Genomic DNA, 114,337 nt, shown 5'->3' with positions numbered 1-114,337 from the left:
CTTGCGAGCCGCCCCTTCTATCTGGGGTGGGGGTGAAGCCTCTGGTTTAAACCAACCAAAAGGCGGAGGGGCATTACTGTATGGGTTTGGGGGTTTTAGTGCCTAACCGGGGTATAGGGGTGGTAGGCGGGGGGGTCCCATGTACGCCCCGGGCCTGGCCGGGCGACCGCACAGGGGGGCTTGGGGGGCGCGGCAACAGCCGCCGGGCATGGCCCGGCGCTACCACGGGAGACCTGCCCGCCGTGGCGGGCAGGCACGTCCCTTATTTCTTGACCGGGTTGCCTTCGGCATCGATCACGGTCACCTCGCCCAGGTTCAGCGCGCGCACGGCCGCTTCGGTCTGCTTGAGGTCACCCACCACCACCCAGGTCAGCGCCTGCGGCTTGATCTCGGCGGCGGCCTGCTGCACCTGCGCCGGGGTCATCGCTTCGATCTCGGCCTTGCGACGCAGCACGTAATCGTCCGGGCGCTTGAATTGCACGATCGAGCCGATGGTCGATGCCACCGCGCTGGCGGTCTCGTAAGCACCCGGCAGGCTCAGGGTCTGGATGTTGCGGATGCGGTTCACCTCGTCGGCGGTGGCCGGCTTGCTGCCATCGGCAAACGCGGCGATTTCCTTGCGCATTTCCGCCATCGCCGGCCCGGTCTTGTCGATCTGCACCGGCGCGCTGGCCATCCACGGACGCTGGCCCACCGAGTTGACCGCGCTGCTGCGTGCACCGTACGACCAGTGCTTGTCTTCACGCAGGTTGATGTTCAGGCGCGAGGTGAAGTCGCCGCCGATCACGCCGTTGGCGATGTCGAAGCGGGTCGAGCTGGCAGCGCTGGAGGGCGCCACCACCTGGCCGGCGAACAGGTTGGCCTGCACCGCGCCCGGCTGATCGATCAGGAACACGCGCGGACCCTTCGGCAGCGCGACGTCGGTGGCCGCCTTCACCTGCGGAGCGTCGCCACTGGCCTTCCAGTCGCCCAGCTGCTTGTCCAGCAGCGGCACGATCTCGGCCAGGGTGGTGTCACCGACCACGATCAGGGTGCCGTTCTGCGGGCGCAGCCAGTCATGGTGGAAGTCGACCAGGTCTTCGCGGGTCAGGCCGTTGATCGCCGCTTCGTCACCGCTGCCGGTGAACGGAATGGCATACGGGTGGCCCTTGCCGTACAGCAGCGGCGGCAGCACGCGCATCGCCACCGCACCCGGGTTGACCTTCTCCTGCTGGATGCCGGCGATCCAGCTCGCCTTGACCCGGTCGATCTCGCCCTGTTCGAAGCGCGGCTCGCGCAGCAGGTCGCGGTACAGCGCCAGCGACGGCGCCAGGTTTTCCTTCAGCGCCGACAGGTCCACGCTCATCGAATCCAGGCCGGCCGAGGCGTCCAGGCTCGCGCCCAGCGCGTCGGCGGCATCGGCAAAGGCCAACGAACCGAGCTTGCCCGCACCCTCGGTCATCAGGCTCATGGTGAAGTTGGCGGTGCCCGGCTTGCGGCCCTGGTCGGCACTGAAGCCGCCCGGGAACTGGTAGCTGAACTGCACCACCGGAATCTCATGGCGCTCGGCCAGGATCACCTGCGTGCCGTTCTTCAGCGTGGCGCGCTGCAGCGCCGGGAACTTCAACTGCGGGAACTCGCGGGTCTGCGGTACGCCGGCCTTGCGGTCGACCTGCTCCGGCAGGGTGCTGTACTTCGGGTCCACTGCAGGCACATTGAACGGCTTCGGCGCCTGGCTCGGGTCTTCCTTCAGTGCCACACGTTCACCCGGTGCGATCACCAGGGTGTGGCTGCCCTTGTCCAGCCACTGCGCGCCGAGCCGGCTCAGATCAGCGGCACTGGCCTTCTCGATGTTGGCCAGCGAGGTGCGGAAGCAGCCCGGGTCGCCGGTGAACACCGCGCACTCGGCCAGTGCGTCGGCCTTGCCGCCGAAACCACCGATGCGCTCAATGCCGCGGATGAAACCGGCGCGGGCACCGGTCTTGGCGCGCTCCAGCTCGGCCGCGGTCGGGCCCTGCTTGATCAGCCGGTCCAGTTCCTCGTCGATGATCTTCTCGACCTTGGCCGGGTCCTGGCCCTGCTTGACCGTCGCCATGATCACGAAGTTCGAACCCAGCTGCGAGGTCGACAGGCCCGACGCGATGCTGTCCACCAGCTTGTCCTGGTGCTGCAGGCGCTGGCTCAGGCGCGAGGACTTGGCACCGCCCAGCACCTGCGCGAACAGCTGCAGCTGATCGACCTCGGTGGTGCCGACCTGCGGCACGTTCCAGGCGCGGTAGATGCGCGCCTGCGGCACCTTGTCGGTCATCGTCTCGCGGGTATCGGCAGTGCGCTTGGCCACGTTCACCGCCGGCTGCGCCATGGTCGGGCCGGCCGGAATGCTGCCGAAGTACTTGCCGACCTTTTCCTTGGCGGTGGCCAGGTCGATGTCACCGGCCAGCACCAGCACCGCATTGTTCGGGCCGTACCAGGTGCGGAACCAGGTTTTCACGTCATCCAGCGACGCGGCGTTCAGATCGTTCATCGAACCGATCACGCCGTGGTGGTACGGGTGGCCCACCGGGTACATCGCCTTGTTGAGCTGGTCCCAGGCCTGCCCGTAGGGCTGGTTTTCGCCCTGGCGCTTCTCGTTCTGCACCACGCCGCGCTGCTCGTCCAGCGCCGCCTGGTCGATCGCGCCGACCAGGTGGCCCATGCGGTCCGATTCCATCCACAGCGCCATGTCCAGCGCGGTGGTCGGCACGTTCTCGAAGTAATTGGTGCGGTCGGTATTGGTGGTGCCGTTCTGGTTGGTGGCACCCACCTGCTTGAACGGCTCGAAGAATTCGCCGCTGTGGTTTTCGCTGCCCTGGAACATCAGGTGTTCGAACAGGTGCGCGAAGCCGGTGCGGCCGGCCGGTTCGTCCTTGCTGCCGACGTGATACCAGACGTTGACCGCGACGATCGGCGCCTTGCGATCGGTATGCACGATCACGCGCAGGCCGTTGGGCAGGGTGAACTGCTCATACGGGATATCGACCCTGGCCGGTGCGGCCGGCTTTGCCGCCAACGCATGGGAAGGCACAAGCGTGCCCAGGGCGGTGCTGAGGGCGACGGCCAGCAGCGCAGCGCGCGGGCGAAGGGCGAGAGACATATCCGGATCCTTGGTCACATAGGTGAACCCCGATCCTAGCGTGCGCACGCAATGGCAGGAATCGGTCGCCAGTCACTGGGGGTGTTTGCCCCGATTCGCCATCCGGGCAGCCGTCCCAGGCCGGCGTGGGAAGTCACATGCGCCCGCAGCAGGCGTCCGGACAGTGTCCGCGGTGCATCGAATGGACAGGTGTCCGCCCACCGGACACCTTTCTATCCAAAAAAAACCCTTGTAAATCAACAACTAAAAGTTGGCACGAGGATTGCTTGGTAGTTCCTGCGCCAGGAAGGGCTTCAGACAAAAGCTGACTGAAGACTGAACAAATGCGGGAAATCTAAAATTTTCCTTGCAAGCCCAGAATTGGTGTACTACTTTACTACCACACCACCGATCACCAACACTAAACAGGCCCCGTCATGAACGCCAAGACCATTGCCATCGCCATCGCCCTGATCGCCGGCACCGCGGTTGTTTCGTCGGTGCAGGCCTCCGAATCCATCAAGACCCTGTCTACCGTGCAGGTCCGCCCGGCCGCCGACCAGCTGGCCCAGCAGGCCTGGGAACAGGCCAGCGGCATCCCGACCCTGGCCACCGTGGAAGTGCGCCCGAGCGCCGACCAGCTGGCCGAGCGCAGCGGCTACGTCGCCGCCCCGGTCGCCGCCGCGATGCCGATCACCACCCTGGCCTCGGTGGAAGTGCGCCCGAGCCTGGAACAGCGCGTCGCCCTGGCCGCCGAACTGGAAGCCCAGCGCTACGCCGCCACCCTGGCCGCCGCCGCCACCAGCGTCGCCAACCAGGTGATCGTCAACCTGCCGGCCCTGCAGGTGCGTCCGAGCGCTGCCGACCTGCAGGCCCTGGCAACCGAAACCGCCCAGGTCCTGCTGCGCCCGTAAGCGGTGCCGCCCTGCCTCGCGCAGGGCGTGCGCCGTAAAGGCGGCGGCCGTCGCAGGTACACTGCGCCGATGAATGCCGCGCCCCAGTTCCACGTGATCCTGTTCCAACCGGAAATCCCGCCCAACACGGGCAACGTGATCCGGCTCTGTGCCAACACCGGCGCGCAGCTGCACCTGGTCGAGCCACTCGGCTTCGCACTGGAAGACAAGCAGCTCAAGCGCGCCGGCCTGGACTACCACGAGTATTCGCGCCTGCAGGTGCACCCCGACCTGGACACAGCGCTGGCGCGAATCGCACCGAAGCGGTTGTTCGCCCTGAGTACGCGTGCCAGCGTCCGCTATGACAGCGTGGCGTTCGAAGACGGTGATGCGTTCCTGTTCGGCCCGGAAAGCCGCGGCCTGCCGCAGGACGTGCTCGACGCCCTGCCTGATGGCCGCCGCCTGCGCCTGCCGATGCGGCCGGACAACCGCAGCCTCAATCTATCCAATACCGTTGCCGTGGTGATGTACGAGGCCTGGCGCCAGCACGGGTTTGCCGGCGGGGCGTGAAAGAAAGCAGCCGAGCATGGGCTCGGCTCTACACGTACGCTCCTTTAGAGCCGAGCCCGCGCTCGGCTCCCCCGTATCGCGTCCGGAAACCGGATAGCGTCAAAACGCGTTGATGCCGGTCAACTCACGCCCGATCACCAGCTGGTGCACGGTCTCGGTGCCTTCATAGGTGATCACCGATTCCAGGTTCAGCGCATGCCGGATCGCCACGTGTTCGGTGGTGATGCCGGCCCCGCCCAGCAGGTCGCGGCACTCGCGGGCGATATCAATGGCCATGCGGCAGTTGTTCCACTTGGCCAGGCTGACCTGCTGCGGCTGCAGCTGGCCAGCTTCCTTCAGGCGGCCCAGCTGCAGTGCCAGCAGCTGCGCGGTGGTGATGCGGCGGGCCATCTCGGCCAGCTTGATCTGCGCGCTCTGCGTGGCCGCCAATGGGCGGCCGAACAGCACGCGCTCCTTGGCGTAGCCCAGCGCCTCATCCAGGCAGGCGATGGCGGCACCGATCGGGCCCCAGCTGATGCCGTAACGGGCCTGGGTCAGGCAGCCCAGCGGGCCCTTCAGGCCTTTTACGTTCGGCAGGCGGTGGCTGTCGGGCACGCGCACGTCGTCGAAGAACAGCGCGCCGGTCAGCGACGCGCGCAGGCTCATCTTGTGCTTGATTTCCTGCGTGGTGAAACCGGCCATGCCTTTTTCCAGCACGAAGCCCTGGATGCCGTCCTCGGTCTGTGCCCAGACGATGGCCAGGTCGGCCACCGGGCCGCTGGTGATCCACATCTTGCTGCCGCTGATGCGCCAGTCGCTGCCGTCGCGCACCGCGCGGGTCTTCATGCTGGCCGGGTCGGAACCGCCGTGCGCCTCGGTCAGGCCGAAACAGCCGATCAGTTCGCCGCGGGCCATCGCCGGCAGCCATTGCAGGCGCTGTTCTTCGCTGCCGTAGGCGTAGATCGGGTACATGCACAGCGAGCTCTGCACCGACACGAAGCTGCGCAGGCCCGAGTCACCGCGCTCCAGTTCCTGGCAGATCAGGCCGTAGCTGACCGCACCGAGGCCACCGCCGCCGTACTCGGCCGGCAGGGTCGCACCGAGCAGGCCCAACGAGGCGATCTCCGGCACCAGTTCGTCGGGGAAACGTGCCTGGTCAAAGGCATCGCCGATGATCGGCAGCACCCGCTCGTTGGTGAAGCGGGCGACGCTCTCCTGTACGGCGCGCTCTTCCTCGTTGAGCAGGGAACGGACATCGAACAGATCGTACGGATGCAAAGCCATGGCACTCACACGCAGTCAGGACCCGGCCATTGTCGGTCATCCGGGCAGAGCGTGCCGACCAAGGTCGGCATCCACCAGAGCTGCGGCCCTACGCTGCATTGCAGCAATCCGGGTGTGAACATCGGCGATCTAGCTGGATCCGGCGCGTCCCGGTACCCTGACACATTCAAACAACCGTTTCGCCCGTGGCCGCACGCGCGATTCCCAGGCACCGCCGGTGGCCCCGATGCCGGCCCTACCCACGAGTCATGCAATCGATGAGCGCTGAAGCCAACGCCCTGCCCCCGCGTGAAGTAATGGAATTCGACGTGGTGATCGTCGGTGCCGGCCCCGCCGGCCTGGCCACCGCGATCCGCCTGCGCCAGCGCGCGATCGAAGCCGGCCGCGAGCTGTCGGTGTGCGTGCTGGAAAAGGGATCCGAACCAGGCGCTCACGTGCTGTCCGGTGCGGTGATGGACCCGCGCGCGCTGACCGAACTGTTCCCGGACTGGGCCGAGCGCGGCGCACCGCTGAAGCAGAAGGTCACCCGCGACGAATTCCTGTTCCTCAGCGAAACCGGTTCGCGCGGCACGCCCAACGCGCTGCTGCCGGAGTGCTTCCACAACGAAGGCAACTACATCATCAGCCTGGGCGAAGTGACGCGCTGGCTGGCGCAGCAGGCCGAGGCGCTGGAAGTGGCCATCTTCCCGGGCTTCGCCGCCGCCGAAGTGCTCTATGGCGACAACGGTGAAGTGATCGGCGTGGCCACCGGCGACATGGGCATCGAGAAGGACGGCAGCATCGGCCCGGCGTTCGAGCGCGGCATGGCCCTGCAGGCGAAGTACACGATCTTCGCCGAAGGCGCGCGCGGCCACCTGGGCCGCCAGCTGATCGCACGCTACAAACTGGACGAAGGCAAGGACCCGCAGGCCTACGGCATCGGCATCAAGGAACTGTGGCAGATCGACCCGGCCAAGCATGAGCCGGGCCTGGTGGTGCATGCCGCCGGCTGGCCGCTGGACAGCGACACCTACGGCGGCGCGTTCCTGTACCACGCCGACGGCGGCAAGGTCGCCATCGGCTACGTGGTCGGCCTGGACTACAAAAACCCGTGGCTGAGCCCGTTCGAGGAATTCCAGCGCTTCAAGACCCACCCGGACATCCGCAAGCACCTGGAAGGCGGCACCCGCATCGGCTACGGCGCACGCGCGATCACCGCCGGTGGCCTGCTGTCGTTGCCGAAGACGGTGTTCCCGGGTGGCGCACTGGTCGGCTGCGAGGCCGGCTACCTCAACGCCAGCCGCATCAAGGGCAGCCACGCGGCGATCAAGACCGGCATGCTGTGCGCCGACGCCGCGTTCGACGCGCTGGCTGCTGACCGCCAGCACGATGAACTGAGCGCCTATCCGAAGGCGTTCGAAGCCAGCTGGCTGTTCACCGAACTGCAGCAGGCCAAGAACTTCAAGCAGTGGTTCAAGAAGGGCCAGACCGTGGCCACGCTGATGACCGGCGTGGAGCAGTGGCTGCTGCCCAAGCTGGGCGTGCGCAACCCGCCGTGGACCCTGCACCGTACCCAGCCGGACCACGCCTGCCTGGAACCTGCGTCCAAGCACACCCGCATCGCCTACCCCAAGCCCGATGGCGTGCTGACCTTCGATCGCCTCAGTTCGGTGTTCCTGAGCAGCACCAACCACGACGAGAACCAGCCCAGCCATCTGACGCTGAAGGATCCGAGCATTCCGGTGAAGGTGAACCTGGCCGAGTACGCCGGCCCGGAAGCGCGCTACTGCCCGGCCGGCGTGTACGAGTTCGTTGGCGAAGCCGACAACGCGCGGCTGCAGATCAACGCGCAGAACTGCGTGCACTGCAAGACCTGCGACATCAAGGACCCCACCCAGAACATCGTGTGGGTGACCCCGCAGGGCGGCGGCGGCCCGAACTACTCGGGCATGTGATCGCCACGGGCTGCGACCGAGCGTCGCAGTCCATCGCTTGCCGCGCACCGCTATCCTGCCCGCCCATGCGTGCATCACTCCCGCTCATCGCTGTTGCCGTGGCCCTGGTCGCCACGGCCTGCCAGCGCCCGCCTGCAGCGCCCCCCACGCCGGAACAGGCGCACCAGCAGGCCATGCAACGCGCGTTCGAGTTGTGTGCCGGCTGCCACACCGTGCAGCCTGGCGGCATCCACCGCTTCGGCCCGAACCTGCACGGCGTGATCGGCCGTCGCGCCGGCAGCCTGCCCGACTACGGCTATTCCGACGGCATGCGCCGCGCCGACATCACCTGGTCCGCACAGACCCTGGATGCGTTCCTGCAGTCACCCACCCATGTTGTACCGGGCACACGCATGTACAACGCCTTCCCCAGCGCCGAACGCCGTGCGCTTGTGATCGCCTACCTGCAGCAGCAGTCGGCTCAGTGAGCCAGCCGCTGCAACTGCTGTTGCAGCCGCGCCACGAATGCCGCCACTGCGGCGAACAACGGCACCGGATCGGTCTCGGCCGCGTCCTGCAGGCGCTCGACCAGTGCATTGGCCTGCCCGGCCAGTGCCGTCGCCCCCACCGCACCCAATCCACCCGCCTGACGATGCAGGTGCAGCGCGGCAGCCTCACGGTCGCCGGCCTCCAGCGCGCGCTGCACAGCGGCCAGGTCACCTTCACTGGCCTGCAGCAGGCTGTCGCGCAACTGCTCGGCCACGGCCTGTGAACCGAAGCGCTGTCGCAGCGTGGCCAGGTCAGGCAGCATCACGCCGTCGGTGGCGGACTCCAGCACCGCCTCCTCGAACCGTTGACCCTGCGCCTGCGGCAACCAGCGCAACAGGGCCGCGCGCAGCGTCGCCAATGACAATGGCTTGGCCAGCACCTCATCCATGCCGGCTTCACGGCAACGACGCGCATCGTCGTCCAGCACGCTGGCGGTCAGCGCCAGCACGGCCAGCCGGGGTTGCCCGGTGCGTCCCTCGCGCTCGCGCAGAAGCCGGGTGAAGGCGAAACCATCCAGTACCGGCATACGGCAATCGGTAATGACCAGATCAAAGTGCTCCGATGCCAGGCGATCCAGCCCCTGCTGGCCATCACCGACCAGCACGTGCGGCACGCCCAGCTGCTGCAGCCGCCAGGCCATCATCGCCTGGTTGGTCGGATGATCCTCGATCACCAGCACGCGCGCCTGGCGCAGAGCCGACGGCAGCAGGGCAGCCTGTTCCTGTTCGGCAGCCAGCGCTTCAGCATCGGCAATGCCCGCTTCCACCAGCGATAGCCGTACCTCGGCGCAGGTACCTTCGCCGAGGGTACTGTGCAGCTCCAGCTCGCCCTCCATCATCTGCACCAGGCGATGGCAGATGCTCAGACCGAGGCCGGTACCACCATGGTCGCGCTGGATGTAGGCACCGGCCTGGGTGAACGGCGCGAACAGGTGCTGCACCTGTTCGGGCGCGATGCCCATGCCGGTGTCGGTGACGCTCAGGCGGAGCGGTTGGCGGCCATCTTCGGAGGTCGGGCCCATCACCTCCACCTGCAGCCGCACTTCGCCGCTCGGGGTGAACTTGATGGCATTGCTGAGAAGATTGAACACGATCTGGCGCAGACGAACGCCATCCACTTCATGGGCCGCTGCCAATTGCGGATCGATCTGTACCTGCAACGCCAGGCCGCGCGCGCTGGCCTGTGCGGAGAGCAGGCGGCACACGCTTTCCAGCAACGGCCTCAGCGGTTGTGGTACCGGCTCCAGCCGCAATGCGTTGGCCTCCAGCCGCGAGTAGTCGAGGATGTCGTCAAGGATCTGCCGGAGCATCTGTGCCGAGTCCTCGATCACGCCAAGGATGCGCTTCTGCTCTGCATCCAGCGGTGAGTGCGCCAGCACTTCCAGCATGCCCAGCACGCCACTCATCGGCGTGCGGATCTCATGGCTCATGGTCGCAAGGAAACGGGATTTCGCCTCGGCCGCCTGCTCGGCCTCGGCCTTGGCTGCGGTCAGGGCATCGGCCTGCGCACGGGCCTCGCTGGCATCCACCCAGTAGCCACTCCAGGTCACCACTCCGGCCTCGGCGGCATAGGGTTGCGCCTGGGTACGCACCCAGCGCGGGCCTGCGCCGTCGCCACGCAGGCGGAATTCCAGCACGAGCGGTGCGAACTGGTGCGCGGCCTGTTCGACGGCCTGCAGGATGCGCGCGCGATCGTCCTCTTCAACACGTTCCAGCAGCATCCTGGCGTCCTGCTCGGCCTGCTGCCGGGTGATCCCGAACAGGGCCTGCAGGTCGCCGGCAATGAACGGGAAGCTGAGCGTGCCATCAACCTCGCGACGGGCCTGGTAGACCACGGCAGGCAGGTTGTCGGTCACTTCGGCCAGACGCTGCTCCAGGTGGCGCCGCCCGGCCACTTCACGGCGCAGGCGCCAGTAGCCGATGCCATGGACCAGCAGCGCGGTCAGCAGCACCAGCAGCAGTGGTACGCCCCAGCGCAGCGCACCGCTCCAGTTGATGCCGTTGCGGTACTCGACCGCCAACCAGTCACCGCGCAGCGCCTCGCGCTCGCGTGGAGTCATCTGCATCAACAGCCGGTCGAAGGTTGTGGCCAGGGCGGCATGGCGGCGCTCCACCGCCAGCACCAGCTGGTCGTTGAAGCCCGCCGGCGCAGCCACCTGCAGGCGGCCCGGGAAGCGGTCGCGCAGCAGATGATCAACCACGGCCAGATTGCCGACGTAGGCGTCGGCCTCGCCATCGATAAGTCGCTGCAGCGCCTGCTCCGCACTGCGCGCGGCGATGATCCTGGCCTGTGGCGCCTGCTGCAGCACGTAGCCACGCACGCGCTCGGGATCGGAAAGCAGCACGCGCTTGCCCTGCAGGTCCGACAGGCCCAGCAACGCCGCCCCGTCGTGGCGGCTGACGATCACGTTGGGCACGCTGATGAAGGGCTGGCTGAACACCCACTCCGGGCCCAGGTAGCGCGAATCGGCCGGAATGCCCATCACGGCCTGCACCTCGCCACGGCGCGCCTTCTCGCGTACCTCGAACCAGTCATGGCTGTTCTGCGGCTGCAGATTGGCACCGGCCTGCGTCAGCCGCTGCAGGTATTCGCTGGCCAGGCCACTGGGCCTGCCCTTCTCATCGGCGAACGACAGCGGCGCAGCGTTCGGTGCAAAACCGACCTTCAACGGCGTCTCCAGCACCCGCTGCTCGGCCTGGCTCAGGGCCAGCTGTGCCGAGGCCGACCACTGCGGCGGCGGCAGCCAGCGCCGCGCCAACGCGTCGCGCTGGGCCTGGCTGGTCGCGGCCAGGGCGACGTCCAGCGCTTCGGCCAACGGCTGCTTGCCGTTGGGAACCCCGAAATGCAGCCGCTCGGGAGGCAGATCACTGGGCCTCAGCAGCACCACGCCCTGCAGACGCTCACGCGCGATCAGCTCGTTGGCGACATAGGCGTTGCCGATATAGACGTCAGCTTTGTCGTCTCTGACCATCAGCAATGCCGCAAGCGAGCTGTTTGCGACAAGCTGCCGCGCGCGCGGGAAACGCGCGCGCACCTGCGGACCGGTCAGGAAATCCTGTTCGATCACCACCCGCAGGCCATCCAGATCGGGGGTATCGGAAGCGCGCAGATCGCCCGGTCGCCCCACCAGGGCCAGCGGCGACTCGCCATAGGCCGCGGTGTAGACCATGCAGCGGGTACGGTCGGCGCTCAGAGCGACGTTCATGACCACATCGATCTCGCCACGGCACGCCGCATCCAGCACGGATGTCCAATCGGGGTAACGACGGGCTTCGACCTTCACACCCAGATGATGGGCAAGAAGCGACAGATAATCCGGCCCCAGGCCAACCTGCTGGCCATCACGGAGGGACTCGAACGGTGGCCAGCCGCTGTCATACTGGCCCACGACGATGCTTGGATGGGCGGCGAGGTACTCGCGCTGCATGGAGCTGAGCGGCAACAGCCCAGGCACCGCCTGTGCCAGCGCCACGGGCAGCACCAGCACGGCCAGCAGCAGGACCAGCCCGCGAACAGCCCAGCTACGCATCGGCGTCGATCTCCTAGAATCCTGACAGGGCCGCGATGGTCGCGGTCCGGCTTGCCCGGTGGCCATACTAGAGCATGAGCTTGCGCATCATCATCGCAGACGACCACCCGGTGGTCCGTATCGGTACCCGCGCCGTCATCGAGTCGAGCGGGGTCGGCCGCGTGGTCGGCGAGGCCGACAGCGCGCAGGCGCTGATGGCCCTGCTCGGAAGCCAACCCTGCGACCTGCTGGTGACCGACTACTCCATGCCGGGCAGCCCACAGGCAGACGGCTTCGCCATGATCGGCATGATCCGCCGCCGCTACCCCGACCTGCCGGTGCTGATGCTCAGCGTCTCCAACAACCTGGCGATCCTGCGCATGGTGCTCGACAGCGGTGTGCTCGGTCTGGTCGACAAGAGCTCGTCGATGGACGAACTGCCGCAGGCCATCCAGGCGGTCTACCGGGGCCAGCCCTACATCAGCCGCAGCCTGCGTGAGCGGGTCGAGGCTGCGGGCAGCTGGCGCATGCGCGAGGGTGATGGCAAGCCCCTGTCACCGCGCGAAGTGGAAGTGCTGCGGCTGCTCGGCACCGGCATGACGGTGAAGGAAATCTCGCTGCAGCTGCACAAGAGCGTCAGCACCATCAGCCGGCAGAAGGGCGACGCCATGCTCAAGCTGGGCCTGAGGGGCGACGCCGAACTGTTCGACTACCTGCGCGACGGCAAGATCTGAGAACCAGATCACACTGTAGGGGCCTCTGTCACCGCCCTCTTTGACCGGCCGCCATTCTGTGCCAAGATGATCCGGCATGGGTTTTCAATGCGAGGTCGAAGGAATCGACCGGCTCATGTCCTCGCTCCCGTCCCTGGTGGATGGGGTGCGGTTTCCTGCCGGCCGTCTGGCCCGGCAACGCTGACCATGGAGAGGCGCATGCATCACCCCCCCGAGCTACGTTGGACCCTGCCGTTGCGGCCCCTGCGCGCATTCGCGGCGTGCCTGCTCGTCTCTCTTTCCGCTGCCGCCTGCAGCGCCGCCGATCCGGCCCCCTCGTCCTCCCAGCCTGGTGCCCCCGTGCAGGCTGCCGATGCGCCCCGACAGGATGTTGCCCCGATGCAGAACACCTCTCCCGACACCGCCGTCACCCCGCCCGACGCGCCGACCGTGATGTACTTCACCTACCAGGTGGACGGTGATGGCGCGACCTCCTACGAGGTACAGAACGGCAGCGTGGCGACCTTCTGGTTCGGCCACACTTTCACCCTCGACGGCACCACGTATTACACGGGTTTCTCCTGGGATACCCGCGAGCACTACGGCAAGCCGGGCGAGCAGTCACCGGCCGGCCCGGATGACCGCGCCAACCTCGCCGAGGCCACCTTCGTGCTGGCCGGCAGCGATGCGAACAAGCCCTGGAAGTTCCGTGGCCAGGAATGGACCATCGGCGCACTGGGCGCCTACGACAAGGCCGACGACGTCGATACACGGCGCAAGCCGCTTGAACACCGCACCGCCGACGGCCGCCTGCTGCTGGCGGTGCCAACCAGCAGCTTCGACCGTGGCATCAGCAGCACCGGCTACGCGCTGCTGCTGTTCAACCCCAAGCGCAGCGAAGACGACGTGGACAGCAAGGTCTGGCGCTATGTCGGCTCGGTGCGCACCGGCGAGGACAACAGTGCCGCCTGCGACGAGGGCAACGTGATGCCCTGCACCGACAGCGATGGCGAGCTGGCGTTCGCTGCCGACGGCAATGGCCTGCCGCGACTGACCGTGACCTTCAAGGGCACCACCATCGACGCCCCGGGCAAGACCCGTGCGCTGGCTGCCGGCGACGCCGTGCACTACACCTTCGACAGCGCGACCCAGCAGTACGTCGCGCCCTGATTGCCACCCGCACACGCGGGTTACCTGTTGACCGACATGTTCTTGACTCATGGATGAGTCCGGTTGGCGATTCGCGGCACGCGCCGCTCCATCAACCCCGAGGAAGACGTCATGGCACAGCATGACTACAGCAGAAAGGAAGTCCTGGACATCGTCGAGCAGGTCGCCCGGCACAAGGGCATTCCCGTCGATGATTTCATGCGCTTTGCGCACATCGAGACCGGCGGCACGTTCAACGAGCGCGCCCACAACACCTCGTCCGGCGCCAAGGGCCTGTTCCAGTTCGTGCCCGGCTCCGCGCGCCAGTATCACCTGACCGGCCACGAGTTCGACCCGACCCGCAACACCGAAGCGGCCGCACAGATGTACCAGGACAACCTGGACTCGATGGCACGCCGCAACGAACGCACTGGCCACCCGTACCTGTCCGGTGGCAGTACGCCGACCGGGCTGGACCTGTACCTGGCCCACCAGCAGGGCAGCGCCGGCTATGGCTCGGTGCAGACCGCAATCGCCACCGGAACCTTCGGCGTGGTGCGCAACGGCCATGGTGAAGAGATCAACATGCGCCGCAACGTGCTCAACCAGATCGGCTCCGATGCCAAAGCGCTCACCGGCCACACCCTGGCCGAGATGCGCGGCATGAACGATGGCGACCTGGCGCGCACCTTCTCCAGCTACTACATCCACAAGTACGCGGCGATCAGCATTCCGGAAAAGAACATCGCGCCGCAGACGGTGGCGTCGGGCCAGGGCCAGGCCCAGACCCCGGCAGCGGCCAGCGCCGCCGTGGCGGCCGGTGCTGCCACGCTGGCGGCGACCGCAACCGCTGCTGCCGCGCCGAAGCCGGGCATCGAACTGCAGGCGGCCTACGAGGCCGGCGTGAAGTACGACCACGTCAAGTACGCCATCAACATCCCGGGCCACGCGCTGTACGTACCGGGCAAGACCGGCAAGAACGTGGAGCAGGGCTACATCGACTGTTCCGGCTGGGTCGGCACGCTGCAGAACCGCACCATGGACGAGATCAACCAGAAGGCCGGGCATGCGGTGTTCAGCAAGGCCGATCGCATCGACCTGGGCAACCTGGGCTCCGGCGGCATCGTGCGCAAGGCATTCGACCAGTCCGGCGTGCTGCTTGACCGCGACGCGATCCTGAAGCCCGATGCGCTGAAGGAAGGCATGATCATCGGCCTGGATACGGCCAGGACCCGTCACGAGCATTGGAACGGCATCGACCACATCGTGATGGTGGTGCGCGACCCCAACACCGACAAGCTGCTGATCAGCCAGTCCACCGGCAGCAAGGGCGTGCACACCATGCCGGTGGAGGACTACCTCAAGCAGGTGAAGGAGCACCCGAACTGGAAGCTGTACGCCTCCGATCCGCTGTCCAAGGCGCGCGACCTGCTGGAAAACCGCACCCAGTCGCATGAGCAGACCCAGGGCAAGCCTGCCGCCGAGCACAAGGCCGCTGCCACGCCGCACGCCGAACTGTACAAGCAGGGCGCGCACAGCGAGGGCGTGCGCAAGGTGCAGGAGCAGCTGGGCCACCTCGGCTACGTCGGTGCCGACGGCAAGCCGCTGGTCGAGGATGGCCGCTTCGGCCGCAACACCGACGCGGCGGTGCGCCAGCTGCAGAAGGACAACGGCCTGGTGGCCGACGGCATTGTCGGGGTGAAGACGCTGGAGGCCATCAAGGAAGCCCGCGAACGGCCGTTGCTGAACGACGAGCGGCACCCGCGCAATCCATTGTTCATCCAGGCCAGCAAGGGTCTGGAACTGATGCCGGCAGGCACCTTCAAGGATCGCCATGCGCTGGAAAGCGCCGCTGCGGCCCTGACCAAGGAGGCGCATGCCGCCGGCCTGCAGCGCATCGACACGGTGGTGCCGAGCCCGAACGGTGAGCGCCTGTTTGCCGTGCAGGGCACGATCGGTGACCCCGCCGCCAGCCGCGTGGCGGTGGATACCCGTGCCGCCAGCGAGCAGAGCCTGGCGCTCAGCAGCGGTGCCGTGCAGGGCGCGCCGAACGTGCTGCACCAGCAGCAGGATGCCCAGCAGGAGCAGGCCCGGCAGGCACAGAAGGCGATGGGCGTCTAAGCCCGCAGCGCCTTGGGAGAGAAGGGAGGGCCACGTCCGCGTGGCCCTTTCCCTTTCTGCCAGCTGAGCGGCCGCAGCCGCTTTCAGCCTTGCTTCATGCCGCCTGCCGCTAGATGAATGCGCAAGCCGACCGGTGGACCAGGCAATGTTCCGGCAATGTTGGAACGCCAGCGTGGACACCACGGCAGCCGGGGCGCCCCGCGCCCTCCCTGCCCAGCGTGGCATGCACCTCACAGGAGAACGAACATGCTCAGTACTTCCACACTCAGCTTCCGTGGTCTGGCGATGGCGCTGGCACTGGTTGCCGGTGTCGCCGTGGTCAGCGATGCCAGCGCGATGTCGAGGAAGGACAAGCGCACCCTGGTCGGCGCCGTGGTCGGTGGCGTGGCCGGCAACCTGCTCTCCAACGGCGATCCTGCGGCCACCGTCGGTGGTGCCGTGGCCGGCGGCGCGATCGGCAACCTGACCACCTCCGACCGCCGCGACCGTCGCTATTACGACAATCGCTATTACGACAACCGCTACGACCGCCGCTACGATCGTGGCTATTACCGCAGCGGCTATTACGACCGTGGTGACGACCATCGCTGGCAGCGCGAGCGCTACTACGACAACCGCTACTACCACGACCGCGGCCGCCATCGCGGCTGGTAAGCGGCGCGGCGGCATCATCGCAGGTGATGCACGGACGGGCGGGTCGATGACCCGCCCGTTTGCGTTGGCCGTGGTCATGGCGTTGAATGCGCAGCCTTGGATGTGATTTTTCCCACTCGGGCTGCGGCATGACGTCTTCCTCCCACCGCGTGCAGGGCCTCAACAACGACGAGGTCGCTGCCGACTGGCCACCCATCAGCGCCGCGGACATCGCGTGGCTGGGTGCGCGCTACCCGCAGCTGGGCGAGCACAGCCAGGCCCGCTGGCACAGCCCGCGACCACTGTCGGCCGCCGCCATCGTCGACGGCGTGGACGGCGCGGTGTTCGTCAAGCGCCATCACCACAGCGTGCGCAGCGCGGCCTGCCTGGAAGAAGAACATCGCTTCATCGCCCGTCTCGCCGCAGGGGGCGTACCGGTGGTGCAGGTGCTGGCGGCGACCGATGGCCGCACGGCCGTTGAACACGGCGAATGGACCTTTGAACTGCATGCCGTCGGCGTGGGCGAAGACGTCTACCGCGACGCCGTGTCGTGGTCGCTGCTGACCGATGTCGCGCAGGCACGCGAGGCGGGCCGCATGCTGGCCACGCTGCACCGCGCCGCCGCCCGCTACCACGCGCCCCAACGCAGTACCCACCTGCTGGTCGCGCGCGACGATCTGATCCGCGCCGACGATCCGATCGCGGCAATCAAGTCAGGGCTGCACGAACGCCCCGGCCTGGCACGTTACCTCGCACGCATCCCATGGGAGGCGCAGCTGCAGCGCGACGTGCTGCCGTGGCACGCCGGCCTGGCCGCGCGCCTGCGCGACGAGCCGCGGCTGTGGGCGCACAACGACTGGCATGTGTCCAACCTGCTGTGGCGCGACGGGCAGGTCAGCACCGTGCTGGATTTCGGCCTGGCCTCGCCCACCAGCGCGCTGTTCGACCTCGCCACCGCGATCGAGCGCAACGCGGTGGCGTGGCTGGAACTCGAGCGCGGCATGGAGGCGGTGCGCATCGATATCGCGCTGGCCCTGCTCGACGGCTACCGCCAGGTACTGCCGCTGTCTGCGGCACGCGTGCACCTGCTGGCCGACCTGCTGCCGATGGTCCATTTCGACTTCGCACTGTCCGAAGTGGAGTACTTCGAAGGCATCACCGGCTCCACCGCGAACGCGGACGTGGCGTGGCAGCCCTTCATGCTGGGGCACCCGGCATGGTTCCACAGCGCGCCGGGACAGGCACTGCTGCAGGCCCTGCACGCGGCAGCCTGAAGGGCGCCGGCTCGCAAATCCGTACCATTTGTAGTGAAATGGCCACCTGAAGCGGGGGTGCCTGGATCTGCCAGGCTGAGAGAGTCCCTTGGAACCTGATCCGGTTTGCACCGGCGTAGGGAGCTTTGAGCCGCAGCCACACCCCCGTCATGGGCCGGTGCACCTGCGCGCCGTCGCTTCGTCTCCCTTGTTGTCCGAAGACGAACCGAATGAACAGCTGCCTGCGCCCCACCCTGCTTTCCCTCGCCCTCTGCGCCGCGCTGCCATTGCACGCCAGCGAGGCCGATGCGTCCCCCGATGCGGCTGCCACCGGCGCCGAACGCTCGCCGACCGAACTGGCAGCGGTGCGCGTGCAGGCCGGCAGACCGAAGACCGATACTTCGCGCGTGAATGCCTTCGGTGGCGGCAGCTGGAAGGACACGCCGGCGTCGGTGAACGTGCTTGAGCGCGACTACCTCGATCGCCGCCAGGTGCGTTCGCTGTCCGAGCTGGCCAGCAACGATGCCTCGCTGGGTGATGCGTATGCGCCGGTGGGTTACTACCAGAACGTCGCCATCCGTGGCTTCGCACTGGACCCCGCCACCGGCTACCGCTTCAACGGACTGTCCATCGCCGGCGAACAGCGCCTGGCGCTGGAGAACGTGCAGTCGGTGGAGATCCTCAAGGGTGAAGCCGGCCTGGCCGCAGGCGTGATGGCGCCCGGCGGCATCATCAACTACATCGGCAAGCGCCCGGCCGAAGTGCGCACCGCCACGCTCGGTACCGATTCGGAAGGCTCGCGCTACGTCGCCGTCGATGTCGGCCACTGGATCACCCCGCGTTTCGGTCTTCGCCTGAATGCCGCCTGGGACTCCAGCAATTCCTATGTCGAGCACGCCGATGGCCGTCGCAACTTCTACTCGCTGGCGGCCGACTGGCTGATCGGCGAGCGCGGCAAGCTGGAAGTGGATGCCAACTACCAGACCAGCTCGCAGCGTTCGGTGTCCGGCTACCAGCTGCTGGGCGCACGCGACCTGCCGCGCGGCGTCGACCGCGAGCACCTGCTCGGCTACCAGCCGTGGCAGCGCCCGGTGGATATCGCCAGCACCAACATCACCGCCCTGCACACCTACGATTTCAACGACGCCTGGCAGTCGCGCGTCTCGGTCGGCCACAGCCGCTCGGTGATCGACGACAACGTCGCCTTCGCCTACGGCTGCTACTACGCCGTGCAATGCGCCGATGGCAGCGTGCCAGGCAACTACTTCGCACCCAACGGCGACTACGACATCTACGACTACCGCAGCCCGGACGACACCCGACGCAACCAGCAGGCCCGTGCCGAGCTGCGCGGTCGCTTCGAGACCGGCAGCGTCGGCCACCAGCTGACCGTCGGCGCCGACTACTTCCGCCGCACCGTGGACAAGCGCCCCAGCGTCAACGAGTACGTCGGCACCAGCAACATCCACGAAACGCCGGTGCCAGTGTTCGAGCCGTCGCCGAAGATGCCAGGCCCGTCCGCACGCCGCCTGGACAGCCGCCAGACCGCGTTCTTCGCGCTGGACCGGATGAGCTTCGGTGATGACTGGCAGTGGCTGGCCGGTGGCCGCTTCGTGCGCCTGGACGAGCGCGCCTACGACAAGCGCGGCACCCCGCAGCGCCACAGCCGCCTGTCGCGCTTCCTGCCACAGACCGCCGTGGTATGGAAGGCCACCGACCAGCTCAACGCCTACGCCAGCTACGTGCGTGGCATTTCGTTGGGCCAGGAAGCGCCGTTCTGGACCAGCAATGCCGACACCTTCCTGCCGTCGGTGCAGTCGCGGCAGCTGGAAGTGGGCGTGAAGTACGTGCCGGTCGAGGCGCTGACCCTGGGCGCGGCGGTGTTCCGAATTTCGCAGCCGTACCAGTACGCCAAGCCCGACAACAGCGACGTGGGCTACACCTTCGTCGAGGAAGGCACCCAGACCCACACCGGCCTGGAGCTGACCGCCAACGGCCAGCTGACGGACGCATTGCAGATCGTGGCCAGTGCAAGCCTGCTGCAGGCGCGTGCTCGCGATACCGGCACGCCCACCTATGAAGGCCATCAGCTGGTGAACGTACCGAAGGTTCGGGCCAGTGTGCACCTGGCCTATGCGCTGCCCTTCGTGCAGGGTCTGGACGTGACCGGTGGCTGGCGCTATGCCGGTGCCAAGGTGGCCCGCGCCGACGGCGGCGTGCGTGCACCGGACTACTCGGTGTTCGATGCCGGCCTGCGTTTCCAGCATCGCCTGCACGACCGTGCAGTAACCTGGAACCTGTCGGTGGACAACGTGTTCAACCGCTTCTACTGGCGTGATACCGGCAGCAGCGGCGGTGACTACTACCTGTTCCCCGGCGCGCCTCGACAGGCCCGCCTGTCGGTGACGTTCGCGCTGTGAGCGGCGTGATGCTCGAGTGGACCGCCGCCCTTTGCAGCATCCTCGGTGTCTGGCTGATGGCCCGGCGCCGGCTGGCGGCGTGGCCGGTGGGCCTGCTGTCGGTGACGCTGTACGGGCTGGTGTTCGCCGAGGCCAAGCTGTACTCGGACACCCTGCTGCAGGTCGCCTTCGGTGGCTTCCTGGTCTACGGCTGGCTCAACTGGCGGCAGCATGCCGTCGATGAGGGCAGCATCCGCATCGTGCCGCTGGCGCGCGGCAAGCTGCTGCGCGACCTGGCCATCGGCCTGTGTGGTGGCGTGGCGCTGGGAGCCGGCATGCACACCTTCACCGACGCCGCGCTGCCGTGGCTGGACGCGATGCTGACCACACTGAGCCTGGTTGGCCAGTGGTGGCAGGCGCGACGCCACGTGGCCTGCTGGTGGGTGTGGATCGGGGTGGACGTGGTCTACGTGGGCGCGTACCTGTTCAAGTCGCTGCACGTGACTGCCGCGCTGTACGTGTTCTTCCTGGGCCTGGCCGTGTTCGGCCTGCGTGCATGGAGCGCGGCCGCACGCGAACCGCAGGTGGCGCCGGTTCGTTGATGCGGATGGCCGGGCTGGGCACCGGTAGTCGCCAACCTTGGTTGGCGCGTGCGTGCCGACCAAGGTCGGCATCTACCCAGCACATTCACGCATGGCGTGGATCTACTGGGTAAGCAGCAGGCCCAGCCGCAGCGGCTGGCGCATGTCCGCCGGCGGGGCTGCCTGCAACGGCGCGGCCTGCAGCGTCGCGCGCAGGTCTGCGTCGACCTGGGCATCACCCAGGCTGTCGAACTCCAGCTTCGAGATGCGGCCGTCCGCCGCAATCCACAGGCTCACCGGCAGCGGCGTGGGTGTATCCGGGTGTGCACGCAACCACTCCACCACGCGCTGCGCCTGCGGGTCCTGCTCCTGCTGCAGGCGCTGCTGCAGCTGGCCCCCCACGGTGGCGGCATAGGCCATCCAGTGCGCAGGGGCCTCCTGCGCGGAAACGCTGGCACTCCCCAGTGCCAACGCGCCGAACAACGCAGCCAGCGGCCGCCACCAGCGCCGCGCGCCGGTCCCGTTCCCAGTCCTGACCATCGCCAGCCTCCTGCACTCCCATCCAGCGCGCCATGGTCGGCGCCATAGATGACAGGCAGATGGCGGGCCGTGATGGCCCGGCGCGATCAGTCGCCAAGGTCGGCCAGCACCTTGCGAGAAGGCGCAAAGAAGGTCACGCCGGTAGTGGCGGTGGAGAAGTCGAGGATGCGGTCGTGCAGCGGCGCGGGATTGCCGATGAACATGCGCTCGAGCATCTTCTCGATCACCCACAGGCGGCGCGTGTAACCGATGAAGTAGGTGCCGTACTCGCCACGGCCCGGGTTGGCGAACGGCATGTTGTCGCGCAGGATCTCGTGCTCGCCGTCGGCGTCTTCAATGGTGCACAAGGTCTTGTGCGACTTCTGCGCATCCGCCGGTGCGTCATCCAACTCGATGTTGTCGTGCTTGGTGCGGCCGATGATCGCTTCCTGCGCCTCGGTCTTCTGAGCGCGCCACGCATCGAGGTTGTGCAGGTACTTCTGCACCACCACGTAACTGCCGCCGGCATGCTCCGGGTCTTCGTCACCCACGATCGTGGCTTCCGGCAACGACAGCCCTTCCGGATTGGCGGTGCCGTCGACGAAATCGAGCAGGTCGCGGCCATCGAAATAGCGGAAACCGGCTACGTCATCGACCGCTTCCACCGCATCGCCGAAGGCCATCAGCAGGTTGCGCTCGAACGCCACGATCAGATCCATGGTGCGTGCGCGGATGTGATACAGCAGGTCACCCGGCGTGGAAACAGCGGTATGGGTCGCGCCCTTGATCTCGCGGAAGGGCTTGAGCTCGCGCGGTGGCGTGGTGCCCACCAGCGGCTTCCACACGCGGTGACCAATGGCCACGTTGCAGGTAAAGGTGCGCTCGATCTCGCGGATGGCGGTGTTCTTGATCAGGTCATCGGTGCTGGCCAGCACCTCGCGCGCCTTGGCGATCGACGCTTCGTCACCCTTCACCTTCAGCACCAGGAACGCCGCCGAATGGGTCAGCGGCGCAGTGATCTGCTGCGGCTCGTTGTCGAGCGTGTGGTTGAGGGCGGTGATCGGTGCGGGCTGGGAGTTCACGGCGGTTCCTGCTGGCTTGAGGCGGGCGCATCGCGTGGCGATGTGCGGGCGATCATAGCGGAACCACCTGACCGGGGACGGAGCGGTTCTCGTTCCGTCCACCAGCGAAGGTACGAAGACCTCAATCCACATCACTCCAGACCGCCAACTCGTAGCCATCCAGATCGCGGAACTGGAAGCGGCGGCCACCAGGAAACGCGAACACCGCCTGCACCACCTCGCCCCCAGCGGCAGTCACACGCTGCTGTGCATCGGCCAGGTCCGCGCAGTAGAGGATCACCAGCGGCCCGCCGTGGGCACGCACCGGCGCGTCGGCCACGAAGCCGCCTTTCAGGCGGCCATCGTCGAACTCGGTGTAGGCCGGCCCGTAGTCGGTGAAGTGCCAACCGAACACCTCGCCGTAGAAGCGTTTGCTGCGGGCGATGTCGGCGACGTTGAATTCGATGTTGTCGATGCGGCGTTCGGCATCGTGAGGTGCGACGTGGCTCATGGCGTGGCTCCGTGGTGGGAGCCCCAGCTTCAATCAACGTGGCATCGCGGTCTTGAACGAAACGGCCATCATTGGCCCCATTCCAGGCGCAGCTCGCGTGCTGTCATGCTGGCAAGCTCACGTGCCTCGCGGCTGAGATGGGCCTGGTCGGCATAGCCGGCCTCGGCGGCCAGCATCGCCAGCGAGTGCTGCGGCAGCGCACGGCTGTGGCGAAGAAAACGTTGCAGGCGCAGGATCCGCTCCAGCGTCTTGGCGCCGTAGCCGAACTGCGACTGGCTGAAGCGCCGCAGGCTGCGCGGACTCAGGCTCAGGCGTGCCGCCAGCGCATCCAGCGTGGCGTCACCAATGGCGAGCGCCTGGAACAGGACATGTGCCCGCTGCGCCGGGGTATCGAGCGCGGACGCACCCATATGCTGTTGCAGGCAGTGCGCCATCCGCTGCAGGCGCTGTGCAGGCGTGGTGTCACCAATGGAGGCCGCCGCCTTGCTCGCCCACGCGCCCTTCAGATCGGCCAGTGGCACGGCCTGGCCGATGATCTCGGCCAAGGGCAGGCCCAGCGCGGCCAATGCCTGGCCGGGACGGAAGCGTGCCCCCAGCACCTGCGCACCGGGTGCCAGCGCCGGGTGCGCGGCCACGCGATCCGGGCCGACCACGAACAACGCACCGTCGCGCCAGAGGATATCCACGCAACCATCGGGCAGTACGGTGATGTGCCCATCGGCATCGGCAGGAAGCTGGCTCTGCCACAGCTGACCAAAGTGGCCGCGCAGCGGCGCAGGCGCCGGATGCTCCTGGTAGGCCGTGCCAGTACCTGCGAGGGGGGAAGGGTCGCCCATGCCGCATTGTGGCGCCACAGGGCCCATAAAAGTGAAGCCCGGCGCGAGGCCGGGCTTCGGTTGGCGTGTGGGAGAGAGAGAGTCACACGCCAGAACAACACGCACTAACGACAGGCGTTTGTTACCAGGTGAAGCGCGGGCCCACGAACCACTCGCGGTCGCCGGCCTTGGCCAGCTTCACTTCGCCACTCAAGCCCCAGTTCTGGTTGAACTTGGCGGTGGCGCCCACGCGGCCGTAGAACTCGCCGTCCGGGTTGTAGCCGTGCTTCTTGCTGAAATCTTCGTAGCCGGCCATCACGTAGCCTTCCACGTACGGGTTGAACGCGGTGCGCACGCCCACTTCGGTGGAGTAGCCGTTGAAGTCCAGGCCACGCTTTTCGTCGTACTTCTGGTACGCAACACGGGCCACCAGGTCGGTGTTCGGTGCGATGCCGTAGTTGTAGCCGACACCCAGGCGCCACTGGTCGACGTCATTCTTGAACTTGTCGGTCTCCTGCGCGCTGTAGTCGCCGAAGATGTGGAAGTTCGGGTGCACCGCCACGGAACCCTTCACCTTCCAGCCATCGGCGTCGCCGCCCTTGGCATCGGTGTTCACGTAGCCGCCTTCAACGTAGTTGTACGACAGGCCATCGGTCGCCGATGCAGCGAACGGCAGAGCAGCCAGAAGACCCAGGGCGAGCAGCGAATTCTTGTTCATCGGGACACACCTTTAATTATTTTGGTTTCGTCGACCGCCTCCCGGGAGGGGGAGAGAGAGGAGGTGGTCGACAGGTGTGAATTATCCGTTAGGGGGTCTAATCGACCCTGAATATTGAACTGACTGGTGTATAAATAAGGCTCCCGTTCAGGGAACTCCAACTGCGGTGCGTACTAGACGGGCAACCATAGGTTTGCGCTTTTGCTGAACCTATGGTTGCGCAAGAGCTGGAAACCTATGGTTGCAGTGGTTCAGGGGCAGAGCTGACGTCCGCGGCTCCTTGGCTCTAGCCAACGGCCAAGGAGGCAAGCACCGCCCTGACGTCGGTCCAAACTTGTCGGTCCTTAACAAGTAAGGAGACCCTTTAGGTGCCCTACGAAGGTTCGCGGCCTTGGAAGTCGAACGAAGCATGCCGTTGGCGTTAGCGACTCAGGACCAGTAGTGCTCGACATCGCCAGATGTTTCGTCCGCCACGGGCCGTACGCTGTCGCCCTCGCCCCTGTTGAATCTCACGGCTGCTTCATGCCAGAAGCTGGCATCGCTAGCCGTGGCGTCCAGAGATTTCGAGGCAGTGTCGAGCATCTATCTCTCCGGTGGACTGCTAGAGACAGCGTTTCTCTAAGACAGATGCCTCCCGGAAGCCGCCGGGCAAGGCGTCCGCTTCCGGTCGCATCACGCCTTGCTTCTAGGCTCGGGCGAAGCCTGACCACCCCCTTCAACAGGAGTAGGTCATGGCAATTATTCACACACACCAGCCCCACGAGCCCTGGAACAAGGGAAAGCTGATCGGTCAGAAGGCGCCGCTCAAGCTGAAAGATATCTGGGCCATCCGGATCAGACTTCAGCTTGGCCACAAGGTTCGAGATCTAGCCCTATTCAATCTGGCAATTGACTCCAAGCTCCGCGCCTGCGACTTGGTGAAACTCCGGGTGTCCGATGTATCTCACGGCAGGCAGATGGCTTCGCGAGCTATGGTGATGCAACAGAAGACCGGTCGCCCTGTCCAGTTCGAAATTACCCAATCGACTCGCGAGGCTGTACAGGCCTGGATCACTCATGCTGACCTGAAGGCCTCGGACTTCCTGTTCGCGACCCACGGGTCGGACTCGCCCCAGCTTTCGACGAGACAGTACGCCAGGATTGTCCACCGCTGGGTTGAGGAAGCTGGTCTCGAGTCGGGTTCCTATGGCACGCACACGATGCGCAGGACAAAAGCTTCGTTGATCTACCGCAGGACGCGAAACCTCAGGGCTGTCCAGCTATTGCTTGGGCACACGAAGCTCGAGAGCACCGTGCGTTACCTAGGCATCGAGGTCGATGATGCCTTAGAGATTGCCGAGCAGACTGATGTCTGAGTCCATAAGGGTCGCTCCTTGCCCATCGAAGGTCGAGGAGCGGCCATAAGCAGACATCCACCCCATCCCTGATAAACATCCCTAGGCCGCAGCAGACCTCGAGCCTGCTGCGGTCAATTGGTTTTGGGGCAGACTACGCCGATGGCCTAAATTCCCCTAGGTCAGTGAGTCTAGCCCGTCCCTTCTAGACGCCTTAGGCCACTTCAAGTTGATGTATCGTCCGCACAGAAGATCCCATGCATCGCGCCCAGCAGTGCTGCAACGCGCGGGTCTGCCATGCGGTAGACGATCGACCGCGATTCCCGTCGGGTCGCTACAAGCTTTCGTTGGCGGAGTTCGGCCAGTTGCTGGGAGAGCGCCGGCTGTCGGATGCCGGTGGCGTCCTCCAGTCCGCTCACCGTCATTTCACCTTGCGCGAGCTGGCACAGCAGCAACAGGCGGGAGGGAGTGGCCATGAAGCGCAGCAACTCGGCCACTTCGGGCACGCGCTCCTTCATCGTGGCTAGGTCTGACGGGCTGAATGGGGGGCTGGTCACGGGTAAGGGCAACTTGGCCGGGTGATGTGATGCAAACACCATGGGGAAGGCGCCCAGTCTAGCATGCTTCTATAGTTGCACACCTTATGTAACTATGTAATGATTAAGCAGCCAATCCCCCCGGAGCCAGTCGTGAACCAATCCGTAGCGGTAGACGCCCCCTTGGAGCAGGCTGTCCGCGTCGTCAACGATGCCCGTGCCGGCCTGCTCCCCTCGCCTCATGTAAAGACCTTCTTCGATCCTGCCACTTTCACTGCCAGTCACGTCGTACGCGATCCATCTTCTTCAGCGTGCGCCATCATCGACAGCGTCCTTGACTTCGACATGGCCGCAGCCCGCACCTCCACTGCCTCCGCATCGGCGTTGGTGGACTACGTGCGGGCCGAGCGCCTACAGGTGCAATGGTTGCTGGAAACCCACGCGCATGCCGACCACCTGTCCGCGGCTCCATGGCTGCAGGAGCAGGTGGGAGGCGCGCTGGCTATTGGCGAACACATCACCGCAGTCCAGGAAACCTTCGGCAAGGTCTTCAACGCCGGCACTGCATTCAAGCGGGATGGCAGCCAGTTCGATCGCCTGTTCGCCGACGGTGCCTCCTTCCGCATCGGTAATCTGCACGCGATGTCGCTGCACGTGCCAGGCCATACCCCGGCTTGTCTGGCGTACGTGATCGGCGACGCCGTATTTCCTGGAGACACGCTGTTCATGCCGGACTACGGCACCGCCCGATGCGACTTTCCAGGTGGCTCGGCGCGCCAGTTGTATCGCTCGATCCAGCGCCTGCTGTCCCTGCCCGACGCCGCCCGCGTATTCCTGTGCCATGACTACAAAGCCACCGGCCGGGACCATTTCGCATGGGAAACAACCATCGGTGCCGAAAGGACAACAAACATGCATGTGCACGAGGGCGTGAGTGAAGCCATGTTCGTGGAACTGCGGGAGGCTCGTGATGCCACGCTTCCGATGCCACGGCTGATCCTGCCGTCAGTGCAGGTCAACATGTGCGCCGGCCATCTGCCCGAACCCGAAGAAAACGGCGTGCGCTACCTCAAGCTGCCGGTGGACCTGCTATGACGCTCTCTCATCTGGCCTGGTATTGGCCGCTCGCTGGCGGTGCGATGATCGGAACAGCGGCCGGAGCCTATCTACTCCTTCTCGGGCGCGTTGCTGGCATCTCGGGTCTGCTTGCCAGGACACTGGGCATGCCGGGTGACGGCGGACGCAGCAGTGCTGCCCTGTTCCTGGCGGGACTTGCCCTGGCGTCAGGCTTGGCAATGGTGGCCAGGCCCATACCCCTGCCGGCGCTCTCCGCAAACGGAGCAGTGGTATTGGTGATTGCCGGACTGCTGGTGGGTTACGGAACTCGCCTTGGCGCTGGCTGTACCAGTGGGCACGGTGTCTGCGGACTAGGCCGGGCATCGCCGCGTTCGGTGGTGGCGACCTGCGTGTTCATGCTCGTGGGCATGGCCACGGCAACCCTGGTACAGATTGCGACCGGAGGCCCGGCATGATCCGTCTTGCCGCGTTCCTGTGCGGCGCACTCTTCGGATTGGGCCTGGTCGTATCCGATATGGCCAACCCAGCCCGCGTGCTTGCTTTCCTGGATGTGAGCGACGCCTGGGACCCCTCCCTGGCGCTGGTCATGCTGGGCGCACTGATTCCTTCCGGCGCAGCCTACCTGTGGATACGCGCCCGAGGAACACCACTGCTTGCCGCATCGCTGCACATTCCCACCCTTCGCATCATCGATCGGCGCCTGGTCATCGGTGCGGCGATATTCGGCCTGGGTTGGGGACTGGCCGGAGTGTGTCCCGGCCCGGCCATCGCGTTGCTGGGAACCGGCCAGCCCTTCGCGATCATCTTTGCCACGGCAATGATCGCTGGCGTGCTCCTGCATGGCCTCATTCATCGCCCCACCGCAACTACGGGACAACCATGAACCTCAAGCCACTCTCTGCCAGCCTCAAGGTGTCCGGTCAGCTCCTGCCAAAGGACATTGAAGCCCTGAAGGAGCAGGCCTTTGCGAGCGTGATCTGCAACCGGCCCGACGACGAACAGCCGGAGCAGCCCAGTCACCATGCGCTGCAGGCTGCCTGCGACCAGGCGGGCATGCAGTTTGCCTATCTTCCGGTAGTGCCTGGTGTTATTACCGATGATCAGGTGCATACCTTTGCCAAGTTGATCGACGCGCTGCCACGCCCTGTTGTCGCGTACTGCAGAACCGGCACCCGTGCTGCGATGCTGTGGGCGCTGTCGGAAGTCGTTCACAATGGAGCGGCATTTGCTGACGTCCTGTCTGTTGCTTCGGACGCAGGCTACGACCTTTCCTCCATCGCAACACGGCTGCAGCAAGGTCCGGCGTCCGCCGACTGACATATGGAAACGCTATCTATGCTGCAGTGGGTGCTGGGCGGCCTGTCTGGCGTCCTGGTCGGCTTCGTCCTTGGCGTGGTTGGTGGGGGCGGATCCATCCTTGCGGTACCACTGATGCTCTACGTGGTCGGGGTGGAAGATCCGCATGTGGCTATCGGCACCAGCGCCCTGGCAGTGGCGGTCAATGCGGTGTCGAATCTGGTGATGCATGCCCGTAAAGGGAATGTTCGCTGGCCCTGTGCCTCGGTCTTCGCCTTGGCGGGGATCGCGGGCGCCTACCTGGGTTCCAGCTTGGGCAAGGCGTTCGACGGCAAGAGACTGCTGGCTCTGTTTGCTGTGGTCATGGTCATTGTCGGCATCGCCATGCTTCGCAGGCGCAACACGCTTGGCTTCGCGGACGCTCGGCTCGGCAGGCGCAATGCACCCGCACTGATTGGGCTGGGCGCCACTGCCGGTGGGCTTTCTGGCTTCTTTGGCATTGGCGGAGGTTTCCTCATCGTGCCCGCACTTGTGGCCGCGACGGGAATGCCGATCATTGCCGCAGTCGGAAGCTCGCTCCTCGCCGTCGCCGCATTCGGCATGACCACCGCACTGAACTACGCGCATGCAGGCCTGATCAACTGGAAGCTCGCGGCAGTGTTCGTCGTTGCCGGGATGGCTGGCGGTACTGCAGGAGCAGCAATTTCGACGAAGCTTGCCAACTATCGTGGAGCTCTGAACACGGTATTTGCAGTACTGATCTTCATTACTGCCGCATACATGCTGTGGAAGGTGAGCTGACCGGATGTGCTCCAGACCACAGCCGAGCACTGATAGCCAGCGCAGCGCTTCAAAGGCTTTGATAGGAAGACACTACGAACGGTGGTCCACATCTTCCAGAGTCAAATAAGATGCGACGGCTCGAAGCGCCTCGCGATCAGCTTCGAAATCCATGGCCAATAGGCCGCGCTCCAACGCGATGCGGGCATGCGCCTGTGATGCGACTCTTGTCGCTTCATTCGAGGACCCTGCCAACGCTGCGAAGGCCTTCTGCAGCCGGATACTGACCTCCAGGGACGCGGCGGCATCCCTGGCAATCGGAGTGAACGCGTCCTCAAACATGTCGCGTACGTCGAGACACTGCACGTGCACGCGCGGATACAGCACCTCGCCTGTCGCAGCGTCCCCTGCGTGGCTGGACCATGCACAGAGCAGCCTGACACATGTCCCGATGACGTCGATGCAGGTCCCAGGGTCGTTCACCGCAGGTGACATGGCTCGCTGGGCAATTTCCGCAAGCACGACCAGCCCGAACCGTGGGTCATTTTCGATGGAGCGCGCGTCGCTAAAGGAAATGGCTGAGATCACTTCACTCTGTACTTCAGGAAGTAGATTTCCCTCGATGGCTATCAACGGACGGGTTGGGGTTGCGAACGTACCCGGCTGGCAGAGCAGATGAACGCGTAGATCATGTTCCTGCGCAATGGCGTTGATCCGCCCGACATCCACGTGTTCAACGTAGGCCACCTGATCGCCGACCAGCTGCACCGCCCCCTCTCCTACCCGAACCGCACTGGCTCCGCCGAGCGAAGGCTCCTCGGCGCGGCGCTTCATTGCCACTTGGGTCGCCCGCTCCACCAGATCGATGGTTTCGCCGACGCGGCCAAAGCGTGAGAACTGCTCGATAGCCCGGAGCAACGTCACTGTGATGACGATGATGACCGCGATGGTTGCCCCGAACAGTACAAGCCGGCCGCTATCTCCGTAGATGCCGGTGCTGAGCGCGATGAGGCCCACGATCGAGAACAGGAAGGCACCAATGAAGGTGGCCAGCGCACCTTGGGCCCGGGTGTCTTCGATCAGCAGGCGGGCCGCGCGCGGGGTGGCGCTGTTGGACGCGGACCCGTATGCCGAGACCATGGTGGACAGCGAGAAGGTGGTTACCGTCAGCATCGACGCGGCAAGAATGCCAAGAATATTGCCGACGGAATCTGCGCCGATCCGTGCGGCAAGGCCGACGGGAATGAGGAACTTCAGGAACGCGCCCGCCAACGCCGTGATGATGCCTAGGGCGCCATACAGGGTCGAGCGGAACCACATCCGCTTTGTAACTTTGCTGGCTGCAAGCCTCAATCTGGTGAGCATGGGCTACTTCCTGGGAAGTTCGACCATCAATAGCACGGCCGGGCGCCGAGGCCACGTCAACGCAGGGTCATGCCCGACCCAAGGCAGATGCCGCTACTCCGGGCGGCATCTGTGTGCAGATTCTACGAGCGCACCTTGTCCAGGAACTGACGGTGGCGCTCGTATTGATCGAGCACATCGTGGATGAGTTGAACCTTGGTCCATCCCATGACGTCGTAGTCCTGCCCGCCCTCCCGCAGATAGACCTCCGCACGGTAATGACGGGTACCCTCGCTGACCGGCCGACGGGGATCCTGCAGGGCGAACGTCGGCGGCTCATAGGGCTGGGGCCGTACCGAGTAGAAGAAGTCCATCTCCTCGCCATGGCCAACCTGCAGCCACGCACGACCATCCTCCCCCTTGGAGACTTGGACCGGCAGATCCTGCTTGCGCAGCTCAGCCGCAACCTCTTCCAATGCTGGGATGACACGCTGCTCGATGAAGCCGGTCACCTCGATCTTCAACGGATTGTGCGCCAGCAGGCGCAGGCGCGCCCGCCAATCCTCGCTGGTACCCGGCAAGATACGTGCCTCGCGCAGGATCGAGCGCTTGGTTGCATCCAGATGCATGGCCTTCAGCAGTCCCCAGCACATCAGGATCATGACGATCGTAAATGGCAACGCACTGGCAATGGTGGCCGCCTGCAATGATTCCAAGCCGCCGGCCACCAGCAGGGCAATCGCAAGGCCGCCGACCAGCAGCGCCCAGAAGATCCGCTGCCAGACCGGCGATTCCTCCTCACCCTTCGAGGTAAGCATGTCGATTACCAGGGCACCGGAGTCCGCTGAGGTTACGAAGAACAGCGCAACCAGGATGACCGCCAGCGAAGAGGTCAGCATGGTCAGCGGCAGGTGCTCCAGGAACTCGAAGAGCGCCATCGAGCTGTCGGTTGAGACCGCCTGCACCAACTGCTGGATGCCCTCCGCCCGCACCATGTGCAACGCGGTGTTGCCGTAGATGGTCATCCAGAGGAATGTGAAGCCAAGCGGCACAAGCAACACCCCCACCACGAACTCACGGACGGTGCGTCCACGTGAGATGCGCGCGATGAACATGCCAACGAAGGGCGACCAGGCAATCCACCAGCCCCAGTAGAACAGCGTCCAGCCACCCAGCCAACCCGTGGGTTCGTAGGCATAAAGGTTGAAGGTCATCGAGAACAGCTGGGAAACGTACATGCCGGTGTTCTGCACCAGTGCCTGCATCAGGTGCACGGTGGGTCCACAGACCAGCACGAAGGCCAGCAACGCTGCCGCCAGGATCATGTTGAGCTCGGACAGCCTGCGTACGCCGCTGTCCAGGCCAGCCACGACCGAGCCGGTCGCCACCAGTGTGATGACGGTGATCAAGCCAACCTGGACGAGCGTACTGACCTCCAGGCCGAACAGGTAGTTCAGGCCGGCGTTGATCTGCATGACGCCCAGCCCCAGCGAGGTGGCCAGGCCGAAGATGGTACCCAGCGCGGCGAACGTGTCTACAGCATGCCCCAACGGGCCGTGGATACGATCGCCGATGAGCGGATACAGTGCGGATCGGACACGCAGCGGGAGATTGTGCCGGTAGGCAAAGTACGCCAGCGACAGCGCCACCACTGCGTAGATCGCCCATGCGTGGATGCCCCAGTGGAAGAAGGTGATGCGCATGGCCTGGCGGGCAGCTGCGGCCGACTCGGGCGAGCCGACCGGCGGCGTGGCGTAGTGCATGATGGGCTCAGCAACGCCGAAGAACATCAGACCGATGCCCATGCCGGCAGCGAACAACATGGCGAACCAGGAGCCGTAGCTGTAGTCCGGCGTACTGTGGTCAGGGCCGAGTTTGATGCGGCCGTAACTGCTGATGGCGACGCCGACGACGAAGACCAGGAAGCCGGCCACCGCAAGGATGGTGAACCAGCCTGCATCATTGGCAGCCCATGACTTGGCCGCGGTGAACCACCGCGTGGCTCTATCGGGCACGATGGCAGCAAGCGCCAGCAGCGCGATGACGATGGCTGCCGTGGGAATGAACACCTGCGGAAGAATCCGCTGGCGAACGGGGGGATGTTGCGGAGCCGTGCTCTGCATGGATACCTCCGTGTTGTTGGGTGAAGAAGCCTCCGGCTTGCGCGAGGCCGATCAGAAGTAGAAGCCGATGTTGAAGTTCAGCCGTGAATGCCAGCGGGAAGGTCCTCCCTCGTCGATGCCGATACCATCACCACCGGCAAACCACATGTTGCGGCCAGCGATCCAGTCGACATAGGTGAGCATGATGCCTTTCTGCAGGCTGCAACCGGTCACGTTCTGCCACGAATCACGAAGGCCCGCGCGGTGCCCGACCGGGCGGGTCATGCTGAGGTTGTTATAGCAGGTGATGTCATCCAGCCAGCCCTTCTGGCCGAACGAATAGGCGATGTTGGCGCTTGGCACATCCGCCTGCGCTGCAACCTGGAAGGGGAATTGGAACGCCGACATTGCGATGCGATCTCCGGGCACGTCATACCGGTACCGCGCCCACTGCAACTGCGCGGTCCAACCATCGCGCTGCCACTGTGCATGGAGGGCCGCGCCCTGATGACCGTAGTGACGCCGTGTCTGAGTGTTCTGCACCTTGCCAGCAAACGCTGATGCGCCCAGCAACAGCTCGCCGCCGCCCCAGGCGCGCGCACTCTCCACGCGTGCATGCAGTCGTTGCCGCTCGCGATACGGCAACGCCTCGGTCTGCGCGACATCAAAGGAGTAGCGATCATAGCGAGCCCCGGACCCGTATTCGTCTCCGGAGAACCAGCCGAGATGCCAGGTCGTGCTGCCGGTGCGGTGAATCACTACAAGGCCCGGATCGTAATCATCCTCAATGCCCAAGTAGTAGCCGGAGCCGAACCAGAAGCTCTGCGATACGGTAGGGAGCAGCCCGAACGGGATCTGCTGGATACCTGCCTTCAGCTGGGTAGCATCGGAGAACTGCCAGCCCGCGTACGCGTGATGCACGGCGTCGAAGCCATCATACCAGCGGTACTGGGCAGAAAAGGAGAACGGTCCGGTTCCAGCGTCAAGGTCTGCACGCAGCAGTTCAAGCTGCAGGCGGCTGGACGGCCCGTAGTCGAGCCAGCCATAGTTGAACCTGACGGCGCCTCCTGGATCAAAGTAAGGATCTCTATGGAGGTTATCCTCAGAAGCATCTGCAGCCAGCGAAGTTCCCGCCAACGCGGCAGCGACAATGAAGGGAATTGATCTCACGGTTATGCGCCTTGCCTCCCTGATCTGCTACGGAAAGCGCTTGAGTCTAACGTCGATTCATCCAATGCCTCAAACTGGCGATCTCAAAGAACTCTTGGCGACGCCATAGCAATCACTCACGGCGCGTCTTTAGTCCTCAGGTCCATATGCCACGTGAAAATCATGTGCAGTGAGAGAGTAGCTAACACGATCCACTTTTTAGTAGTCGACCCTGAGATTGAGCGACTCATAGTGGACATGGAGTGACACGCAATGTCATTTGAGCATAGGCTAGGGCCTCGACACCGGGGAAGAATTCATGACTATTGATATCAGCGGCCTTACGGCCAAGGAACTTCGCTCACTGATTGCTCAGGCGGAGAAGCAGCAGTCCAAAGTGCTGTCACGCCCTAAGGCCACAGCGATGCGCGCCAAGATCAATAAGTACGTCAAGGATCATGGCTACACGATAGAGGAACTGTACGGCGCTTCAGTGATCGTGCCCTCCGAAACCGCCAAGAAGCGAGGTGATCGGAGGTCTGCCAAATCGACAGTGCCCAAGATCGCTCCCAAGTACCGTAATCCTGCAGTGCGCGGCCAGACGTGGTCCGGTCGAGGGCGGCAACCGCGATGGATAGCCGAGCTGGTAGCAAGCGGAAAATCACTGAATGACTTCCTGATCAAGTAGTGATAGCGGGGCAGCCGTACACCGTTACCGCAGCAGGTCCTGAGAATCATTAGTCATCAGATCGAACAGGATGCTGGTGCGCGGAATACCCTGCCAGGTAGGCGATCAAAGATTTCAGCTAGTCGCAGTTGATGTGACAGCGGGCGAACAGCAGGCGCTCCACCTTATTGTGAGCATGACTCTTTGCACTGTCGTGCCCGGGTGCCTGGGCCTAAGGTTGCCGGCCGGCATCGGTTCCGTCGGCACTCGCCAATCCATTTTCCAGACGACCTGGCCCAGGGAAATCTATGCTGCCTGCACTCTTGCGCACCGCCTTGCTGACCGTTGCCCTGTCGGCATGGCTTCCAGCCCAGGCGCTTGCGGCCGGTTCTCTTAAGGCAGCCAACAGCAAGGCCAGGGCCTTCATCCAGCAGGCCATGCAGGAGCACCGGATTCCGGGCCTCCAGTTGGCAGTGGTGCAATATGGGAAAGTAGTGCTGCTGGAGAACTACGGGTTCGCCAATGTCGAGAACCGGGTGCCTGTTACCGGCAAGACGCTGTTTCCGATCAACTCGGCCACCAAGTCGTTCACCGGCGTAGCCATGATGCAACTGGTCCAGGACGGACGGGTGGACCTGGACGCCCCCTTGTCACGCTATTTGGACGATGTGCCCGCGACCTGGCGTGGGGTGCGGATCCGGCAGCTGCTGGGGCATACATCAGGCCTTCCGGAGATCATCGACTCGCAGGGGGCCTTTGGCGGTGCGACGGAGCCGGAGGCATGGAGCGCGGTCGAGGCTCGGCCTCTGGAGGTATCGCCAGGCGAACAGTTTTCGTACAACCAGACCAACTACGGCCTGCTGTCGCGGATCATCGTCAAGTTGAGCGGGCAACCGTACGAGCGATTCGTGACGCAGCGACAGTTCGATGTGGCGGGCATGCCCTCCACCACGTTCGGTGACAGCTATGACCTGGTTGCCGGAGCCGCCACGATCTACAGCGTGTCGCCGCGGGGCTCGCTGGCACCGGACGACGGTGCGCGCCTGTCGCATTGGATTTATGAAATGCCCTACAGCCTGTGGGCGGGTGGCGGAATCCAGACGACGGCCGAAGAGCTGTCGCGCTGGATCATTGCGCTGTCGCAGGACCAGTTGATCGATGATGCACATGTCCAGCGCATGTGGCAGCCAGAGCCACTGAACAGCGGGGCGAAAAGCGATTGGGCCTTAGGCTGGCCGGTGTTGAAGGCTGATCGCCCGCGCCAGGTCGCAGGCATTGGCGGCGCCCGCGCGGCATTCGTCGTCTACCCGGACGAAGACTTGGCCGTGATCGTGCTGACCAATCTTGCCGGTGCGAACCCGCAGCGGTTTGTTCGACGCATCGGCGAGTTCTACCAGTCGCGGGCGAACGACTCCACCCATTGATGCCGACGAAGCCCCGGGACGACGTGTGCTTTCGACCCGAAGCGGACGTCCACACGCACGCCTTCTGGCTGGCGCCAGCGGCGGCCGCCGCGAGAACAGGGACAGGTGTGCGGCCCTCGGTGTTCGGCTATCTTGAGAGTTCTTGCCACAACCCTTCAAGCACAGACGCATGCAAGCGATTTCGAGGATTGTTCAAAACGGGCGGTGGCTCAACTACTTCGTATTGTCCGTTGTGCTCTTGGCTGCCGGCTGCAAGGGCGAGCATGTGCCGGCAAAGGATCTCGGGGCGGACCTCGATGAGGTGGCCGCAACACTGATACAGCAGCCGTTGCTCCACTCAACCTCGATCGCAGTCGTATATCGGGGCCAGGAATTCATCCGTCATCGCGGCAACATGGAAGCCGGCAGGCTGAGCCCTCCGACCGACGTGACCCTCTACGAAATCGGTTCGTTGAGCAAGACCATGGCAGGGACCCTGATGGCCAACGCCGTCCTGGAGCGCAGGCTGGGGCTGGACGACGATGTCCGGAAGTATCTGCACGGCGATTATCCGAACCTGCAGTACAAGGGCGACCCCATCCGCATCCGTCACCTGCTGTCGCATACGAGCGGTCTTCCGAACATGTTGCCGGAACGCGCGAACACGGTGCTCGCGGACTTCACCGATCAGCGTACGCCTCGTGAACTCAATGCTATTTACGCCGGCTATGGCAAGGCGGATTTCTTCAGGGACCTGCATGCCGTCGAGATTCACCAAGTGCCCGGAAAGGATTATGCCTACTCCAGTGCTGGAACCCAACTGGCGGCGCATATTCTGGAGACGGTTTACAAGAGCGACTATGAGTCGCTGTTACGCGAATTCTTTCGCGATTCCGCGGCAATGGCGGACCTCAGAATCAGGCTGGGCGATGCTGAGGCGCCCCGGCTTGCGGTCGGCTACCACGGTGACAACGCGGTACCGACCTCGCCCATGCCGGAGTTGCCTTGGGGAGCATCGGGGAACGTAAAGGCGACCGTTCAGGAAATGGTGAAGTACCTCAAGTTCCAGCTGGCCGGCGGGCCCGTCGTGACGGAATCGCACCGTACTCTCGTCGAATTCGATTCCGAGTTCAGCATCGGCTATTTCTGGAACATCGTCGGCGGCGACCGCTTGAAGGGCACCTACTATGCCCATCATGGTGGTGTGCCCCGCTCGCAGTGCTATATCTACATCATGCCGAAGTATGACCTTGGCATTTTCGTCATCACCAACCAGAGCGGCGACAAGACTGCCCACGCCATGGAGGCGGCGATCAATACACTGGTCGAGAGAATCGCCGCGCGAGAAAATATCTCTAGCTAGGGCCTGTCACGGTCGCGTCCTGCGAATCGACTTGACCGAGGGATTGTGAATGACCGCTGCTGGCCAGAAGCAGACGTTATGTTGTGCTGCAGAGGCGCGCCTGATTGACCTGGCGGCGTTACCGTGGCAGGGCCCAGGTCGTCATGGCAGCCAGCAACACAACCAGGATCGGCGGTGTACGCGCGAGGGCCAGTAGCCCGAACGCAACCAGCGCCATCGCTGCATCCCATCGGTCATGGATCGCACTCGTCCACACCGGGTCGTACAACGCAGCCAGCAGGATCCCAACCACCCCGGTGTTGACGCCAGCAATCGAAGCTTGCAAAGCCTTTCGGTGGCGCAGGGCCTCCCAGAACGGCAGCGCCCCCACGAGCACAAGAAAGGCTGGCAGGAAAATGACTGCCAATAGCACAAGGCCTCCAAGCCAGCCACCCAGCGGTCCCTCGGCCAGGGCTCCCAAGTACGCCGCAAAAGTGAAGAGAGGGCCTGGCACCGCCTGCGCCGCACCGTACCCAGCGAGCAGATCCGCGGTGGTCACCGTGCCACTTTGGACAACCCCAGTCTGCAGCAACGGCAGTACGACATGGCCGCCGCCAAAGACCAAAGCACCAGCACGGTACGTACCCTCCAACAGCACAGCCAACGGGGAGCCACTAGCTACCACCCACACAGGCAGCAGAACAAGCGGCAGCACCAACAGCATCAGCGCTACCGTGCCCGTTCTTCGCGAGACGGGATAGCTGCAAGCTAAATGGCGCTGGGCAGGCTCGATTTTCAGCGCCCAGCGACCGAGCAGGCCGCTGCAGATGATCACCACCATCTGGCCGAAGACCGAGGGTAGTGCCAGCGTCAATACGGCGGCGACGAGCGCCATCCCTGCCCTCAGACGGTCCGGGCATAGGGTCCGGGCCATTCCCCATACCGCCTGAGCCACCACGGCAACTGCAACGATCTTCAGGCCATGCAGCCAACCGGATTCGAGGATGCCTTGGTATCGAGCAACGCCAAATGCGAACAGGATCATCAGTACGGCCGATGGCAGGGTAAAACCTGCCCAGGCGGCTAGCAGGCCAAGCCAGCCGGCGCGAGCCAAGCCCAGCGCCATCCCAACCTGGCTGCTGGCTGGGCCTGGCAGGAACTGGCACAAGGCCACCAGATCCGAGTAGCTACGGTCCGTCAGCCACCGGCGGCGCTCGACAAACTCGAGGCGGAAGTAGCTCAGATGGGCGATCGGGCCGCCGAACGAGGTCAGTCCCAGTCGTAGGAACACCATGAAGACACGCCACGCACTTTCGCTTTTTGCGGGATGGAGCGTCGGCATGAGGCAGGATCTCCTGTTGTTCTCAAAGGCGGCCAGCCCGGCCCAGCACCCAGACTAGGTCGCCGGGCTTCCCCTGTGCTCGGCCACCAACTCTCCATCTTCCTTCCGGAATGGTCCGGGAAGCTTCGGCAGGATATCCAGCACCAGTTCGGAAGGCCGGCACAGGCGCGTGCCATTATCGGTTTGCACGAAAGGACGATTGATGAGTATTGGGTGCGCCAGCATGGCATCAAGCAACGCGTCGTCGCTCAGTGCCGCATCGCCCAATGCTAGCTCGTCATAAGGAGTGCCCTTCTGCCGGATGGCGTCGCGCACGCTCAAGCCCGCGGCCCTGATGAGGTCGACCAGGCGCGCGCGGCTTGGCGGGTGGGCCAGGTAGTCGATCACTTCCGGCTCGATCCCGGCGAAGCGGATCATCGCCAGAGTGTTGCGCGAGGTGCCGCACTTGGGGTTGTGGTAGATGACCGCGTTCACGCACTTTCCTCCTCGTTAAAAACAGTTTCCACCACCCCTGCAGCGGCCGCCAGCGCCGCCGCCTCGATGGCCCCCTTGCGCTCGCTGTAACGGTCCACCAGGTAGTCGCTGCGCCCACGCACCAGCAGGGTGAACTTGACCAGTTCCTCCATGACGTCCACCACGCGATCGTAGTACGCCGAAGGCTTCATTCGACCTTCGTCGTCGAACTCCTGCCAGGCCTTGGCGACCGAGGACTGGTTGGGGATCGTCACCATCCGCATCCACCGGCCGAGCACACGCAGCGCGTTGACGACGTTGAACGACTGCGAACCGCCGCAGACCTGCATCACGGCCAGCGTGCGGCCTTGGGTGGGGCGCACGCTGCCCTCTTCCAGTGGCAGCCAGTCGATCTGGTTCTTGAATACCGCGGTAAGGGTGCCATGGCGTTCCGGGCTGACCCACACGTGGCCCTCCGACCACAGCGAGGCCTGGCGCAGCTCCTGCACCTTTGGGTGGGTGGCTGGCACCGAGTCAAGCATCGGCAGCTCGTGTGGATCGAACAGGCGGGTTTCCGCCCCGAGCTTTTCCAGCAGCCGCTGCGCCTCCAGCGCCAGCTTGCGGCTGAACGACTGAGGCCGCAGCGAGCCGTACAGGATCAGGATGCGCGGGCGGTGCGGCCGCGCGGCCGGGTCGTTGAGCTTGGTGGCCGTCGGGATGTCTAAGGCACCTGGGACCACGTTGGGGATCTGCTGCACGGGGTTGTCCTGCGATATCGATTCCATTATTCTAGAATTATGGAACATAACACTGCAACCCACGCTCTTGCTGCCCTGGGCCACGCCACCCGCCTGTCGATCTTCCGCCTGCTGGTACAGGCCGGCAGCGGCGGCAAGCTGGCCGGTGACATTGCCCAGACGCTCTGCTTGCCTGGCGCCACGCTCTCCTTCCACCTGAAGGAACTGCTGGCTGCGGGACTGATCAGCGCCGAGCAACGTGGCCGGACCATCTGCTACCGGGCCGAGTTCGTGGCAATGAACGAGCTGGTGGCCTACCTCACTGAAAACTGCTGTGCCGACGAACAGGCCTGTGAACGCCCCGCAGGCTGCTGACCAACCCACCTTAGAGATCGCTCAGATGACCCGTCGCGTCCTGTTCTTGTGTACCGGTAATTCCGCTCGCAGTGTGTTGGCCGAATCGACCCTGAAAAAGTGGGGCCAAGACCGCTACGAGTCCTTCAGCGCCGGCAGCCAGCCGGCCGGCCGTGTCAACCCGTTTGCCATTGCTCAGTTGCAGCGCGAGGGTTTCCCGGTGGACGGCCTTCGCAGCAAGTCGTGGGACGAGTTCGCCGAAGCGGATGCCGCGCCGATGGATCTGATCGTCACCGTCTGCGACAGCGCGGCGGTCGAGGCATGCCCGGTAGTGTTCGGCGACTTTGTACGGGTGCACTGGGGCCTGTTCGATCCGGCCGGCGTTGAAGGCTCGGACGGAGAGAAAGCCGAAGCCTTTGATCGCGCGCACCAGATCATCAAGGCGCGCCTGAGGGCCTTCCTGGAGATCTCCGACAGCGCCTGGGATGACTGCGAGGCCCTCAAGGCCCGGCTCGACCCGATCGCACAGATCAACTGACCGTCCTTCCGGAAATCCCCATGACCACTGATACCTCCCGCCTGTCCTTCCTGGACCGGTATCTCACGCTCTGGATCTTCGCCGCCATGGCGCTCGGCGTTGGTATGGGGGCGTTGTTCGAGGGTGTGCCCAGCGCGTTGAACAGCCTCTCCATAGGGTCGACCAACATCCCGATCGCGATTGGTCTGATCCTGATGATGTATCCGCCGCTGGCCAAGGTGAAGTACGAGGAACTGCCGCGGGTCTTCGCCGACAAACGGGTACTGATGCTCTCGCTGCTGCAGAACTGGATCGTCGGTCCGTTCCTGATGTTCGGCCTGGCCGTGCTGTTCCTGCGCGATTACCCCGAGTACATGACCGGCCTGATCCTGATCGGGCTGGCACGCTGCATCGCCATGGTGCTGGTCTGGAATCAGCTTGCCCGCGGTGACGGCCAGTACGTCGCTGGGCTGGTGGCATTCAACTCGATCTTCCAGATTGCGCTGTTCAGCGTCTACGCGTGGTTCTTCCTGTCTTGGTTGCCGCCGGTGTTCGGTCTGCAGGGCAGCGTCATCGATGTCAGTTTCTGGACCATCGCCGAGGCTGTTCTGATCTACCTTGGTATCCCGTTCCTGGCGGGCTTCCTCACCCGCCGATGGTTGAAGGCGCGCAAGGGCGTGCAATGGTATGAAGAGACGTTCCTGCCCGCCATCAGCCCGGTAACCCTCGCCGCACTGCTGTTTACCATCGTGGCGATGTTCAGCCTGAAGGGCGGCGATGTGCTGAGGATTCCGATGGACGCGGTACGCATCGCGATCCCGCTGACGTTGTACTTCATCATCCAGTTCGTCATCAGTTTCTTCATGGGCAAGCTGATCGCCAAAGACTACCCCCGCACCACCGCGATCGCGTTCACCGCAGCAGGCAACAACTTCGAACTGGCCATCGCCGTGGCGATCGCGGCGTTCGGGCTGGCTTCCCCGGTAGCCTTCGCGGCTGTTATCGGCCCGCTGGTGGAAGTGCCCGTGCTGATTCTGCTGGTCCACGTCGCCCTGCGCCTGGGCAAAAGCTACTTTCCTGCCGATGCACGGAGCCGCTGAACCGCCTAGGTGCTGCAGCATGAGGAAGTCCCGATGGAAAGCGTCGATGTCGTGGTGATCGGAGGTGGCCAGGCGGGTCTTTCGGCTGGCTACTTTCTGCGTCGCAGCGGGCTGTCCTATGTGATTCTTGATGCCGAAACGTCACCTGGCGGGGCGTGGCAGCATGCGTGGAAATCCCTGCATCTGTTCTCGCCGGCGGGCTGGAGCTCGATTCCCGGTTGGCCGATGCCTGCTACCCGGGAACCGTACCCGTCGCAGGCGGAAGTGCTCGACTACCTCGCGCGCTACGAGCATAAGTATGCGCTGCCTGTCATCCGTCCCGTGCAGGTGAAACGCATCAGCCGCTCGGGGAGCCGGCTGCGGGTGGAAGCAGATGACGGCCGGCAGTGGCAGACACGTGCAGTGATCAGCGCCACGGGTACGTGGCGGCATCCCTGCACGCCCGGATATGAAGGTCTGGACGCTTTCGGCGGCGTGCAGCTGCACTCGGCCCACTACAGCCATCCCGAACCCTTCGCCGGAATGCGCGTGGCCATCATCGGCAGCGGCAACTCAGGCGCACAGATTCTGGCCGAGGTCTCCAAGGTGGCCAAGACCACGTGGATCACCCAGCGGGAGCCAGCCTTCCTGGCCGACGATGTCGACGGGCGCGTTCTGTTCGCACGCGCAACCGAGAAGTGGAGGGCTCAGCAGGAAGGACGCGAGCCGGATATTCAGCGGGATGGTTTTGGCGACATCGTGATGGTGCCGCCGGTGGTGGACGCACGGCGCCGCGGTGTACTGGTCTCCATGCCGCCACCCGTCCGTTTCACCGCCACCGGCATGCAGTGGGCAGATGGCAGCGAACGCAACTTCGACGCGATGATCTGGTGCACCGGCTTCCGGCCGGTATTGTCGCACCTGGAAGGACTGGGCATTGTCAACGCTCGTGGTCGGATCGACGTGGATGACACCCAGGTTCGGTCGGTCGCAGCGCCATCGGTTTGGCTGCTTGGCTATGGCGACTGGAATGGCGCAGCATCGGCCACGCTGATCGGGGTGACCCGATACGCGCGCGAGGCAGTAAGGCAGATCAGCGACTACATCGGGGAGGCTTCTCCGGTGTTATCTGGCGCGTGAGCCTCGGCGCCATTGCCCAGCGCCCGCACCTGCGATTGCAGGGCCATGCGGTCCAGCGCTTCAGGCTTAAGCGCCAACAGCAATCCGAGACGGTGCTGGAGCTGGTGAAGCGTGCTCAGGAACGCCTTATGGACCTGATCAGCACTGCCCTGCACTGCGGCCGGGTCGGGGATGCCCCAGTGGGCGGTAGCCGGGTGGCCTGGCCACACGGGACACGCTTCACCCGCGGCACGATCGCACACCGTTACGATGAGATCCATCTGCGGTGCTTCCGGACCTGCGAATGCATCCCACGGCTTGCTCGACAGCCCGGCAACGTCGAAGCCAATCTCCGAGAGCACCTGCAGGGCCACCGGATGAACTACGCCCTTGGGATGACTGCCCGCACTGTAAGCGCGGATACGTTCGCGCCCTAAATGGCTGGCCAGTGCCTCGGCAAGAATGCTGCGCGCCGAGTTGCCTGTGCAAAGGAACAGAACATTCAGGGGACGCATGTCATCGCAACCATTTATCTAGAATAATCGAAGTATTGCCTTGCCATATGTCAACTCGATGACTGCCGAAAAGGAAGCGGGCACCCCTCGGTGCCCGCTTCGCTCATCTGTTCAATGGCCCGACGACCGTGTGGCGCCTGGCGTACGATGCTTTCCCAAGCGGTCTACCAAGGTCTCACTTGCATCGTTGAGACCGAACACCTCAACGGTCGCGCCGTGCTCGCGCAGCTTCATCACTACCCGGTCGAGCGCATCAACGGCGGTCACGTCCCAGAAGTGGGCGTCCTTCAGATCGATGATGACCTCCTTGGGGACATCCAGATAGCTGAAGCTACTCACGAACTGTCCAGAAGACGCAAAGAACACCTGCCCCTTCACAACGTAGACGCGCGAGTCGGTCTCGACCTGGGTGTCGTCGATGATCAGCATCTTGCCGACCTTGCGGGTGAAGAACACCGCCGACAGGATCACGCCTGTCAACACGCCTTTGGCGAGGTCGTGGGTAGCCACGGTCACGATGACCGTGCCAATCATCACGACCGAAGAGCTCTTGGGATGAATGGCCAGCTCGCGCAGCGAGCGCCAGCTGAAGGTGCCGATGCTGACCATGATCATCACTGCGACCAGTGCGGCCATTGGAATCTGACTCACCAGGTTTGACCCATAAACAACCAGAAGGAGCAAAACCACGCCGGCCACAAGGCACGAGAGACGGCCCCGGCCACCGGAAGTGATGTTGATCACCGACTGGCCGATCATTGCACAGCCTGCCATGCCCCCAAAGAAGCCCGTTACGGTGTTAGCCAAGCCTTGGCCCGCACATTCGCGATTCTTCTGGCTCGGGGTATCGGTCATGTCTTCGACGATCTGCGCGGTCATCAGCGATTCCAACAAGCCAACGACCGCCAAAGTCGCCGAAACCGGCAGCAGGATCTGGAGTGTTTCCCAGGTGAATGGCACATCCGGAATCAGGAACGACGGCAGGCTGTCAGGCAGCGCCCCCATGTCGCCTACGGTGCGTACCTGGAAGCCGAAATACATGGAAGCGGCCGTGAGAACCACGATCGCCACCAATGCCGAAGGAACGGCTTTGGTCAGCAGCGGCAGCAGGTAGATGATTGCCAGACCCACAGCACAGATCGCATACACCATCCACGGCATGCCGATGAGCTCGGGAAGCTGCGCCATGAAAATGAGAATCGCCAGTGCATTCACAAATCCGGTCACCACCGAGCGCGACACAAAGCGCATCAGCGAGCCCAACCGCAGGGCGCCGGCCAGCATCTGCAGGACGCCGGCCAGGATGGTGGCGGCAAACAGATACTGAATGCCGTGCTCGCGCACCAGCGTGACCATCACCAACGCCATGGCGCCGGTCGCAGCCGAGATCATGCCAGGGCGGCCACCGGCGATGGCGGTGATGACGGCGATGCAGAACGAGGCATACAAACCTACCTTTGGGTCGACGCCGGCGATGATGGAAAACGCGATTGCCTCAGGAATCAGGGCTAGCGCAACGACAATGCCCGACAGCAGGTCACCACGGATGTTACCGAGCCATTGCTGGCGCAGGGGATAAATTGCAGACATAGAAAATGATCTCCGCGCACAGCCGTGCGCGCCAAACGAAAGAAACAGGCACCCTTCCAGACCTATGTGTCTGGATCGCTTCTTCAATCAAGCGTCAGGGTGGAGTCATCGCTAGCCGATCCGTTAGGTATTTGACGGTCTATTGTAGACCGGCATGGCGCCTGAGGGGAAACCCGCCATCGCGGTCGCCTCGGTGCACTCTCAAGGGTAGCTTCCCAGATCCCAAGATCATTTCGCAGGCGAAGTCGACAAGCTGGTAGGCAGTTGATCAGATTGAATTGAGCTCTGACCGAATCGCCAAAGAAGAGGTGGACATTCGCCGCGGGGCCTATGTCCGCTATCGGCCAGGAGCGGACATTTTTCCTTAGCCCAGACTCGTGCTCATACCCGGCCATATCTACCCCGTCATTCAGTGGAAGGGAGACCATGCGTTTCAGAAGATCCTCACTAACTGCCTATTAGGCAGCAATCGCCGTATCTTGATGCCAGACGACCGGGTTGTAGTCCATCAGCGTCGCCCCGTCGGCGCCCCTGCTCAGCTCGATCGTAATGAGGCGGTCGGACTGGAACGCCGGCGCGAGCTCCAAGGCAAGGTAGTCGAACAATTGCTTCTCGTGCACGGCGATGATGACTTGGCGGCCATGCTCCTTCGACAGCGTTCTGAGCAGCGCGGCGAACTGGGCAATATGCACTTCGTCCATGCTTTGCACCGGATCGTCGATCACGAGCCACGGCAATAGCGGTTCGACGGATAGGTGCAGGGATAGAAATAGAGTCAACGCGGCGGTATTCAGGTTTCCTGCGCTCAGCATGGCACGGGGGTTGCCGCCCTTTCCGCCTGATCGATACAGCGTCTCAAGCACCGCCTCCACGGCACCAGTGGGGTTGCTCGGCAGCGCGAACGCAGGAACAAACGGTTCTTCCGGCGCAAGGCGCACGAACAGGTCTCGCCAAATCGAATTCAGCGAATCATTGAAGACCCTGCGGACAATGTCCGTCCGCGTGTCACGCGCCCGCTTCGCGAGCTCCCGTGCGTCCAATATCTGCTTCTCTGCCTTGTCTTTCTTCGTCGTCAGGTCGCCGATCCGACCTTCGAGAGTCCGGATGTCGTTCCTCAAGGAATCGTGGCGCCCACGCAGCGACTCGAGTTCCCGCAGCTGCGAGATCGCATTGCGCCGTGCCTGCAAGCGTTTCTCCAGTTCAACGTTTCGTGCCGCGATGTCCGCGGCCAAGCGCCCAACCGCTTCGACCACACCCTCGTTGTCCCCTGGACCCGCCGTGGCCAAGGTCTGCGCCAGACCACCTAGAGTTTCGCGTATCGACTCGCCTTGGAAATCACGCGATTGCAGGGCGACAAGGTCACGGTTCGCGGCGACGTTTTCCTCGGTCAACCTTTGTCCTGTGTGCGCGATTTCCTTCAATCCCGCGAGCACCTGGGAGAGTTCCGTCAGCTGCGCCAACCGTGTTTTCGCATTGTCGCGCACAGTCGAATCCAGTCGCTGGCTCGATAGCGTCTCACGCTGCCGCTGAGCCTCAGTCAAGGCCGCAATGGTTTGGGCGCGCTCGCGGGAAAGCGCCTGCAGGTGGCTGGCATGCCCACTGAGCTCGCTGACGCGCTCGGTCAGGTGCGCGCGCAGGTCGACCGCCGACACTTCGGCGAAGTCCCGCGCGCATACGGGGCAGTCGTTCGAGTGCACGTGCGGCAGGATCTCGCTCAGAGCCTTGGCGAGCTGACCGGCATTCTGTGTGTGTTCGGCAATCTGCTGTTCCAGGACGGCGCTGCGGGCTTGCGCGCGTTCGATCTCCTGATCGAGGCCGGCGAGCTTGGCGTCATCGGCGGCGGACCGCGCCAGCAACGCCGCAAGGCGTCCACGCTCGGCTTCGATGCTGCGCGCCACCGCCTCATGTTGGGCCGCAGGCCCGCTTTCGGCGCCGAGTTGCCGGTCAGGAAATAGCGCGGCGGCCTTCCCGATCGTCTGCTCCAGCCGCTGTCCGTCTTCAATCTCCCATGCTTCGAATGCGGAAGCCGCGTCCGCAGCCCTGACTTCTGCCTCGCCTCGCGCATGAACCGTGCCGTCCGCCATGGCGGTCCATTGCTGCTCGACGGCTCCGAGGCTACGACGCAATCCCGCCAGGCGTTGCAGCTCCCCCTCTTCGGACGTGCCACCGAGACGCTTCCTGAGCACAGCGAAGTCGGTCAGGTCTCCGGGCTCGATCGCGAGCAAGCCCAGCGCTTCGGCGACCGTCGCCATCGCCGTCGACTCGGCATCCGCAATCGCGGCGAGGTCAAGCTGCAGGCGTTCCAAGTCTCTGGAAAGCGCCGGGATGTTCTCCCTGGCTTCCCAGAACGCGGGCACCGTCGTACGCAGGCGGCGCACGTCGCCGGCATCGTGCAAGCCGTCGATCAATGCGTCCAGATGATCCAGACCTAGCAGATCCTTGACGAACTTGGTCAGCCTCGAATCGGATTTGCGGGCATCCTTGTCTTCATAGAGCTCCAACAGGCGCCCCAGCGTCGCCTGCGCCAGGAAGCAGCGTTCGCTGTAGAAACGAGACATCGTCCCGCCCAACAACGGAGCTCCGGCGATTGCCGTGCGGGACACCCGCAAGTCGGCATTTGCGCGAGATAGCGCCAGTCCATCGACATTGAGCTGGATGCGGCTTTCTGTGGCCTCCTTGTGCACCATATGCCCGATGTATTCCGGATCGACCCGAGCCAGAGATGGCACTTCTCCGGTCAAGCCCAGTTCGATCGCCGAAAGCAGGCTGGTTTTCCCCGCGCCGTTCTGGCCATGTATCAGCACCACGGGCGCATCGAGCGGCACGCTGAGGGAGCCGCGGATGCTGCGGAAGTCCGTCACGCTGATCGACGTGAGTCGGGTCATAGTGCTCCGTCCCCTTCACCGAGAGTCTTCTTGAGGATGTCGTGCAGCTTCGTCTGCACCGCGTCCGCACCCTGCGCAGCCACGTCGATCAATCCGCGAATCTGCGCGTCGATATCACTGGACACCGCTTGCACGGAAGCCAGCGGATCGACTACATCCTGGCTCGGCTGGGGCAGCGTGAGCGGCAGCAGGACCGCCAGCCAGTTCCTCAACGCGACGGCCGGATCCTGGTCGACTTGCGTGCCAACGGGCAGCACCCGCCCGACCTTGGTCATCGCGTCGATCACCTCGGCTTCCGGCCTTGGACCGGCAAGCACGACCGTGACCGGCCGTTTGGATCGCAGCACGTCGAGCGCCCTGCCGACGCCCTCGACCTTGCGCTGGATGCGCGCGGCAGCCTCGAACGCCGTGTCCGCGACGAGGATCAGATCGGCGGATCTGTCGGCGCCGACGAAAACCGCGGGGAAGTCGAACCCCAGTCCCGCCATCTTCAGGGGACCCGACAGCCGTCGATACCCGGCCGCCTCGAGGATGTCGCTGATGCGTTCCACTGGCGTGGTCGCGGTCATATCACAACTGCCTCACGGAATCGTTGCATAAGGTCGCCGGAGTCCGCCGCCTCCACCAGCAGATCGGCCACGCTGACTTCGCGCGGCGCGCGCTTGCCCGTTCGGCCCGGTGCTGCACGTGGTGAACGCGGCATCACCGCGGCGATCTCGGCGCCATGCAGCAGGATCGCGTCGGCCGCGACGTGCCCGTTGTGCTGGAGCTTCAGCGCGACATGGCTGTTCGCCGCAAACAATACGTTGGTGGCGCCCAGCGCCGATTCGATTGCAAGAACGCCCGAACCGGGGTCATCGACGTCGGTGCCGCCCAAGGCCCAGTGGCCGTCGCGCACACCCATGCCGAGGATACCAATCGCAACGGCGAGTTCGCGTAGACCCGACGCCGGGATCGCGGCGTTGCCATCGATGCGGTGCAGAGGAACATCGGTCAACGGGTGATACACCCGCGGCGTGTTCCCCACGTTGCCATCGCGATAGAGACTGATTAACCGGCTCGAGCCATCCACAAAAGCCCTGACAAACCCCAGCCTGTCGCCGTTTGCTTCATCGGCTACGAGATTGCGCAATTGCACGATCCCGGCACAAAGCTCGGCACGATCGGCACCGCTCAACGCGGTGGGCGCGATTTCCACTAGCTTGCACAGCTTCGCCGACAACACGTGAAGCACCAGCGCAACGAGCAACGGATTGGCATAGGCCCGGATCAGCGCACCGTCGGTGACCTGCTGCCGGTTGCCGGGATTGAGGCTCGCCCGGTAGACGTTTTGCAGCATGCCATGCTGGTCCGCGCCAACCCGATCTCCCGAAAAGACGATGCTAGGCCGATCGCCAGGCCACGCCCACGGGGAGTGGTTTTGTGCGGCAGCAAACAACGCCTGGATGTTCGCGTCCTGTGCGGACAACCCCATCATCAGCGTAGGCTTGCTGATGATGATGCCGACCAGCTTGTTCACGAGCGCATGGTGCTCCGCGTGCGCGGCCCACCCATTGATCTGGGAGGCGCGGCCAATCAGGAATGGTCGATAGTGTGCCTCGTCCTGAACTGCCAGCGGCGCGCAGCCATGGAACTTGTAGAGCCATGCCCTCTGCGCGGGCTCCTGCAGGTTCTCGCGGCGGACACAGACGACGAGGCACGGTTGGCCGCCCGTCAGTTCGTCGGCCGCCTTTTCGATGAGTCCATCCCAGTTGGCCGTCGCGAGTTCCGTCACCGCGCCTTCCAGCACCAGCAAGGCCACGCACAGATGCTCCACGTCCGGTTCCGTCGCCGGATTGGCGTACGTCGCGGCGACGTCGACGCCGTCCCAGAGCAGGTAGTCCTCGGCTTCGTCCGCCACCTGCACGTCCAGCAGGCGCGCATAGTTGTTGATAAGCCTGTCGGTGATAGCGTTGGCATCGGGCCAGTCAGCAAACGCAACGGTGAAATCGACGCGGGCGCGCTCGTCCGCGGAGAGCGGAGCCAAGTCAAGCGCGTTGTCGATCGCGATCCTGAAGCGACAGTCGTCCCGTGTCGGATCGCTCCGCGCGCGGAGAAACTCCAGGACGCGGGGAATCACTTGTCGCAGGCCTTCCACGCGACCGAAGGAGATGCCTGATCCGAGCCAGAACGCGTACCGGCTTTCGGCTATGCCATTCGCGACTGTTAGGAACGGACCATCGAGCAGCGCGAGCGTCTGCCTAACGGATATCGTACTGGCATCAAGATTGGCCGCCATGACTATCGATGCTTCCCCTGAGTACAACGTGTCATCCGCACCGCCCCCCCACACCAACGTGCCTGCCGAACCGCCTGACCAGCATGGTGCCCCCCCCAACTTACTCCGGCAGCTGACTATAAACCAGTCATGGTGGCCCGCATTGCCCCCCCAATCTCCTAGCCTTACTTCGGAACTAAGGCTACAAAGCCGGCGTGGGAGGAATGTCTGCTTAGGTCGGATGCCGCCATGGCGAGACGACTACTCAGGGGGCCCGCCTATGAGGTCAGACGCGGACATAGGTCCAGGACTTGAGGCCCAGGCGCTTAGCCCAAGTCTTGGCCGTCGCCTTGTCGCCGGCGCCGAGTAGACGCGTTCGATCCAACTGATCGATGAGCTGCCACTTGCCCTCGCTGCCTTGTTCTGCCGGCTCATCGAAGCAATAGAACTGCATCACATCCTGAGTCGTGGCCAAGTAGTAATCAGCTGTAATTGCCTTTGGTTTTCCATCAGCTCCGAGGCTAGTGTTGTACGAAATGGTTGGCTGACGCGGCATAGGCCGTACCTTGCGGATGTGACGTTGCTAACAACGATACCGGGAGGAGACACCCGCCACCACATGCAGGCCCTCTGTACCCCCAACTACTGTAGGCTATCGAATAGCTATGCACTAAAGCCCAAAACACCTTCGCGAGAAGTTTGAGCCTCTGCCGAATTGGACGTGGGCAAGAGACGGCTACGCTCGCGTCATGGGAGGCTACCAGGTGCCTCTCCTGACTCTAGGACGCTCGCCTGCGTAGCCGTTTAGCCTTCAGCATGGCCATTGGGCTAACGGTTGGGACAGGGACGAGAAAACTCAGCTGTTGCTCCAAGCCCAACGCTTTAAGGGTTGAGATCAGCGTGTGGACAGTTGATCCTTGCCCGCTCTCCAGTTGCACCAATGCCCTGCGAGAGATCCCTGCTTTGTCGGACAACGCTGCTTGCGACACATTGGCCAGAAGGCGGCGCGCCCTGATCCGCTTTCCTAGGGCCTCGGCAATTTCCTCAGGGGACTGGATTGGCATGTGACTCATTTGCGCGCAAATGTGCTCATTAGGGGTGTCTTCTCCCGTTGTGCGCGGAAAAGCGCGCAACTCTGGCACTTCCATAACTCATCGTAATGACGCGAAATCTCCCGCAGAATAGAAGCCTATATAAACAGATCCTACATACCTGCAGGTATCATGCGCACAACTGGCACCAGACTGCGCTCAATTGCTGGGATATATCATTGCCGCGGCCGGACCAACAAAGATGTTCGTCGTTGGCATTCTGGAGCAACTGATCGTCGTCAGTCAGCTGCAGCTACCTTGCGCGAACCGCTCGGAACTGCGCCACGGCCGCAGGCAGAACTTAGCAATGTCGACGACTGGATGAGAATAGCAACGATGCCCGCAAACTTGTGGCTCCTGCGATACACCTGTTCGCTGTGCGCGCCAAGCTCGCGCCGGGAGACGCACTCCCGTGCCTACGAGTAGGCTCACACGATAGACAGCGATCAGCCAGGAGAGCAAGGTTGGGCGCTCGCACCAACAATAGAGGCAGCATATGAAGCCGACGATCTTGGCACTTGACCTTGAGGGAACGCTCATCTCAAACGCAATCAGCCAGATTCCCAGGCCCGGACTCTACCGGTTCCTTGAGGAAGTCCAGGCGCTGTTTGATCAGCTGACGATGTTCACAACAGTTCCCGAAGATCGCTTTCGCAGCATCGCCGCGCTGTTGGCTCGCGAAGGCAGTACCCCGGCCTGGTTCGTGGAGCTGCCCTACATCAGGTGGTCGGGAAAGACGAAAGACCTACGTCTCGCCTCGCCAAATCTGGGCGAGGCAATACTACTCGATGATCACGGCCCTTATGTCCATCCTGGGCAGGAGCACCTTTGGGTCCAGGTCCCGTTGTTCGGTTCTCCCTATTCATCAGACGATGATGGCCTCAACCTGGTACTCCACCGTTTGCTTGATCGCACCCGTAATGCAGACGCTGACTTGCGCCCCCTAGCCCGGAGCGGAGACGCGTAGCCATGCGCAATCCATCTTTGGTTCAGCTCAGGCTCGCATGACTCGCTTCGCGCCCCCACGAGAGATCCTAGATTCCGCCGCAGCACGGCGCGAAAGTCTCGCCTCACAGTGGTTCAGTGCAGCACAGGTCAATGCCGGGCTAGACTTGAAGCTCGGCAGCGGCTGCCACAGTGCAAGCGAGTTGCGACGTCAGGGGAAGCTGCTGGGCGTGTATGTCACGCAACCCGTCGGCAGCTACCGCTACCCGACCTGGCAGTTCCGCCCAGATGGCCAGCCCTTTGAGCGATTAGTCGAGATCCTAGCAGTGTTGCGGGACTTTGGTCCTTTCCAGCGTGAGCCGGATGGTCTGCGTCGCAGTACCGGTTGGGGCGAGGCCGAGTGGTTCTTGTCGCCGCACGCGTTGCTTTTGGGCGCGGCACCGGCCGCGATGCTGAGTGTAGACCCAGCCCGCGTGTTGTATGCAGTGCACTGCGAGTTCGAAGAGGATGTCTGAGAGTGGCCTTACCGAGATGACTCAACGCTAGCGTCTACCCGACATCCTTCAATTGAAACTGAGTCTGGCAGTGCGGAACTAGTTGAGAGCGAATACGCGGAAGCCTACAGTCTGGCGGCTTGCAGGCCTCCAGCAATCCATGGCTATGCTCACCTGATGACGATGCAGCAGCCGCCAACCGCCGGGACAGAGGCTCAGCCAAGTTTCTGCGACGCGTACATCGAGGACAATCGTAGGGTGAATGTCTAAGCTTCCCCTTAGTTGAATCCAGGTCCATTGCAAGAACAGCGACTCTTATTCATCCCCCGTGATCTCATACGACGGAGACTGATGGGTCCAGGTCTGCATAAACCCGGTCAACCTCATCGACTTGTTACGCGGCCCAAGGTGAATGGCACCCGTTGTCTAGCTGATGGCGTCCTGCCCGTCCAAGTAAGATCGCACATCCCTAAGTTCGCTCAAGCCTCCGCGGCAAAGAAACTCCAGTACGGTGTTCCCAGCAAACATGGGTGCCATGTTCGGCCGCCTTATCCAGCCATCCGCCTGAATGGAGTCCGGCAGAAGGATATGAAGAGCTTTGTAGATGCCAAGTAGATAGCTAATCCGTATCAATATGTCGTCATCGATATGCTCGTAATCGCCTCGCACCCATGCCTCGTAAGAAGCATCAGGGGGACCTCCAAGCAACGTTCTCTGCTGGAGTCCCGACAGATCCCACCTCGCAGCGAGTTTGAAGAAGGCTCTTAATGCCGAGCCTGAAAGCTCTTCGCGACTGAGCTGATCTGTAGGGATGCTCATCATGTGCTCATCTACCAATCGACTTCTCTTAGAAGCACATCGTCGTGTGCCAAAACCCCACACCTACCAACGCGCCGTCATCCCATTCAACGGCCAGCAGCATGCCCATCCTATCGCAATCCACGAACTGCATCTCGTGCTGCGTTTTCTGACATGGCAACCGCTGTAGCGGTATGCATATCAGATTATCTGATACGCAATCAGATAATTTGTACACCACAAATATGAGAATGTGCTCTCTGTTTGCAATATGAAGGAGAGTGAGTGATGCTCGCCTACATGGTGCCCTTGTCGATACAAACGCTCGCACTTCGCGCAACGACTCCTGACCAGCTCGCCGAGCAGGTGGCGGAGGAGTACGGGCTCTATGTCCGGCTCTCAGAAGTCTGGATGCTGCTTGGCTACAACAGCATCGGCGCGGCCAGGCGTGCGGCATATGACAACCGACTGGGTGTAGCGACCTCAACCATCCCTGGGAGGAAGGGCCGCATGATCCGCTCCAGAGATCTCGCGCAATGGCTGTTCACCGCAGCGCGCAGCGCGGAGACCGTCAGCAATCCGCAGGCCACTCAATGATCCCAATCTTCCCATGGAGGACCTCCAGGTGAGCTAAGAACACTCTCTGGGGTAGAAAAGACAAACCCCGGCTGGCAGGCCGGGGTCTGTTTGAGGCGCAGCGATGAGTACCGCTATGCCGAATCTACCCCCTTACCCCGATAAGAATCAACCCCTAGGCATTCCGGGAGGGAGGCGGCTGCCCGCCTCCCAGTAGATAGGCAGGGCTCCATGAATCAAGAAGAACTGGCCGAGCGTCTGCGGGAGCATGAGGGCCTAACTGTCGAACAGCGAGAGCACATCCTTGAGATGGCTAGCTCGAGTCCAGCGCGGAAGCCAGGAAAGGGTGCGCTGAACAACGTTGTGACCCACTTCAACTCAGTGAAATGTGGCCAGCTGATCACGCTGGAGAGTCATACCGTTGAACATCTGTTCGCGCTGACTCTGGAGCTGGATCCGGATGTGCTTGGCTACTTCCCGCAGGTCGCCTGTAAGGGAGTGAGACTTGGCAGTCATGTAAGGAGCGGCACCTTGGATTTTCTGGTCGTCCGCACCCGTCGCGTTGAGCTGGTCGAATGCAAGGCCGCCTCCGCTCGTGACAGCTTGCTTACGGCAAAGTCCGGTGAATGGATTGATGTCGATGGAAATCTTCAGAACCTTGCCTATGGTCCTTGGGCAAGGCAGCGCGGCATGGAGCACGTCCTGTGGCTCAGTCCGTCCCGCGTCGACACGCCACTTCGGAACCTGCAGGTCATCTATAACGAAGTGCGCATGGTACCTGCCGACGCGGCTCAAGTCTTGGGCAGGCGCATCCATGCGCATCTCGCCGACGGCCCCAAGAGCCTCGATTGGATGATTGAGACTATCGAGGGATTCAACCTGAGCCAGGCGGCGCTTTTGCTTGGAACCCGCTGGGCCTTCGGTCCAGTTGAGCATGTTCCGCTCACGGACACGAGCAACTTCTTTTTAACCTTGAGTCAGGCTCAGGCTATTGAGATAGGAAGCAACTTCTTTGAGGTTGCCAGGCACTCTCGCAATCAACTGAACTCTGCGTTCGCAACGGCGACGCTAGTCGACGCCACCCACGCCGAAAAGCGGCTGGCATTGATTCAATCCGCGCATGCGAAGGGTACAGCCGTCCCCAAACACCTGCGTGGGGTAGCGCGGAATGTAGCCGAGGCGCGAAGCAGAGGTGAAAACGAACTTGAGCAGTGCCTTACCAGATTTCATGCAAGCGGCAACCGAATGAGCCGGCTTACCCCCGTTCAGGAGAAGCGGACGGCTGAGGCAATTCGCGCATACGCCGCAGGCAAGTATTCACAGAAGAAGGACGCATACGCTGCGCTCAAGGAGGCCTGTGAATCTGACGGCGAGTCGCCACAGAGCCGCCAGGCCTTCGAACGCAGGCTCGCTGATCCGCGCCTGGAGCTGCGTAAGGTCCTTGCAACGCAGGGAATGCGTGGCTACCAAAAGCAACGGCCGCGCTCGGACGCGCGCGACCGGTCGGGTACAGCCTTAGCTAAACATGCAGTCCTGCACGTCGACAGTACCAAAGTTGACGTCAGGGTGGTGCGCGACGATGGAATGAGTGCAAGCGCAGAGTCCCCTCTGATTTATCTAGGAACAGATGAGGCGACTGATTTGCCAATGGCGCATTCCGTTGTCTTCGGGCCAGCACGGCGCGATGGTTTGGCCATCCTGATACGGAACTACGTCCGCAGACATGGACGACTGTTCAACAGCATCTTTGTCGATCGGGGAACGGAGAATCAGTCGCACTTTCTCATAGCTCTGGCTTTGCGATATCAGTTCTCAATCCATATCTGCCCAACGGCAGGTTCGAGGTTCAACTCGAACGTAGAGCGATACTTTAAAAGGTTCAATTCCCAAGTCAGCCATGAGCTTGTCGGCAGCACCGATCCCGACAAGGCGGGTCGGGGCGTGGACGGGAAGTTCAAGAGCTACAACACTGCCAGGCACTGCTTTGAAACCGTTCATACGGTGGCCAAGGAAACGCTCTATGAGCACTTCCCGAGCGTTCCTGTACAAGGCTTCGCAAGTCCGGCTGAACGTGCAGCCCACGCAGATCTTCTCTTTCCTAGTGCCGGCCTGCACGCGTTGGTTGACGAAGAATTCCTCTTCAGAACCGCGATCCCGCACAGCAATAACAAGTATGTACCCGGACGAGGGTTCGAGGTGAATGGTCGGTATTTTCACTCCAATGAACTGAGGGAGCTCGACGCGTCATTCGATGTTGAGCAGCTTCGAACAGATCCGGAGGACCCGAGCTTCATCTGGGTTAGGACGAATCGTGGACTGTTCAAGGCGTTCTGCAACTTGATCGGGCCTCTAGCCAATTCCACCCTGATTGAGCGGTCGTTCAGGGGTATGTATGACCAGCTCTACGCGCCATCGCTCCGCGAAGCAAAGCAGACCGCAAGGCACGCTCAGGCGATGCGTACGGCAGCCGCGAACGCGAAGCCCAACACCGCGGCTCATCCCAAGCCGGGGGAGGCGGACTCCAGTAGCCTCCCTTCGCAATCAAATGACGCTCTTGACGAGATCGCTCTGCGCGGAATCAAGAAGCGAGCCATGGATGACTTTGACGACATTGAGTCGCCGTAGCTTGTGTAATCGGGGGCAAGCCCGCGCCAGTCATTCAAATTCACAGGAACCGATAGTGGACAGCAACTCTGGAATTCCTTTTGTGAATCATAGCCGCATGAGGACGGCTTACTCCGAACTCTTGAATGCCATCCAAGGTGCGCGCCCAGGTACGTTCGTCTGGGCATTGGCTCCTTCTGGCTCGGGCAAGAGTGAGATCAGAAAAGCTATTCTTCCCGTCCTTGCCGGGAAGCAGAGCCTCTGGCCAGCTGGCACGCTTCCTTTGATATCGGTGCGTGCAATGGCCAATGATCGGGGAAAGTTCAACTCCAAGGATCTCACGCTGCGCCTCCATCACGCCGTGGTGGAACCCGACTTCGGCTGGCTGGAGAACAAGGACCGATCGGTCAGTACTGATGCGCACCATGTCCAGGCGGAGGCAGAGGTAAACAATCAGCTGTGGAAGAGAGTGAGGGCAACGCAGTCGCAGCCGAGATTGCAGCACAGCTTCGAATCTGTGGCGAAACAACGTCAACTTAAGTACATCTTCCTGGAAGAAGCGGCAACCTTGACGATGGTGCATCTTCATCAAACCAGCTATGGGTACATGTCGAACCTTGTGCGACTGATTGAAGAAATCGGCTGCGTCATAGTGATGCTGGCTACCCACACTGCGGAGAGTTTGTGGGCGGGACACCCCGACGTCTGGAATCGATCCCGGTTCGTCTACATCCGGCCGTATAACCTGAAGAATTCCCAAGACGAGCGGGATTTCGTTGCAGTGCTGAAGGGTATCGGGCAGAGCTTCAACCTGTCCGATCCCAAGCTCCTCGTTAAGAATACTGATTTGATGTACGCCAATGGTGCTGGCGTGTTCGGTCCCACTATCGACGTCGTCCATAGGGCTGAGCTCCGCCGAAAGAATGAGGGAGCGAACAGCATCACTGAAGCGCACTTGCACGCCAGCTCCTCAAGCGAGAAGGAGCTTGGAACCGTGTGGAGCAGCGTGCTGGCCTTCAACAAGCTTGCGGATCAGAGGCCCTTGAATGGTGAGAAAAGAATTGCTGACTTCCTGAAGCGCATGGGTACGGGGGAGTAGAGCGAAAATGACTACGGCACACATGCGGTATCGGTGGACAGCACTGCCGCCAATTGCACCGATCGACGGAGCCACCGCCCAGACTGAGTCACTTGGAGGGTACTTCCAGAGGATGTGCGAAACGACCGGGTTTACAAAGACACACCTCGCAGGAGTGCTTGACAAAGTTGCGGGTCAGCCAAGAAATGGACTGAGTGAGCGAAATAGCTTCGTGGGACCAGGGCAGGTGAGCCTTAACCGCGCGCGCGCGCTAGAGCAGCTGACTAACCAACGCCTGGTCGGCTGCACGCTCTCGCCTTTCATTAATGTCCTGCAGATGCGGGATGGCGGCCTTGCTGGCATCAATCGCCGCTGGTGTCCTGAGTGCCTGCTGGAGGCTGGCGAGAGTAACGGTCTAAGTGAGAGGCTCATCTGGAACTTCCTTCACTACTCGCATTGCTCCTTGCACTCAGTCAGAATCATTGATCGCTGCCAAGAATGCGGCAACAGTCAACAGTTGCGAAGGGGCAACGCGGCCTCGTGCGCCTATTGCGGTTGCAGCCTAGCGCGCGCAACCACGCACGAGAGGCCGAGCGCACTTCAGTCCTGGGCCAACGCCTCGATCGAGGACGTCGTACGCTGGACCGCAACCAACCCTGATGTGGTTATTCCTGCGGAGAACTATCAACGTTTCTTTGATGGGCTCCTTCAAGATGGGACATTGGATAGGCTGAAGATCGTTCATAACAGGTTCTGGAGGGATGCAATTCGCTTCAGACGAACTACCACCACTTTCAGAACGCTACTCAACCTATCCGCCATCAAATCTGTTGACATTATCGGAATTTTGACCGAACCAGTTCCGGCCTCATCGACTTCATTGTTTCCAGGCCATGAGGTGGACGGTGAGATCGCGTTTGATCTAGAGGACTGGGGGGCTCAGGCGAGGAAATTCGAAGTCGTGCTCCACGCGCTCTGCAAGGCCAATACGCGTGTGTTCCCTAGCCAGCAGTTCCTTAGCCTATTGTTGGTTTCTAAACGAAAAAGTTCTATCCACCGTGCGCCGTCATTCAGCGTCTACCTAGATCTTCAGAGGCAACCTGGCCAGGACCTTCTTGCGGGTCGGAACATGGCGAGCAGAATTATGGCCCTGTCCATGACCCTGCTTAAAAGCGGCATGCGCGAGCGGGGCGTAGCAAGTGAAGTTCTGAAGAGATTCGCCATTTCGGCAGAGATCGCTAGAGAGTGCGCCCGGACCGCAGTTGTTATTACAAAGGCCATGCGCTCTCCGGCCTTCCGAGCTTCCGGTGATCCCTTCCCGTGCCGCTGAAGAAGGCCAGAAGAAGACATCACTTCCCTGCGCAGCCGAGCGGGTTGTTCAACCGCGGGGTTCTACCCCGATATCACGGACGGTTCTAAAAGAGCTGCAACCTTCTGGTCCTGCCTGGCGACCCTTCGTCGCATCCTTGGGTTATGGCGTCGCTCTATGTAGTCAAACGCATCCGCTCGTGCTGCATACTTTGTGGCGCAGTTCGTTCGATAGATCCGCTCACGCTTGAGTGGCCCAAAGAGGGCTTCGCAGGTCGCGTTGTCGCCACAATGACCCACAGCGCTCATCGAGCAGATCAACCCGTTAGCCGCTAGATGCCCCTGGTAGTCGCGGCTGCGGAACTGGCTGCCTCGATCCGAATGCAGGATTACCTCATCGCTTCCTTGACGCTGCCGCACCGCTATCTGCACAGCCCGGGTCACCATCTGGCGATCCTGTCGATCGTGTATTGACGAGCCCATGATGCGCTGGTCGTACAGATCCAGCACGATCCCCAGATACAGCTTGCCCTGCTGGGTCTCGATCTCGGTAATATCTGTCCCCCACTTGGTTTCCGGCTCCAGCGCGAGAAAATCGCGTTCAAGCAGATTGACCCCCCCCGGCGGTGTCCTGGCCGGAGTTGCGTGCCGCCCGCGACGCTTGCGGTGTGGCCAACCCTGCAGGCCGTCGGCGGCCATCCGGCGCGCTACCCGGCCAGCGTTGCTGACGGCGGCGACAAGGCGCGCATCCGTCAGCCATGAGAGCGGGCCCTGAATGACAGGCTTTGAAATTCCGAGAACACTGCAAATTCGGATTGGTGGCTACAGCCCAGTTTCCAGATATGAGAAGTTGATTGACTCAAGGCAGCAGATGGACAGCGCTGCTGGAAGAGAAGGCTACGCCAGGTCGTTCCCGAAAGAATTGGCGATCCGGGGACATCAGTGTTACGAATTGCGATAACAAACTGTTGTCCTTCATGAGGGCCTTCGCCAATCAAACTCCGCCACCATGTACAAGCGCAATCACCGCATTGACCGAATAGGGCCTGCCACTTCATCGCGCGTCGGTGCGCTGAAAGGCACTGCTACCAGTGGTACCCCCTGCCTTCGCTGGGGGATGGATCCGACGTCGCCCCTTACTTGCCTGAGGGACCGGGGAACCAAAAGGCGATGGGCGTACGAGGGTTGCCGGAACGTCCAATTTCCCTGAATTGAGTAGAATCTGCCCAGGTAGATAGGGGCTGTCAGCCGGCCATCGTCGTGCTGCAGTTTGGGACAGGAGGCGGCTACGCCGCCATGAGCACAAGGAGACATCAGGGTGTATTTGGCAGAGCTGTCTATCTCGAACTTTCGCAAGATCAACAACGCTGTACTGCACTTCCAAAGTGGACTGAACGTCCTGGTTGGTGCGAATAACGCGGGCAAGACCGCCATTGTCGATGCGCTGAGGTCTCTCCTTGCCGGGCACGATGAACCTTACCCGCGGTTGGACTCAGACGATATTCATCGGCCGAAGACAGGATCGCCTAGCGGCAACATCGTGTTCAAGTACATCTTCCGAGGGTTGAGCCCCGATGATGAAGCTGACTTCATGACTGCCCTGAAGCCTGCCAAGGACGGGCAGATGGAGGCGCATATCACCATCAGCTTCTCCGAGGCGGATAAGACGGGGCGACTTAGAGCGAAGCGCTGGTGCGGAGACCATGATGATGTCGGCTTGACAGCGGACATGATGGAAAACCTTCGTGGCGTCTATCTACAGCCCCTGCGCGATGCTTCTCAGGCTCTTAGGCCCGGCCGCACAAGCCAGCTGTCCCGACTGTTTCAGCTGCTCGTTGATGACGATGGCAAGATCGAGATCAATAAGGCACTGAAGCTGCTGGATGATGAGCTCAAGACGAAAGCGCCGATTGTGAGCACCCATAAGGCGATAACGACTCGCCACTCCGAGATGTTGGGGCCACAGCTGTCCCAGCTGCTCGAGCTGGGGGTTAGCGTCAGCGATTTCCAACGCCTGGCTTCGCGTCTCTCTCTTACCGTAGATCTGTTCGAGCTTGAGCAAAATGGGCTCGGATTCAACAATCTGATCTTCATGGCGGTCGTTCTCAGCGAGCTGACCAAGAACCCGCAAGCTAGCTATCGAGGCCTGATCATTGAGGAGCCCGAGGCACATCTGCATCCCCAATTGCAGGCTGTGCTCCTGGGATACTTTGAGACCATCAAGGCAGTGGACAAAGAGAAGCCTGTCCAGCTGTTCGTTACCAGCCACTCACCCAACTTTGCCAGCATCGCCAACCTCGACAGTCTCACCTGTCTTGTTGACACCGGAATCAAGGTGGAGACTTTCTTTCCCCGAGACATCAAGTTTTCTGTCGGAAAGCGTGAGAAGCTTGAGCGCTATTTGGACGTCACTCGGGCTGAGCTTTTCTTTGCGCGCCGCGCAATCCTGGTCGAGGGTGCGGCGGAATTGGTCCTTGTCAGTGTGCTCGCCGAGAAGTGCGGTCACGATCTACGTAAGCATGGGGTAAGCCTCATCAGCGTTGAAGGTCTCAACTTCGACTCATTCATTCCACTGTTCGGCGAGAAGGCGCTGAAGATTCCTGTCTCCGTACTTACGGATGCGGACCCAACAGGTCCGAGTGAAGAGGATGAAGAGGAAGAGGAAAAGGGCGATGGCAGCGCAGAAGCAGACGACCATGCGCCGGAAGATGGGACCTCAAGTGGAAAGAAGAAGGCGGCCCCTGTCTACCCTTCGATCGGCGACAAGGTGCAGGTGTCCGCCAACACCTTGAATATGCTCAGGTTCGCGGATTCATATCTCAAGATCTTCCATGGGCTGAAGACGCTTGAGTATGACTTGGCCTTGTACGCCAGCAATCGCAAGATCATGCTTGCGGCGCTTAAGGAGCTACACCCGAAGATTTCTGCGAACCTGGAGAAGAAGGTAGACGCCGCTACGGGAGATGCAGAGAAGGCTCGCGTACTGTTCAGCGGGATGTTCGAGAGGAAGAACGGAAACGTCCAGAAGGGGCGCTTTGCACAAGCTTTGGCGTACCTGATCGCCAAGGCGAAAAAGGAAGAATTCACTGTTCCGGAGTATATCCAGGCTGCAGTCGAGCACGCTTGTCAGCCTGGCCCGAAGAAGGCTGAAGACGAATGAGCACGGATACTACTCCTTCAGTTGAACAGGGTGAGATCATCACGGCACCATTGCATCCGATGTCGGTCATTGCTTGCGCGGGAAGTGGGAAGACCTTCACGGCTGTACGTAGGCTGGCCCACATACGTCAATGCCTCGGTGATCACCGGGGCCGGGTTGCGCTCCTGTCCTTCTCGAACATCGCCGTGGAGACCTTCAGGCGCGAGTACCAGGCACTCGCAATGGGATCGCTCAAGATCCCGTCCCACCAGCGTGTCGAGATCGACACATTGGACGGGTTCATTACGACAAATATTCTGCGACCCCACGCCCATCGGACGATGGGGTGTACCACGACCCCGTTCTTGCTATCAGGGAGCGAGTCATTCCTTTTAGGTAAGGACTATCGCTTCTGGGTGGAATCGCCGAGAACCGATAGCTACCCAGTGCCCCAAGGGCATATCCATCGCGTTGTCATAGGCCCTTCTGGAGCTGCAACGGGCTTCTTCTATCAGAACTCCGGCATGCTGGCGAGGATCAACAATGGCCCAAAGGTTGCCGCAGCATTGGGAAAACTGGGGGCTTACACCCACGAGCTGGCGCGCTACTGGGTCGACCTTACCCTCCGCGAACAACCCGAGATCCTCCGAGTCCTTGCGCGTCGCTATCCCCACATCCTCATTGATGAAGCCCAGGATATCGGCATTCTGCACCAGGTGATCATTGAGAGGCTCAGCCAAGCAGGCTCTCAGATTTCCCTTATTGGGGATCCCAATCAAGGCATCTACGAGTTCATGGGCGCGACCGGCTCGTTCCTGTCCAGCTACCACAGCAAACCCGGTGTTTCTGCGGCCGCCCTGACGCGGAACTATCGGTCCGTGCCGGCCATACTCGATCTCGCCAACGCAATCTCGGCACGTACGGACGATCCGGATAGGACAGCGCCACCTACGCTCCACGGGGCCTACTTCGTTCCGTACACGACTGCCGATACGAAGAAGGTCATGGCGGCCTTCCAGGCAACACTGGTCTCCGCTGGGTTGGACCCAGCACGCTCCGCCGTGCTCTGCCGCGCACGCAAGTGGGCCAACGAGCTGGCTGGGCATGAGGGTGCGCCTGGCGTGGGAACGACCAAGATCCTTGCCCAGGCAGCGATGGCGCGCGATATCCACTCCGACTACTCAACAGCATTCAGACTCGTGGCAACTGCCATCATGGGTTTGACCGACAACGCGCCCAAGGGCATCGTTGCTCGCCTGACTCAGCCTGCCAGGTACCCAGAGGAACGAGCACTTCGTCGTGTCATTTGGGCTTTTACGCGAGATCCGGTCTCGGGCCTGCCCAGCGCGGCGCTGCCCGCTGTTAGCGATTGGCAGCCGGCACTGTTGCAACGTATAAGGGTCCTGATGACCAATCTGAGCACAGCCCACGGTCTCAACCACACATCGTCCACGCTCGGTGCTCGGCTCTCGAAGAGGAGTTTGCCCGGCTCACCGCTAATGAGCCCGCCTGACCTAGGTGCCGATCAGCCCTTGCGGGTCAAAATCAGTACCGTGCACCAGGTCAAAGGCGAAAGCCTGGATGCCGTCCTCTACATGGCAACGAAACCGCATGTATCTGCACTGCTAGGCGGAGGTTCCACCGAGGACGGGCGAATCGGGTACGTGGCTGTGACCCGGGCAAGGGATCTGCTGTGGTTGGCTGTCCCTGCAACAGCTTTGAAGAGCCTTCGTGCCGATCTCCAAGCAAAGGGCTTCAAGGACGCAACCGCTACGGCTGCAACCCCAACGGCCGGACATGACAACGGTTCCCTCTGAATGGGCGTATTGGACAGGAACCCAACGCGGCACTGGAATCAACGTCAACGCAGGGAATGAAGCTGAATGGGAGCAAGCATAGGTTTTCCGCTAGATCGGACCTGAATACGCTTCCCTCGATGGAACTGGGTTCCTGCCGGTCAGCGGGGGAGACTATGAGTGCTTGACAACCATAGTTGCGCCAATGGAAGCAGGAAATTGGCTCAACCTATGGTTGCGGATGGCGACAAACCTTTGGTTGCCCGTCTAGTACGCATCAATCCAACCCAGGGTCGCGAGATGAAGAGATTGGCTTGCCTGCTTCTGCTGCTCACGATGCCGATGCTTGCGCACGGTGCGCATGCAGCCGCCTCCGCGGCGGGGGTCAATGCGGGCACGCTGGATGACTTCCTCGATCAGGTCGAGAAAAGCAACGCAGGCGTCGGCAGCGTATCCATCTTCAGGAATGGCCACGAGGTCTACAACAGAAGCTTCGGGCAGAACAGCCTGCCGCCCGTCGCGCACGACGACAGCACCCGCTACCAGATCGCCTCGGTGACCAAGATGGTCACCGCCATCCTGGCGTTCAAGCTGGTCGAAGAAGGCCGGTTGAGCCTGGACGATCACCTGTCGGACTTCTTCCCCGACATGCCGTCGGCGCAGCAGATCACCGTTGGCCATCTGCTGGCGCATTCCAGTGGCCTGGGCAACTTCGCGATAAAGGACGGCGCGGTCTGGGTGGTGGACGAGGTTAGCCAGGCACGGATCCTCGACGAGATACGAAGGCAGGGCACTGCGTTCGAGCCGGGGACGCGCGTGGCCTACTCCAACTCTGCCTACCTGCTGCTGCGGATGATCCTGGAACAGCGCTACGGCACCGACTACCAGCACATCGTCGAACAGCAGATTGCAGAACCGCTGGCGTTGCAGCACTTCGCTGCAGCACCGTCGCACACCGCCAACACCTTCAAGTCCTATGCATACGCAGGGCAGTGGAACGAGATCAAGGACATCGCGTACACCAACGTCATCGGCGTGGGCGACATCGCCGGCACCACGCGCGAACTGAACGTGCTGATCAACGCGCTGTTCCACAACCGGTTGCTGCGCAGGGAAAGCCTCGACCGGATGACGCCGGTTGCCGGCGCGGGCTGGGGAAAAGGACTGGCCGAGTTCCCGTTCGGTGAGCAGCGCTTCCTGGGCCACGCTGGCGATGTACTGGGCTCTCATTCGCGCGTCATCTACAACCCTGCCGATGATGTGTCGATCGCGTACTCCACCAATGGCGAGCGCATTCCAACCTCTGACTTCCTGCAGACCCTCGTTGGCATTGTCTACGGCAGTGGCTTCACGCTGCCGGCCTTGAAGTAGCCATACGCGCCGATCTACCGGGCAACGGGCAATCCGTGTTTGCAGCCTGTATGAACACGCGAAAGCCTCACAGGGTGATATCGGCTTCATACAGATGAATTGGCTGTTCTGAACAGGCACAAGGCGATCGGCCGGCGTACATCAGCTCGCCTGATCCCGCTTGTTAATGCTGGGTCAGAAGCGGACTTCACAACCCATCCACGTATTCAAATTTCAGCTGAAAGCGCTTGTCAGCAGCGGGAACAAACGCCGCTATATTCCAGCTTCCCCAGACGAAGGAGGGAGTGCAATGAACCTGAACCCGCAACACATGAAGACGGCCCGCGCACTTGCTGTAGCGCTCATCGCCACCGTCAGCCTTGGCGCCTGCGCCTCTTACAAGAACGAGTTTGCAACCATCAACTCGCGTCTCGATCAGCTCGACGTAAAGGTGCAGGGTGCTGCGCAGAGCGCGGAGTCCGCCAACCAGTCCGCGCAGCAGGCCAACCAGCGTCTGGACCAGATCGAAGGTCGCGTGCAGCAGCTTGAAAGGGCACCGGCCGGCCGCAAGCCGCGCGGGTAATTGCTCCCTCACTGTTTGAATTGATCCACCTCTGTATCGGGAGCCAGTGGCCTTCGCCGGCCACTGGCGTCCTTCCACCCAGGATTGCATTGCAAGGAGCCGTCCCATTCGTACCTACTCCTCCCCTGCACGCCGCGCCCTCCATGCCGCACTGGCCATGGCGCTGGTCGTTGCATGCAGCGGCGTAGCCAACGCCAGGGACAAGGACGCACCTGCACCACCGGTGGCCGCCGTTGATGAACTTCCACCTGACCAGGGCGTGTCCGAAACGGTGATCGAACTGGCCGGCTGGGTGGTGGCCAGCAAGGATAACCAGGGCTATCCGTTTGCAGTCATGGACAAGGCGGCGGCGCAGGTTCTGATCTTCAGCGGCGACGGAAAGCTGCGTGGCGCGGCACCGGCGCTGTTCGGTTCGGCCATCGGCGACCACTCCGCACCCGGCGTCGCCAAGCTCGCACTGAGCGCGATTCCTGGCCACGACCGCACCACGCCGGCCGGCCGCTTCATTGGTGGCTACGGCCCCTCCGACGATGCCGGGCGCGTGCTGTGGGTGGACTACGATTCGGCCGTTTCAATGCATCCGCTGCCACCGGGCAGCCCGAAGGAGAAGCGCGCCGAGCGCTTGGCATCGCCCACGCCGGACGACAACCGCGTCACCCACGGTTGCATCAACGTCTCGCCCGCGTTCTACGGGCAGATCGTGCAGCCCATGTTCGAGAAGGGCGGCGTGTTCTACATCCTGCCGGACAAGGATTCGATCGCGAAGACCTTTCCGGAATTCGCGCAGAGCCGCGGGGATGCGAAGGACGAAGACGAGAAGGGCGCGCGGCGCGCAAGCAAGTAATACGTCGATCGGCGAATTGGAATTCAGGAAGCCGCAGCCCCTGCGGCCCTCGCCAATGCAGCGGCGTGCGCGGCGCCCTTGCGCTCGCTGTAGCGGTCCACCAGGTAGTCCGACCGCCCTCGCGTCAGCAGCGTGAACTTCACAAGCTCCTCCATCACATCCACCACGCGGTCGTAGTACGGCGAGGGCTTCATGCGCCCATCGTCATCGAATTCCTGCCAGGCCTTGGCCACCGACGACTGGTTGGGAATGGTCAGCATGCGCATCCACCGGCCGAGCACGCGCAACGTGTTGACCGTGTTGAACGACTGCGAACCGCCGCTCACCTGCATCACCGCCAGCGTCCTGCCTTGTGTGGGCCGCACGCTGCCATCTTCCAGCGGCAACCAGTCGATCTGGTTCTTGAACACACCGGTGATCGTCCCGTGCCGCTCGGGGCTGACCCAGACCTGGCCTTCCGACCACTGCGACCACGCACGCAGCCGCTGCACTTCGGGGTGGCTCGTGTCCACGCTGTCCAGCATGGGCAGCGCATGCGGATCGAACACCCGGGTCTCGCACCCCAGGTGACGCAGCAGCCGTTCGGCTTCCAGCGCCAGCTTGCGGCTGAACGACTGCGGCCGCAGTGAGCCGTAGAGCAGGAGGATGCGTGGCGGCCCCAGATCGGCGGCGGCGAGCTGGCGGTGATCGGGCTGGGGCAATGACGATTCCACCAGGTTGGGCAGGTGGGTACTTGTGATCGGCTTATTCATTCGACTATTCTAGAAATATGGAAACGTTGAATGCAATCGCCGCCCTGACTGCCCTGGGTCACGCCACCCGCCTGGCGGCTTTCCGCCTGCTGGTGGAGGCTGGCCCGGCAGGTCGCATGGCGGGCGACATCGCCACGGCCCTGCAGGTGCCCCCAGCCACGCTCAGCTTCCACCTGAAGGAGCTGGTGCAGGCCGGGCTGGTGGAGAGCGAAAACCAGGGCCGCCATGTCTGCTATCGGGCCAACTTCGGCGCCATGAACGGCTTGATCGAGTACCTGACGCACAACTGCTGCGCGGGCTCGCCTGACGCGGAGTGCGCACCCGCAGCACCTGCGTGCAAGTGCTGACACCGCACACGACCTTCCCCATCGAAGCGATTGCCCATGACCCGTTCTGTCCTGTTCCTCTGTACCGGCAACAGCGCCCGCAGCGTGCTTGCTGAAGCCACCCTGCGCGCCTGGGGCGGCGATCGCTTCAGCGCATTCAGTGCGGGCAGCCAGCCCACTGGCCAGATCAACCCCTTCGCGCTGGCCCAGTTGCAGGCCGAAGGAATGCCCATTGAAGGGCTGCGCAGCAAGTCGTGGGATGAGTTCGTGGATGCAGCACCGATGGATCTGGTGATCACCGTGTGTGATGCAGCCGCAGCGGAGGCCTGCCCTGTGGTGTTCGGTGACTTCGTCCGCAGCCACTGGGGCCTGCCCGATCCGGCGGCCGTAGCGGGTAGCGATGCCGACAAGGCCGCAGCATTCGCGCAGGCCCATGCCATCGTGAAGCTGCGACTGCGTGCATTGCTCGCGTTGCCCGAATCGGTGTGGTCCGACCGCACGGCGCTGCAGCAGGCGCTGGACCGGATCGGCCGGCTGCTGCCGACCGACGGCGTGCAGTGACGGTGCCATGAGCCTGTTCGAGCGACACCTGACGCTGTGGGTTGTGCTGTGCATTGCGGCTGGCACCCTGCTGGGCCACGTCCTGCCCGGCGCTTTTGCCGCGCTGGCATCCGCAGAGGTCGCCAAGGTCAACCTGCCGGTTGCGGTGCTGATCTGGCTGATGATCATCCCGATGCTGCTGAAGGTCGACTTCGCTGCGATGCGCCAGTTGCAGCAGCACTGGAAGGGCATCGGCGTAACGCTGTTCATCAACTGGGCCGTGAAGCCATTCTCGATGGCGCTGCTGGGCTGGCTATTCCTGCGCCATGCCTTCGCCGACTGGTTGCCAGCAGCACAGATCGACAGCTACATCGCCGGGTTGATCCTGCTGGCAGCCGCACCCTGCACCGCCATGGTGTTCGTGTGGAGCAACCTGTGCCGCGGTGATGCCAACTTCACCCTGAGCCAGGTGGCGTTGAACGACGCGATCATGGTGGTTGCCTACGCGCCGGTGGTTGCACTGCTGCTGGGCCTGTCGGCGATCACCGTGCCGTGGGATACGCTGCTGCTGTCGGTGGGCCTCTACATCGTGGCGCCGGTGCTGGTGGCTGCGTTGCTGCGGCGCTGGATCCTGATGCGTCGTGGCGAGGCAGCGTTGCAGCGGGTGCTTCGCAAGCTTGGGCCCGTCTCGCTGTGTGCGCTGCTGCTCACACTGGTCCTGCTGTTCGGCTTCCAGGGCCAGCAGATCGTGAAGCAGCCGCTGGTGATCGCACTGATTGCGGTGCCGATCCTGATCCAGGTCTATTTCACTTCCGGCCTGGCTTACCTGCTCAATCGTCGCCTGGGCGTGGCGCATTGCGTGGCCGGCCCTTCGGCGTTGATTGGTGCCAGCAACTTCTTCGAATTGGCGGTTGCCAGCGCGGTGGGACTGTTCGGCGTGCATTCGGGGGCGGCGCTGGCCACCGTGGTGGGCGTGCTGATCGAGGTGCCGGTGATGCTGTCCGTGGTGCGGATCGTGAGCCGTACTCAGGGCTGGTATGAGAGGCGCGGGGAGCGCTGACAGATCAGGCGCGCGGCCAGCGTGGTCCTGCGGTGTCGATGTCCGATCCGACGTGCCGCTGTCGCTATTGCCTTGGTGATGCCGCCCCACGCCACACCCTCAACTTCGATCCGTGTCGCATATTGCCAAAGCCGCTGCGGCCATTGCGCCGCCTCGATCTTCGGCAACTCAACAGCATGCAAGAATGCTGAAAGCGTCTTCGATCGAATGCTGTTTGCAACTTGTCTGATTGGCGTTGCGCAGCGACGGCGGTACAGATGACGTGCCACCGGAAAAGGGTGGCCGGGACTCGAAAACCCGTCAGATCACGAACGTTGTTTTGCGCTTGCCGGCCGGCGTCACCTTGTGTGGCGCCGGTCGGTAATCCGTCTGCCGGCCATGGCGGGCGGAGCGTGGAGGCCTTGCGCCTGCCGGTCTTGTTCGTGATCTCCCGGTTTTCGAGCCACGTCTCCGCCTGCCACCTCTGCGTGGCGGCTGCCGTCTGTCCTGCACGGAGCCCTTGCCATGAGCACACCCGAATCCTCCCGCCTGCGCGCGCAGTACGTGCCCGCCAACGCGGACGCGCCCTCGGAAACACCGCACCCGCACGATCCGCACGGTTTCATCGCCACGCTCGACCGCATCGGCAAGGGCGCGGCCGCCGACGGCCAGCCCTGGCCCGAACGTCATCAGATGCCAGGGCGCCGCATGGCGCTGGCCGACGCGGACTGTGCGTTGGCCGGGCTGCGCGTGGCGCTGGAAATGCTGCTGGCTGCCGAGCGCGTGCGCCAGAACGGACCCGACGAGGAGTACGTGGGCGACCGCGTGATGGAGGGCCTGATGATGGCCAGTCTGTCGCTGGCCGCACAGGTCAGTGCACGCATGCGGCCGGAAGGGTGATACGGGGAACAACGCTCACTGCAGCGCCGGGCACGGCCCGGCGCTGCAGAGCGCGCCACATCACTCGCAGAGCGCGCTGTCTTCCTTCAACGCGGCATCCTGCAGGGGCTGGCGCTGTTCGATCTGCGCACGCTGTTCCGCCGTCGGTTCGCCCAGCCACCACACACGGCAGCGCGCGGTAAGACGGCCGACCAGCTTCGACTGATCGGGCGAGTACAGCATCGCCAACGCGGTGCCGGGGCAATCGTGGGCCTGGCAGGCGGTGTAGAACCACCACGGCTCGCCCTGCAGCACTACCAGCTCGCCAGGGCCGCTGGGTCCGCTCAACAGGCGCTTGCGCAGCGACGGAATGTCCTTGTCGGTGGATTCGGCGTCCTGCGTGCCCTTCATCAGCGCATCGAACGCGGCCAGCACCTTCGGGTCCTTGCGGCCGCAGTCGTCCACGGTGTTGCCGCCCACCAGGGTGAAGAAGTGGGTCGCCAGCGGATTGTCCGCGCAGGTCAGTTCGCCGCCGGCGTCCGGGTCTTCCGGTTCGCCTTCGTTGTCCCACACCGCGGGATCCACGCCGTCTTCGATGGACGGTTCCTTCTCGACCACGGTGGCCGTGGCGGCCGGTGCTTCAGTCGTCGGCGCTGGCGCCGCAGCAGGTGCAGTCCCGCCAGTCTTCTCAGGTGCCTGCCCGCAGGCTGCCAGCAGCGCCGCCATCATCGCCATCCCTGTGATCCGCATCTTCATCGCGTGTCCTTGTCTGATCTGCGCTGCATCCGCCGAATTGGCGGCCGCGTGATTCTAACCAGCACCGCGCTAGGATGCGTTCGTAGCTTCCCGTCATCGCCTGGAGCCGGACGCATGCGCCGTACACCACTCGCCATGATCTTCTGCAGTGCCCTGCTGCTGGCAACGCCGGCAATGGCGTTCGGAGCTGAAGGCTCGACGCCTGCGCGCCTGGCCGATACAGCAGTGCCCGCGCCACTGGAGCGCGTGCTGCGCGACTACGAGCAGGCATGGCGCACCGGTGATGCCAAGGCACTGGCCGCGCTGTTCGCCGAGGATGGCTTTGTGCTGCAGAGCCACCAGCCACCGGTGCGCGGACGCAGCGCGATCGAGGCCGCGTATGCCGGCCAGGGCAGCAGCCCGTTGCGGTTGCGCGCGTTGGCGTATGCAGTGGAGGGGAACACGGGTTACATCATCGGTGCCTACGGCTACGGCAACAACGTGGGCGATACCGGCAAGTTCACGCTCACGCTGAAGCGTGAGGGCGATGGGCCGTGGCTGATCTTTTCGGACATGGACAACGCCAACGCGCCGCCACGGGCGCGGTGATCGGGCGTTGCAGTAGATCCACGCCATGCGTGGATATGCCGCGCGCGTGATGCCAAGCAAGCTTGGCACCCATCAATGCCTGTCTCCGGTCCGGCACCCGCATGGGGTACTCCCTGATGAAAAAACCCCGGCGCGAAGCCGGGGTTTTTCGATTCACTTGAACAGTGTGTCCGGGTATTCCGGTTTCTGTTCCCGCGCCAGCAATGCGCGCAGGCCTTCTTCCGGTGTCTGCTCGCCGTGCAGCACGGCGCGCACGCGGTCGGAGATCGGCAGGTCGATGCCATGGCGGCGTGCCTGTCGCATCACTTCGTCGGCAGTCTGCACCGACTCGACCACCTGGCCGATTTCGCGCACGGCATCCTGCAGCGTCTGGCCACGGCCCAGGGCAAGCCCCAGGCGGCGGTTGCGCGACAGGTCGCCGGTGCAGGTCAGCACCAGATCGCCCAGGCCGGCCAGACCCATCAGCGTTTCCGGCTTGGCACCGATGGCAGCGGCCAGGCGCAGCATCTCGTTGAGGCCACGGGTGATCAGCCCGGCACGGGCGTTGAGGCCCAACTGCATGCCATCGGCCACGCCGGTGGCCACGGCCAGCACGTTCTTCATCGCACCGCCCAGCTCGGCACCGACCATGTCGTCGCCGGTGTAGGCACGGAACGCCGGGCCATGCATCGCCTCGGCCACCGTCTGCGCGAACTCGGGCACGTCGCCATGCACGGTGATCGCGGTCGGCAGACCTTGGGTCACTTCCTTGGCGAACGACGGGCCGGTGACGACGGCCAGCGGCACGTCCTCGCCCAGCACTTCGCGCGCTACTTCATGCAGGAAGCGGCCCGAACCGGGTTCGAAGCCCTTGGTGGCCCAGGCCACGCCGGCACCGGCCGGGCGCAGCGGCGCCAGCGCACGCACGGTTTCACCGAAGGCGTGCGACGGGGTCACCACCAGGATCCAGGCCGCGCCCTCCACCGCCGACGCCAGGTCGGTGGTGGCACGCAGGCTGTCCGGCAGCGGGATGCCCGGCAGGTAACGCGGGTTCTCGTGGCGCTGGTCGATGGCTTCGACCACGGCAGCGTCGCGCCCCCACAGCACGGTCGGGTGACCGTGCCGTGCGAGCAGGCTGGCCAGCGCGGTTCCCCAGGAACCGGCGCCCAGCACGGCGATCTTGTCAGCGGTAGTGCTCATCCGTGACGTCGCGGCAGGAATCAGGCGTTGCCGGCCGGCTCGGAGTCAGCCAGCGACGGTGCGTCGCCCTGCTCCTGGCGCTGGCGCAGGGTTTCTGCGTACAGGCCTTCGAAGTTGATCGGCTGCAGGAAGAACGGCGGGAAGCCGCCGGCCTGGATCAGGTCGCTGACCAGCTGGCGCACGTACGGGAACAGGATGTTCGGGCACTGGGTGCCGAGCAGCACGTCGATCGACTGCGGGTCCAGGCCGACCAGGCCGAACACGCCGGCCTGCTTCACTTCGGCCACGTAGGCGGTGCGCTCACCGGCCTGGCAGGTCAGGGTGACGGCCAGCACGACTTCGAAGGCGTTTTCACCCAGGCGCTGCACCTGCTGGTTCAGGTTCAGCTGCAGCTCCGGCTGCACCTGGTCATTGAAGATGGTCGGAGCGTTCGGCGACTCGAAGGAGACGTCCTTGACGTAGATCTTCTCGACGGTGAAAGCGGGGCCGGTGGCGGCATCGACCGGCGCAGCAGCGCCGTTGGTGATCTCTTCGGACATTTCCAGTAACTCCAATGAATGCAATGAAAACGATGGTCGAATTACTGCGATGGGGGCGGCATCAGGCCCATACAAGGCCGGATCCGCCACCTGCGGCAATCAGTTGCGGCCCTTGACCAGCGGCAGCTCGGCCTGCTGCCAGGCGGGAATGCCGCCGTCGAGCACGTAGACCTTCTCGAAGCCGGCCTTCTTCAGTGCCTTGGCGGCGGTTTCCGAGGCGTTGCCGCTGCGGCACACCAGCACCACCGGCGACTGCTTGGCATTGGCCACCAGCTTGTTGTCCGGGCCGAAGGCACTGGCCTGGGCGTTGCGGCTGCCGGCAATGTGGCCCTTCTCGAAGTCACCGCTGGCCGACAGGTCGACCACCACCGTGCCACCCGCGTTCATCAGCTGGGTCAGTTCGGCGGGCTTGATGCCCTTGAAGCCCCGGAACAGGCGGCGGATCTCGGTGACGATGATGGCCACGGTCAGGCCGACCAGGGCCGCGGACAGCATCGGGTTTCGGCCTGCAAAGGCCAGCAACTCTTCGTAATTCACTCAGGTCACGGGTCGATTAAGCGGGCGCCGATTGTCGCACAAGCCGGACGCGGCCCGTCACTGCCCCTTCCACAGGTCCGGCAGGCCGGCGGTCTGCCACCAGCGCTTGGCCTCCGGATCCCAGCGCCAGCGCTCGACCACCATCACGGTGCGTTCGGCCTGGGTGTTCTGGTTGATCACCCCGATTTCGACCCGGCGCTCGACCAGGCCGCCTTCCAGCGCCGCGCTGCTGCGCTCGCGGTAGGACGACACGCGCAGCTGCGCGTAGCGGTTGAGCTCGAACTCGGTGGGCGGCTTTTCCTTGCGCTGCTTGGGGTCCAGATAGCCGATGGCATCGTCCATGCTGCCCCAGCGGATGGTCGCCCCATAGGCGATCTGGGTCTCTTCCAGCAGCTTTCGCTGCTTGCGGCTGAGGTCGTCGGCCGAGGCGGCGGCGCTGGCCAGCAGCAGGGAACAGATCAGGAACTGGATGAGGCGGCGCATCGGTGGTTTCCCCAGAACGTCAGCCTGCCATCCTACCCTCTGGCGAAGGCAACAAAGCGCCCGCTGAACTCGGCGGCGGGCTTGCCATCGGCGCCGGGCTGGGTGGCGATGATGCTGATGCGGGCCTTGCGGCGCTGGCGGAAGGTATTCAGGAAGGCGTCCCAGCCGCTGGCTTCGGCCGCTTCGGCATGGGCATGCAGGTCTTCGTAGACCGGGGCCAGGTAGCGCAGGTTGCTGTCGGCCACGTAGACCTCGGCATCGTGGCCGGCCAGGCGCAGGCGCAGGCTGACCAGTGCCCAGCCCGACAGGGTCAGCACCGAGGCCAGGCTGCCACCGAAGGCATTGCCCTTGTCGTTGACGTTGGCGGCCAGCGGCGCGGTGATGCGCAGCACGCCGTCGGCATAGCCGTCGAGCTGGATCTGCATGGCGCGGACCGCCGGCATGCAGTCCAGCACGTCCTGCAGGGCGGCCAACGAGGAAGTCAGGGCATCAACGGACATCGGAGCAGCGACCACGACAACGAAGGGCCCGCATAATGCAGGCAATGGCCGACCATACGATACCCACTGGCGCTGCCGGTTCCGAGGCGGGCTGGACCTTCATTTCGCTGCGCCCGCGGGGCCAGAATGCGACGCTGCGCCGCGCCGTTGCTGGGCTGGGCGGGCATGTCGTGGCCCTGCCGCCCTGGCGCTTGCAACGCCTGCAGGGCACGCCAGTGGTGCGCCAGCTGCAACGCGCGCTGAACTGCGATCGGGTGGTGTTCACCAGCCCGGCTGCGGTGGCCGCAGCCGCCACGCTGCTGCCGCTGGCCGAGGCGCAGCGCAGTCCTTGGCTGACGGTGGGCGAAGGCACCGCGCGCGCGTTGCGGGCGCAGGGCATTGACCAGGTGCATGCACCGCAGCGGATGGACAGCGAAGGCCTGCTCGCCCTGCCGGTTCTGGCGCAGGTGCAGGGCCTGCGCATCGGCCTGGTCACCGCCCCCGGTGGACGCGGCCTCATTGGTGCGCAGCTGCAAGCGGCCGGCGCCACCCTCGAACGCGCCGACGTCTATCAGCGCCGTCTGCTGGGCCTGCCACCGCGTATGTTGGCCCGGCTGGAGCGTTCAGCGTATCCCTGGGTGCTTGCGGTCAGCAGTGGCGAAGCGCTTCAGCATTTCTGGCGCCAGATTCCGCCTGTGCTGCAGCACCGCCTGCGGGCACATGCCAGCATCGTGGTCGCCAGCGACCGGCTGGGTGAACAGGCTCGCGGCCTGGGCCTGCACCGGGTCGTGCGCAGTGCCGGGCCAACCACTGAACAATTGGTCGCCGCTGCACACGCCACGCTCACCGGCCCAGCAGCGACCTGAACAGGGACGTGCGTCACGCTTGCCGCTGCCGTCGGCAACAGTGATGCTGTGCACAACGCGGCCTGCCGGAACCGACTGGCAACACAGCCGACAAGGAAGCCCGATGAACGACACTCCGCCCGCTGCTCCACCCCATCGACCCGTGCGCTGGCTGCTGCCGCTGGCCGGGGTGGTCGTGCTGGGTGCGGGCGGCTATGCCGGCTGGTACTTCTGGCAGCAGCAACAGGAAGAGCAGTACGCGCAGGCGCAGACCACCGCCGTGCAGCTGCAGGGCCTGGAAGCCACGCTGGACGCGCTGCGCCGCGACCAGCGCGCGACCAGCCAGCGCCTGCAGGATGCGGCGGCCACCAACCGCGTGCTGCGCGACGAGATGCTGGGCCTCTCGCAGCGCAGTGCGCTGCTGGAAGAGAACCTGGCCAAGCTGGCCGACAGCGCCAACCAGGGGCGCCAGGCGGTACAGCGCGATGAGGCCGAACTGCTGCTGACCCAGGCCGCGCAGCGCCTCAACTACGCCGACGACGTGGACGGCGCGCGCCGCCTGTACGCACAGGCTGCCACCGCGCTGGCCGACCTTCCCGACAGCGAAGGCCTGAACCTGCGCCAGGCGCTGGTGCAGGAGCGCGATGCGCTCGATGCACTGGGCGCCGGCCCGCGCGTGCAGTCGCTGCAGCGCCTGGATGCCTTGGCCAAGGCACTGCAGGGGCTGCCCTCGCACGTGACCGGCAACGCTGCGACCGCCCCCGCAAAACCATGGTGGCAATCGACGCTGGCCCCGTTCGTGGACATCACACCGAGCCGCCAGAACGGCCCGCTGACCGCTGCCGAACGCCGCAATGCCGACGATGCATTGCAACTGGAACTGACCCTGGCGCGCGCCGCGATCGAACGTGGCGACCGCGCCGGCCGCGATACCGCGTTGGCACGCGTGGAGCACTGGGCACAGCGACGCTGGCCGGATTCACCGGCCCTGCGCGCGCAACGTGCTGAACTGAAGGCCTTGCGCGAGCTTCCGCTGCAGGCCAGCAACGCCGTTCTTGGCAGCACCCTGCAGCAACTGCGCACCCAGACCGACCGGAGGTAATCCCGCATGAAACCCCTGCAATCCCTGGTCGTGCTGTTGCTGGCCGTGGCCATCGGCGTGGTCGCCGCGCAATGGCTCGGCGCCGATGACCTCAACCGCTTCGGCGAAGTGACCCTGCGCTACGGCGGCTACGACTATCACAGCAACCTGCCGAAGGTAGCGCTGCTGTCGGTGATCGCGGTGCTGGTGCTGTGGCTGCTGTGGAGCCTGATTGCCGCACCGTTCCGGGCCTGGGGCCGCTACCGCCGCAAGCAGGGCCGGGTGCGCCTGATCGACGGCCTGCAGGCATACGAACATGGCCAGTGGCAGCGTGCCGAGAAGCTGCTGGACGGCGCGGCCAAGGACCCGGAAGTGAGCGCGGTGGCGCTGGCCAACGCTGTGCGCAGCGCACAGGCGCGTGCCGACGGCCCCGCCGGTGAAGCACTGCTGCAGCGCCTGGGCGAAAGCGATGCCACGCTGCAGGCGCTGCTGCGCGCCGAACAGCTGTTGGCGCGCGACCTGCCGGTGGATGCGATCAATGCCCTGGACGTAGCGGCAATCCAGCCGCTGCCGCCACGCGGCCTGTGGCTGCGTACCGAAGCGCTGGCCCGCGCCGGCCGCGCCCACGAGGCCTATGGCCAGCTGGGTGCGCTGCGCCAGAGCAAGGTGCTGCCGACCGACGCGAACAGCGAACTGGAAGCACGCCTGGCGGCACAGGCGCTGCTGGAAGCGGCCGACGTCAATGCGCTGGCCGCGCAGTGGGAGGCCACGCCGAAGGCGCTGCGCCCCACCCCGGACGTGGTGGGCGCGTATGCCAGCCGTGCGGTAGCACTGAACTGGGACGAGCCCGCGCTGCTGGCGCTGGAACAGGCCCTGGACCATCGCTGGGACGACGAGCTGGTGGCGCTGTATGGCCGACTGCCGGCCGAGCGCCTGGCCACCCGCCAGAGCAACCTGGCGCGCTGGCGCAACGTACATGACGACTCGGCCGCGCTGCGCCTGGCACAGGGCCGCGTGGCGCTGGCCCAGCAGCAGTGGGATGCCGCCGATGCGTTCCTGCACGAAGCCATCGCCGCGGGCGCGGGTGCGCCGGCATGGGAAGCGCTGGGTGAACTGTTCGCGCAGCGTGGCGAACACGCGCTGGCCGCGCAGTGCCTGGCCAATGCACTGCGCCTGCAGCGTGGCGAGGACAGCGTGGAGCTGGTTCGCGGCATTGAAGCGCCGTCGCGGGCCACGGTGGAAGAGCAGCCGATCGCGGTGCAGCCGCCGGTGTATGACGCCAACGAAGAGCGCGACGAATTCGGTAATCCGCGGTTGCCGTAAGCATGGCTGAGGTGTGCCGGCCAACGGTCGGCACCCACCGGAGCAACCAACGAAAACGCCGCCCATCGGGCGGCGTTTTCATATGTGGAACCCGGTAGTCGCCAACCTTGGTTGGCGTGTGGTCGCAACAATCAGCGTTCGACGATCGCCACCACACCCATGCCGCCGGCGGTGCAGATCGATACCAGTGCACGGCCGCCGCCGCGTTCGGCCAGCTGCTTGGCCGCCGTTGCGATCACGCGTGCGCCGGTGGCGGCGAACGGATGGCCGGTAGCCAGCGACGAACCCAGCAGGTTGATCTTGTCCGGGTCGATGCGGCCCAGCGGCGCGTCCAGGCCCAGGCGGTTGCGACAGTAATCCTCGCTCTCCCACGCACGCAGGGTGCACAGCACCTGCGCAGCGAAGGCTTCGTGGATCTCGTAGATGTCGAAGTCCTGCAGGGTCAGGCCGTTACGCTTGAGCATTTCCGGCACGGCCACCGTCGGCGCCATCAGCAGGCCTTCGCCGTGCACGAAGTCAACGGCCGACACGTGGGCATCACGCAGGTAGGCCTGCGGCTCATGGCCGTGCGCACGCGCCCATTCCTCGCTGGCCAGCAGCACCGCGGCAGCGCCATCGGTGAGCGGGGTGGAATTGGCGGCGGTGAGCGTGCCGCGGCCGGAGACCTTGTCGAAGGCCGGCTTCAGTGTGGCGAGCTTTTCCAGCGAGGTATCCGGGCGCAGGATGTTGTCGCGCTCGACGCCACGGAACGGTGCGATCAGGTCGCTGAAGAAGCCACGCTCATAAGCGGCAGCCAGCTTCTTGTGCGAGGACACCGCCCACTCGTCCTGCGAGTCGCGCGAGATGTTCCATTCCTTGGCCATGTCCTCGCAATGGTCGCCCATGCTCTTGCCGGTGCGCGGCTCGGCCACGCCCGGGAACTCGGGCTTCAGTTCGGAGAACTTGAAGCCGGCGGTGAGCGCACGGATCTTGTCGCCGGTGCTCTTGGCACGGTTTGCAGCCAGCAGGCGCGCACGCAGCTTCTTGCCGTAGACGATCGGCACGTCGGACGTGGTATCGGAACCGCCGCCGATGCCCGATTCGATCTGGCCCAGCGCGATCTTGTTGGCAACGGTGATGATGCTGTCCAGCGAAGTACCACAGGCGCGCTGCAGGGTGATGCCCGGGGTCAGCGGCGACAGGCCGGAGGATAGCGTGGCTTCGCGGCCCAGGTTCCAGTCGCTGGAGTGCTTGATCACCGCACCCATCGCCACTTCACCGAGCTGCTGGCCATGCAGGCCGAACCGTTCGACCAGCGCGCCCAGCGTACGGACCGACATGCCGAGGTTGCCGACATCCGAATACGCGGTGTTCTGGCGGCAGAACGGAATGCGGACGCCACCGAGGATGGCGACGGGACGAGCGTTGGGCATGGAGATACCTGGCATGGATGAGGGTGTCTGCAACATGGCCTGCACGACGGAGCAGGCATAATGGAGCCAAGTGTAGCTGCCGCCCTGTGATGGGCCAACCGTGGAACCATGAGCAAACCCGACCCCGCGATGAATGCCCTTGGCGTGCTGGCCCTGGAACTGGCCGGCGGCGAAATCCCCCGCCAGGCGGTGCTCAGCGCTGAACAGGCCGGTGAACTGGCCGAACGCGTCGGCCGCGACCTGTCCAAGCTGGTGCCGCAGGTGGCCGAGCTGGACCTGGTGTTCGCTGCCGCCCATTTCGACCCGGCCGAAGTACTGCGCCCGGGCTGGCCGATCCATCGCCGCCTGGAAGAACTGCAGATGCGTGCCCCGGGCCGCAACCAGGGCCCGCGCCTGCTGGCGTTCGGTACCGATGCCAACGGTGACGTACCGCTGCCGTTCCAGGCCGATGCCAGCCTGGTGGGCGGTGGCCTGCGCGTGGTGCCGTTCCTGCTGACCGGCAGCGACGTGGCCACCACCAATGCAGTGGCCAATGCGCTGGAAGAGACACTGCTGGCCAACGGCATGGCGCATGCCGACACCGCGTTGATGGCGCAGAACAGCTTCGGTGCCCGCATCGAGCACGCGCGCTATTTCACCGTGAACGACCTGGCCGCGATGATGTCGATGCAGTACGACAACCAGGGCCTGGCCGCGCTGTGGCCGCTGATCGAGACCGCTATCATGGCGCCGGGCGAGGACGAGTGGCTCAACGCCGCGCCCGAGCCTCTGCTGCGTTACACCCATGGCGAGGCACGCATGGCGCTGTTCGACCCGGCCGGCTGGTGTGCGCACTACAACCACGGCAAGAACGACTGCGACCGCCTGAAGGGCATCTACGAGCAGTTCCTGATGCGCCAGCGGCAGATGGCCGCGGTGCTGGAAGCACACGGTGTGCCGGTGCTGTTCGTGCATTGCGAGGCCGGGCAGGACGCGCGCGAGCTGCTGGCGCGCTGACAGGAAACGGGCGCCGCGTGTTGTAGCGCCGAGCCCATGCCCGGCTCAGGCCGCCTGCAGAGCAGCCGAGCGTGGCTCGGCTCTACAGGCGGCACGTGCTTCTTACGGGGCCTTCTGGATCACCGCACAGGCCAGGCGCGCGCCGGCGTTGCCGGTCGGCTGGGTCTTGTAGTCATCCGCATCGGCGTGGACGATCAGGCCGCGGCCGATGATGTCGAAGTCATCACCCTTGCCGATGTTGACGTTGCTGGAGACCGGGCCGTCGATGGTGGCCACGCCCTTGTCGTCGGCCTTGATGTTGGGCATGTCGCCGCCGTGGTGCGGATCGGTGGCAACGTTGCCGTGATCCTGGTGGCCCGGGTTGAAGTGGCCGCCGGCGCTCATGCCATCCGGCGCGCTGCAGTCACCCTTCTCGTGGATGTGGAAGCCATGCTCGCTGCCCGGCTTCAGGCCGCTGATCTGGCCGGTCACGTGAACCTTGCCGTCGACCACCTTGAAGGTGACGCTGCCCTTGGCTTCGTTGCCCTGGGTCGGTGCCAGCTCGGCGGTGGCCGAAGCATCGGCGGCCGGTGCGGCGGCCGGTGCCGGTGTTGCGGCCGGTTCGGTGGTGGCGCCGTCGGCCGGTGCGGCCGGCGGGGTTTCCGCCTGCGGTGCGGCGGGCTGCTGGCCGCAGGCCGCCAGGCCCAGCGCGGTGATGGCGGCGAACAGCGAAGTGTGGATCAAACGCATGGAATCTCTCCCTGGATGATGCCTGCAGTGATCAGCGGACAACCCGGATCACGCCGCAGGCGATGCGGACGCCGGCATTGCCGGCGGGCTGGCTGCGATAGTCGTCGGCGTTGGCATGCACGACCAATGCACGTCCGGCGATATCGGTGGCGGCGCCTCCGCCAAGGGTAACGCCCTTGAGGTGGATATCGACGTTGGCGCGGCCCTGGGCGTCGGCACGCAGATTGTCCATGTCGCCCAGGTGGTGCTTGCCGGTGCCGGCGCGGCCATGCGCGGCGCCACCGGGGTTGAAGTGGTTGCCGGCACTGCTGGCATCCACCGCGCTGCAGTCGCCGCGCTCGTGGATGTGGAAGCCGGCCTGCTGCATTGGCTGCAGGCCACCAATCAGGCCGGTGATGTGCAGGCCACCGGGCTCCGCCATCAATGCCAGGCGGCCACTGACGATGCTGGCCGAGGCCGGCGACAGATTGGCCTCAGCCTGTTTCGCGGCGCTGACCACGGTCGGCGGCGGCGGGGTGGGCTCGGCCTTCTTCGGCGCACTGCCACAGGCAGACAGCAGCACGGCGGCGGACAACGGCAGGATGGCAGAGGACAGACGCATCGAAGACTCCTTGCAGGTGACACTACGGACGGCATCGTCCATGAACGATCAACGGTTCGGCAAGCGGGCGCGAGGATCGCGTGCAGGGGCCGTTCAATGGCCCCCGCGGCGACGTCCGGCGCCCAGCTTGCGGGTAAGGGTATTGCGGCCCAGGCCCAGGCGGGCAGCGGCTTCTGCGCGGCGCCCATGGGTGATCTGCAGCGCGGCCTCCAGCAGCGCATGGTCGACCCGCTCGCGCACCTGCGCATGCAACCCTTCCACGCCTTCGGCCAGCTGCCGGCGTGCCCACTCGGCCAGCAGCGCTTCCCACTGCCCCGGATCGGCACCGTGCGCGGGGCTGCGGCGGCCATGCGCGCGATTGAGCGCGGTATCGACGTCGGCCACGCCGATGGTGTCGGCGGCGGCCAGCGCGGCCATCCGCCAGCACACGTTCTCCAGCTCGCGCACATTGCCCGGCCAGTCGTGCTCGCGCAGCGCCTGCAGGGCCGCGGCGGTCAGGCGCTTCGGCGGGGTATCCAGCTTGCGTGCGGCGGCAGCCAGGAAGGTGCTGGCCAATTGCGCGATGTCCTCGCGGCGCTCGCGCAGTGGCGGCAGCTGCAGGCGCACCACGTCCAGGCGGTGCAGCAGATCAGCGCGGAACTTCCCCTGCGCGACCAGTCCCTCCAGATCCTGGTGGGTGGCGGCCACCACGCGCACGTCGACGCGGATCAGCTCGCGGCCACCCACGCGGAAGAACTCACCCTGCGCCAGCACACGCAGCAGGCGGGTCTGCAGCGGCAACGGCATGTCGCCGATTTCATCCAGGAACAGCGTGCCGCCGTCGGCCTGCTCGAAACGGCCGATATGGCGGCGCTGCGCGCCGGTGAAGGCACCGGCCTCGTGGCCGAACAGCTCGCTCTCCAGCAGTTCGGCGGGAATCGCCGCAGTATTGAGCGCGACGAACGGACCGTGCGCGCGGGGTGATTCACGATGCAGCGCATTGGCCACCAGTTCCTTGCCGGTGCCGGTCTCGCCGGTGATCAGCACCGCCAACGGCGCCTGTGCCAGGCGACCGATGGCGCGGAACAGCGCGCGCATCGGCGGGGTATCGCCCACCAGTTGCGGCGGCTGGTCGCTGTGCGTTTCGGCGGCAGGCGTGGGCGTGGCCAGTGCCGGTGCCACAGCCGGCAGCACGCGCTGTGCCAGCGCCACCGCATCGTCCAGATCAAACGGCTTGGACAGGAACTCATGCGCGCCACCGCGGAATGCCCCCGCCGTGCTGGCCACATCGGTGTAGGCGGACATCACCACCACCGGCAGCTGCGGCAGCGCGGCCTTGAGCTTGTCCAGCAGCACCAGGCCGTCGTCGCCGGGCATGCGTACATCGGTGAACAGCAGCGCCGGCGGCGGGCCCTCGCTCAAGGCCTGCAACGCAGGCGCGGCGCTGTCGAAATCGACGACCTGGTAGCCCGCCTCACGCAGCGCGGTGCACAGCACGAAGCGCACGGCGCGGTCGTCGTCGACCACCCAGATGCGCTGCGGGGACGAAGAAGACTCAGACATCGCGCAGGGCCTCCTCGGCCGGGGCGGCGCCGTTGCCGATCGGCAGCAGCAGGGTGAACACGGTATGGCCCGGGCGCGAGCGGTAGGTCAGCGTGCCGCGATGCTCGCGCGCCACCTGCTGGGCCAGCGCCAGTCCCAGACCGGTGCCTTCGGCGCGGCCACTGACCAGCGGCAGGAACAGGTGCTCGGCCAGTTCTTCGGGCACGCCACGGCCGTCATCGGCGATCTCCAGGCGCAGCGCCAACGTATGCAGCTGTTCGGCGATGCGCACGCCATGCTCCACGCGGGTGCGCAGGGTGATGTTGCCCGCACCGGCCTGGATCGCGTTGCGCACCAGGTTCCACACCGCCTGGGTGAGGCGGTCGGCGTCGCCGTGGAATTCGGGAATGCTGGGGTCGTAGTCGCGCTGCAGGCGCACCGCCCAACCGGCCTCGTTCTCGGCCAGGCGCAGCACGCGTTCCAGCGCGGCATGGATGTTCAGTTCGGCGTGCGGCGCCGCCGGGGCCGGCGACAGCAGCTGGTCGAGCAGGCCGTTGAGGCGTTCGATCTCAGAGCCGATCAGTTCGATCAGCTCGCGTTCGCTGGCGTCGCGCTGGGCCGCGCGCCGGGCCAGCAGCTGGGCCGCGCCCTTCAGCCCGGCCAGCGGATTACGCAGCTCGTGGGCCAGCCCCTTCAGCGCCGCACTGAGTGCGCTGGGCAGGGCCTGGGTCGGGTCGAGCCCGGGGAACTCATCGACCGGATGCGCTTCCAGCAGCCAGCCGCCATCGTCGCGGCGGCTCATCCAGCCCTCGGCGAAGCGCGGCGCCTCGCCGGGCACCGCCAGCGCCAGCCGGTTCAGGCGCAGGCTGTCGCGCTCGTCGCGGGCCAGGAAGTGGGCCAGCGCCTCCCCCTGTACTTCCAGCGCGGCCAGCGGCTGGCCGAGCAGGCGACGACCACTGACACCCAGCCAGCGGCCGAAGGCTGGATTGCAGCCGATGATGCGGCCATCAGCGCCAGCCCAGGCCAGCGGCGTGCCAAGGGCATCGAGGGACGGCGGGGATACGGGGTCGGACATTGCACCAATGTAGTGCAAAAAACGGCTATGGGGTCAGAGCCCTTTCCGTTCGGAAAGGGATCCGACCCCGGGACCAGCGGCGTCAGACCGGATAGCCGGTGGCCAGCCGTGCCTTCTTCCAGGCGCTTTCGAACTCGCGCGCGGAGATCTCGTCGTCCTCATCGAAATCGAGGAACGACACCGGCTGGTCGGCCAGCGGGAAGCGGTCGTCGCTGTGGCCGTGTTCGTCGGCCCAGACCGCCGTCGTGCCGTAGGTCTCCACCTGACGGACGATCTTCTCGCCGCGGGCTTCCATCAGCACGTTGCCCTTGCCCAGGCCCGATTCGGCCCAGTGCTTGTAGTACTTCTTTGCGGCGGACTTCGCGCCGGATTTTGCGTTGTGCTTTGCGTAGGTCATTGCAGGGGTCCTGGCCGCAGGCGCGGCCGGAAAGTACGGAATGGCGCCATTATCAGGCATCCGGGGTCAGAGCCCTTTCCTTTGGAAGGGATCCGACCCTTGCCGGTTCAGTTCGGCAGGGGCACGCCCTTCGGCCACAGCATCCAGATGTTGCCCTTCTGCTTCATGTCGCCAGCCAGCTTGCCGGCGGCATCGCCGCTGCCCCAGTACAGATCGGCGCGCACTTCACCGGCAATCGCGCCGCCGGTGTCCTGCGCGGCCACCGGGCGCACCACCGGGGTGCCATCCGGGCGCGTGGTGGACAGCCACAGCAGGCTGCCCAGTGGCACCACGGTACGGTCCACTGCCACGCTGTAGCCAGCGGTGAGCGGCACGTTCAGTGAACCGCGCGGGCCTTCCGGGCTGTCCGGGTTGCGCACGAAGAACACGTAGCTGGGATTGCTGCGCAGCAGTTCCGGCACGCGTGCGGGGTTGGCCCGGGCCCAGGCGCGGATCGCATCCATGGTGACGTCTTCCTTCTTCAGCTGGCCCTGGTCCACCAGCCAGCGCCCGATGGCGCGGTAAGGGTGGCCGTTCTGCTCGGCGTAGGCCAGCCGCACCTGCGTGCCGTCGGCCAGGCGCACCCGGCCGGACCCCTGGATCTGCAGCAGCTGCAGGTCCATCGGGTCGGTCAGCCAGGCCAGTACTGGCGCCTTGGCGCCCTTGGCCGCGATGGTGCCGGCATCGTCGTAGGGCTTGAGCACCTTGCCCTCAACACGACCACGCAGGCGCTTGCCCTTCAGTTCCGGGTAGAGGCTGTCCAGCTGCACCACGATCAGATCATCGGGCGTGCCGTAGACCGGCACCGTCGCCTTGTCGGTGCGGGTGAGGCTGCCGGGGTAGATCGGCTCGTAATAGCCGGTGATCAATCCGTCGGCCTGGTGGCCACCTGCACGCAGGGCGTAGACATCGAGGTCGCGCTGCAGGAACTGGCGGATCGCGGCCGGATCCTTGTCTGACACCGCTGCGGCAGTGGCGCAGGGCCGGGCCCAGACAGCGTCGTTCTTCAGGCGGGTGCAGCTGCTGCGCCAGGCCACGAAGCCGGCCTGCAGATCAGCATCGGAGACCGGCGGCAGTGCGCTCCACTCGGTCTTGGCGTAGGTGGCGGGCGACGGGGCAGGCACCGCTGCGGGTGGTGTTTCCAACGTGGAGCACCCCGCCAGCACTACGAGGATACCCAGGCTCCAGTACCTGCGGTTCGATTGGGTGTTGAATGTGGTCATCGGTCAAATGTAGTGCAAATGACCCGCTGCAGAGCGGCTTTTCCATGACGTTTACCAACTCATCCGCTTCAGGATCGCATTGCCCGATAGATGATGCTTGACCACGGCAGCAATGTGCAGGAACAGGAGCCCAGCAAGCAGGACGCATGCATATCGATGTGCGGTATTGAACGCCATTGTCATCTGCGGGTCGGTGATGGGCTGTGGGAAAGTCACCAGGTTGAACACGTTGATCTCCCGCTCCATCATCAGCACGCCGGTCAGCAGCACAACGATCGTGACAAGATACAAAGCTGCGTGAGCAATCAACGCGGCCCATTCCGCTCCGCTGGCGGGCACATCCCCATGATTTGAGACGGCAATCACCACGCGTACGGCAAACAACGGAATCAACACCGAGGTGATGGATACGTTGAAGAAGCCGATGGCTTCCGCGACGGTATGCGGCACGTCAAGGAGCGCTACGGAGAAACCACTGATGGTGGCCCAGAGGATGATGACTGCAGAGATCCAGTGCAGCAGCACCTGGGCTTTGGAGTAGCGCATGGGAGGTGATTCGCTCGATTGATGATGTCGGGCGACGTTAGGCATTCACCTCCTTGAACAACATCGAATGGATTGCAAAAAGATCTCGCAGCCATCCATTCAGTGATCCCGATCAGATTCCCGAGGGACCAGCCCGTTGCCGGCCACAAGCCGGTGGCCTGTTTACGGCGTCTGCAGCAGCAGCGAATGCAGGATGCGGGCGTCCTCGGCGTCCAGCGTCATCGGCAGGTCGTCGCGGCCTCGGAAGCGGCGGTGGAAGGCGGCGACGGTGGCTTCGCGGTTGTCCAGTGGATAGCCGAAGCGGGCCAGCGCATTCCACGCGTCGAAGCCTTCCGGTGCTGCCCCGTCGGCCGCGCGCGGCCAGACGCCGAAGCCGGCCTCGGCCAGCTCCTGCCACGGGAAGAAACGGCTCGGATCCTGCTTGCGCGTCGGCGCCAGGTCGGCATGGGCGATGACCTGGCGCGGCGGGATGTTCAAGCGGGTGGTGAGGTCGCGCAGCAGCACGATCAGCGATTCGATCTGCGCCGCACTGAACCGGCTGCGGCCATCGTTGTCGAGCTCGATGCCGATCGAAGCCGAGTTGAGATCGGTGATGGTGCCCCAGCGCCCGGCACCGGCGTGCCAGGCACGGCGCTCATCGGCGACCAGTTGATAGCGATGGCCATCGGCGCCGATCAGGTAGTGCGCACTGACCGGCCCACCACTGTTGGCGGTACGCAGCGTATGCAGGCTCTGCTGCACCGACTTCTGCTCGGTGTGGTGGATGACGATGATGAGTGGCGTGCGCGCGTTCTGGTTGGGTGACGGCACCCAGGTGGCGAGCGGGTTGTGCTGCACGGGCGCGGTGGCGGTGCAGGCCGTCAGGGCGAGCGCCAGCAGTGCGGAAACCAGAAGGCGGGGGCTGATCATGGACGGATTGTAACCATGGACTGCAGCAGTCGTTCGGCGCGAAGTGCCGATCTCCCAGACACCCCTTGGCCCTGAAACCGGATATTCGACAACCACAATTCGCCTAATGACCCGCACGAGCCCATAGAAACAATTGCACGCAAACACCTCGCCCGACACTAGACACAACCCCACTCTCCAATGACAACCAAAATAATCAAAAACCCACAACCTCAATCAGACCACAAAGTACCAATCAGTATCCGCAAACAACCAACATCAAACTATCACTTCAAACACCAATTCATCCCTGAAAAGTGTAAGTCTTGAAACTTCCGCAATGGACGCAAGGTCTCTCCGGGTCGTCGCTTCGCGAACTACTCCCGATATGAGGATCTCATCAAAGTATGAGGAAACACCACCAACCCATCCCCCCACTGCCTCATCAAGCAACCTTTCGAGACCAGGTGAACACACATCCATCCTAAGATCAGAAAATTGATGATCACGACTATCCACCAGAAAGCATTCCCTACCACGAACAACAAGAAAAGCCCTCAACGAAACCACACTTCCATACAGAGCCGTAAAATCAATGCAAGAGAATTTTTCGAAACTATCCGACATTAAAAGCCACCCACTTTCCATTAATAATTTCTTCGCCAGAGAATTTTCTTCCAAACTCATCATCGCAGTGCTTCAGAACTGCCCGCCTTCGCACCCTTCCCGAGGCCTCCGCTCCCTTCGATTATGGTAACAGCGCCATATTTTCGAAGCAGTACCTTCGAAAGTCCAAGCCCCAGCTCAGCTGATGATTCCTTCGAGAAGAGGCCGTACTGATCAATCGTCCTGTCAAGATTCCCGGCCTACTCCGCCAGTGCAGCTACAGTGTGTTCTTGAGGCAGGATATAGACCGGCTGGAGCCCCCACTCTCAAAAATCAGCTCACGATAGGCACGTCCGTTCAGGGAGTGGCCGAACGAGGAAAGCGCCTCGCTACTGTGACCAAGTTCATCGAACAGCCCAAGCACTCCGGGCCACGAGCCGTACTTGTAGGAGACGGCCGCATTGACAAACACCTGACACGCAGGGCTCGACGAGTTCGCGCTACACACCGATAGCAGCCCGTAGTCCATTCGCTCCGACAGTTGCTTAACAACATCACGCACCGTCTTCTGGCATGAAGTGTCGCCGCCGCACTCGTCGAGCTGCTGCTTCATTGCACGAGCCTGGTCTTCCGCAAGGAAGTTGTTCTCAACCGAATTCTTGGCAATCCCCGCATTCAACGTGATCCCAGCCAGATCCTGCGCTAACAAGCCACCCGCCAGTACTCCGACCGCGTGCGACAGCGCCAGCGCCACCTCCTTCTGTTCCGGGCTCAGCTTGGCGGGGTTTCCGCCGGTCAACGAATTGGTCAGCACCCTCGCGGCCAACTCGCCGCCGGTCGCGGACACCGCTTCGGTTCCCGCGCTGCCTCCATTGGCTTCCGCCAGCGGCGCACCCAACACCGTATGCGACAGAAAGTGCAGAGTCGCATTGGGATCGCTGCCGTGGCTCGGGTCCAGCTTGCTGCCGATGAAGTAAGCGGCATATGGCGCCAGTGCATTGGGCGCGACCTGACCAGCGCCCTGTCCCGCCACACCACTCACCAGCGCCGTCGTCACTGCGTTCAGTGCACGGTTGTAGTCATCGAGGCGCCCCACTTCCCCGCGCCGCTGTATGCCTGGCTGTCAGCCGCCGCCACCTTGCTGCGCACAGGCACCCGATTCCATCGCCCTCAATCACAGGCCGTGTTGACCTTCATCATTCGTCCAATCCGCGGCCAGATCAACATGTAGAAGGCACCCGCGGCCAACCCAATGAAAAGCATGATGCCAGCGCGCCTGGGAGCCCACTCAAGCCAAAAGGAAGGACTGGTCCAGACCTTTATCCAAGCGCCAGGAGAGAAGGCACCCTCGAACGCGAGCCACGCCAACAAGGCACAGACTGGTGCAGCTACAACATGGCGAGCTTTGAGCCGCGGAAGAAATTTATCCACAAGCATAACCCCAGGCACACCGAAGATGAGGCCCAACACAGCAGCTATGGCGCAAACCAGCGATGCGAAAATTGCAGCCTGCGAAAGACTGCCTATCCGATAACTCAGCGGAATGCCTATGAATAAAGCCCCTCCAAGCGCGGAACTGGCAATCACGGACACAATCTTTGCCCCCAACTCACGCTCACTCACTGGCAGACCTCCACCATCTTTCCATCAGGGCCCCGGTAGCTCATGCGTTTCTGCCTCGAGGGAAAAGTACTCCAAAGCCACTGCAACTTGCCAATTTCGCTACCAATATCGCGCGTACTGGAACTCCACACTTGTCTATCGGCCCACGAATTCTAGTTGAACATTGGACTCGAACCCGTACCCCAGCCTCTGGTTGAGACTGAGAATCCACCGGATCCATTCGTATGCACCTGTCGGATCACAAAGCCCGGATCCAATGCATGTGCTCCAGGCACCGTGATGTTGATCAGACTACTGGTGCTCGGATCGATGAGGTGCGTTACGTAACCCGTCGGGTCATCCCGTCACGCTCCGGACTACTGCAAACCCAGAAGCGCTTTTGCGCGGCGATTGAACTACAGATACTCCTCATAGGAAAGATCAACCTTGTCACTCAGGAGAATGTAGACACCACTCGCTGTCAGTTCCACCTTATCAACCTTACCTTCAAGGCGGGAGGAAACCTCCTCGGGTCCAAATCCAAGTGCGTCGCTGCAAAGCCGGGCATCCCAGAACTGGGCAGGGTACATCGTCAGGATGTTCTTCCTGCCGTCGAAATCCTTGACTCCAGCAGCTTTCAGATCCTCAAGGGTTGGCCCCTCTCGGCCCACACCGTCCTGATAGTCCATCGAATGCATGCCGTACGTGACCTTCACTCTGTACGCACCGAACGCCTCGGCAACAGAAGCGACGCAGTTCGTCAGAACGCTCGGATAGTCCCGTGCCTTGTTGCTGCTTCTGAACCCATACAGAATGATCTCGTCCAACGCAGCCACATCCGCGTAGTCGTACCCGGTCCCCCTGAAAGCGTATGTACCGATGATCGACAGACCTTTCAGTCCAGTCTTGATCTCATAGCTTGCCAGCAATTCTCCTCCACAGTCGGGTACAGGCGACAGCTCGAGACCATGGAATCCCAATGGGCACTCGATTGCCGACATCCTATCCATGACATGGAGATGCCTCTCGGCAATCGAGATGGCTCTGTCAGGCCGTGCCTGAAGATGGATTGCAATGCCCTCAGTACTCACTGATTCCTCGTCCTCACAGAAATCACATCATCCATTCCATCCGGCGTGTGCGCGTTCTGGTTCGGCGACCACACCCAGGTGACGAACGGGGTGTGCTGCACCGGCGCGCTAGCCGCGCAGGCCGCAAGGGCCAGTGCCAGCGGTGCGGAAACAGGGAGGCGGGGACTGATCATGGACAAATCGTAGCCAGTACACTGGCGATTGACAGAAGCGCGATCGACCACTTCGTCATCTTGCCCACATTGCTCATATCGCTACTGCCGAGCTGATTGAACCTGTTTCATTCATATGGAGTCTGCACTTGCCGGACGCCGATCACCCGAAGCACCGCTGCCCCCCCTTGGCCCTGAGCGGATATCCAGCAGGAAGTGAAGTACGTCGCGGAAAGTCCGAAAACAACCAACGAACAAATAAGCAAAATAGTTCAGGACGCCCGCAGCTGCGGTGCCGCATGAAGCGCACGATCGCCACGATACTCAGGACAGGTAGGGTGACCAACCCAAGCATGAGGATACAGCGAACCAAACCCCACAGTAGATCACATGGAATGAGTGCCACCACGCGCATCTGACCGCAGCGGAGGGAGCTGATTCGGAACTCAGAATCGAGGAAGACAATCGCCCCTGCGACCAAGCACGCCGACCAGATGGATAGATACATACCCATAACAGGTCGGTAGCGCCACGCATTTTGTCAACTTTCCATGTACTGATTGATTACTCATTCAGTAACAGGATCGTAGACCGCACCAACCACCCCAGCCTCATCCAGGCGACGCCTCACCTCTTCACTCACGATCAACGCGCCCATGAATTTCTCGATTCGGAAAATATGCCTCGCGCCGATCCTCTCTCGATCGACAATGAGTTTCGTGAACGCCCTGTACTGACCCGCGAGATCCGGTCTGACCGGATCATCCTCTTCAAACTTCATGAAATCGGAACGACCTTCGTCTACGCAGTCAACGCGCGTCTCCACGATCAATACAGAGTACTCGCCACGAACATCCTGACCCTCGATGATCAATGGTTCGACAACGACATTCATATAGGGCTCATCGAACTCAGGCAAGCCAACAAGCGCATCTCGAAATCTCGCACTTACCACTGGAACACTTGCATACCCGGCAAGAGAGTAATCGACCTCAACCCCACAATTCACGAGATCAAGGCTGTAGGTCCCAGGTTCCATGAAGTTGACGGGAGGATCTATGAAGAGCCAGTTATCCACATGATTGATATTCCCTAGAGTCCATCGCTCTGCAATGCTCATGTCGGGCCTGATGCGAAAGTATTTCAACTCAACTCCTCGTCAACCACTTGTTGACCTGACTTCCCACGATAACCGCTTCTGCCTTCATCCTCTCCAGCGTTCTTGTGACTGCAGAGTTGTACGCTGCCGTGCCAGGCTTCAAGCCACTGGTCGCTCTGTCAAGATTATCATATACGTACTGATGGTATGCCTCAGGGTGCGGCCCACGATGGCCCTTGACTGCAACCAGATTCTCTACAGACTTGTTTATATCAAGCCCTGCGCCTTCGAAGAACCGCATGTACTCTTTGGTCCACGCGACCTTTCCATTGGCCCCCACAAGACATTTATTGGTGCAAATATGATGCTTGGGAGCAGACTCGAAATCGACGGGAGCGGGGACCGATGAACGCGCACCATCCAAGGTGACGTAACCCCCACTATTGTCTTTGAAGATCGGCTTGCCTTCATCCGTATATCTCCCGGTCGAGGTGTAGGTTCCTCCTCGCGGACCAGTAACGCTGGCCGTGCCATCGGCGTTCTTGACCAGCGTGTAACCGTTGGGAACATTGAACTCTGGCGAAGGCAGTGCCAACGGCTTGTTCACAGGCGCCGGGACGTCTGCCGGCTGTCGCGGGGGGACCAGATCGGGTGCCACCGGCTTTGCAGCGGCGCCTGACTCCAACGCCGCCAGTTTCCTGGCCTTCGCGGCCGCCCGCATCGCGGTGACATCACCCAGGCTGATCACAGCCAATGCGACGTCCAGCCCAATGTCCCCCTTGGTGAATCCGTTTGCGGCCACATCGGCCAGGTTCCATTTCTGGTTCAGGCCCAGCTCGTAGGTCGCCGCATCCCAGCCGTTCCCGAAGTAGCCTGAAATGGACGACCAGGCGCCGGCGCCCTTTTCCTTCATGACACCCCAGCCGCCAATTTCACCGATGCGCTGGAAGTCGTTCAAGGCCTGCTTGGTGCTCTCAATGGACATGTAGATGGCATTCATCTTCGCCATGTCCATGACCATTCCACCCGCGTTGGTCACCACGCCTGCTCCCGAGCCCGCCTTGTCGAACAGCAGATTCAGTGCCGCGTTGGCCGCCGCCTCCTGTGTCTTCCCATTCAACGCGAGCATGCCGGCGGTGAATGGATCGCAGCGCCCTGCCGCTGCACAGGTGATCTTGTAACGGGCATCCAGGGAAGACGTATGCGTCAGCAGATCGGAGGCGAGCTGGCCACCATTGCCCTTCGTCAGTGCCGCCTGGGCCAGATCAAGGCCATTGTCGTTGATCCATCGCAGATAGGTGGAATCATTCTGGGTAAGTGACCAATAGGCGTCACCCAGTTTCGACTGCTCTGCGCGGCAGGCAGGCGAATCGGCAGCCGCGGTACATGCTGCAATCAGTGCCGTATTGCGCGCATCCGACAGCGCTGCCAGCTCCTTCTGTTCGCCGCAACGCTCCCCGCTCTTCATGCAGCTAAGCATGGCGTCCAGGAACTGCATGCGCTCTGCATGATTCAGGTAGTTGTTCTCGACGGAGTTCTTGGCGATGGTGGCTCCCAACGCCGCACCCATGGCTCCGTCTCCACCAATCCCACCAGCCATCGCGCCGACCGCCTGGCCCAATGCCTTGATCTGCTGTTCCTGCTCCGGAGTCAGCTGCCCGCCATTCTGCCGCGCGTAGTAGTCACCCAGGAATTTGGCTGCCAGTTCACCACCTCCTGCAGCAGCGGCTCCGGTACCCGCCGAACCCCCATTCGCCTCCGCAAGCAGCGCGCCAAGAAGCGCGTGCGAGAGCATCTGCATCGCCTCACTTGGGACGGCGCTCTGCTTGTTTGGATCGAATGTCTTTCCAATCAGCTCAGCGGCGTAGGGCGCGAGTGTGTTCGGGATGACCTGACCACCTGCCTGCCCTGCCACGCCGCCGACCAGCGCGGTGGAGACCGCGTTGAGCGCACGGCCGTAGGTACCGTCGGGTGCCCACTTCTGCTGCGTGACCAGTGCATCAGGGTAGGAGCTGTCAAATCCGGCAAGGGCGGCGTACTGGTCCTTGGAACTGAGGTTGGCAAACGCCTCCTTCTCTGCGGCGCTCTTCCCTTCCAGGTAGGCATCAGTGATCTTGTTGATCCCGTAGCTTCCAATGTCCGATGCGATCTGCTTGCTGGTGGCCAGTACCGTGCCTGCTGCATTCGCCATCGCCTGCTGATCGGCCAGCATCTTGTTGGCATCCGGCATTGCCTCCAGCGCGCGGTGTGCCGCAGCTGCATCGGTATTGACACCAAGTTCGGCCGCTGTGGTCTTCCTGCCGCCGATGGTGATATTGCCCTCGGTCAGTGTTGCACGCGTGCTTGAACTGTCGCTGCCACTTTCATGCATCGGCAGTCCACCGCCGAACCCGACACCATCCACGCCGCCGAACGTTCCGGATTTGATGCTGCTGCCGATACCCTGCAGCTGCTCAACCGCTCCCACACTCTTGTCCGTCGGGCCCTTGCCACTGCTGCCGAAGCCACCGCTGATGCTGCCCGACGTGGCCTTGTAGTCCATATGGTTCTGCAGGTCGGTAAACGTCAGCGAATCCGCAGTCAGCTCGCTGTTTCCTGCATTGGTGCTGGCGATCGCGCCGCCCACCAGATTCACGTGGCCAGCATCCACGTGATAACCACCATTGCCGGCAAACAGGCCGCTCTGCTGGCCAACGCCCTGATAGCTACCGTTGGCCTTGCCTCCGCTGGCGTAGCCGTCGGCGTTCCACGCGGTGCCGAACGAGACCTGCACGCGGCCGCCCACCTGGCTGTTCTTGGACATGCTCTCGGCGACGTCCTGCAGCGATTCGATGGTCAGCGTGCCCCCCGTCTTGACGTCGATGCGGTCGGCGGTGGCGGTCGCGCCGCGAAGGGTGGTATCGCCCTCGGCCTTCATCGAGATGTTCTTGCCGGTCAGCGTGGTGTTCTGCCAGGTGCTGCTCTCGGCATTGGACTTGCTGCTGCCCACACTCGCTTCGGCGTAGACATACACACCGGTCTGCGCACCCACCGCAACGCCCACGCCGACTTCGGCGCCGGCATTGCTGCTCTTGCTACGGTCGGCCACATGCGCCTTGCCGGCTTCCAGCAGGATGTCACCGGCCGAATCCAGACTGAGCGTGTTGCCCGCGCTCAGGTTGCCCTGCACCACGTGGATGTCGCCCTGGGTGCTGGTCAGGTTGACGTTGCCGCCGCCCTGGATGGTAGAGCCACGCGAGACCTGGCTGCTGCCGTCGGCACTGCTGCTGGAGGTCTTGAAGCCAACGCCGGCCTCGGCACTGATCAGTGCCCCGCCTCCGCCCTTGCCGGCCATGCTGGAGATGGCACTGGCGGCCTGATAGGCATTGGCACCAGCAGCAAGCCCCTGCATCTTCTGCAGGCGGTCGTCGGACTTGCGGGCGGCGTCGACGTTGTTGAGCAGATCGATCAACGGCGATTTCACCCGCGCGAAGGCGCCGATCTTCAGGTCCTTGTCGCTCTGCGAGTAGTGACCGCTTTCGTCAGCGGTCAGCAGCTCGATCTCAGCGGCAGTGATGTTCACGTCCTTGGCCGCCACCACATTGCTGGCGCTCTGCGTGTACTTGCCACCGGCGGTGAGGTTGACGTTGCCGCCGAGACTGCCAATGGTGCTGGCCACTTGAGAGACCTGCGCGCTGTCATCGCGATGCTGCTCGCGATGCCAGCCGGAGAACTTCTCGGTATCGGAGATCTGCACAGTGCCGATCGCCTTGCTGTCCGAGCGGTTGGCATTGCTGACCGTGTCCTGCCCACTACGGATCGTCAGGTCGCCCGCAGCGCGGATGCTGACGTCCTTTTCCGCAGCGATGTTGGCGGCGGTCAGGCTGATATCGCCCTCGGTGGTGGCCATGCGTACACCGCCACCCACCGACAGCTGTGTGCCGGTGATGGTATCGCTCTGGCCGGCGCCCTCGCTGCGCGAATTGTTGGTGCCAAACGGCAGACCGGCGGAGTTGGTGGCGATACCCCAACCCTTGCCCCGGCTGTCGCTGTCACTGCGCTCGGTGTTGTGCGCGACATCGAACACGATGTCCTTGGTGGCCAGCAGGACAGCATTGCCCTCGGCCGTCATCTGCGCACCCTGGCTGGTGATCGAGCCGCCATTGGCGATCAGCGAGAGATTGCCGCCAGCATTGAGGTTGCTGACCCGGGCGTCACTGGTGGAGTGGCTCTGGTTGCTGTTCGAGCGCTGGCTGCCGGCCGTGATCGCCGGCAGCACGGCCGCCGACACGCCGGCCGCTACGCCTTCAGCGGTACGCGTGATCCGGCCCATCATCGTGCCACTGTCGGCCATGCCTTCGGTGGCGTTGTCGCGTGCAGTGCGGTACGCCTTGGCCGGGTCGTAGGTGACGCCCACCGAGAACCCGCTGGACTTGCTCGACTGGCTGGCCTGGGTATCCACCGTATCCTGGCGGGCAATCAGGTTGATGTCCTTGCCGACCAGGGTCAGGTCCTTGCCTGCGGCCACGTCGGACGCGGCGATCGTCAGCTGGTTGCCGGCGTTGATCAGCACGCTGCCTTCGCGCGAGGCGATGGCGGAGCCGACCTGGGTGGTCGACTGCTCGGCAGAACTGCTGCTGTTCTTCGAGCTGCCGTAGCCGATCGAAGCGGTTCCATTGGAGAAGCCACCGGTGAAGCCGGACTTCTTCCTGGTCTCGCTGGACTCACTGCTGTGATGGTCTTCCGCAGAAGTGATCAGCACATTGTTGCCCGCACCGAGGACCACTGTGCCGGTGGCATCAACCACCGCGCCTACGGCGGTCAGATCGCGGCCAGCGGTGACGCTCACGCTCTCGCCCATCAGGCCGGTGCCAATGGCGTAGCTGTCGCTGCTCTCGGCGTGGCGGGTGGTGGTGGTGCTCGACAGGGTTTTCTTTTTCTTGTCGTAGCTGTCCAGGCTGAAGTCATGCGTTTCGTTGGCCGAAAGCAGGTTGACGTCGCGACCGGCCGCCACACTCAGCGTGCCATCCGAGCTGGCAACCTGGGTGGCAGTCAGGTTGATATCGCGGTTCGCTCTCAGCACTACATTGTCGCCAGCCTGCAACTGGCTGCCACGCACGGTCTCATCACTCTGGCTGATCTGCAGCGAGCTGCGCTTGCCACCTGCATTGAAGTCGCTGCTGCGGCTGTCCACCAGCGCCTGGCTGTTGATATCGCCACCGGCCTGCAGGGCCATGCCGCCATCGGCCTTGATGCGGGTTGCAGCCAGTTTGATGTCCTTGCCCGCCGCCAGCACCACATCGCCAGCGCCCTCAATCGACGTCACCGCATGCGTGGTCTGGCTGTTGCTGGTGTGGTTGCGGCTGTCGTGGTTCAGCGCACTGCTCTGGCCCAACGTCTGCGCACCCAGGTCCAGGTTGCCACCGGCAACCAGCTGGGTGATGCCGTGGCTGCCGGCATTGCGGATCTCTGCAGCCTTGAGGCCGATGTCACCGCCGGCCACCACCGACAGCACGCCATCGCCACCGGGGTTGGTGACATACAGGCCCGCCACGCGATCCAGCGTTGTCTTCTGCTGCGACAGGCGGTCGCCCTGATCCTTCCATTCCGTGGTGGTCGAGGCCACGGTGATGTTGCCGCCGGCCTTCAACGCCAGCGCATCGGTAGCCTTGACGGTACTGCCGATGATGTCGATGTCCTGCCGCGCCGACAGGCCCACCTGGGCACCGCTGATCTGGCCGCCGGACAGGTTGCGGATGTTGCCGGCATCGATGCTGACCAGCTGCCGGCCGGCAATCGTGCCGCTGTTGACCAGGTCACCGCGCAGTTTGACGTCCACCTCCGCGCCGGCCAGCAATGCGCCATCGTTGCCAAGGTCGCCCGGCAGCACCCGCAGGTAGACCTGCGGGACCAACGCGCGAACCACCGAGCCATCGGCCAGGGTGACGTCCTTTTCCACCAGCCAGACGATGTCGCTGGTCAGGCGTGCCATCTGCTCGGCGGTGAGCGATACGCCGGGGCGCAGGCCCCATTCGCTCGCCACCGTGGCACCGGCCTCGAGCAGCGCGCGGTACTGGTCCTCGTCGCTGGCATGGCCGGTAAGGAAGCGGCGGCCGGTGAGTTCGCCGATCTGCTCGCGCACCAGCTTCTGCTCGTAGAAACCGTCGCCCAGGCGCTTCTGCGTCTGCGAGGGATCGAAGCCTGCGCGCTGCAGCAGGTAATCCGAGCTGAGCCAATCGCGATAGCTGGCAAAGCGCGGGTCGGTTTCCACGATGTGGTTGCCACGGTTGGCGTCCACATTGAACAGGCTGGCGGTGGGTGCACTGGCATTCGGGCTGGTGGTGATCACCACGCGCGGATCAGCACCGGTTGTCGTCGTGGCCTGCTTGCCATCCACTGCGGCATTGCCACCACTGCCGGCATGCTCTCCGGCGCGCACCGCCGCCGGGCCGTTGGCATTGGCCTGCCCGGCCTGGGCGGCATTGATGTCCTGCGCCGTGCCAGCACCCGCCCCGGCGTTGCCGGCCTGGCTCGGGCCCTGGGCACCCGCCGCGTCCGCGCGCACGCCGTCGGTCTGGGCGACCGCCTGCTGATGGCCACCGTTGGCGCCCTGCGCCGCGCCAGCGGTGCCCGGCCCCTGTGCGTCCACGCTGCCGGCACCCTGGCCTGTGCTCTGGCCGGGCCCCTGCACGCTGCCCGCGCCGGGGCCGACCGCACCTGCACCGCGGCCGTTGGTATCCAGCTGCGCGGTGCCCTTGCCACCACCGGCGTTGGGGTTGCTGCCCCCGTTGTTGTCGTTGCGCAGGTTGCCGACATCGATGGTGAGCTTGCCACCGGCGGTTATCGACGAACCCAGCGCGCCGGTCTTCTCGGTGATCGGTGCCGCCTTCCAGCGGCTGGAGGAGCCACCGTAGGTGATGGACTGGTTGTCGAAGGTGCTGGTACGGGTCAGCTGCTCGGCAGCATTGATCACCTCGGACTGATCGCGGTTCAGGCCGACGATGGCCAGGTCGCGACCCGCGGCGATGTTGGCGAAACGGTTCTCCAGCCGATCGGTGCTGATCCGCATGCTGCCGCCCGCGTTGATCACGGCGTTGTTTCCTGCCGAAACCACCACGTCTTCCACGGTGGTGCGGGTGGCAATGCGGGTCTTCTCGTTGCCGCTGGTCTCCTGCGGGTGACGCTGCATGTTGATCAGCGTCGCGTCCGGATTGTCATAGTCCGGATAGGTGATGATCTGCACGCAGGTCGTGGTGCAGGTGCCGTAGGCGTTGTTGTACCGAAGGGTATCGGTCACGTACTCGATCGGCGGCGACCCCGGACCACGGGTGGACAGATCGCGGAAGGGATCTTCCGCGCCTGCGCCAAGCTGATCGGGATTGTTGCGGTTGTCGGCGCGGCTGACGTAATAGATCGTGACCGTGCCGTCCTGCACGCTCAGGCGCTCACGTGACGCGCGTGCGCCATGCACGCCACCGCGGGCGAACGCATAGGCGCTGGTGTTGCTGGACAGCCGGATCACCGCCTTGCGGATCTGCTGGCCATCCGGAGTGACATAGGGGGTGTCTTCGAGGATGTCCGCCGGGTTGAGGTAGTAGATCTCATACGGCTGGTAATTCGAGGTAGCGCGGAAATCCCGGTTGTTGTTGTTGGCGTTCTTGAACCAGCCGGGTTGTTCCAGCCGCACCGGTGCATGCACGGTGGTGACCTTCTCCACGACCACGTTCTCGCGGATGTTGTTCACCGCCAGCGCGGACAGGTCCAGGTTGCCGCTGACCTCGATGGTGGAGCCGATGTTGTCCACCTTCTGGGCGCTGCCTACCGCGCCCAGGCCGTTCAGGGCACCGCCGATGGCAGCGTCGCCATCGCTGAAGATCAGGCTCTTGCCGCTGTTGGTCAGCGTGCCGACGCCGAGGTCCAGGCGCTGGCGCGCGGCGATGGTACCTGCACGGTCCACGCCGCCGATGTTGGCTGCCAGGTTGTTGAGCGAACTTGCCTGGATGGCGACGCGGTCACCGTAGATGCGGCCGCTGCCGATGTTGTCGACGGTCGCGGCGGTAATATGGGTGACGTTGCCGTCCAGCAGGCCGTAGTTGACCAGTGCGCCGCCCGCTGCAAGGCGGGTCAGGCCGATGCTGCTGATCTCGCCGGTGGAGGCGTTGGTGATGTTGCCCGCATTGATGTTGACGTTGGCGCCGGCCAGCTTGCCGGTGTTGTCCAGGTTGCCCTGGATGGACAGGCTCAGCGTGCCGTTGGCCACCATCTCGCCACGGTTGGTGTGGCTCTGGCCCAGCTCCAGAGTCATGTCACCCTGCGACATCAGCCGGCCATCACCAATGATCTCGCGGGTGCGGAGGGTCTGCTGCCTGCCGGCCACCAGGGTGCCGCCGCTGTTGACCAGGGTATCGGCGCGGACATCGGAGCCCAGCGCCGCCGACACCAGGCCATCGCTGTTGTCCAGGCGCTGGTTCACCTGCAGCACGAGGTTGTCGGCAATCACCTGGCCGTTCTGGTTGTCCAGGTTGCTGGTGGTCACCTGCAGGGTCTTGCCCTGCAACCCCAGTGCAGGACCATTGCCCGGGCTGAGCGTATTGCGGTTGTCGACATGGCCGGCCTGCAGGTCGAGGCGGCCGGTCGCGGCCACCAGGCCGCCACTGTTGAGCAGCGCGCCCTGCAAGCTGATGTCGGCATTGCCACCGGCGGTCACGCTGCCACCGGTGTTGGCCAGCTGCTGCGCGCGCAGCAGCAGGTCGGCCGCACTCACCAGCGAGCCGCCGCCACTGTTGTCGATGTTGATGGCCTGCACGTCGGCACCGGCCTTGGCGGACACCGCGCCACCACGGTTGTCCAGATCGCCGCTGCGGATCTGCAGCGTGCCACTGCTGACAATGCCGTTGCCGTTGGAACCGGCATTGATCAGCCGCTGTCCGGCGGTGTTGATGCTGAGGGCTGCCGCCGACTGCAGCAGGCCGCCTGTATTGTCCAGGGCACCGCTGCGCAGCTCTGCGTTTCCGGAAAGGCTGGCAATGATGCCGCTGCGGTTGTCCAGCGCCTGGCCGCGGGTATCCAGCTGCAGGTCGTTGGCGATGATCCGGCCACTGTTGTTGTTCAGGCCGCTGGCCGAGACCTGCAGGTGCTTGCCGGCCTGGACCAGGCCGCCCTGGTTGCGCAGCGCATCGGCGCTGGTCAGCTGCATGTCCTGACCAGCAGCCACGGTGCCACTATCGTTGTTGATGGACTGTGCCTCGGCCAGCAGTGCGCCTCCGGCAGACAGGGTGCCCTTGTCGCTGTTGTCGAGCAGGCCGTCGACGCGCACGGTCAATGCGCTGCTGCCATCGCTGTGCACGATGCCGCCGCGATTGTCGAACGCGCCTGCGGTGAGGGTGGCGTCTCCTGTGGTCAGGATGCGGCCACCGCGATTCTCCAGCGCGTGGGTGATCGCCAGGGTGCTGATACCGCCGCCGGCAGCCTGGATCGTGCCCCGGTTGTTGAGCAGCTGCGCGCTGCGCAGATCCAGCGTGCCATTGCCGGCAAGCGTGCCACCGCTGTTGTCCAGCCTGTCGCGCGCGGACACCTTCAATGCATCGCTGCCAGAGGCGATGATCGAACCGCCCGCGTTGAGCAGCGTGCCTGTATCCACGGCGATGCGGGTAGCCGACAGCGTGCCGTCACGCAGGTCGGTGGTTTCGCCGGTCAACTGCAGGGCGCCATTGCTGAGCAGCTTGCCGCCCTGGCCATTCAAGGTGTGTGTGTTGATGGCCAGCATGCCGGTGCCAGCCTGCTGCACGGTGCCGCCGGCATTGCCGAACACTGCACTGGTCAGTGTCAGGTCACCATTGCTGGCGATCAGGCCGTTGCCGCCATTGTCCAGTGACGTGGTGGCCTGCACGGTGCTGGCCTGCGTGCCCGTCGCCAGCAGCTTGCCGTTCTGGTTGTCGAAGCGGTCGGCGTTGAGGGCGAAGTGATCGGCAGTGAGGGTGGCGCCGCGATGGTCCACGGTCACCGCATCCAGCTGCAATCCGCCTGCCGTGGCGATGCTGCCGCCGGCGCCGTCCAGCTGGGTGGCCTGTAAGGTCAATACGCCCTTCCCTGCATGGACGATGCTGCCCGCGGCATTGACCAGCTGCCCGGCATCGACACGCAGGTTGCCGGCATTGCTGGCGAGGGTGCCGCCGCCGTTGTTGAAACGGCCGGTGACGGTGATCCGGCTGTCGGACGTACCTGCCGAGCTCAAGGTACCGCCCGCATTCGACAGCGAACCGGCGCTGATCTGCTGCGCACCGTTGGCAGCGATGGTGCCGCCGTCATTGCCCAGCGCGCCGCGTACCTGCAGCGACATCGCCTGGTTGCCGGTAGCGTTCAGCGTACCCGCCGTGTTGTCCAGCTGGCCGGCCTCGATGCTGACCTGCTGCGCGGCCGTGGTGCCCGCACTGAGATCGATGGTCTCGCCCTTCAGTTGCAGCTCGCCATTGCTGACGATGCGGCCGGCATGACCCTGCAGCGTGTCGGCATCGATCTGCAACAGGCTGTCGCCCGCCTGCTCGATGCTGCCGGTGCGATTGTCCAGCGAAGCCGCTGCCAGCTGCATGCCCGCGCCGCTGGCAATCACGCCCTTGTTGCTGTTGTCGAGCAGGCCATCGGCCTTTGCCACCAGGCGTGCTGCGCTGTGCAGCGTGCCGCCCTGGTTGTCGATGCTGCCTGAGGTGATGCCGAGCCCACCGTTGGCCAGAATGCGGCCGCCACGGTTGTTGAGGTCCTGGCCGATGCTCAGCTGGCTCGCTGCGGTGCCGGCGGACTGCAGCGTACCGCCAGCATTGACCAGCACGGCGCTGCGCAGGTCCAGCCCACCGTTGCTGGATACGGTGCCGCCGCTGTTGTCGATGCGTTCGCGCGCGCTCAGCCGCAGCATGTCGCCGCCGGTCGCGGTCAGCGTGCCGCCGGCGGTGATCAGGGTGCCGGTATCCACCTCGATCCGCTTGGCCGAGGTGACACCCGCCCGCAGGTCGGTGGTGGTGCCCTTGAGCAGCAGGCTGCCATTGCTGACCAGCGTGCCGCCCGTACCGTTGAGCGTTCCAGCATTGATCGACAGCACGCCTTCGCCAGCGTGCTGCACGGTACCGCCGGCATTGCCGAACACCGCCGCCTGGATGCCCAGGTCGCCATTGCTGGCCAGCAGGCCCCCCCCGCCGTTGTCCAGGCTGCCGACCACGTCGATCCGGCTGCCCTCCGCACCCGTCGCCATGACCTTGCCGGCCCGGTTGTCGAAGGACTGTGCGTCCAGCGCGATGCGCTCGGCCTGCAGGGTGGCGCCGCGATGGTCCACGCTGCCCGCCTGCAGGGTGATGGCGCCCGCGCTGGCGATGGTGCCGCCCTGGCCATCCAGTTGCCCGGTGCGCAGCAGCAGGCCCTGGCTGCCGGCATGGCTGAGCGTGCCCTTGACGTTGGCCATGCTGCCGGCGTCGATCTTCAGCGCCGCACCATTGCTGGCCAGCACGCCGTTGCTGTTGTCGAACAGGCCATCCACGTGCAGCTCGGTGGAAGCGCTGCCTGCCGAACTGAGCGTGCCGCCGCGGTTGGAAAGCTCGCCGGCTTGAATGTTCTGGGCACCGTTGCTGGCGATGGTGCCAGCGTCGTTGGCCAAGCGACCGCTGATCTGCATCGCCAGCGTTCCACTGCCCGTAGCGCGCAGCGCACCCGCACTGTTGTCCAGGCTGCCGGCCACGATGTCGAGCTGCTCGGCCGCCACGGTACCGCCGCGCAGGTCCAACGACCCGCCCTGCAGATCCAGCGCGCGGGCAGTACCGATGCTCCCGCCCTGGCCCGACAGTGTTTCCGCCTCGATGTGCAGGTTGCCGTTGGCAGAGATCGAGCCGCTGCGGTTCTCCAGCTGTGCAGCCCGGATCGCAGAGGCCGCTTCACCGGCCGCAATCAGCTTGCCATGGTCGTTGACAAAGCGCCCTGCGCGTACGTCGATGGCGCCATTGCTGCCCAGCGTTCCGCCGGTATTGTCGAGCAGGCTGCGGGCCTGCAGCTGAAGGGGCTGGGCGCCCAGCGCGCTCAACTGACCACCTGCCGTGATCACGCTGTCACCATCGATGCTGATGCGTTGCGCCGTCGTGGTGCCCTCGCGCAGATCGAGGCTGTCGCCCTGCAGGTCCAGCGAACCATTGCTGAGCAGGGTGCCGCCGGCACCGGTCAGGTCCTGCGTGGTGATGGCCAGGCTGCCGGAACCGGCCTGCTGCACGGTTCCCCCGGCATTGCCGAAGGTGCGCGCGTGGATATCCAGGTTGCCGTTGCTGGCGAGGGTGCCGCCATTGCCGTTGTCCAGCGTGCCCTGCACGCGCAGCGTATTGCTGCCGGTGCCAGTGGCGACGATGCGTCCGCCCCGGTTGTTCCACCCGGCTGCCGTGATGTCCAGTTGCGTGGCGGTCAGCGACGCGCCCTGGTGATCGACTTCGGCCGCGTTGAGCTGCAGTGCGCCGGCGGTGGCGATCTGTCCCTTCGCGCCGTCCAGGCGCCCGGTGTCGATGACCAGGCCGGCGGTACCTGCATGGCTGAGCGTGCCACCTGCGTTCATCAGGGCGCCGCTCTGCAGCTGCAGGTTGCCCGCATTGCTGGCAATGCTGCCGCCGCTGTTGTCGAGCGTGCCGTCGACCCGGATCTGCGACGCCGCGGTACCGGCCGAGTTGAGCGCGCCGCCGCGGTTGGACAGCGCGCCCGCGTGGATCTGCTGGGCGCCGTTGGCACTGATGCTGCCGCCGTCGTTGCGCAGCAGGCCCTGCACCTGCAGCTGCATCGCATTTTCGCCCAGTGACAGCAGGCTGCCGCCACTGATGTCCAGCCCGGCAGCATCGATCTTCACGTCACGGGCGCGGGTGCTGCCCTTCTGCAGGTCCAGCTGCTGCCCGCTCAACTGCAGCTGACCGTTGCTGGCAATGCTGCCACCGGTCCCCTGCACCGAGGTCGCGTTGATCTTCAGCGTGCCGGTGCCGGCGTGGTCGATGCTGCCGCCCTCGTTCAGCAGGCCATCGGCCGTGATGTCCAGGTCGCCATTGCCGGACAGCAGGCCGCGCTGGTTCTGCAGCCGCTGGCTGGCATGGATGCGGCTGGTGCCGGTGCCTGCGGCGATCAGCTTGCCGCCATCGTTGATGACGGTGCCGCCGTTGATGTCCAGCGCACCATTGGCACCCACGGTGCCGCCGCTGTTGTCCAGGGTGCGCGCGACCTGCAGGCGCAATGCATCACTGCCCGTCGAGGTCAGCGTGCCGCCCGCGGTGGTCAGGTCGCCGGCACGCACATCGATGCGCTGTGCAGCGGTGGTGCCATTGCGCAGGTTGAGGGTATCGCCGTGCAGCTGCAGGGTACCGTTGCTGAGGACGGTGCCGCCCTGGCCCTGCAGGTTGGCGGTGGTGATGCGCAGGTTGCCGGTACCCGCCTGCTGCACGGTACCTGCGGCATTGCCAAAGGATGCTGCGTCGATCTGCAGGTCGGCATTGCTGGCCAGCAGGCCACCGTCGCTGTTGTCCAGATGATTGCGCACGCTGAGCGTACTGGCCTGCTGGCCGGTGGACAGCACGCGGCCACCACGGTTGTCGAAATCCCGTGCCGTCAGCTCGAGCTGGCGGGCGACCAGCTGCGCGCCGCGGTGGTCGGCACGACCCAGCAGCAGGTCTGCCGCGCCTGCGGTAGCGATGCTGCCCTGTACACCCTCCAGTACCTCCGCTCGCAGCAGTAGCCCTTCGCTGCCGGCGTGGTTGATGTTGCCCTTCGTGTTGACCAGGGTGCCGATGTCCAGACCCAGGCGCGTGGCATTGCTGGAGATGCTGCCCTCGCCGTTGTCGAGCTGACCGATCGTCCAGGTCGTCGCCGCGCTGCCACCGTGGGCAAGGCTGCCGCCACGATTGATCGCCGACTGCGCCTTCAACTCGAAGCCACGGGCGAAGGTCATGCGGCCGGCGCTGTTGTCCAGCTGCTGCACCTGCGCGCTGGCCGCACCCTGGACCTGCAGGGTGCCGCGCATGTTGCGCAGCGCCTGTCCCTGTACCTGCAGGGTACTGGCGCCCAGCGTACCGTCGCTGTTGTCGAGGCTGTTGCGGGCGCTGAGCTGCAGGTCACCGCTGGCTTCAATGCGGCCACCGTCGTTGCTCAGGGTTCCGGCGATGTTGAGCATGCCGGTTGCCAGGGGCGGGAGCGGCGTGACCGGCGGGGTGCCGGTGCCCGGAGAGCCGGTGCCCGGGGTACCCGTGCCGGGCGCGCCGGTGCCCGGATTGCCCGTACCCGGCGTCCCGGTTCCGGGCGTACCGGTGCCAGGCGGGGTACCGGTGCCGGTACCCGGCGAGACGCTGGCCACGTTGCCGATGCGGCCCTGCAGATTGCTGACATCGGCCGCCTGCAGCTGCAGCGCCTGCGTTCCGAGCTGTTCAATGCTGCCGCCACGATTGCGCAGCGCATCGGCGTTCACTTCGATGCGGCGCGCATTGAGCGTGCCACCACTATTGTCGACGTCTACCGGGGTCTGCACGCGCAGCTCGCGCTCGGCACTGAGCGTGCCGGCATTGGCAATCCCGCCGCTGGCGTCGATGCGGGTGTCCTGCTGCGCATGCATCGCGCCGACATTCTCCAGCCGGCCATCGGCGGTGACCACCAGTTCACCGGCCTGCGCGCCGATCTTGCCGGCGTTGCGCACGCCCACGCCGTGTTCGTTGCCGACCAGCCAGATCCGATTGGCGTACATGCCGCCCAGTGCGCCCACGTCCAGCGCGAAGACGGGCGCCGCAGAAGCCGGCTTCTGCGCCTGGACACTGCTGTGGTCGGCACTGACCACGTTGCTTCCCAGGCTGGCCTGCAGCTGGTTGGCCCAGATGCCGGCGTTGACCTGCAACGAACGGGTGATGATGTCGGTGTAGTCGGCGCGACTGGTATCCAGGCCTGCACCACCGACTCCGATGCTGCCGCCTTCCACGCGATACCCGTCCAGCACGCCATTGGTGACGATCGGCGTGCCGGTGGTGAGGGTCACCCGGCTGGCGTTGAGGAAGCCTGCGCCATTGACCTGGATGCCGGCCGGGTTGGCGATGACCACCTGCGCCCGCGCACCCGCGACCTCCACGTAGCCATTGAGGTGGCTGGGGTTGCTGCTGTTGACCTCGTTGAGGATGACACGCGCGGTACCGGTGGCCAGCCACGGATTGCCCTGCACCCAGCCACCCAGCTGGGTCTGCACGTCGCCGCGCGAGTTGTTGAGGATGACACCCTGCTGGCCGACGTCGAACTGCTGGTAGGTGTTGCGCGACACACCGCCGGCGCTGGGCGTGGTGATGTTCACCTGCGGCGTGCCGTTGGCCGAGGTGATCACCGTCGGGCGCTGGTTTGCCGGTGCGCCGGGGTCGGCGGCAATACGGCCGGGATCGGCCGGCGCCTGCTGCGCGGACAGCGGCTGCACCAATCCCACCCAGCCCAGCACCAGCCAGAGCGCGAAACTGATCGGCCGCAGGGTGCCGACGGTATTGCCGCCGCGGTGGTCTACCCCGCCGTGTGCAGCGTTGACCAGCTCGGAGGCGACCTGCATGACGCCGAGCGTACGGTTGAAGACCAGACGGTAGACTTTGTTCACGGCGCTGATTCCTTTCGGTGCTGTTGGGTTGTATGCGCAGCAGGCTGCGCGGTACCGCATCGTGTTGGCCGCGCAGGGGACTGCGCAGGCCGGTCATGTGCAGGCGTCAGAACGAGACGCCCAGGTTCATTCCGAAGGTGGTGTAGGCGGTCTGGAAGCCACGCGGCTTGGACAGCGGGCTGCCGACGAACGCATCCCAGTTGATGTGGCGGGTGCCACCGCGAAGCCCGAGGGCCGTACCGGTGAGCCGGTCGCCCAGCAGTCGGGCCGTGGACGGGCCGGCGACACGCCCGTGATCAACGGCGACGTAGGCCTCCACGCCGCCGCCCAGGGGCACGCCCACTTCATTGCGCAGCAACCAGCCACGCTCACCGGTCAGCGACATTTCGCCATCAAAGCCACGCACGGTGTAGCGGCCACCAATGGAGAACCGGTCCTGCGGCACCAATGGCGAGCGGTTCCACTGCGCACGCCAGCTGCCGATGTAGCGCAGGCTCTGCTTGCCCCACTGCAGCGGCAGGACCAGCTGCGCGTCCGCGGTATAGATGCGGCCATGCGCCGTGCCTTCGCCAAACGCCTCTTCCGGCGCACGCAACGCGTTGAAGGCACCGGTACCCTTGCGGTACGCCAGGTTCACATCCAGTGTCGCCTTGCCGATGAAGTGACGGTGGCCCAGGCCCAGCTCCCAGCCGGCCATACGCCGGCGCTGCACTTCGATCTCGGTATCGTTGATGAAGTTGTCCGATTCGCGGTACCAGCCACGCGCGTACATGCTGGTCTTGGCATGCGCGTTGCGGAACAGCATGCGGGTCAGCCGCAGTTCCGCATTGCGGCTGGAGCCGCTGTAGACGTAGTTCTCGAACGCACCGGCAACGGTCTGCTCATAGTCGTACTTGCTGGCGTTGGCACCCAGCAGCCAACCGCCCAGCGGTACGCTGTAGTGCGCCGCCCAACTGTCGGTGCCACGTTCGCTGCCGTTGAACAGCGATCTGCCCACGTTGACGTAGAACAGATCGCTCAGGCCCGCAGGGTTGTCCACCGACACCGTGGCACCGGCCTGCATCTTGCCCGTGCTCTGGCTGCCGGCATCGTCCAGGGTCAGGTTGACGCGTACCGGACGCGCCTGCTTCCAGCTGATCACCAGGTCGCTTTCGCCGGGTTTGGCGGCCGCGCCATCGGCCGGTGGCGCGATCTGTATGTCCACCGAGGCGGTCGGCACGCGCTGCAGGTTCTCCAGCGCCTGCTCGATGTCACGCAGGTTCAGCACCTCGCCACGCGTCACCGGCATCGCATTCCAGAGGGTGGGGGTACGGCCTTCTCCGTCCGCGAAGCGGATGGCGTTGACCCGCCCTGGCACGACCGTGAGCATCAGCACGCCGGTCTTCAGGTCCTGTGGTGCGGCAAGGATGCGGGTGGTGACGTAGCCGCGCTCGATGATCGCGTTCTGCACGCGCTTCATCACGATGTCCACGCCCGCCGTACCCAGGCAGCGCCCGGTGGCGGGATTGCTGCGGGGATCGGCTGCCGCCAGCGCCCAGCGGAAGCGGTCGGCAAGCTCGCCCTGCAGCGCGATGGTGGTGATGGTGAAACAGGGCGACTCATCAACCGGCAGGCGGCCGAGGTCTTCGGTGGCTGGCTGCAGGCGCACATCCGGTGTGGATTCCTGCTGTTCACGCAGCACGCGCTCGCGCTCCTGCTGCCGGAGCAGTTCCTGCTCCGGTGACACCGTCTGTGCCCATGCCGGCGCCTGGAGGCCAGTGATGGCCAATGCCACGCCCACGGACAACCGCCACTGCAACACCCGGCTGCGTACTTTACGTCCCTGTTCCACGATGCTTTTCCCTGCTGATGACTGCCAGACCGACGAAGATGCGGCTGGAAGAGGCAGCACTGTAAGGGAATCGTGTGGCAGGAAAAAGCACCAGCGAACCACGCTGGCGCAAGCCTTCAAGGCAAAGTGTGATGTCCGACGGAGGGTATTCCGCCAGCGGGCAGAGCCCTGGATCTACACTGGAACCAGCAGAGCTCCGTCATTGCGTCGACTGATGCCGGTGGCACAAGGAAAACCTGTACCTGACGCCCGCCACTGCGTGCAGCGCAGCAGTGGCGGGACGCCCTTGAAACCGTGAAACCGGTCAGGCCTCGTAGGCCGATTCGCCGTGCGAGGTGACGTCCAGACCGGTGCGCTCGGCTTCCTCGGTCACGCGCAGGCCGACCACGCTGCGCACCACCAGCAGGATCAGCGTGGTCACCACCGCCGACCACACCACGGTCAGGCCCACGCTGACCACTTGCACCCAGACCTGATGGCCGATATCCAGATCGGCCTTGGTGCCACCCAGCGACTGTGCACTGAACACACCGGTGAGAATCGCGCCGACGATGCCGCCGACACCGTGCACACCGAACACGTCGGCGGTGTCGTCCACTTTCAGCAGGCGCTTGAGACCGGTCACCCCCCAGACGCAGACCACGCCGGCGACAAAGCCGATGATGATCGCGCCAAGCGGGCCGACGGTGCCGCAGGCCGGGGTGATGCCGACCAGGCCGGCCACCGCGCCCGAGGCGGCACCCAGTGCCGACGGCTTGCCCTTGCTGATCGCTTCCACCAGCGTCCAGCCGAGCACGGCCGCTGCCGTGGCCAGTACGGTATTGAGGAAGGCCAGCGAGGCCACGGTATCGGCCGCTGCCGCCGAGCCTGCGTTGAAGCCGAACCAGCCCACCCACAGCAGCATCGCGCCGATGTAGGTGAACGGCACGTTGTGCGGCTTCAGCGCGGTCTGCCCATAGCCCAGACGCTTGCCGACGAACCAGGCAGCGACCAGACCGGCCACACCGGCGTTGATGTGCACCACGGTGCCGCCCGCGAAATCGATCGCGCCCAGTTCACCCAGGTAGCCGCCACCCCAGACGATGTGGGCCATCGGGATGTAGCTGAGGGTGAACCACAGCGCCGAGAACAGCAGCACCGCGCGGAACTTGATGCGCTCGGCGAAGGCACCGACGATCAGCGCGGTGGTGATGCCGGCGAAGGTCGACTGGAAGGCGACGAACAGATAGTCCGGCAGTCCCTTGATCGGCGTGTTGCCCACCGACTCGGGGGTGAAGCCCTTGAGGAAGGCGAATTCGGTGAACGAGCCGAAGAACGGATTGCCGGCGCTGAACACCGCGCTGTAGCCATAGGCCACCCATAGCAGCAGCACCAGCGAGAACACCACCAGGATCTGGCTGAGCACCGAAAGCACGTTCTTCGAACGCACCAGGCCGCCGTAGAACAGGGCCAGGCCCGGCACCACCATCATCAGTACCAGCAGGGTTGAGGTGAGCATCCAGGCCACGTCGCCACGATCATAGGCAGCGGCCGCTTCGGCCACGGCCGGCGCAGCGGCTGCAGCTGCAGGGTCCTGCAGCGGTTCGACCGCAACGGTTTCGCTCGGCAGCGGCGACACCTGTGCCTGGGCATGGGCGCTGCCCGGCCACGCACCGACGGCGAACGCGCTGAGCAGCATCAACAGCCACACGACATGGAACCGGGCTTGCCACCCGGTGAGAAAGCGCATCTTCATGGGGGAGTCTCCGGAAGGGGGTTACAGCGCGTCGGCACCGATTTCGCCGGTGCGGATGCGGATGACCTGTTCGACGGCGGTGACGAAGATCTTGCCGTCACCGATCTTGCCGGTGCCTGCCGACGACTGGATCGCTTCGATCACCGCATCGGCACGTTCGTCGGTGACCACGGTTTCGATCTTGATCTTGGGCAGGAAATCGACGACGTACTCGGCGCCGCGATACAGCTCGGTGTGGCCCTTCTGGCGGCCGAAGCCTTTCACTTCGGTCACGGTGATGCCCGACACGCCTGCGTCGGACAGGGCCTCGCGGACCTCGTCGAGCTTGAACGGCCGGATGATGGCGGAGATCAGTTTCATGCGCATGTCCCGATGGTGGATGGGGCCAGCGCGCCAGCGCGCGTTGGCATCAGGCAACCAGCGGCCATCAGGGTGATGGCCGTGGCTGTTGCACCGGACACGTACAGGGCCGGGACGGCCGTGCCTCTCTCCTTGCACGACCGACGCGGGAGGGAGGGCGGCCCTGGTCGCGTATCCGGTCTCTCTCTTGCCCCTGGATAAGCGGATTGAAGTTCAGCGGACTAACAGTCCGCTCTACCACCGTCCGCTCTACAACGGCGGGCCTGCGCCCGCCTTGCGGCTCCCCAGCCGCGAAAACGGAAGCGATGGCGGCGGGTGGGAGGGGGAAGCCCACCGCCATCGCATCCGGTCAGCTGGCGTAGTACAGCTGGTATTCCAGCGGGTGGGTGGCCGCGCGGAACTTGGTCACTTCCTGCATCTTCAGCGCGATGTAGCCGTCGATGAAGTCGTCGCTCATCACGCCACCGGCCTTCAGGAACTCGCGGTCCTTGTCCAGCGCTTCCAGCGCCTGGTCCAGCGAGGAGCAGACCTGCGGGATCAGCTTCTCTTCTTCCGGCGGCAGGTCGTACAGGTCCTTGTCGCTCGGTGCGCCCGGGTCGATCTGGTTCTTGATGCCGTCCAGGCCGGCCATCATCAGCGCGGTGAAGGTCAGGTAGCCGGACTGGATCGGGTCCGGGAAGCGCATTTCGATGCGGCGTGCCTTCGGGTTGGACACCCACGGAATGCGGCACGAGGCCGAGCGGTTGCGGGCCGAGTAGGCCAGCATCACCGGCGCTTCGAAGCCCGGCACCAGGCGCTTGTAGCTGTTGGTGCCCGAGTTGGCGAAGGCATTGATGGCCTTGGCGTGCTTGAAGATGCCGCCGATGTACCACAGCGCCAGCTGGCTCAGGCCGCCGTAGCCGTCACCGGAGAACAGGTTGGTGCCGCCCTTGGACAGCGACTGGTGCACGTGCATGCCGCTGCCGTTGTCGCCGACGATCGGCTTGGGCATGAAGGTGACGGTCTTGCCATTGCGGTGCGCGACGTTCTTGATGACGTACTTCATGCGCAACAGTTCGTCGGCCTTCTGCACCAGGGTGCTGAACTTGGTGCCGATCTCGCACTGGCCGGCGGTGGCCACTTCGTGGTGCTGCACTTCCACTTCGATGCCGACCTGTTCCAGAGTCTTGCACATCTCGGCGCGCAGGTCGTGCAGGGTGTCGGTCGGCGGAACCGGGAAGTAACCGCCCTTCACGCCCGGACGGTAGCCGCTGTTGGCGCCGTCGTACTTGGCGCCGCTGTTCCAGGCGGCTTCTTCGGAATCGACCTTGAAGAAGGTGTTGCCCATTTCATTGGCAAAACGGACCGAATCGAAGATGAAGAATTCCGGTTCCGGGCCGAAGAACGCGGTTTCGGCGATGCCGGAGGACTTCAGGTAGGCCTCGGCGCGCTTGGCGATGCCGCGCGGGCAACGGCCATACGGCTGCATGGTGGCCGGGTCCAGGATGTCGCAGCTGATCACGATGGTCGGATCGGCGTAGAACGGGTCGACGTAGGCGCTGGCGGTATCCGGCAGCAGCACCATGTCCGACTCGTTGATGCCCTTCCAGCCGGCGATCGAGCTGCCGTCGAACATCTTGCCTTCTTCGAACAGCGACGGCTCGATGATGCTGACCGGGAAGGTCACGTGCTGCTCGACACCACGCATGTCGACAAAGCGCAGATCGACGAACTCGATCTGGTTGTCCTTGATCAGCTTCTCAACGTTTTCCACGGACATCGGTACGACCTCGGATGGGGATGAATGCCTGCTGAGGTACAGCAATGACCGTGCCAACTTTTCAGATGCCGCAAGTCATTGATTTCAAAAAGACCGCCCCGTGCGGGTGCAGAGCGGGGCGCACCAAACGGGTGCGCCGGTCACCAGACGCACCCGTTTGGTGCAGCAGGGATCGTCTATCCTCTCGACCTTCTTCCTTCCGCCGCGCGTGCACGCACCGTCCATGTCCGACCTGCTCTCCGCCCTGCTGCTGGGCATCCTCGAAGGCTTGACCGAATTCCTGCCGATCTCCAGCACCGGCCATCTGCTCATCGCCCAGCACTGGCTGGGGGCCCGCTCGGACTTCTTCAACATCGTCATCCAGGCCGGCGCGATCGTGGCCGTGGTGCTGGTGTTCCGCCAGCGCCTGCTGCAGCTGGCCACCGGCTTCAACCAGCGCGAGAACCGCGAGTACGTGTTCAAGCTGGGGGCCGCCTTCCTGGTCACCGCGGTGGTCGGCCTGGTCGTGCGCAAGGCCGGCTGGTCGCTGCCGGAAACGGTCAGCCCGGTGGCCTGGGCACTGATCATCGGTGGCGTCTGGATGCTGCTGGTGGAGGCCTACACCGCGCGCCTGCCCGACCGCGATCAGGTGACCTGGACGGTAGCGATCGGCGTGGGCCTGGCGCAGGTGGTGGCCGGTGTGTTCCCGGGCACCTCGCGCTCGGCCTCGGCGATCTTCCTGGCCATGCTGCTGGGCCTGAGCCGCCGTGCCGCCGCCGCCGAGTTCGTGTTCCTGGTCGGCATCCCCACCATGTTCGCCGCCAGCGCCTACACCTTCCTGGAGATGGCCAGGGCCGGGCAGCTGGGCAGCGAGAACTGGACCGAGGTGGGCGTGGCCTTCCTTGCCGCGGCCGTCACCGGCTTCGTCGTAGTGAAGTGGCTGATGGGCTACATCAAGTCGCACAAGTTCACCGCCTTCGCCATCTACCGCATCGCGCTGGGCGCGGCGCTGCT

At 64.0% G+C, this 114,337-nt stretch carries 94 protein-coding genes, 1 pseudogene and 1 riboswitch; of the genes and pseudogenes, 45 read left to right on the top strand and 50 right to left on the bottom strand.

The genetic code is table 11. The features are described 5' to 3' along the window. Positions 1-262: 262 nt before the first annotated feature. On the bottom strand, positions 263-3,112 hold the full coding sequence (locus QRO91_RS01475; protein ID WP_197651197.1) for a pitrilysin family protein: 2,850 nt from the start codon (positions 3,110-3,112) through the stop codon (positions 263-265). 416 nt (positions 3,113-3,528) lie between these two features. Here QRO91_RS01475 and QRO91_RS01470 point away from each other — a divergent pair, with 416 nt between their 5' ends. Both QRO91_RS01470 and QRO91_RS01465 read left to right on the top strand, forming a co-directional pair. Continuing rightward, entirely contained in the window at positions 3,529-4,005 is a 477-nt protein-coding gene (locus QRO91_RS01470; RefSeq protein ID WP_005407626.1) for a hypothetical protein, read from the top strand. Between the two features lie 69 nt (positions 4,006-4,074). Next, entirely contained in the window at positions 4,075-4,554 is a 480-nt protein-coding gene (locus QRO91_RS01465) for a tRNA (cytidine(34)-2'-O)-methyltransferase (RefSeq protein WP_005407625.1), read from the top strand. Between the two features lie 99 nt (positions 4,555-4,653). On the opposite strand, the gene QRO91_RS01460 is transcribed toward QRO91_RS01465, so the two are convergent. After that, positions 4,654-5,817, bottom strand: coding sequence for an acyl-CoA dehydrogenase family protein (locus tag QRO91_RS01460; RefSeq protein WP_049429871.1), 1,164 nt, complete (start codon positions 5,815-5,817; stop codon positions 4,654-4,656). A gap of 257 nt (positions 5,818-6,074) precedes the next feature. Between QRO91_RS01460 and QRO91_RS01455 the strand changes: the two genes are divergently transcribed. Both QRO91_RS01455 and QRO91_RS01450 read left to right on the top strand, forming a co-directional pair. Next, positions 6,075-7,751, top strand: a complete 1,677-nt coding sequence (locus tag QRO91_RS01455; protein WP_049429810.1) for an electron transfer flavoprotein-ubiquinone oxidoreductase — start codon at positions 6,075-6,077, stop codon at positions 7,749-7,751. 65 nt (positions 7,752-7,816) lie between these two features. Beyond that, positions 7,817-8,218 (top strand): cytochrome c family protein, encoded by a 402-nt coding sequence (locus QRO91_RS01450; protein WP_049429811.1) that lies wholly within the window; start codon positions 7,817-7,819, stop codon positions 8,216-8,218. On the opposite strand, the gene QRO91_RS01445 is transcribed toward QRO91_RS01450, so the two are convergent. Beyond that, positions 8,212-11,808, bottom strand: a complete 3,597-nt coding sequence (locus QRO91_RS01445) for an ATP-binding protein (RefSeq protein ID WP_049429812.1) — start codon at positions 11,806-11,808, stop codon at positions 8,212-8,214. The two genes, QRO91_RS01450 and QRO91_RS01445, sit on opposite strands and share 7 nt — an antisense overlap. Before the next feature lie 74 nt (positions 11,809-11,882). Here QRO91_RS01445 and QRO91_RS01440 point away from each other — a divergent pair, with 74 nt between their 5' ends. The 7 genes from QRO91_RS01440 to pnuC all read left to right on the top strand — a co-directional run bounded on the left by QRO91_RS01440 (position 11,883) and on the right by pnuC (position 20,657). After that, positions 11,883-12,521: a response regulator transcription factor gene (locus QRO91_RS01440; protein WP_285310199.1), complete on the top strand. Its 639-nt coding sequence runs from the start codon at positions 11,883-11,885 to the stop codon at positions 12,519-12,521. Between the two features lie 378 nt (positions 12,522-12,899). Next, positions 12,900-13,670, top strand: a complete 771-nt coding sequence (locus QRO91_RS01435; RefSeq protein ID WP_049429813.1) for a hypothetical protein — start codon at positions 12,900-12,902, stop codon at positions 13,668-13,670. 111 nt (positions 13,671-13,781) lie between these two features. Further along, positions 13,782-15,770: a peptidoglycan-binding protein gene (locus QRO91_RS01430; protein ID WP_049429872.1), complete on the top strand. Its 1,989-nt coding sequence runs from the start codon at positions 13,782-13,784 to the stop codon at positions 15,768-15,770. A gap of 246 nt (positions 15,771-16,016) precedes the next feature. After that, positions 16,017-16,424, top strand: coding sequence for a glycine zipper 2TM domain-containing protein (locus tag QRO91_RS01425; protein ID WP_049429814.1), 408 nt, complete (start codon positions 16,017-16,019; stop codon positions 16,422-16,424). Positions 16,425-16,552: 128 nt separating this feature from the next. Then, complete coding sequence (locus QRO91_RS01420) at positions 16,553-17,677, top strand: phosphotransferase enzyme family protein (protein ID WP_197650220.1); 1,125 nt, start codon at positions 16,553-16,555, stop codon at positions 17,675-17,677. 43 nt (positions 17,678-17,720) lie between these two features. Next, a riboswitch (TPP riboswitch) is annotated at positions 17,721-17,816 on the top strand. Positions 17,817-17,886: 70 nt separating this feature from the next. Beyond that, positions 17,887-20,076: a TonB-dependent siderophore receptor gene (locus tag QRO91_RS01415; RefSeq protein WP_197650221.1), complete on the top strand. Its 2,190-nt coding sequence runs from the start codon at positions 17,887-17,889 to the stop codon at positions 20,074-20,076. An 8-nt stretch (positions 20,077-20,084) separates the two neighbouring features. Further along, a complete protein-coding gene (gene pnuC, locus QRO91_RS01410; RefSeq protein WP_197650222.1) occupies positions 20,085-20,657 on the top strand; it encodes a nicotinamide riboside transporter PnuC in 573 nt (190 codons plus the stop codon). 102 nt (positions 20,658-20,759) lie between these two features. Here the strand turns inward: pnuC and QRO91_RS01405 are convergent, their stop codons facing one another. The 5 genes from QRO91_RS01405 to QRO91_RS01385 all read right to left on the bottom strand — a co-directional run bounded on the left by QRO91_RS01405 (position 20,760) and on the right by QRO91_RS01385 (position 24,260). Continuing rightward, positions 20,760-21,176, bottom strand: coding sequence for a hypothetical protein (locus tag QRO91_RS01405; protein WP_404830220.1), 417 nt, complete (start codon positions 21,174-21,176; stop codon positions 20,760-20,762). Between the two features lie 86 nt (positions 21,177-21,262). Continuing rightward, a complete protein-coding gene (locus QRO91_RS01400) occupies positions 21,263-22,237 on the bottom strand; it encodes a Dyp-type peroxidase (RefSeq protein ID WP_197650223.1) in 975 nt (324 codons plus the stop codon). Positions 22,238-22,358: 121 nt separating this feature from the next. Further along, positions 22,359-22,727: a VOC family protein gene (locus QRO91_RS01395; RefSeq protein ID WP_010487140.1), complete on the bottom strand. Its 369-nt coding sequence runs from the start codon at positions 22,725-22,727 to the stop codon at positions 22,359-22,361. Positions 22,728-22,795: 68 nt separating this feature from the next. Continuing rightward, complete coding sequence (locus QRO91_RS01390; protein WP_197650224.1) at positions 22,796-23,563, bottom strand: DUF6597 domain-containing transcriptional factor; 768 nt, start codon at positions 23,561-23,563, stop codon at positions 22,796-22,798. A 121-nt stretch (positions 23,564-23,684) separates the two neighbouring features. Next, the gene (locus QRO91_RS01385) at positions 23,685-24,260 is read right to left on the bottom strand and encodes an Ax21 family protein (protein ID WP_004153562.1); all 576 of its coding nucleotides are present in this window, start codon (positions 24,258-24,260) and stop codon (positions 23,685-23,687) included. 731 nt (positions 24,261-24,991) lie between these two features. Here QRO91_RS01385 and QRO91_RS01380 point away from each other — a divergent pair. Next, on the top strand, positions 24,992-25,615 hold the full coding sequence (locus QRO91_RS01380) for a tyrosine-type recombinase/integrase (protein WP_005420833.1): 624 nt from the start codon (positions 24,992-24,994) through the stop codon (positions 25,613-25,615). 203 nt (positions 25,616-25,818) lie between these two features. Here QRO91_RS01380 and QRO91_RS01375 read toward each other — a convergent pair whose 3' ends face one another. Then, positions 25,819-26,112 (bottom strand): metalloregulator ArsR/SmtB family transcription factor, encoded by a 294-nt coding sequence (locus QRO91_RS01375; protein ID WP_021202108.1) that lies wholly within the window; start codon positions 26,110-26,112, stop codon positions 25,819-25,821. 243 nt (positions 26,113-26,355) lie between these two features. Here QRO91_RS01375 and QRO91_RS01370 point away from each other — a divergent pair, with 243 nt between their 5' ends. Genes QRO91_RS01370 through QRO91_RS01350 form a run of 5 tightly spaced genes read left to right on the top strand, consistent with a single transcriptional unit; the run spans position 26,356 to position 29,304 of the window. Further along, positions 26,356-27,225: an MBL fold metallo-hydrolase gene (locus QRO91_RS01370; protein WP_031269345.1), complete on the top strand. Its 870-nt coding sequence runs from the start codon at positions 26,356-26,358 to the stop codon at positions 27,223-27,225. After that, complete coding sequence (locus QRO91_RS01365; RefSeq protein WP_005420838.1) at positions 27,222-27,662, top strand: YeeE/YedE family protein; 441 nt, start codon at positions 27,222-27,224, stop codon at positions 27,660-27,662. Before QRO91_RS01370 ends, QRO91_RS01365 begins: the two co-directional genes overlap by 4 nt. Then, the gene (locus tag QRO91_RS01360; RefSeq protein WP_005420840.1) at positions 27,659-28,090 is read left to right on the top strand and encodes a DUF6691 family protein; all 432 of its coding nucleotides are present in this window, start codon (positions 27,659-27,661) and stop codon (positions 28,088-28,090) included. The genes QRO91_RS01365 and QRO91_RS01360 overlap by 4 nt, the downstream gene beginning before the upstream one ends. Further along, positions 28,087-28,524 (top strand): TIGR01244 family sulfur transferase, encoded by a 438-nt coding sequence (locus tag QRO91_RS01355; RefSeq protein ID WP_005420843.1) that lies wholly within the window; start codon positions 28,087-28,089, stop codon positions 28,522-28,524. The genes QRO91_RS01360 and QRO91_RS01355 overlap by 4 nt, the downstream gene beginning before the upstream one ends. 18 nt (positions 28,525-28,542) lie before the next feature. Then, positions 28,543-29,304 (top strand): sulfite exporter TauE/SafE family protein, encoded by a 762-nt coding sequence (locus QRO91_RS01350; protein ID WP_005420845.1) that lies wholly within the window; start codon positions 28,543-28,545, stop codon positions 29,302-29,304. A gap of 72 nt (positions 29,305-29,376) precedes the next feature. Here QRO91_RS01350 and QRO91_RS01345 read toward each other — a convergent pair whose 3' ends face one another. From QRO91_RS01345 to QRO91_RS01335, 3 genes are all read right to left on the bottom strand, one after another. Then, positions 29,377-30,648 carry a DUF2254 domain-containing protein gene (locus QRO91_RS01345; RefSeq protein ID WP_005420848.1) on the bottom strand — a complete coding sequence of 424 codons (1,272 nt, stop codon included), beginning with the start codon at positions 30,646-30,648 and terminating at the stop codon, positions 29,377-29,379. 122 nt (positions 30,649-30,770) lie between these two features. Continuing rightward, positions 30,771-32,750: a choline BCCT transporter BetT gene (locus tag QRO91_RS01340; protein WP_021202110.1), complete on the bottom strand. Its 1,980-nt coding sequence runs from the start codon at positions 32,748-32,750 to the stop codon at positions 30,771-30,773. 51 nt (positions 32,751-32,801) lie between these two features. Next, entirely contained in the window at positions 32,802-33,899 is a 1,098-nt protein-coding gene (locus tag QRO91_RS01335) for a hypothetical protein (RefSeq protein ID WP_032954695.1), read from the bottom strand. Between the two features lie 298 nt (positions 33,900-34,197). Here QRO91_RS01335 and QRO91_RS01330 point away from each other — a divergent pair, with 298 nt between their 5' ends. The 3 genes from QRO91_RS01330 to QRO91_RS01320 all read left to right on the top strand — a co-directional run bounded on the left by QRO91_RS01330 (position 34,198) and on the right by QRO91_RS01320 (position 37,311). Beyond that, entirely contained in the window at positions 34,198-34,566 is a 369-nt protein-coding gene (locus QRO91_RS01330) for an H-NS family nucleoid-associated regulatory protein (RefSeq protein WP_005420854.1), read from the top strand. A 287-nt stretch (positions 34,567-34,853) separates the two neighbouring features. Next, the gene (locus QRO91_RS01325; RefSeq protein ID WP_005420855.1) at positions 34,854-35,969 is read left to right on the top strand and encodes a serine hydrolase; all 1,116 of its coding nucleotides are present in this window, start codon (positions 34,854-34,856) and stop codon (positions 35,967-35,969) included. A 169-nt stretch (positions 35,970-36,138) separates the two neighbouring features. Next, on the top strand, positions 36,139-37,311 hold the full coding sequence (locus QRO91_RS01320) for a serine hydrolase (protein ID WP_285310198.1): 1,173 nt from the start codon (positions 36,139-36,141) through the stop codon (positions 37,309-37,311). A 118-nt stretch (positions 37,312-37,429) separates the two neighbouring features. Here QRO91_RS01320 and chrA read toward each other — a convergent pair whose 3' ends face one another. Genes chrA through arsH (QRO91_RS01305) form a run of 3 tightly spaced genes read right to left on the bottom strand, consistent with a single transcriptional unit; the run spans position 37,430 to position 39,843 of the window. Continuing rightward, positions 37,430-38,632 (bottom strand): chromate efflux transporter, encoded by a 1,203-nt coding sequence (chrA, locus tag QRO91_RS01315; RefSeq protein WP_005420859.1) that lies wholly within the window; start codon positions 38,630-38,632, stop codon positions 37,430-37,432. Between the two features lie 54 nt (positions 38,633-38,686). Continuing rightward, on the bottom strand, positions 38,687-39,106 hold the full coding sequence (gene arsC, locus QRO91_RS01310) for an arsenate reductase (glutaredoxin) (RefSeq protein WP_005420861.1): 420 nt from the start codon (positions 39,104-39,106) through the stop codon (positions 38,687-38,689). Continuing rightward, positions 39,103-39,843: an arsenical resistance protein ArsH gene (gene arsH, locus QRO91_RS01305; RefSeq protein ID WP_031269347.1), complete on the bottom strand. Its 741-nt coding sequence runs from the start codon at positions 39,841-39,843 to the stop codon at positions 39,103-39,105. The genes arsC and arsH (QRO91_RS01305) overlap by 4 nt, the downstream gene beginning before the upstream one ends. A 39-nt stretch (positions 39,844-39,882) precedes the next feature. On the opposite strand from arsH (QRO91_RS01305), the gene QRO91_RS01300 reads away from it, so the two are divergent. The 4 genes from QRO91_RS01300 to QRO91_RS01285 are packed head-to-tail and all read left to right on the top strand — an operon-like array spanning position 39,883 to position 42,912. Continuing rightward, positions 39,883-40,197 carry a helix-turn-helix transcriptional regulator gene (locus tag QRO91_RS01300; RefSeq protein ID WP_005420865.1) on the top strand — a complete coding sequence of 105 codons (315 nt, stop codon included), beginning with the start codon at positions 39,883-39,885 and terminating at the stop codon, positions 40,195-40,197. 25 nt (positions 40,198-40,222) lie between these two features. Beyond that, complete coding sequence (locus tag QRO91_RS01295; protein WP_032954697.1) at positions 40,223-40,714, top strand: arsenate reductase ArsC; 492 nt, start codon at positions 40,223-40,225, stop codon at positions 40,712-40,714. A 20-nt stretch (positions 40,715-40,734) separates the two neighbouring features. Beyond that, the gene (gene arsB / locus QRO91_RS01290) at positions 40,735-41,793 is read left to right on the top strand and encodes an ACR3 family arsenite efflux transporter (protein WP_005420869.1); all 1,059 of its coding nucleotides are present in this window, start codon (positions 40,735-40,737) and stop codon (positions 41,791-41,793) included. A gap of 33 nt (positions 41,794-41,826) precedes the next feature. Then, positions 41,827-42,912 carry an ArsO family NAD(P)H-dependent flavin-containing monooxygenase gene (locus tag QRO91_RS01285; protein ID WP_021202115.1) on the top strand — a complete coding sequence of 362 codons (1,086 nt, stop codon included), beginning with the start codon at positions 41,827-41,829 and terminating at the stop codon, positions 42,910-42,912. On the opposite strand, the gene QRO91_RS01280 is transcribed toward QRO91_RS01285, so the two are convergent. The 7 genes from QRO91_RS01280 to QRO91_RS01250 all read right to left on the bottom strand — a co-directional run bounded on the left by QRO91_RS01280 (position 42,873) and on the right by QRO91_RS01250 (position 51,202). Then, positions 42,873-43,406 carry an arsenate reductase ArsC gene (locus QRO91_RS01280; RefSeq protein ID WP_072167338.1) on the bottom strand — a complete coding sequence of 178 codons (534 nt, stop codon included), beginning with the start codon at positions 43,404-43,406 and terminating at the stop codon, positions 42,873-42,875. The two genes, QRO91_RS01285 and QRO91_RS01280, sit on opposite strands and share 40 nt — an antisense overlap. A gap of 111 nt (positions 43,407-43,517) precedes the next feature. Next, on the bottom strand, positions 43,518-44,996 hold the full coding sequence (locus QRO91_RS01275) for a SulP family inorganic anion transporter (protein ID WP_005420874.1): 1,479 nt from the start codon (positions 44,994-44,996) through the stop codon (positions 43,518-43,520). 458 nt (positions 44,997-45,454) lie between these two features. Further along, a complete protein-coding gene (locus QRO91_RS01270; RefSeq protein WP_005420876.1) occupies positions 45,455-47,881 on the bottom strand; it encodes an AAA family ATPase in 2,427 nt (808 codons plus the stop codon). Continuing rightward, positions 47,878-48,450: a hypothetical protein gene (locus QRO91_RS01265; protein ID WP_005420877.1), complete on the bottom strand. Its 573-nt coding sequence runs from the start codon at positions 48,448-48,450 to the stop codon at positions 47,878-47,880. The genes QRO91_RS01270 and QRO91_RS01265 overlap by 4 nt, the downstream gene beginning before the upstream one ends. Further along, positions 48,447-50,159 (bottom strand): SIR2 family protein, encoded by a 1,713-nt coding sequence (locus QRO91_RS01260; protein WP_005420879.1) that lies wholly within the window; start codon positions 50,157-50,159, stop codon positions 48,447-48,449. The genes QRO91_RS01265 and QRO91_RS01260 overlap by 4 nt, the downstream gene beginning before the upstream one ends. Positions 50,160-50,424: 265 nt before the next feature. Further along, positions 50,425-50,694: a hypothetical protein gene (locus QRO91_RS01255; RefSeq protein ID WP_134970386.1), complete on the bottom strand. Its 270-nt coding sequence runs from the start codon at positions 50,692-50,694 to the stop codon at positions 50,425-50,427. Positions 50,695-50,917: 223 nt separating this feature from the next. Then, entirely contained in the window at positions 50,918-51,202 is a 285-nt protein-coding gene (locus QRO91_RS01250; protein ID WP_005420881.1) for a helix-turn-helix domain-containing protein, read from the bottom strand. 523 nt (positions 51,203-51,725) lie between these two features. On the opposite strand from QRO91_RS01250, the gene QRO91_RS01245 reads away from it, so the two are divergent. Continuing rightward, complete coding sequence (locus QRO91_RS01245; RefSeq protein ID WP_005420884.1) at positions 51,726-52,196, top strand: NIF family HAD-type phosphatase; 471 nt, start codon at positions 51,726-51,728, stop codon at positions 52,194-52,196. A gap of 37 nt (positions 52,197-52,233) precedes the next feature. Then, positions 52,234-52,689, top strand: coding sequence for a hypothetical protein (locus QRO91_RS01240; protein ID WP_005420886.1), 456 nt, complete (start codon positions 52,234-52,236; stop codon positions 52,687-52,689). A gap of 405 nt (positions 52,690-53,094) precedes the next feature. On the opposite strand, the gene QRO91_RS01235 is transcribed toward QRO91_RS01240, so the two are convergent. Then, positions 53,095-53,487, bottom strand: coding sequence for a hypothetical protein (locus QRO91_RS01235; protein ID WP_238562433.1), 393 nt, complete (start codon positions 53,485-53,487; stop codon positions 53,095-53,097). 267 nt (positions 53,488-53,754) lie between these two features. On the opposite strand from QRO91_RS01235, the gene QRO91_RS01230 reads away from it, so the two are divergent. The 4 genes from QRO91_RS01230 (at position 53,755) to QRO91_RS01215 (ending at position 59,054) form a co-directional block, all read left to right on the top strand. After that, positions 53,755-54,063, top strand: coding sequence for a hypothetical protein (locus QRO91_RS01230; RefSeq protein WP_005420891.1), 309 nt, complete (start codon positions 53,755-53,757; stop codon positions 54,061-54,063). Positions 54,064-54,273: 210 nt separating this feature from the next. Continuing rightward, positions 54,274-56,667 carry a transposase gene (locus QRO91_RS01225; RefSeq protein WP_032954698.1) on the top strand — a complete coding sequence of 798 codons (2,394 nt, stop codon included), beginning with the start codon at positions 54,274-54,276 and terminating at the stop codon, positions 56,665-56,667. A 55-nt stretch (positions 56,668-56,722) separates the two neighbouring features. Beyond that, positions 56,723-57,745 (top strand): transposition helper protein, encoded by a 1,023-nt coding sequence (locus QRO91_RS01220; protein ID WP_227832894.1) that lies wholly within the window; start codon positions 56,723-56,725, stop codon positions 57,743-57,745. Between the two features lie 7 nt (positions 57,746-57,752). Further along, entirely contained in the window at positions 57,753-59,054 is a 1,302-nt protein-coding gene (locus QRO91_RS01215) for a TniQ family protein (protein WP_080104368.1), read from the top strand. A gap of 62 nt (positions 59,055-59,116) precedes the next feature. Here the strand turns inward: QRO91_RS01215 and QRO91_RS01210 are convergent. Further along, positions 59,117-59,758, bottom strand: a pseudogene (locus QRO91_RS01210) (IS3 family transposase); the annotation flags it as partial. Between the two features lie 592 nt (positions 59,759-60,350). On the opposite strand from QRO91_RS01210, the gene QRO91_RS01205 reads away from it, so the two are divergent. The 5 genes from QRO91_RS01205 (at position 60,351) to QRO91_RS01185 (ending at position 66,744) form a co-directional block, all read left to right on the top strand. Then, the gene (locus QRO91_RS01205; RefSeq protein ID WP_005420904.1) at positions 60,351-62,192 is read left to right on the top strand and encodes an ATP-dependent endonuclease; all 1,842 of its coding nucleotides are present in this window, start codon (positions 60,351-60,353) and stop codon (positions 62,190-62,192) included. Continuing rightward, positions 62,189-63,988: a UvrD-helicase domain-containing protein gene (locus tag QRO91_RS01200; RefSeq protein ID WP_005420906.1), complete on the top strand. Its 1,800-nt coding sequence runs from the start codon at positions 62,189-62,191 to the stop codon at positions 63,986-63,988. The genes QRO91_RS01205 and QRO91_RS01200 overlap by 4 nt, the downstream gene beginning before the upstream one ends. Before the next feature lie 279 nt (positions 63,989-64,267). Beyond that, on the top strand, positions 64,268-65,338 hold the full coding sequence (locus QRO91_RS01195) for a serine hydrolase (protein ID WP_285310197.1): 1,071 nt from the start codon (positions 64,268-64,270) through the stop codon (positions 65,336-65,338). Positions 65,339-65,627: 289 nt separating this feature from the next. Next, the gene (locus QRO91_RS01190; protein WP_010487149.1) at positions 65,628-65,900 is read left to right on the top strand and encodes a hypothetical protein; all 273 of its coding nucleotides are present in this window, start codon (positions 65,628-65,630) and stop codon (positions 65,898-65,900) included. 157 nt (positions 65,901-66,057) lie between these two features. Then, positions 66,058-66,744, top strand: a complete 687-nt coding sequence (locus QRO91_RS01185; RefSeq protein WP_049429831.1) for a hypothetical protein — start codon at positions 66,058-66,060, stop codon at positions 66,742-66,744. 23 nt (positions 66,745-66,767) lie between these two features. On the opposite strand, the gene arsH (QRO91_RS01180) is transcribed toward QRO91_RS01185, so the two are convergent. After that, positions 66,768-67,496 (bottom strand): arsenical resistance protein ArsH, encoded by a 729-nt coding sequence (gene arsH / locus QRO91_RS01180; protein ID WP_197632175.1) that lies wholly within the window; start codon positions 67,494-67,496, stop codon positions 66,768-66,770. A 17-nt stretch (positions 67,497-67,513) separates the two neighbouring features. On the opposite strand from arsH (QRO91_RS01180), the gene QRO91_RS01175 reads away from it, so the two are divergent. The 4 genes from QRO91_RS01175 to QRO91_RS01160 all read left to right on the top strand — a co-directional run bounded on the left by QRO91_RS01175 (position 67,514) and on the right by QRO91_RS01160 (position 70,301). Next, complete coding sequence (locus QRO91_RS01175) at positions 67,514-67,843, top strand: helix-turn-helix transcriptional regulator (protein ID WP_049429833.1); 330 nt, start codon at positions 67,514-67,516, stop codon at positions 67,841-67,843. Between the two features lie 36 nt (positions 67,844-67,879). Then, the gene (locus QRO91_RS01170; protein WP_197650225.1) at positions 67,880-68,383 is read left to right on the top strand and encodes an arsenate reductase ArsC; all 504 of its coding nucleotides are present in this window, start codon (positions 67,880-67,882) and stop codon (positions 68,381-68,383) included. A gap of 7 nt (positions 68,384-68,390) precedes the next feature. Then, the gene (gene arsB / locus QRO91_RS01165) at positions 68,391-69,422 is read left to right on the top strand and encodes an ACR3 family arsenite efflux transporter (RefSeq protein ID WP_197650226.1); all 1,032 of its coding nucleotides are present in this window, start codon (positions 68,391-68,393) and stop codon (positions 69,420-69,422) included. Between the two features lie 504 nt (positions 69,423-69,926). After that, positions 69,927-70,301, top strand: a complete 375-nt coding sequence (locus tag QRO91_RS01160) for a hypothetical protein (protein WP_100049975.1) — start codon at positions 69,927-69,929, stop codon at positions 70,299-70,301. Between the two features lie 60 nt (positions 70,302-70,361). Here the strand turns inward: QRO91_RS01160 and QRO91_RS01155 are convergent, their stop codons facing one another. Next, positions 70,362-71,036 carry an Ivy family c-type lysozyme inhibitor gene (locus QRO91_RS01155; RefSeq protein ID WP_049429836.1) on the bottom strand — a complete coding sequence of 225 codons (675 nt, stop codon included), beginning with the start codon at positions 71,034-71,036 and terminating at the stop codon, positions 70,362-70,364. Positions 71,037-71,171: 135 nt separating this feature from the next. Between QRO91_RS01155 and QRO91_RS01150 the strand changes: the two genes are divergently transcribed. Further along, on the top strand, positions 71,172-71,624 hold the full coding sequence (locus tag QRO91_RS01150; protein ID WP_049429837.1) for an SgcJ/EcaC family oxidoreductase: 453 nt from the start codon (positions 71,172-71,174) through the stop codon (positions 71,622-71,624). Between the two features lie 153 nt (positions 71,625-71,777). Here the strand turns inward: QRO91_RS01150 and QRO91_RS01145 are convergent, their stop codons facing one another. From QRO91_RS01145 to QRO91_RS01125, 5 genes are all read right to left on the bottom strand, one after another. After that, on the bottom strand, positions 71,778-72,803 hold the full coding sequence (locus QRO91_RS01145) for an NAD(P)H-dependent glycerol-3-phosphate dehydrogenase (protein ID WP_005407597.1): 1,026 nt from the start codon (positions 72,801-72,803) through the stop codon (positions 71,778-71,780). A 20-nt stretch (positions 72,804-72,823) separates the two neighbouring features. Beyond that, positions 72,824-73,342 carry a protein-export chaperone SecB gene (gene secB, locus QRO91_RS01140; RefSeq protein ID WP_004153553.1) on the bottom strand — a complete coding sequence of 173 codons (519 nt, stop codon included), beginning with the start codon at positions 73,340-73,342 and terminating at the stop codon, positions 72,824-72,826. Positions 73,343-73,441: 99 nt separating this feature from the next. Further along, positions 73,442-73,879 (bottom strand): rhodanese-like domain-containing protein, encoded by a 438-nt coding sequence (locus QRO91_RS01135; RefSeq protein WP_004153552.1) that lies wholly within the window; start codon positions 73,877-73,879, stop codon positions 73,442-73,444. Positions 73,880-73,936: 57 nt separating this feature from the next. Further along, positions 73,937-74,362 (bottom strand): hypothetical protein, encoded by a 426-nt coding sequence (locus QRO91_RS01130; RefSeq protein ID WP_049429838.1) that lies wholly within the window; start codon positions 74,360-74,362, stop codon positions 73,937-73,939. Positions 74,363-74,394: 32 nt separating this feature from the next. Beyond that, positions 74,395-74,862, bottom strand: a complete 468-nt coding sequence (locus tag QRO91_RS01125; RefSeq protein ID WP_100443740.1) for a YiiD C-terminal domain-containing protein — start codon at positions 74,860-74,862, stop codon at positions 74,395-74,397. 35 nt (positions 74,863-74,897) lie between these two features. Here QRO91_RS01125 and QRO91_RS01120 point away from each other — a divergent pair, with 35 nt between their 5' ends. The 3 genes from QRO91_RS01120 (at position 74,898) to QRO91_RS01110 (ending at position 78,090) form a co-directional block, all read left to right on the top strand. After that, positions 74,898-75,707: a uroporphyrinogen-III synthase gene (locus QRO91_RS01120; protein ID WP_049429840.1), complete on the top strand. Its 810-nt coding sequence runs from the start codon at positions 74,898-74,900 to the stop codon at positions 75,705-75,707. A 103-nt stretch (positions 75,708-75,810) separates the two neighbouring features. Beyond that, positions 75,811-76,788 (top strand): uroporphyrinogen-III C-methyltransferase, encoded by a 978-nt coding sequence (locus QRO91_RS01115; protein ID WP_049429841.1) that lies wholly within the window; start codon positions 75,811-75,813, stop codon positions 76,786-76,788. Positions 76,789-76,794: 6 nt separating this feature from the next. Further along, positions 76,795-78,090, top strand: a complete 1,296-nt coding sequence (locus QRO91_RS01110) for a heme biosynthesis HemY N-terminal domain-containing protein (protein WP_197632178.1) — start codon at positions 76,795-76,797, stop codon at positions 78,088-78,090. Positions 78,091-78,221: 131 nt separating this feature from the next. Here QRO91_RS01110 and QRO91_RS01105 read toward each other — a convergent pair whose 3' ends face one another. Beyond that, positions 78,222-79,517, bottom strand: a complete 1,296-nt coding sequence (locus tag QRO91_RS01105) for an acetyl-CoA C-acetyltransferase (protein WP_100443738.1) — start codon at positions 79,515-79,517, stop codon at positions 78,222-78,224. A 93-nt stretch (positions 79,518-79,610) separates the two neighbouring features. Here QRO91_RS01105 and QRO91_RS01100 point away from each other — a divergent pair, with 93 nt between their 5' ends. Further along, complete coding sequence (locus QRO91_RS01100) at positions 79,611-80,498, top strand: hypothetical protein (RefSeq protein WP_049429844.1); 888 nt, start codon at positions 79,611-79,613, stop codon at positions 80,496-80,498. A gap of 102 nt (positions 80,499-80,600) precedes the next feature. Here QRO91_RS01100 and QRO91_RS01095 read toward each other — a convergent pair whose 3' ends face one another. From QRO91_RS01095 to glnA, 18 genes are all read right to left on the bottom strand, one after another. Further along, complete coding sequence (locus tag QRO91_RS01095; protein WP_197632179.1) at positions 80,601-81,227, bottom strand: superoxide dismutase family protein; 627 nt, start codon at positions 81,225-81,227, stop codon at positions 80,601-80,603. Positions 81,228-81,258: 31 nt separating this feature from the next. Then, a complete protein-coding gene (locus QRO91_RS01090) occupies positions 81,259-81,828 on the bottom strand; it encodes a superoxide dismutase family protein (protein WP_049429846.1) in 570 nt (189 codons plus the stop codon). 93 nt (positions 81,829-81,921) lie between these two features. Next, positions 81,922-83,370, bottom strand: coding sequence for a nitrogen regulation protein NR(I) (ntrC, locus tag QRO91_RS01085; protein ID WP_049429847.1), 1,449 nt, complete (start codon positions 83,368-83,370; stop codon positions 81,922-81,924). Then, positions 83,363-84,424, bottom strand: coding sequence for a nitrogen regulation protein NR(II) (locus tag QRO91_RS01080; RefSeq protein WP_049429876.1), 1,062 nt, complete (start codon positions 84,422-84,424; stop codon positions 83,363-83,365). Before QRO91_RS01080 ends, ntrC begins: the two co-directional genes overlap by 8 nt. A gap of 82 nt (positions 84,425-84,506) precedes the next feature. Further along, positions 84,507-84,821: a hypothetical protein gene (locus QRO91_RS01075; RefSeq protein ID WP_197632181.1), complete on the bottom strand. Its 315-nt coding sequence runs from the start codon at positions 84,819-84,821 to the stop codon at positions 84,507-84,509. Positions 84,822-84,928: 107 nt separating this feature from the next. After that, positions 84,929-86,083 (bottom strand): murein transglycosylase A, encoded by a 1,155-nt coding sequence (locus QRO91_RS01070; protein WP_049429849.1) that lies wholly within the window; start codon positions 86,081-86,083, stop codon positions 84,929-84,931. Between the two features lie 51 nt (positions 86,084-86,134). Beyond that, positions 86,135-86,629 carry a cytochrome b gene (locus tag QRO91_RS01065; protein ID WP_049429850.1) on the bottom strand — a complete coding sequence of 165 codons (495 nt, stop codon included), beginning with the start codon at positions 86,627-86,629 and terminating at the stop codon, positions 86,135-86,137. A 162-nt stretch (positions 86,630-86,791) separates the two neighbouring features. Beyond that, a complete protein-coding gene (locus QRO91_RS01060) occupies positions 86,792-87,538 on the bottom strand; it encodes an N-acetylmuramoyl-L-alanine amidase (protein WP_049429851.1) in 747 nt (248 codons plus the stop codon). Positions 87,539-87,796: 258 nt separating this feature from the next. Beyond that, positions 87,797-88,204, bottom strand: coding sequence for a hypothetical protein (locus tag QRO91_RS01055; RefSeq protein WP_141097868.1), 408 nt, complete (start codon positions 88,202-88,204; stop codon positions 87,797-87,799). Positions 88,205-88,400: 196 nt separating this feature from the next. Next, positions 88,401-89,219 (bottom strand): VENN motif pre-toxin domain-containing protein, encoded by an 819-nt coding sequence (locus QRO91_RS01050; RefSeq protein ID WP_157804768.1) that lies wholly within the window; start codon positions 89,217-89,219, stop codon positions 88,401-88,403. Between the two features lie 74 nt (positions 89,220-89,293). Beyond that, positions 89,294-89,746 carry a hypothetical protein gene (locus tag QRO91_RS01045; RefSeq protein ID WP_033834609.1) on the bottom strand — a complete coding sequence of 151 codons (453 nt, stop codon included), beginning with the start codon at positions 89,744-89,746 and terminating at the stop codon, positions 89,294-89,296. A 395-nt stretch (positions 89,747-90,141) separates the two neighbouring features. Beyond that, entirely contained in the window at positions 90,142-90,816 is a 675-nt protein-coding gene (locus tag QRO91_RS01040; RefSeq protein ID WP_197650229.1) for a hypothetical protein, read from the bottom strand. A 720-nt stretch (positions 90,817-91,536) separates the two neighbouring features. Beyond that, positions 91,537-92,088: an imm11 family protein gene (locus QRO91_RS01035; protein WP_197572800.1), complete on the bottom strand. Its 552-nt coding sequence runs from the start codon at positions 92,086-92,088 to the stop codon at positions 91,537-91,539. Between the two features lie 28 nt (positions 92,089-92,116). Next, positions 92,117-107,659, bottom strand: a complete 15,543-nt coding sequence (locus QRO91_RS01030; protein ID WP_285310196.1) for a hemagglutinin repeat-containing protein — start codon at positions 107,657-107,659, stop codon at positions 92,117-92,119. A 106-nt stretch (positions 107,660-107,765) separates the two neighbouring features. Continuing rightward, on the bottom strand, positions 107,766-109,490 hold the full coding sequence (locus QRO91_RS01025) for a ShlB/FhaC/HecB family hemolysin secretion/activation protein (RefSeq protein WP_049429856.1): 1,725 nt from the start codon (positions 109,488-109,490) through the stop codon (positions 107,766-107,768). Between the two features lie 304 nt (positions 109,491-109,794). Beyond that, positions 109,795-111,225, bottom strand: a complete 1,431-nt coding sequence (locus QRO91_RS01020; RefSeq protein WP_049429857.1) for an ammonium transporter — start codon at positions 111,223-111,225, stop codon at positions 109,795-109,797. A gap of 21 nt (positions 111,226-111,246) precedes the next feature. Beyond that, positions 111,247-111,585, bottom strand: coding sequence for a P-II family nitrogen regulator (locus tag QRO91_RS01015; protein ID WP_004134334.1), 339 nt, complete (start codon positions 111,583-111,585; stop codon positions 111,247-111,249). A 349-nt stretch (positions 111,586-111,934) separates the two neighbouring features. Continuing rightward, positions 111,935-113,344 carry a type I glutamate--ammonia ligase gene (gene glnA, locus QRO91_RS01010; protein ID WP_010487206.1) on the bottom strand — a complete coding sequence of 470 codons (1,410 nt, stop codon included), beginning with the start codon at positions 113,342-113,344 and terminating at the stop codon, positions 111,935-111,937. Between the two features lie 223 nt (positions 113,345-113,567). On the opposite strand from glnA, the gene QRO91_RS01005 reads away from it, so the two are divergent. Further along, a partial coding sequence (locus QRO91_RS01005) for an undecaprenyl-diphosphate phosphatase (protein ID WP_285310195.1) occupies positions 113,568-114,337 on the top strand: 770 nt, incomplete at its 3' end.

The organism is Stenotrophomonas maltophilia group sp. Smal32 (genome assembly GCF_030237085.1).
GTDB classification, from domain to species: Bacteria; Pseudomonadota; Gammaproteobacteria; order Xanthomonadales; family Xanthomonadaceae; genus Stenotrophomonas; species Stenotrophomonas maltophilia_Q.
Note: the sequence above shows the minus strand (reverse complement) of the source record. Positions and strands in the feature narration are given on the sequence as shown.

Coding starts and splice junctions, on each gene's coding strand:
- QRO91_RS01420 (WP_197650220.1), top strand. CDS start 16,553: ATGACGTCTTCCTCCCACCGCGTGCAGGGCCTCAACAACGACGAGGTC.
- QRO91_RS01345 (WP_005420848.1), bottom strand. CDS start 30,648: ATGCTCACCAGATTGAGGCTTGCAGCCAGCAAAGTTACAAAGCGGATG.
- QRO91_RS01120 (WP_049429840.1), top strand. CDS start 74,898: ATGCAGGCAATGGCCGACCATACGATACCCACTGGCGCTGCCGGTTCC.
- arsH (WP_197632175.1), bottom strand. CDS start 67,496: ATGAATAAGCCGATCACAAGTACCCACCTGCCCAACCTGGTGGAATCG.
- QRO91_RS01440 (WP_285310199.1), top strand. CDS start 11,883: ATGAGCTTGCGCATCATCATCGCAGACGACCACCCGGTGGTCCGTATC.
- QRO91_RS01170 (WP_197650225.1), top strand. CDS start 67,880: ATGACCCGTTCTGTCCTGTTCCTCTGTACCGGCAACAGCGCCCGCAGC.
- QRO91_RS01020 (WP_049429857.1), bottom strand. CDS start 111,225: ATGAAGATGCGCTTTCTCACCGGGTGGCAAGCCCGGTTCCATGTCGTG.
- QRO91_RS01365 (WP_005420838.1), top strand. CDS start 27,222: ATGACGCTCTCTCATCTGGCCTGGTATTGGCCGCTCGCTGGCGGTGCG.
- QRO91_RS01130 (WP_049429838.1), bottom strand. CDS start 74,362: ATGCGCCGCCTCATCCAGTTCCTGATCTGTTCCCTGCTGCTGGCCAGC.
- QRO91_RS01245 (WP_005420884.1), top strand. CDS start 51,726: ATGAAGCCGACGATCTTGGCACTTGACCTTGAGGGAACGCTCATCTCA.
- QRO91_RS01100 (WP_049429844.1), top strand. CDS start 79,611: ATGAGCAAACCCGACCCCGCGATGAATGCCCTTGGCGTGCTGGCCCTG.
- QRO91_RS01395 (WP_010487140.1), bottom strand. CDS start 22,727: ATGAGCCACGTCGCACCTCACGATGCCGAACGCCGCATCGACAACATC.
- QRO91_RS01060 (WP_049429851.1), bottom strand. CDS start 87,538: ATGATCAGCCCCCGCCTTCTGGTTTCCGCACTGCTGGCGCTCGCCCTG.
- QRO91_RS01280 (WP_072167338.1), bottom strand. CDS start 43,406: ATGCGTCCCCTGAATGTTCTGTTCCTTTGCACAGGCAACTCGGCGCGC.
- QRO91_RS01270 (WP_005420876.1), bottom strand. CDS start 47,881: ATGACCCGACTCACGTCGATCAGCGTGACGGACTTCCGCAGCATCCGC.
- QRO91_RS01275 (WP_005420874.1), bottom strand. CDS start 44,996: ATGTCTGCAATTTATCCCCTGCGCCAGCAATGGCTCGGTAACATCCGT.
- QRO91_RS01145 (WP_005407597.1), bottom strand. CDS start 72,803: ATGAGCACTACCGCTGACAAGATCGCCGTGCTGGGCGCCGGTTCCTGG.
- QRO91_RS01255 (WP_134970386.1), bottom strand. CDS start 50,694: ATGCCGCGTCAGCCAACCATTTCGTACAACACTAGCCTCGGAGCTGAT.
- glnA (WP_010487206.1), bottom strand. CDS start 113,344: ATGTCCGTGGAAAACGTTGAGAAGCTGATCAAGGACAACCAGATCGAG.
- QRO91_RS01215 (WP_080104368.1), top strand. CDS start 57,753: ATGACTACGGCACACATGCGGTATCGGTGGACAGCACTGCCGCCAATT.
- QRO91_RS01105 (WP_100443738.1), bottom strand. CDS start 79,517: ATGCCAGGTATCTCCATGCCCAACGCTCGTCCCGTCGCCATCCTCGGT.
- QRO91_RS01075 (WP_197632181.1), bottom strand. CDS start 84,821: ATGACCTACGCAAAGCACAACGCAAAATCCGGCGCGAAGTCCGCCGCA.
- QRO91_RS01295 (WP_032954697.1), top strand. CDS start 40,223: ATGACCCGTCGCGTCCTGTTCTTGTGTACCGGTAATTCCGCTCGCAGT.
- QRO91_RS01155 (WP_049429836.1), bottom strand. CDS start 71,036: ATGAAGATGCGGATCACAGGGATGGCGATGATGGCGGCGCTGCTGGCA.
- QRO91_RS01070 (WP_049429849.1), bottom strand. CDS start 86,083: ATGACCACATTCAACACCCAATCGAACCGCAGGTACTGGAGCCTGGGT.
- chrA (WP_005420859.1), bottom strand. CDS start 38,632: ATGCCGACGCTCCATCCCGCAAAAAGCGAAAGTGCGTGGCGTGTCTTC.
- QRO91_RS01285 (WP_021202115.1), top strand. CDS start 41,827: ATGGAAAGCGTCGATGTCGTGGTGATCGGAGGTGGCCAGGCGGGTCTT.
- QRO91_RS01430 (WP_049429872.1), top strand. CDS start 13,782: ATGGCACAGCATGACTACAGCAGAAAGGAAGTCCTGGACATCGTCGAG.
- QRO91_RS01035 (WP_197572800.1), bottom strand. CDS start 92,088: ATGAGCATTGCAGAGCGATGGACTCTAGGGAATATCAATCATGTGGAT.
- QRO91_RS01125 (WP_100443740.1), bottom strand. CDS start 74,862: ATGTCCGTTGATGCCCTGACTTCCTCGTTGGCCGCCCTGCAGGACGTG.
- QRO91_RS01080 (WP_049429876.1), bottom strand. CDS start 84,424: ATGTCCGACCCCGTATCCCCGCCGTCCCTCGATGCCCTTGGCACGCCG.
- QRO91_RS01185 (WP_049429831.1), top strand. CDS start 66,058: ATGGCGCTGGTCGTTGCATGCAGCGGCGTAGCCAACGCCAGGGACAAG.
- QRO91_RS01470 (WP_005407626.1), top strand. CDS start 3,529: ATGAACGCCAAGACCATTGCCATCGCCATCGCCCTGATCGCCGGCACC.
- QRO91_RS01380 (WP_005420833.1), top strand. CDS start 24,992: ATGGCAATTATTCACACACACCAGCCCCACGAGCCCTGGAACAAGGGA.
- QRO91_RS01115 (WP_049429841.1), top strand. CDS start 75,811: ATGAACGACACTCCGCCCGCTGCTCCACCCCATCGACCCGTGCGCTGG.
- QRO91_RS01450 (WP_049429811.1), top strand. CDS start 7,817: ATGCGTGCATCACTCCCGCTCATCGCTGTTGCCGTGGCCCTGGTCGCC.
- QRO91_RS01230 (WP_005420891.1), top strand. CDS start 53,755: ATGCTCGCCTACATGGTGCCCTTGTCGATACAAACGCTCGCACTTCGC.
- QRO91_RS01225 (WP_032954698.1), top strand. CDS start 54,274: ATGAATCAAGAAGAACTGGCCGAGCGTCTGCGGGAGCATGAGGGCCTA.
- QRO91_RS01415 (WP_197650221.1), top strand. CDS start 17,887: ATGAACAGCTGCCTGCGCCCCACCCTGCTTTCCCTCGCCCTCTGCGCC.
- QRO91_RS01390 (WP_197650224.1), bottom strand. CDS start 23,563: ATGGGCGACCCTTCCCCCCTCGCAGGTACTGGCACGGCCTACCAGGAG.
- QRO91_RS01235 (WP_238562433.1), bottom strand. CDS start 53,487: ATGAGCATCCCTACAGATCAGCTCAGTCGCGAAGAGCTTTCAGGCTCG.
- QRO91_RS01240 (WP_005420886.1), top strand. CDS start 52,234: ATGACTCGCTTCGCGCCCCCACGAGAGATCCTAGATTCCGCCGCAGCA.
- pnuC (WP_197650222.1), top strand. CDS start 20,085: ATGCTCGAGTGGACCGCCGCCCTTTGCAGCATCCTCGGTGTCTGGCTG.
- QRO91_RS01460 (WP_049429871.1), bottom strand. CDS start 5,817: ATGGCTTTGCATCCGTACGATCTGTTCGATGTCCGTTCCCTGCTCAAC.
- QRO91_RS01340 (WP_021202110.1), bottom strand. CDS start 32,750: ATGCAGAGCACGGCTCCGCAACATCCCCCCGTTCGCCAGCGGATTCTT.
- QRO91_RS01375 (WP_021202108.1), bottom strand. CDS start 26,112: ATGAAGGAGCGCGTGCCCGAAGTGGCCGAGTTGCTGCGCTTCATGGCC.
- QRO91_RS01300 (WP_005420865.1), top strand. CDS start 39,883: ATGGAACATAACACTGCAACCCACGCTCTTGCTGCCCTGGGCCACGCC.
- QRO91_RS01435 (WP_049429813.1), top strand. CDS start 12,900: ATGCAGAACACCTCTCCCGACACCGCCGTCACCCCGCCCGACGCGCCG.
- QRO91_RS01150 (WP_049429837.1), top strand. CDS start 71,172: ATGATCTTCTGCAGTGCCCTGCTGCTGGCAACGCCGGCAATGGCGTTC.
- QRO91_RS01465 (WP_005407625.1), top strand. CDS start 4,075: ATGAATGCCGCGCCCCAGTTCCACGTGATCCTGTTCCAACCGGAAATC.
- QRO91_RS01250 (WP_005420881.1), bottom strand. CDS start 51,202: ATGCCAATCCAGTCCCCTGAGGAAATTGCCGAGGCCCTAGGAAAGCGG.
- QRO91_RS01385 (WP_004153562.1), bottom strand. CDS start 24,260: ATGAACAAGAATTCGCTGCTCGCCCTGGGTCTTCTGGCTGCTCTGCCG.
- arsB (WP_197650226.1), top strand. CDS start 68,391: ATGAGCCTGTTCGAGCGACACCTGACGCTGTGGGTTGTGCTGTGCATT.
- QRO91_RS01265 (WP_005420877.1), bottom strand. CDS start 48,450: ATGACCGCGACCACGCCAGTGGAACGCATCAGCGACATCCTCGAGGCG.
- QRO91_RS01260 (WP_005420879.1), bottom strand. CDS start 50,159: ATGGCGGCCAATCTTGATGCCAGTACGATATCCGTTAGGCAGACGCTC.
- secB (WP_004153553.1), bottom strand. CDS start 73,342: ATGTCCGAAGAGATCACCAACGGCGCTGCTGCGCCGGTCGATGCCGCC.
- QRO91_RS01015 (WP_004134334.1), bottom strand. CDS start 111,585: ATGAAACTGATCTCCGCCATCATCCGGCCGTTCAAGCTCGACGAGGTC.
- QRO91_RS01330 (WP_005420854.1), top strand. CDS start 34,198: ATGACTATTGATATCAGCGGCCTTACGGCCAAGGAACTTCGCTCACTG.
- QRO91_RS01445 (WP_049429812.1), bottom strand. CDS start 11,808: ATGCGTAGCTGGGCTGTTCGCGGGCTGGTCCTGCTGCTGGCCGTGCTG.
- QRO91_RS01090 (WP_049429846.1), bottom strand. CDS start 81,828: ATGCGTCTGTCCTCTGCCATCCTGCCGTTGTCCGCCGCCGTGCTGCTG.
- QRO91_RS01355 (WP_005420843.1), top strand. CDS start 28,087: ATGAACCTCAAGCCACTCTCTGCCAGCCTCAAGGTGTCCGGTCAGCTC.
- QRO91_RS01405 (WP_404830220.1), bottom strand. CDS start 21,176: ATGGTCAGGACTGGGAACGGGACCGGCGCGCGGCGCTGGTGGCGGCCG.
- ntrC (WP_049429847.1), bottom strand. CDS start 83,370: ATGTCTGAGTCTTCTTCGTCCCCGCAGCGCATCTGGGTGGTCGACGAC.
- QRO91_RS01065 (WP_049429850.1), bottom strand. CDS start 86,629: ATGCGCTACTCCAAAGCCCAGGTGCTGCTGCACTGGATCTCTGCAGTC.
- QRO91_RS01055 (WP_141097868.1), bottom strand. CDS start 88,204: ATGAGTTTGGAAGAAAATTCTCTGGCGAAGAAATTATTAATGGAAAGT.
- QRO91_RS01455 (WP_049429810.1), top strand. CDS start 6,075: ATGAGCGCTGAAGCCAACGCCCTGCCCCCGCGTGAAGTAATGGAATTC.
- QRO91_RS01360 (WP_005420840.1), top strand. CDS start 27,659: ATGATCCGTCTTGCCGCGTTCCTGTGCGGCGCACTCTTCGGATTGGGC.
- QRO91_RS01200 (WP_005420906.1), top strand. CDS start 62,189: ATGAGCACGGATACTACTCCTTCAGTTGAACAGGGTGAGATCATCACG.
- QRO91_RS01350 (WP_005420845.1), top strand. CDS start 28,543: ATGCTGCAGTGGGTGCTGGGCGGCCTGTCTGGCGTCCTGGTCGGCTTC.
- QRO91_RS01190 (WP_010487149.1), top strand. CDS start 65,628: ATGAACCTGAACCCGCAACACATGAAGACGGCCCGCGCACTTGCTGTA.
- QRO91_RS01175 (WP_049429833.1), top strand. CDS start 67,514: ATGGAAACGTTGAATGCAATCGCCGCCCTGACTGCCCTGGGTCACGCC.
- QRO91_RS01160 (WP_100049975.1), top strand. CDS start 69,927: ATGAGCACACCCGAATCCTCCCGCCTGCGCGCGCAGTACGTGCCCGCC.
- QRO91_RS01325 (WP_005420855.1), top strand. CDS start 34,854: ATGCTGCCTGCACTCTTGCGCACCGCCTTGCTGACCGTTGCCCTGTCG.
- QRO91_RS01425 (WP_049429814.1), top strand. CDS start 16,017: ATGCTCAGTACTTCCACACTCAGCTTCCGTGGTCTGGCGATGGCGCTG.
- QRO91_RS01110 (WP_197632178.1), top strand. CDS start 76,795: ATGAAACCCCTGCAATCCCTGGTCGTGCTGTTGCTGGCCGTGGCCATC.
- QRO91_RS01195 (WP_285310197.1), top strand. CDS start 64,268: ATGAAGAGATTGGCTTGCCTGCTTCTGCTGCTCACGATGCCGATGCTT.
- QRO91_RS01095 (WP_197632179.1), bottom strand. CDS start 81,227: ATGCGTTTGATCCACACTTCGCTGTTCGCCGCCATCACCGCGCTGGGC.
- arsB (WP_005420869.1), top strand. CDS start 40,735: ATGACCACTGATACCTCCCGCCTGTCCTTCCTGGACCGGTATCTCACG.
- QRO91_RS01320 (WP_285310198.1), top strand. CDS start 36,139: ATGCAAGCGATTTCGAGGATTGTTCAAAACGGGCGGTGGCTCAACTAC.
- QRO91_RS01475 (WP_197651197.1), bottom strand. CDS start 3,112: ATGTCTCTCGCCCTTCGCCCGCGCGCTGCGCTGCTGGCCGTCGCCCTC.